The following is a 108,168-nucleotide window of genomic DNA, read 5'->3' on the forward strand; positions in this document are numbered from 1 at the left end:
GATCGGCGCCTCGACGACGACCGAATGTTTTACGGGAGCAGGCGCCGGTTGCTTGATCATGTCTCGTCCTTTGTCGGTTGCTCGACGGTCAGCTTGTATGCAGCGAGCGTCTTCATCCAGAACTGGTCGATCTCCGCGCGAAACGCCGCGAGCCCATCCGGATCGATCCGGTAGATGCGCTCCTTGCCCGAGCGCGTTTCGGCCACCAGTCCGGCATCCTTGAGAACCTTCAGGTGCTGCGAGACCGCCGGCCGCGTCACGGGCAACGCACTAGCCAGCCCGCTGACCGAACTGGGTCGGTTGACCAGCAGTTCAAAGATCGTGCGCCGTGTCGGATCGCCGAGTGCTGCCCAGTATTTCGCGTTAGTGGCCACTAACGCGAAGCTAAGGCGCGATGATTGTCCTGTCAACCCGGATTGGGAGCGCACGCGCGTAGCCGCCAAGGAAGTGCCTGGGGCATGCCAGTCGTTCTGATCCTGGAACGCAGCCGCGATCAGCTGCGCCGTTTCGCCTTGAGACTCCGCGCCGCCTGCTCGATCGCCGCGCGGTCGTTGCCCAGCCTGTCGAGCAGTTCCTGCGCCTCGTCGCCCGAGATGCCGGTGCGCATGGCAAGCGCTTCCACCGTCAGCACGTCCGCGCTGTCGATCTCGCGCGTTTCGGGCAGCGCATCGTCCGCCGTCATCGGCAACGCCGCCTCGCGGTCGATCTCCAACTCGGCCTGCTGCCAGTGCCGTTCGTGATTGCCGAGGATGCCGCCCTCGCGTTGAAAGATCTCATAGGCGCGCTGCCTGATCTTCTCGGTCCGATCGTCGTCCATCACCGTTCCTCCTTGCGTGTCACAAGAACGCAGGACAGGGCGGAACGATCCACGTCGTTCTCGAAGTGATCGACCGGCGCAATCCAGGCCTCCATCGCGCGACTCGCGCGAAGGGTTACGGCCCGTAAATGGCCACCGGCTTGCCGAACATGCCGGGCTCCGGTTTCACGCCCAGCCCCGGCCGCTGCGGCACGGCGATGTGACCTTGCTTGATGACGACCGGGTGCTTCTGGTCGAAATGCCCCTTGATATATTCCTGGGCGATCCAGGCACCTTCCATGCGGCGCGGCTCCGCCGTGGCAGCCAGATGCACGCAGGCCGCCGCGATGATGTCGCCGCCCCAGGCGTCGTCGCAGCTGTGCGGTAGCGAGCGGATGGCGCAAAGATCGCGCACCGTGGTCATCTTGGTGAGCCCGCCAAGGCGCGTGACCTTGAAGCCGAAGCCGTCGGCGATGCCGAGCGAGATTGCCCGCAGCACCGCATTCTGATCCTCGGTGCTCTCGTCGAGATAGACCGGATGCGTCACGCGGCCCTTCAGCGTCGCGATCTCGTCCATCGTGTTGCAGGGCTGTTCGAAGACGAATGGGATCGCCTGGCAGAGCCGGTCGAGATGGATCGCGGCGGCGACCGTCAGGCCCCGGTTGCCGTCGACGGCGATGCGCGCTCTGTAGCCGACCGCTTCCCAGACCTTGTGGACGACGGCCACGTCCTCTTCGAGATTGCGCCCGCCGATCTTCACCTGCAGGCGCGGATAGCCGGCCTTCACCTTGTCGGCGGCGATTTTTGCCGTCTCGTCCGGCGGGCCGACGATCAGCGAATAATAGGTGGGCACGCGGTCGGTCAGCGCGCCGCCCAAAAGCGTCGAGACCGGCACGCCAAGCTTTTGTCCAAGCAGGTCGAGGAAGGCCATGTCGAAGGCGGCCTTGGCATAGCCGTGGCCGTTGAGCCGCTCGTCCATCTGCTTCGCCAGCAGCCTGATCGAGGCGATCTCCAAGCCGATGAGGCCGGGCGCGATTTCGGCGATCGCGGCGCGGGCGCCGAGCGCATGATGCGGCTGGTAGACCGGGCCGATCGGGCAGGTCTCGCCCCAGCCGGCGAAACCGTCATCGGTGACGATTTCGACCAGCGTCGAGTCCAGCGCCTCGACATCGGCGCTGGCCATGCGGTAGACGCCGTTCTTGACCGGCAGTTGTGCCGAATAGACGTTGATCCGATCGATGCGCATACCCGGCTCCCATCAAGGAATGCATGGACGACGGGGCCTCAAGCGGGCCCGTCTTACATCCGCGCCCTGGCCGAGGTCGGATCGTAGGGCGAATCCGCCACGACCTCCGCGACCTTCCAGTCGCCGAGGATCGCGACATCGAGCTTCGTACCGGGTTTCGAAAAACGCTCCGGCAGCAGCGCCAGCGCCACGTCATGCCCCAGCGCATAGCCATAGCCGCCGGACGTGATGCGGCCGACCAGTTTGCCGTCGCTGTAGAGCCCCTCATTGGCGAACGTGCTGGCGCCGTCGGTGTCGATCCTGAGCGTGACCGACCGGCGCTGGTCGTTGCGCTCCTTGTATTTCAGAACCGCGTCGCGCCCGACGAAGTCGCCCTTGTCGAGGCGGATGAAGCGCTCCAGCCCGCTCTCCAGCGCGTTGAGCTCCGGGTTCATGTCGCGATACATGGCACGATAGGATTTTTCGAGCCGAAGCGACTCCAGCGCGTGCAGCCCGACCAGCCGCATGCCGTGCTTCTCGCCCTGCTTCAGGATCGCATCCAGCAACTGCCGCTGATAGGGCAGGGGGTGGTAGAGCTCCCAGCCGAGCTCGCCTTCATAATTGACGCGCAGCAGCCGCACGTCGCTGGCGAGAGCCACACTGCCGGTCTTCACGCCGAACCAGGGGAAGCTCTCGTTCGAAAGGTCGATCTCGGTCAGCGGCTGCAGCACTTCGCGCGCCTTGGGGCCAACGACGGTGAAACACCCGCGATCGTTGGTGACGTTCTTCAAGGCCACGCTGCCGTCGGCTGGCAGCAGTCTGGAAAGATCGTCGAAATTCCAGCGCTCGGCGCGCGGCGTCGAGATCAGGTAGAACAGGTCCTCGCTGAGACGCGCGACCATATATTCCGCCTGAACGCCGCCGCTCGCCGTGAGCTGATGCGCCAGCGTCAGCTTGCCGACCGCGGGAAGGCGGTTGGCGATGATCCTGTCCAGCCAGGCGGTCGCGCCTGGTCCCGACACCTCGAACTTGGTCATCGGCGTCATCTCGACCAGGCCGACGGCATTGCGCACGGCGAGCACCTCCTCGCCGACAAGGTTCCCCTTCTGCGTCCAGCGCCAGCTGTACTGGTCCTTGGCCTCGACCCCGTCGCGCGCGAACCAGTTGGGCATCTCCCATCCGTTGAGCACGCCCCAGACCGCGCCCAGTTCCGTCAATCGGTCATAGGAAGGCGCGGTCTTCTGCGGCCGCCCGGCGGGCATGTCCTGCCCGGGATATTTCTGCTCGGCATGCGTGCCCCAGGCCTCGCGCACCTTCTCGCGTGTCCAGGCCTTGTTGGCGTAGTCGCCGAAGCGGCGCGGGTCGAGGTCGGAGACATCGAGGCTGTTGCCGCCCTCGACGATCCGCTCCGACAGGTAATAGCCGATCGTGCCGCCCCACAGGATGCCGCCCGGCACGCCTTCGGCCAGCCACACATTGGGCAATCCCCAGGCCGGCCCCATCAGAGGCAATTCGTCCGCCGTCATCTGGAAAGGGCCGCGCACATTGGCCTTGATGCCGACGCGCCCGAGCGCCGGGATCAGTTGCAGTGCCTGTTCCCAGTTCCACGACACCGCCTCGAAATCCTCTTCCAGCAGATCGGCGCCGAACCAGGAGGGCACGCCGTCCTCGGCGAACAACTTGAGGTGCTCGGTGCGTTCGTAGGGTCCGAACATCAGCCCGTCGCCTTCCTCGCGCAGATATCCCTCAAAACCCTCGTCGCGCAGGATCGGCATTTCGGGCCGGCCAGCGCGCTTGCGCTCCACCACCTCGGGCACCGCTTCGGTGATCCAGTACTGGTGCAGGATCGGGATCGCCGGGATGTCGAGGCCGAGCAGCGCGCCGGTCTGGCGCGCGTAGTTGCCGGTGGCGCAGATTACATGCTCGCAGATGATGTCGCCCTGGCTCGTCTGCACCAGCCACTCGCCGCCCGGCGTCCGCTTGAAGCCGGTCACCTCGGTGTTGAGGTAGACTTTTGCGCCAAGATCCCGCGCGCCCCTGGCCATGGCATTGGTCACGTCGGCCGGCGCGATATGGCCGTCATCGGGATGGTAGAGCGCGCCAAGCATCTCTTTGTTGTCGAGCAGCGGCCAGAGTTTTCGCGCTTCGTCGGGCGTCAGCAATTGCGCCCGCATGCCCTGCACCTCGGCGACGCTCATATAGCTCTTGTATTCGTCGAGCCGGTCGCGCGAATTGGCGATGCGCAACTGCCCGCATTTGTGCCAGCCGACCGGCTGCCCGGTCTCGGCCTCGAGACCTTCATAGATCTCGATCGTCTTGCTGATCATGCGCCCGACATTGATGCTGCGGGCGTAGGACGGAATCAGCCCCGCTGCGTGCCAGGTCGAGCCGGCGGTCAGCTGCGTGCGCTCGAGCAGCGCCACGTCGGTCCAGCCGCGCTTGGCCAGCCCATAAAGGATACCCGCGCCGACGCAGCCGCCGCCTACGATCACCACCCGCGCATGTGTCTGCATCAAATCACCAATCCGACCGTATTGAGAAAACCGCGGTCGAAGCTACAGGCGGCGAAAGGCCGTGTAACGTCTTCAAAAATTAGGGATGACAATAAATTGGGCTTATGCAGCCGCCCTATACAAGACCATGACCTGACGGTGCCTTACTGAGCCTGCCCGTCCTGCGCCGTCTCGTCCTTGAACTCGACTTTGGTGCCCGGCTTGACCATGGCGGCGAGGTCTTCGGCGTCCCAGTTGGTCAGCCGGATGCAGCCATGCGAAAAGGTCGTGCCGATCTTGCCGGGATCGGGCGTGCCATGGATGCCATAGCTGTCGATCGAGAGGTCGATCCAGACTGATCCCACCGGATTGTTCGGCCCCTTGGCGATGGTGAAAGGCCGCTTGCTCTTGACGCCCTTGAAGGCGAATTTCGGATTGTAGTGATAGGTCGGATTGCGCACCACGCGCCTGACCTCCGCCGCGCCGCTCGGCGCCGGCTTTTCCTCGCTGCCGATCGAGGCGGGATAGACCGCGAGCGCTTTGCCTGACGCATCGAGCGCGCGCACCTGGCGGGTGCCCTTGTCGACCTCGACGCTGGCGACGGCCGCGTGGGGACGGCCGCGGCCGACATCAGGCACCACCAGCGTGGTGTCGGCCTTCCTGAAACCGGTTTTGGGATTGAGCAGCCTCAGCAATTGTTCGCTGACATGGAAGCGCTCCGCCAGTTTTTCCCGCGCGTTGCGATAGCCGAGCCGCTTCAGATCCGCCATCCGCTCCATGCGGGCGGGGATGCGCCTGGTGAATGGCCCGCGCACATCCTTGGCCGTGACCTGGTAGTTTGTCAGCACCGGACCGGCGAAAGTCGCCGCCAGCTTGTCCCAGGTCTCCCGCGTGAGCTTGCCGTCGGAGGGCAGTCCGTTCGCCGCCTGGAAGGCCGCGACGGCCTTGGAAAAAATATTGGAAAGGCGGCCGTCGATCAGGCCGGGGGAGAAGCGGGCGCGGTCGAGCAGGATCTGCGCTTTGAGCAGCATCGGATCGGCGCCCTTCGGCTCGCTTTCGCTGAATTGCGCCTGGTTGACCGTGTCGAGGTCAAGCTTGGCTGCCAGTGTCCCGCCGCACGCGAGCGCGAGTGCCAATGCAACGACAACAAGCAGCCTGACCATCGACGTCACTCCAGCACCGCGACAAGAACCTGTCTCTATGACGCGGCACGACCGATGTGGTTCCTGTCGCGGGGAGCGGCACGAAGATCATCACAAGGGTGCGCTTTCTCCCATATACGTTTGAAATTTAAGCTGGAAACCAGTTCCCATGAACGCGGAGAACTGGCATTATTGTGTCAGGGCCTACGCATTTTCTGATTCTATGGCCCCTCGTGCTGGTAACCGGCGGCTCCCCAACGCCCCCCGCCCGTGCCGTCGGTTGCCCTGTTGAGCACTTTCCTGCCTGAATCCAATGGGGCTCCGCCAGCGGCGGTACGTCATCGGCTGGAATCGAGCTTCTGGATGCGCCCCTTGTCCAAGCGGAACACGCCGTCGGTCCCGCCTTGGCTCTCAAAATCAGTCTGAAGCTCATCCCATGTGCCGAGGTATCTGCCGCACTCGGCGCAATGGATCGCCGTTTCGGGTTGAGCATCGGCTGGAATTTGCAAACGGATGGTGCCGCAAAACGGGCATTCCAGTTTGTGGTCCAGATACTCGCCAGCCATGGTTACGCAGCATTGCGCAATCGGCGTGCCGGCGCAAGTCGGCGGGTGTCGGCAAAGGCTGACGCGCCAATTTCATGCGTTCGGCGCGCAAATCAATGCCGTCATGCCGGTCAATCGCCGACCCGCGCGGATGCTTCCGCGATTGCCCGCTCCAGTTCGGCGGGCTCGTATGGCTTCTGCAGGGTGAGTTCGTTTTCGAACGCGCTGGTCAGGCCAGGGGAACCGTAGCCGCTGGCAAACAGGAAAGGGATGCCGCGCCGCCGCAGGATTTCGGCCACCGGGAAGGATGTCGCGCCTGCGAGGTTTATGTCGAGAATGGCAAAGTCCAGATCCGCGTGCTCGGCGAACTTCATGGCCTCGGCCACTTGGGCAAAAGTGCCGGCTACCTGATGCCCCATTTCGGACAGCAGGTCCTCAAGCAGCATGGCGACGAGGAACTCATCCTCGACGATCAGAATCCGCCTTGCGCTCGGTTTCCTCACCCCGCTCTCCAAGCAATTGGTGCCCGGCAGGCAGGGGTGCCACGATCGTGCACACAAGGCCGGTGGACGCGTAATTAACGCCCACGTCGCCTCCAAGTTCCGATGCCAGCGCGCGCTCGATCAGGCGCGAGCCAAAGCCCTTGCGTTTCGGTTTCTCAACCTCGGGACCGCCCGTCTCTTCCCAGTGCAGGACGAGCCGGCGATCGCCCTCGGCGCCCTCGATCCGCCAAACGATAACCACGTGGCCGTCTTTGGACGACAGCGCACCATATTTGGCGGCGTTGGTGCTGAGTTCGTGCAGCGCCATGGAAATTGCCAGCGACGCGCTTGGCGTGAGCCGGACGTCTGGCCCTTCGATCCGGAAGCGGTTTTCTCCGCCGCCATGCGGCTTGACCGTGTCGGCAATGATGTCGCCCAGATTGGCGCTCTGCCAGCTCTCGCGCGTCAATACGTCGTGCGCATTCGCAAGGTTGAGCAGCCGAGAGCTGAATGCTTCGCGCGCTTCGTCCAGCGACGACGCGTGATTCAGCGTCTGGGAGGCGATGGACTGGATCACCGCCATCGTGTTCTTGACGCGGTGGTTGAGCTCGGCCATCAACGTCTTCTTGTGTTGGTCGGCGCGGCGGCGCTCGGTCATGTCGCGCGCGATTGTGGATGCACCTATGGTCTTGCCGGCTGCGTCTTTTATCGGGGATACGGTCAGCGAAACCCAGACGACGCTTCCATCCTTGCGCTGGCGACGCGTTTCGTAATGGTGGATATGCTCGCCTCGCTGGAGGCGGCCCAGAATATCCTCCTCCTCCTCGCGGCGATCCGGCGGCGCCAGCGTCATGATGGACTTGCCGACGATCTCTTCGGGTTCGTAGCCGAACAATCGCCGGGCGCCTTCGTTCCAGCTGGTTATGGTGCCGTCGAGGGTTTTGCTGATGATCGCGTCGTCGGAGGATTCGACGATCGAGGCAAGCTGTTTTGCCACGTCCTCGGCGTGTTGTTTAGCCACGCCCTCGGCACGTTTGCGCTCGGTGATGTCCTCGATGGCGAGCAGGATCAGTTCGTCGCGGCCGCCGCCCTGACCGAGCCTGCGGGCATTGAGCAGCATGTGGCGCCGGCCGATATCACCAAAGCCGTGTTCGACCTCATAGTCGGCGACTTCCCGGTTCTTCGCCAGGACTTCTTCGAGAAGCGTGCGCAGGATGGGAATGTCCCACTGTCCGTTGCCAAGGTCGTAAAGCAGGATGCCCACGGTTTCCTTCGCCGTGACCTTGAACAGATCGTAGAAGGCCGGATTGGCGGACTGGATACGCAACTTGCCGTCGAGGACGAGGAGCGGCTGGCGCACGGCCCCGACAATGGTCTCGGCGTATACTCTGGCCTCGTTCACCGCCATCGCGGCCGCCCGCCGCTCGGTGATGTCGTTGAAAGTGACGACGACGCCGGCAATGCGGTTGTCGCGCGTGCGGTAGGGCAGCATGCGCCGCTGGTACCATCGTCCAGCGTCGCTCGGGACCTCGGCCTCGATGGTGATGAGCCTCTTCAGCACCGTCTCGGCATCCTGCAAGAGATTGTCGTCCGAGAATTTGCGCGCGAAGTGGGCGATCGGCCGGCCGATGTCGGACGCCACCAGATCGAACAGTTCCTTCGTCGCCGGCGCGAACCACTTGATGGCGAGCTTGTCGTCCAGGAACAGTGTCGCGGTTTCCGACCCCGCCAGCAGATTGTTCAGGTCGTTTGTCTTCCATTCCAGCTCCGCGATCTTGTGCTGGAGCTGGCTGTTGACGGTGTTCAGTTCCTCGTTGAAGGACTGCATCTCCTCCTTGGAAGTCTCCAGCTCCTCATTGGTGGACTGAAGTTCCTCGTTCATCGAGGTCGCTTCCTCGTTCGACGCCTTCAGCTCCTCATTGGCGGTCTCCAGATGCTCGATCGTGTTGCGCAACTCGGTGCGCATCGAAGCGAGCTCTTCCTGTAGCGCATGGTCCCCTGCTTTGATCTCCCGTGCATCCTTACGGCGAGCGGGTTGCTTCGGTTTGGCAATCGGCAGCCCCGGGGCGAAACTTACCAGGATGAATTTACTCCCCTGCGGCGAGGCTGGCAGCGGCACCACGGTCATGGTGACGTCTCGCGACGATCCGCTCTGATGCACGCGCCCATGAACCACAACGCTCTTGTCGCCTCTGGTGGCGTCGCGTATCGCCCCGCGAAGCTTCAGGCTCAGTCCATCGCGGGCCATCGCCAAAAGGTCCCTGGTGGGCTCGCCCGGCGGCTGTTCCAGAAAGTCGCGCGTCGTTCCATGGAAGTAGACCACGCGCCCCCTCTGGTCGAGAAGCACGGAAGCCGGGGCATAGCGCTCCAGCAAGGCGCGGCGCGCTATGTCGGCGACCGGTGTCGAGCCTGCTTCTTGTGGCGCGGTCAGCGGCTCGCCCGCCGTTTCTGTCGCGGCCGAACCACGCAGCGGTCGATAGTCGACAAGGTCGTGCCTTGTCGGTCCGATCCGCCGGTATATCCGCCATTTCTTCGATACGGTTTCGAAAAGGTCGTCATGCCGCCCGATCGTCTCGGCATTGCCGAGAAACAGATGCCCATCCGGACGAAGGGCGAAATGACATTGGGCGATGATACGCTGCTGTGCTTCCGGGACGAGATAGATCAGGAAATTACGGCACGAGACGATGTCGAGCCGCGAGAACGGCGGGTCGCGCAAAAAATTATGCTGCGCGAACACCACCATGTCGCGAAGTTCTTTGCTGACCTGAAAAGAGCTGTCGATCCTTTCGAAGAAGCGGCGGACCCGTTCCGGCGGGAAATCGGCCAGCGCGGCCGCCGGGTAGATGCCGTCGCGCGCCTTGCGCAGATTGTCTTCCTGGGCATCCGTGGCGAAAACCTTGACGTCGAAGCGTTTCCCGGCGGCTTCGGCGTGCTCGGTTATCAACATGGCGATGGAATAGGTCTCCTCCCCGGTGGCGCAGGCGGGTACCCAGATCCGTACCGGTCGGCCGTTTTCGCGCTCGGCGACGAGGGGCGCGATCACCAGCTCGCCAAGCGCACGCCATGCCTCGGGATCGCGGAAGAACCCGGTGACGCTGATCATCAGGTCCGCAACAAGGGTGGCCACCTCCTCGGGATTGGCATGCAGTTCTTTCAGGTAGTCGGCGAGCGTCTCGATGTTCCTCAGCCCCATGCGGTGGTGGATGCGCCGTCTGAGCGTGTTGCGCCTGTAGTAGCCGAAATCGTGCCCGTCGCGGGAGCGCACGATATCGAGGACCTGATCGATCGTCGCTTCGCCCAGCGGCGAGACGGACTCGGCCCGATCAGAGGCCGCGACGTAGTCGTGATGGATATAGGCGAGCAGGGTTTCCGGCATCCTCTCCGGCGCCAGCACATGGTCGGCGAGACCGGCGGCGATCGCGCTCCTCGGCATGCCGTCGAACTTTGCCGTTTCCGGCGCCTGCACCAGGCTCATGCCGCCCTCGGCCCTGATCTCTTTCAAGCCCTCGGTGCCGTTGCTTCCTGTGCCCGAAAACACAATGGCGACCGAGCGCTCGCGCTGCTCCGTCGCAATCGAGGCAAACAGGACATCGACCGGGTGCCGCTGGCCGCGCGGCTCCGACGGTTGGGAAACTTCCAGCCTGCCGCCGTTCAGTTTGATCTCGGTAGCGGGGGCGATGACGTAGACATGGTCGGACAGGAGTTGCATGCCGTCCTCAACCTGCGCCACCGGCATTTTGGTATGAGCGCGCAGGATGCGGGCCATCTCGCTTTCCCGTTTCGGGTCGAGATGCAGCACCACGACAAACGCGCAGCCGCTGTCGGCCGGCATCGCGTCGAAGAAACTGCTCAAGGCCTCGATGCCGCCCGCCGAAGCGCCGATGCCGACGACCGGAATAGTCTTGTCTGAAACCCTGTCGGCGGCCTCCTGCATGGCGGCATCGCCTGGCTTCGCCTTCAGGTCGCGGCGCGAGCGGTTTCCTGGTTTGTCTGGTCGCTTTGCCATGGGCGCCCTCACGATGCGACTGCATCATATAACGACGATCGCCACGTTCCCTAAAAAACGCGTCAAACGCTATAGGGGACGCCATTTATCGCATCAAGATCATTGAGTTCCGCTCGGTGACTTCAGCCGGCTCGATCTCCGAAAACAGCCAGTCGCGAAACGCCTTCACCTTGCGCTGGCGGATCGCTTCCGGCGGATAGACCAGATAGAAGCTGGAAACCGCCTTCAGCGCATGGTCGAACGGCCGCACCAGCCGGCCAGTGGCAAGGTCGGCCGATACCAGCATGGTCCGGCCGAGCACCACGCCTTCGCCCTGCACCGCCGATTCCACGGCGAAGGTGGCGGAATCGAAGGTGAGCCCGCTGTTCGGGTCGACGCCTTCGACGCCGGCGCTGGCCAGCCACGCCGCCCAGTCGATGCGGTAGCCGTCGCGGATCAGCGTGTGATGCTTGAGGTCCTGCGGCGTCCTGAGCGGATGCGGCCCCTTCAGAAGCTTCGGGCTGCAGACGGGAAACACTTCCTCGCCGGTGAGGAATTCGGAAGTGAGCCCATGATAGTGGCCGCCGCCATAGCGGATGGCGACGTCGATGCCGTCGCCTCGGAAATTGGTCAGCTTGCCGGTGGTCGAGACGCGCACGTCGATGTCGCCATGCGCGCGGTGAAAACGGTATAGCCTCGGCACCAGCCATTTTCCGGCGAAGCCGTCCGAAGTGCTGACGTTCAGCGTCGAGCCGGAATGGCGCGAGGTCGCTGTTTGCGTCGCCAGCGCCAACTGGTCGAGCGCCTCGCGCACGGCAGCTGCATAAGGCTCGCCGACCGGGGTGAGCCGCACCGAGCGCGTCGCGCGCTCGAACAGCTGCACGCCGAGCTGGTCCTCCAGATGTTTTATCGCCCGGCTGATCGCGCCATGGGTGAGGTTGAGTTCGTCGGCGGCCCTTGAAAAATTCAAATGCCGTGCAGCGGCCTCGAAGGCCGGCAAGGCGTTGAGCGGTGGCAGTCTGCGGGCCATGACGACAAAGCCATTTGTGAGTTATGGTAACAAATACTTGCCAAACTTTGGTTTGTCCGTCGAGCTTTTTCCAGCCAAAAATCCTCACAGAATTTGTGATCAACGCTCACTTAAGATCAAACCTGCGAGGACAATATGGCCACCGTTCATCCCTTCCTCTGGTTCAACCTCGATGCTGAAGCCGCGCGTGATTTTTATCTCTCGGTCTTCAAGAACGGCCGCGCGCTGCAGACCATCGAGTTCACCGATAAGCCGCACGCGATCTTCGACTTCGAGCTCGAAGGACAGCGTTTCACCGCGCTCAACGCCGGCGGCGTGCCGCCCTTCAACGAGCGGATTTCGCTCTACATCGAGACCGAGGACCAGGCCGAGACCGACTACTTCTGGAACGCGCTGACCGCCGGCGGCGGCTCGGAACAGCCTTGCGGCTGGCTGAAGGACAAGTTCGGCGTCTACTGGCAGGTCATTCCCGAACCGGCGCTGCGCCTGATGAACGACCCCGACCGCGTCAAGGCCGACCGGGCGCGGCAGGCCATGTATTCGATGAAGAGGATCATCCTCGCCGACATCGAAGCGGCCCATGCCGGTCGCGCCTGAACTAACCATTCCACAACTGAAGACGGAGAAGACCCATGACCAATCTCACGGGAAAGAAGATCATTGTCGTCGGCGGCAGCTCCGGCATTGGTTTCGGCGTCGCGGCGGCTGCACTGGAGAACGGCGCGGAAGTCGTGATCGTCGGCCGCTCGGCCGACAAGCTGAAGGCCGCCGAGAAGAGGCTGGGCGGGGCAGGGCGCGTGACCGGCATCTCCGCGAACATGGCTAGCGAGACGGACGTTGCCCGCCTGTTCGAGCAAGCCGGCGCCTTCGATCATCTGGTGGCGACGGCCGGCACGCCGCCGCCCAATTATCCGGTCGGCGAGGCCGACATGGATTTCGTGCGCCAATTCGTCGACGGCAAGCTGATCGGCGCGGTTATGCTTGCCAAGCACGCCGCGCGCAAATTGAACGAGGGCGGCTCGATGATCTTCACCTCCGGCATCAACAAGGACCGCCCGCCGGTCCCTGGCGGCTCGGTGGTCGCGGCGGTCGCCGGCTCCTTCACCTACTTCGCCCGCGCACTGGCGCTGGAGCTTGCGCCGACCCGGGTCAACATCGTCTCGCCCGGCTGGGTGGACACCGAGATGTGGGACGAGATCGTCGGCGCGGCCAAGACCGGTTATTTCGGTGAGATGGGCGCCCGCATCCCGGCGGGCAGAATCGCCACACCCGCCGACATCGCGCCAGCCTACCTCTATTTGATGCAGAACGAATTCATGACCGGCGAGACGGTTCATATCGATGGCGGACAAAGGCTGGTTTAGCGGGCAGGGCCGGACCTCGGTTTGAGGACCCGGCCTTTACCTTTTTGCTGTCCACAAGGCCGTTTGCCGGACCTTCGCTAAGCATGGCGCTTCCGGCGGAACGCTAATATACAAGACGCTTGAATGAGCAGCACCTCCGCCTCGTCGAGGAATGCATGCGAAAGATCGTCGTCACAGCCATGTGCCTTGCCGCCGCGACAGGCGCCGACGCCCATGACTGGTACCAAAACAAGGTTGACCCGGTAACCAACTTCAAGTGTTGCGGCGGTACGGATTGCCGCCCCATACCGGAGTCCACGGTGCAGCCCAGGGCCGACGGCGGCTACCTTTACGTGCCCGATGGGTTCAACATTCCGCCGGACCGCGTGCAGGAATCGCCGGACGGCCGCTACCATATCTGCGAGAACCACTACGTCATAACCAACCAGCCCTATTTGCGCTGCTTCTTCGCACCGCGCCTCAAAGTCTCGCGGTTGCTGCCGCGCTGACCGCAGGCTCCTCAGCTTCGGTGCCGAAGCGCCGCGACGATCACCGCCATCGCCGGCGAGAGCTGGCGCCGGCTTGGGTAGTAGAGGTGATAGCCCGGGAAGGGCAGGCTCCAGTCGTCGAGCACGAGCCTCAGCCGGCCCTCGGCCACGTGCCGGCTGACGAGGTCCTCCGGGACATAGGCGATGCCGTAGCCGGCAAGCGCGGCGTCGACCATGGGAAGGGTCGTGTTGAAAGTGAGCTGGCCTTCCACCCGGACGCGGAGCTCGCGGCCTTTCTTCTCGAACTCCCAGGCATAGAGCCCGCCGAACGTCGCCTGCCGCAGGCAGATGCAGTCATGCGCGACCAGATCCTGCGGTGTCTTCGGTACGGGGCGGCGCGAAAAATAGTCCGGCGATGCCACGGCCACCAGCCGCCAGTCGGGGCCGATGCGCACCGCGATCATGTCCTTGTCGACGCTCTCGCCCAGCCGCACGCCGGCGTCGAAGCGTTCCTCGACGATGTTGCGCATGCCGTTGTCGCTGTAGAGCTCGACGCGCAGGTCGGGATAGTCGCACAGCGCCGGCTGCAGCTTCGGCCAGACGATCATCCGCAGCGCGTGGTCCGACAGCGTGATGCGCACCGTGCCGGCGGGCCTGTCGCGGAAGGCCACCAGGCTCGAGAGGTCGGACTCTATGCCTTCGAACCGCGGCACGAGCGACTGGTAGAGCCGCTCGCCCGCTTCCGTCGGCGCCACGCTCCGCGTCGTGCGAGTCAAGAGCCGCACGCCGAGCCGCGCCTCCAATTGCTTGATGGCATGGCTGAGCGTCGATTGCGACGTCCCGAGCTCGGCCGCCGCTCTGGTGAAGCTGCGCTCCCTGGCCACCGTCAGGAACCACATCAGATCCTTCAGATCCTCGCGCTGCATGACGACGCTCCGTTTTGGCCGCCCGCTCGAGCCGCAGCGATCCATGCCTTCGGTCAATTCATATCAAGAATGGATAAGTCCATGCAGATTGCAACGGCTAATCCGGATAGTGCCGGTGATTTATATAGCCGCCAGCGAAATGACTGGAGGGGCCCGACGGCGGGCCGCGGCACATGGATACGACCTACGACAGTCAACTGGTGAAAGCCCAGGAGGCGAAAAAACCAAGCGCCTGGGGAGCGGTGACATGCCTGTCGCTGCTCACCTTCGTGCTGGTGGCGTCGGAGTTCATGCCGGTCAGCCTGCTCACGCCCATCGCCAATGAGCTCGCGATCTCGGAAGGGCAGGCCGGCCAGGCGATCTCCGTCTCGGGCTTCTTCGCGGTCCTCACCAGCCTGTTCGGCAACGCGCTCTTGTCGCGGCTGGACCGGCGCACCGTCATCGTCCTCTACACGGCCATCCTCGTGGTCTCCGGCCTGGCGATCACCTTCGCGCCGAACTATCTCGTCTTCATGCTCGGCCGGGCCCTGATCGGCGTGTCGATCGGCGGCTTCTGGTCCTTGTCCACCGCCATCCTGGCCCGTATCGTGCCTGGCGCCGACCTGCCCAGGGCGATCGCCATGCTGCAAGGCGGGACGGCCTTCGCCTCGGTGATCGCGGCGCCGCTCGGCAGTTTTCTCGGCGGCCTGATCGGCTGGCGCGGTGCGTTCTTCATCGTCGTTCCGATCGGCCTTCTTGCGATCGTCTGGCAGCTTGCCGTCCTGCCCAGAATGCCTGCCGGCGAACAGGCCTCGGTCGGCAAGATGTATCGCCTGCTCGGCAATCGCATATTCGCCATCGGCATGGCCGCCACCACGCTCGCCTTCATGGGGCAGTTCGCGCTTTCCACCTATCTGCGCCCCTTCCTCGAAAACATCACCGGCCTTGAAGTGAACGCACTGTCGATGGTGCTTCTCGGCCTCGGCCTCGCCGGCCTGGTGGGCACGTCGCTGGTCGGCTTCATCCTTCGCACCCATCTCGCAGCCGTGCTGATCGGCCTGCCGACGGCTCTGGCGATCATCGCGCTTTCGCTGATCGCGCTTGGTCCGTCGGCAATCGCGACGGCGTCCCTGCTGATCGCCTGGGGCCTGTTCACGACGCCGGTCCCGGTCGCCTGGAACACCTGGATGACCCGGGTGATCCCCGACGATCTCGAAGCGGGCGGAGGGCTGCAGGTCGCGCTTATCCAGTTCGCCATCACCTTCGGCGCGTTCGCGGGTGGACTGCTGTTCGACAGCACCGGCTGGTGGAGCCCCTTCGCGCTCGGCGCAGTGCTGCTTTTCGGCTCGGCTCTGTTCGCCGTGGCGGCAACGACACCCGGGGGTCGCCATTGACGAAGCGACGACCGATCAGCCGCCGAACGCTGCTGTGCGCCGCGCTCGCAACCGTGGTCCCGGTGAGAGCGGCCAACAGCCAACAGGGTAGGGACCCGGCCAACCAGGAGCCGACCGATATGCGGATCAGGATGACCTTCGACGGTCGTATCATGACGGCCACGCTGTATGACAACCCGTCTGCGCGGGATTTCTTTTCCATGCTGCCGCTCCATCTCACCGTCAGCGACTACGCCCACAATGAAAAGATCGCCTACCTGCCGCGCAAGCTGACCGAGGAGGGCAGCGGTCCGTTCGGCAACGAACAGCCCTACGACCTCTGCTACTTCATGCCGTGGGGCAATCTGGCGATGTTCTACGCCGATTACCGCCATCCCGGGCTGATCAGGCTCGGCCGCTTCGACGAGGGCGAACAGGCGTTGCACGTGCGCGGCGAGTTCCCGCTTCACATAGAACGCATCTGAGGACGCAAAGGAAATCATCATGGACATTCTTCGCGCAGGCAGCAGGCCTTCCGGCAAAGGTCCGGCAAGCTGGTTCACCGGCACGGTGCGGATCGATCCGCTCTTCAATCCTTTCGACGCCGAGCGTGTCCAGGGCGCGCAGGTCACCTTCGAGCCCGGCGCCCGCACCGCCTGGCACACGCACCCGCTGGGCCAGACGCTGATCGTTGTCTCCGGGCTCGGCCGCGTGCAGCGCGAGGGCGGGCCGGTCGAGGAGATCCGGCCCGGCGACGTCGTCTGGTTCGCGCCCGGCGAGAAGCACTGGCATGGCGCGTCGCCCGAAACCGCCATGACCCACATTGCCGTCCAGGAGGCCAAGGACGGCAAGACCGTGGACTGGCTGGAACATGTCAGCGACGCCGACTACGGCGCCTGACCCGATCGACGAAAGGAAAGCAAAAATGCTCGCAACCGTTCTTCACAAGCCCGGCGACATCCGCTGCGAGGAAGTCGCCGACCCGAAAATCCTGCGACCGACGGACGCCATCATCAAGCTGTCGGCAAGCTGCATCTGCGGCTCGGACCTGTGGCCTTATCGCGGATTGCAGCCGGTGGACGGCCCGCAGCATATGGGCCATGAGTATTGCGGCATCGTCGTCGAGGTTGGCGCGGAGGTGCGCAATGTCCGTCCCGGACAGTTCGTCGTCGGCTCCTTCTGCCTCTCCGACAACACCTGCCCGCATTGCCGCTTCGGCTTCCAGTCGTCCTGCGAGCAGCGCGAGTTCATGAGCGGCGCCCAGGCGCCTTACGCCCGCGTGCCGCTGGCCGACGGCACGCTGGTGGCGACTTCCGAGGTTCCGCCGGCTGAGCTCATCCCTGACTTGCTGGCCGTGTCGGACGTGCTCGGCACAGGCTGGTACGCGGCCGATGCGGCGGAGGTCCGCGAAGGCTCGACGGTCGTGGTCGTCGGCGACGGCGCCGTCGGCCTGATGGGCGTGCTCGCGGCCAGGGAGATGGGTGCCGGGCGCATCATCGCCATGAGCCGCCATGCGAGCCGCCAGAAGCTCGCACGCGAATTCGGCGCCACCGATATCGTGGCCGAGCGCGGCGAGGAGGGCATTGCGCGCATCAAGGAACTGACCAAGGGGATCGGCGCGGACTCGGTGCTGGAATGCGTCGGCACCGGAGAATCCTTCGACCAGGCGCTGGCCTGCTCGCGGCCCGGCGGCACGATCGGCTATGTCGGCGTGCCGCATGGCGTGAGCTTCGACGGCCAGAAACTGTTCTTCGGCCAGAAGCGCATGCTGGGCGGCCCGGCGCCGGTGCGCCGCTTCCTGCCCGACCTGATGGAGCGCGTGCTGCAAGGCCGCATCAAGCCCGGCAAGGTCTTCGACCTGAAGCTGCCACTTGCGGAAGTGGCGGAAGGCTACCGCGCCATGGACGAGCGTCGCGCGATCAAGGTCATGCTTGAGGTTTAGGCGCGCCCTCGCGGTGTCTCAGCGTTCGGGAACCACCGCCCATAGTGTCCTGGCGAAGCCGCGCTTGTCGAGCGCCCATGTCGAGCCCGTCACCACCGCCTTGCCGTTCCGGCATTTATACGCATAGACGGCGTCGTGGCCGGTCGCGAAGGCCGGCACGACGTCTTCGTTCGGACTGGTCTTGCAGAATTCGTCGGCGCCCGGATTGTCGCGCTGGGCGTTCATCTTGGCGCAGGGCAGGTTGGCCCCGACGAAACAGGCCAGCAGCTTGCCGTTCATGCAGCGGTAGCTGGCCTGTGTCTGCAGCTCGGACTCCTGCGGTGTGCCGTTGGCGTCCGGAAACAGCTTCTTGAACGCCTTGACGGTGCCATCGTAGAGCTCATGTGAATAGGGGCGGACCGTGTCGTCGTTCTTCACTTGGCGGCAGAGCTTGTGGAGGTCCGTCGCAGGCGCGGCCTTAGCCGTCGCAGGCGCGGCCTTAGCCGTCGCAGGCGCGGCTATGGCGCCTGCGGCGGCGACAAGGAACATGAGCAGCGCCGGCACAAGAAAGCTGGTTGTCGAAAGGCGAAATGCGGTCATGGAGACCTCCTTGCGCTGACGGCAGCAAAACCCTCGGAAAACCGTTAGACGATACGGGGATTGCAGGAAGCGGCAAGGATGGCACAACTCACCGACAAACAGGAGCCTCTCACCTTCCGCTTCGCCGATGACGGGCTGGTGCCCAATCATCCGCGCTGGCCGATGCTCGTCTATCCCGGCGCGGTGATATTGCCGGACGAGGTCGACCCGGCTGCCGTCTTCGAGGATATTTTCGGCTCGAATGGCTGGGGCGACAGCTGGCGCAACGGCATCTACGGCTTCGTCCACTACCACTCGCGCATCCACGAGGTGCTGGGGATCGCGCGCGGCGCCGCCGAGGTCCGCTTCGGCGGCGACAAGGGCAAGTGCTCGAGGTCAAGGCGGGCGACGTGGCGGTGCTGCCGGCCGGCACGGGTCACCAACGCCTGTCCGCCTCGGCCGACCTTCTGGTGGTCGGCGCCTATCCGCCTTTCGGCACATACGATCTGTGCCGGAGCGCCGAGCAGCACGCGGAGGCGCTGCGCACTATCCCGCAGGTCCCCCGCCCCGACAAGGATCCGGTCCACGGCGGCGATGGTCCGTTGCTCAAGGCATGGAGCGGAGGCTGAAATGCGAAGGATCGTCGCTATCGAGCATCTGACGCTGGACGGCGTCTTCCAGGCGCCGGCGCGTGCCGACGAAGACACGCGCAACGATTTTGCGCATGACGGCTGGGGCAGTCCGGGCAGCGGCCCGTCGCTTACGGATAATGTGTCTTCTTCGGCGCGTACGTTGCCGGATCGAAATCCAGTTCCTTCGGCAGCGGCTGGCTTGAGCACTGGAGGTGCATCTGTCGGGCAAACAGCCGTCGCTGCTGCTGCTCATGCTCCTTGACCGCAGCCACCATGCCCATGCTGTAAGGCCCAAGCAGCACGCCCATGCCCCAGCCGGGATGGTCCTTCTCGCGCTGCGCATAGTCCGCGGCGGCGGCGCGGGCCTGCTGGCATTGCGGCGATGCCCATTTCGGGTCCTGCTGCGACAGCGACGCGCCATAGTCGACTGGCGAGGACGCGCATCCAACCAGTGCCGCGCAGAGCGCGATGACCACCGCAATTCTCATGCTTGAGTCTCTGCTAATTTAAGGCGGAGAGAGCACGGAACGTGTCTTCGCACAAGCGAGATGGCGACGAAAAGCCAGGGTCAGGCGACCGCCGTGACCGTCGTTACCTGAAAAATTCTCCGACGCCTCGTTCCGTTTCCACTTGCCATTTCGTCCTTGGTTCGTCCGCAACGAAAAAGGAGAGCCGCAATGGCTGGAATGGTCGTCATCTACAAACAGCCGGCTGACCCGGAAGCGTTCGACAGACACTATTTCGGAACGCACATACCACTGGCCAAGAAGATCCCGGGCCTCAGGAAATATGAGGTCAGCCAGGGGCCGATCACCACGGTGGCCGGTCCGTCCGATGTTTATCTCATCGGGACCCTGCATTTCGACGATCTCGACACCATGAAAAAGGGGATGGCGAGCCCGGAGGGAAAAGCGGCCGGGGCCGATCGCCGGCTTTACGCACCTGACGAGTCAGGCGTTCAGATGTTCCTTTTTGACAGCAGGGAAGTTTAAATCGCGTTGCTATAGCCTATGCGCCCGCCCTGTCCTGCCACCGGCAACCTGGGCATGTCGGTCAGGCCAGCTCTATTTTGGCGACGACACCGGCGGCAGCGCTTAAGACGTATGCCAGTCGACAGCACCCTGATCATGATTGAATGCCGGCCGGCTAATGCATCGTTGCTGGCGCGCCCCCGCAGATTGGCGTTTGCCAATCCTGCGTGTTCACGCGGACTTTTCCCGATCGATCTCGGTGCGTTTTTGCTCCGCCGCGGCGATCGCATTTGCCATCACCGCATCCAGATCGGCCATCGCTTCCAGGTGGCCGTGATCGATGATCGATTTGCGCAGCATGCGCATGGCCAAAAGCGCCTCGTCCAGTGCCTGTTCGACATTGATAACCATGGCCGCTTCAGCTTTTGCGCCGGCTGCGTTTCGTTGACGCCGGATTGTCGGCGGCCGGTCCTTCAGGTCGGTTGTCCGCCGCCTTGCGCACCAGCGCCTCGGCTGCCAGCGGGTCTGGTTGGCCCGCCGGTATCGTCACCGCGCCGGGCATCGCGGCGCCCGGCTGCTCACCGAAGCCGTTGTCCTCGCGCTCGATCTCTTCGCGGGCTTGATGCCAGTGTTCTTCGTGCTGGCCATGCGCTTCGCCGCTGCGCTGCCAGATCTCATAGGCGCGTCGCTTGATGCGTTCGTATTTATCGCTCGCCATTGTCTGCTCCTCGGTCATTGACTTCAAACGTGCGCTGGCCCCAATCGATCCATGAAGGAGGCTGGAGAAGATAAGTTGGGTTCAGAATTTCCGGCTGAGATAGGCCGACCCGGCAAGTCCGAACCGCCAATCGAATTCCACCGCCTTGGTGAGGCCGATCCGGCGGCCGCTGACGATGGCGGCCGAGTCGGTCTGCGATCGCGCAAACTCGAAGGGCGGCGCGGTCAGCGGCAGCCGATTGTGCGAGCCGTCGATGCCCAGCGCCTGGCAGAGCTTGCCGGGGCCCGAACAGAGCAGCCGCTCGTCATCCATTCCGCGCCGTTCGCGCATCGCGGCGATGCCGGATTGCGGTTGGAGCGCCCGGATCAGCACGGCGCTACCAGGCAGGCACACCGCGTTCAGGCACCAATGCAGGCCGTAGGAGCGGTAGACGTAGGCAGTGCCGGGTGCGCCAAACATCGACGCATTGCGCGGTGTCTCGCCGCGATAGGCATGCGAGGCGGGATCGTCGGGCCGGTACGCCTCGGTCTCGACGATGATGCCGCCGACACCGGCTAGCTCAAGCCTGGCGCCGATCAGCGCGCGCGCCACCACGAGCGCGTCGCGGGCGAAGAAGTCGCGATCAGGCGGCATAGGGGCGGGTGCTGGTCAGATAGGCCATGATCATCCTGTGGCATTGGCCGATCGCCCGCTCGCCCCGAACACTGACCGGATGCCGCTCGATGGCGCGATGGACGACGTTTTCCAGGAGCGTCTCGATGAGCGCGGCTGCCTCGCCGAGATCAAGGTCGGGCGCGATCTCCTGCCGGTGTCGCGCCAACTCGCCCTTGACGGTCGCCGCGATCCGGTCGCCGACCTCGCGGACCTTTTCCGCGCGATAGCGCGGCGCCAGCTCGTTCAGCGCCCGGTGCAGCTTCGGGTCGTGCGGATGCGCGACCAGCGCCACCTCGATCAGGGCATCGATCGTTTCCTCGAGCGTGTCATGCACGGGTGTCACCACCGCTTCGACAAAGGCGGCCTCGAACTTGTCGGCATAGTGGTCGACCACGGCGGCCGCCAGCGCCTGCTTGTTTGGAAAATACTGGTAGAGCGAGCCGACGCTGACGCCGGCGCGTTCGGCAACCCTGGCGGTGGTGAGGGCCTCGAAGCCCACATCGGTCAAAAGCTGAGCCGCCGCCTGGACTATCGCTTCCAAAGTGGCTCGCGCGCGCTGCTGTCGAGGAAATTTTCGTTGGATTACATCCACTTAGCCGGCCGTGCTGAATCAAATCCAAAAGCGAATACAAAACCTGACGAAATCGTCACATATTTGCTGGCGTATTGCAAGCAAGTCGCCGCGCGTCGGCCGCTTCGGTGTCAGCCAGCTCGGAGAAAAGGATCATGCTCTATATCAGCGTTCTCGATATTCACGCCTTCGGCATGATGTCTGCCGCGGTGCTGTTCCTGGCGGTTGAACTCCTGCTGTTCGCCAGTGGCGGGGAGGGCGTGAAAATGGCGCGCTATACGCTCAGCGCCAGCCGCGTCGGCAACCTGCTTGCAATGGTCGGCATGCTTGCCGGCATCGCGTTGGTCTATCTCGGCGGCTGGCCGCTCACCACGCCATGGCTGCTGCTGTCCTTCGCCCTGATTGCCGCCATGATGATTGTCAGCCGGCGCTTCGTGCAGCCGTGGCAAGCGAAGTTCCAGGCGGCGGTGGCGGGTGTGTCGACCCCGGATCTCGCCGCGCTGGCCGGTGACGGCAGGGCGCGTGTTGGCCGCGTCGCCGTGATTGCCTTGTTCGTGCTCGTGGCGGCGGTGATGATGCTGAAACCGGACCTGGCGCCGATGGGATAGCGGCATCAACGACACCGGCCATTTGTGCGCAAGCACCTGTCGATGTCGTGGCCTTTCGCGGCACTGATCGTCAGCCGCCTTTGCTCGTAAAGTCGTCATCGGGGCCAACGATCTTCCCGGCGGCTATAAGCGCACGGACGGACTCGTGGATCGCCTCGAAGCTCGTATAGCGGGGCTGGTAGCCGAGACGCTGGCGGCTTTTCTCGATCGAGTGGCAGGAGCTTCGGATGACGTGCCCTCGCGAGCCCACGGCATCGTCGCCTTCCAGGTCGAGGATCCATTCGTCGAAGGGTTTGAACGCGATGCGCGGCTCCTTGCCGAACCAGCGATAGACGGTTTCGGCGTAGCCCCTGAGCGTGACGGCCTGCTCGGAAACCGTGTTGAATGCCTCGCCGATCGATGCCGCCCGGTTTTCGATCGCGCGGATGATCCATTGGGCGACGTCGTCGGCGTGAACATGGTGCACCGTCTCCAGTCCGAGGTTCGGCAGGACCAGCTCATCACCACGCGCGATCAGGGAAAAAACGGCCGGATTGGCGTTGCCGATCGGGTTGATCGGATTCCATCCCTCGCCGACGATATGGCCCGGCCGAAAGCAGGTCGCGGGAAAGCCGGTCAGTCGTGCCTGCCGCAGCAGCCAGGCCTCGATCGCTGCCTTGTTCGCCCCGTAGGTGTCGATGGGATTCGGCGGGTCCGCCTCAATCGACGGAACCGCGAAGAAACGGCCATAGACCCAGATCGAGCTGCAGAACAGATAATGCTCGATCTTGCCGCGCAGCGCCTCGACCAATTGTTGGGCGCTGGGCAGATCGAACGATATCATGTCGATAACGATCTCCGGACGCAGCTCCGCGATCATCGTGCCGAACCGCCCCGCCTTCTCTTCGGCGACGCGGTCGATGACGATGTTCTCGATAGCTTGCCAGGCAAAATGCGGACGATAGGGCACCGCGGTGCCGCGGCTTACATTCACGACCTCATGTCGGAGTTCGACGAGCCGCGGCACAAGATAGCTTCCGACGTGGCCGCTGCCTCCGATGACGACGATGCGCGACATGTGTTGCTCCTGCTGGCATGATTTCAGGGATTTGGCTCCGCCGGGATGTAGCTAAGGCTTGTCGGGGCGGAAGCCAGCCGCTCATCCCAGCAAATTGCGCGCCGTACGCATGAAAATGCGCGAACCGATCGGGATCAGGTCGTCCGGAAAATCGTAGTCGGGATTGTGCAGCGAGGGGGTGCGCTCGCCGGCGCCGAGGAAGAACATCGCCGACTTGGCATTGTGGCCGAAGATGCCAAAATCCTCCGAGGCGCGCATCGGCAGCGTTTCTTCGCTGCGTAAAACGCCTTCCTCGTCGAGCGCACGGTTGAGGTGCTCGACCGCGTCCGGCGCATTGACGCTGGCGACGAAGATTTCGTGATAGTCGAAGCGCACGGCAAGACCGTGCCTGGCGGCGATTTTTGCCGCAAGCGCTTCCGCGGCGGCGACCTGCTCGGCCATGCGCTCGTCGCGGCGGGTGCGCAGCGTCGCCCACACTTCGGCATAGCCGGGCGCGATGCCGAACACGGCTTCGCCCATCGCGCAATGGGTCACGGTCACCATGCCGAAATCCTCATCGTTGAAGGTTCCGCGCCCAAGCGCTGGGAGCGCCGGCATCAGCTCGCTCATCGCCGGCATCGGCGAGGTGCCGGTTTCGGGCATCGAGGAATGCGCCGTCTTGCCTTCGAGCACGATGCGCATGCCGCGCGAGGCGCAGTTGACGGTGCCGGCCTTGAGCCGCACCTCGCCGAACGGCACGCCCGGCAGGTTGTGCAGCGAAAACGCGAAATCAGGCTGGATCTCGCCAAAGCGCGGATCGGCGACGACGCCGGCCGCGCCATTGCCGGTCTCCTCGGCCGGCTGGAACATCAGCACGACGCGGCCGCGTGCCGGCCGTTCGCGCCCGAACTGGCGGCCGAGCGCCGCCAGGATCGCGGTGTGCCCGTCATGACCGCACATATGCGACTTGCCCGGCACCTGCGAGGCATGCGCCACGCCCGAAAGCTCCTCGATCGGCAGTGCGTCGAGCTCCGAGCGGAACAGCACCGTCGGTCCGGCCTGCCCGCTATCATAAACTGCTGCCACGCCATGGCCGCCGAGACCCGTCAGCACCTTGTCCGGTCCCGTATCGGCGAGGAAGGCGACGACCTCGCTCGCCGTCTTCGCCTCTTCGTTGGAGATTTCCGGCTGCCGGTGCAGCTTACGCCGCCATTCGGTCAGCTCGACGATGTCTCGATTGGTGAGGGTCATGGGTTTGGGGCTCCGATTGGCTTGCCGGTCACACAAACATGATAGGGTTTTCTCACGCCGTGCCATGGCGGTCTATTCGGATGGTCCATCGGCAACCGCGAAATCAATGCCGCTATCTCCCACCTTCACCTGCGGCAGGTCGCGGCTGATCGGGCGGAAGCCTACGCCGTAATACATGTTCCGGGCGGCCGGATCCGCCGGCGCGCCGCGGCAGGCGACCAGCATGCGCGTGGCGCCGGCCGCCCTGGCGAGCTGCATGCCGTGCAATTGCAAGGCGGTGCCCAGTCCGCGCCGGCGAAAATCGCGATGCGTGCCGACGGGCTCGAATTCGGCGGTCCGCGTCGCCTCGTCCGGCCAGATGATCGCGGTGGCGGCCAGCGTGCCGTCGGGCGCGGCGACGAGCACATGCAGGTCGCCTCGGTACGGCCAGGTCCGCCGCACGCGCTCGAACGCCGCCTCGTTGAAGCGCGACGCATGCCAGGCCTGGCGATGCGCCTCTACCGCGTCGGCTGCCGAAATGTCGTTGGCGTTCAGGAACCGAAACCCTTCGGGCAGCGCCGGATCGGGCAGGTCAGTCAATTCCCGTGTGTTGAACTGCACCCAGGGGCCGTCATCCGCGCCGGCTTCCGCATCGAAGGCGTAACCATGCGCGGCGACAATACGCTGCGCCTCGATGTCGGCGGATTGCACCGTCAGCAGCCGGTCGACGCTGCCGGCGACGTCGTCGTACCAGTCGAGGATTTCGCCAAGCATCGCAGCGCGGTCCGGATGCGTCTGCCAGGTCAGGTTGGCGGTCTCGACCTCGAGCACGGTGCCGTCGCCGCGCGGCACCCGATGAGGCAGGCAGGCCCATCCCCACGCTGCCAGCCGCCCATCGGCGAACCACATGCGGTGGTGCCAGAACGGGCAGAGCGCGTCGAAATCCTTGGCCCAGACCCAGGCCAGCTCGCCGACGGTCGCATCGCCGTTGAGCAGTTCCGGCCGCAGCGCCGTCACGCCCTGCGCGAGGCCTTGCATCAGCCTGAGATCGGTCGGGCCAAGAGTTTCCATGTCGACATCTTTTGCGAGAGCGCTCGTCCTGTCCACTCGGAACGCCGCCTGTTTTCTCCCAGCTCCTGGCGCCGGGCGACCTTGATCGAAAAATGCGACGTAAACCGCTGAAATCCTTAACACGATTTTCATTCCGCTCGCCTAACCACTAGAACCATGGCGAAGCATGACGAGCGGCTGATGGCAGGTCTCTCCTCCGAGGGGCGCAGCGAAGCCGTTGAAGCAGGCATCCTGCGCGATCAGCTCGCCGACCTGGCCAAGGGCGTCTTCATCTCGATGCCCGTCGGCACGGTGCTCTCGGCCCTGATCCTGACGGTTCAGCTCTTGTCGGGCGGCGGCTTTGCCGCGGTGTTGTGGTTTATTGCGATCGCCTTGATCAATGGCGCGCGGCTGGTGCTTGCCGTCGCCCAATCGGACGCGGCCGACGACAGGCCGGAGGCGGCGGGCGCCCGGCTTTCCCTCTATGGCTTGCTGGCGCTTGCCTCGGGCGTCGCCTGGTCGTTCCTGGCGCTGCTGAGCGACGGATACACCACGGCCCAGGCGCCGCTCTATCTGATTGTGCTTGCCGGTGCCTCGGCCGGTTCGGTCACCTATGGAACCGCCTACGCGCCGGCTTCGATCAACTTCATCGTGCTGCCGCTTCTCACCGCCGCCGGCTGCGTGTTCGCCAAAGGCGGCGTCGAAAATGCCGTGCTCGCCTTCACGATCCTGCTTTTCCTCGGCGGCATGATCCGAAGCGCGCTGCTCGGACAATCCCGTTTCCGCGAGACGAGCCGTCTCAAATACGAGGCGCGCGAATTCGCCGCCGAGATGGAGCGCAACTCAAGGCGCGACCCGCTGACGAACTTGCTCAACCGCTATGGCCTGGAGCAGGCGATCGCCAAGCTCGGCCATTCCGACGGCCCGTTCGTGGCCATGCTGATCGATCTCGACGGCTTCAAATCCGTCAACGACACCTATGGCCACAACATCGGCGACGACCTCCTGGTCAAGGTGGCGCGCCGGATCGAGGGCCACGCCCCGCAAGGTGCTACGATCGCGCGCATCGGCGGCGACGAGTTCGTGCTGCTTTTCTCGACCGGCAGATGTCCGCAGCAGGCCGGAGAGCTTGCATCGGCCATCATCGCGGCCATCGCCAACCCGGATCCGGAGCTGAATTCGGTGCGGGTCGGCGCCTCGATCGGCATCTATCAGGCGGAAAAGCCGCGCCTGACGGAAATGCTGCTCAAGGCCGACTTCGCGCTCTATGCGGCCAAGCGCGGCGGCAGGAACGAATACTGCCTCTTCGACGCGGGGCTCGACGCGGCGCTGGAACGCAAGAACCGCATCGAGCGCGACCTGCGCGGCGCGATCGAAGCAGGCCGGCTCTGTTCCTGGTTCCAGCCGCTGGTGCGGCTCGACACCAGCGCGGTCGTCGGCTTCGAGGCGCTGCTGCGCTGGCATCACGATGTCCATGGCGCCATCTCGCCGCCCGAGATCGTCACCGCCGCGCGCGAAACCGGCCTGCTTTCGCTTTTGACCGATACGGTATTCCTCAACTGCTGCGCCATGATCGCAGAGCTGGTCAAACAGGGGCGCCGCGACGTCCGCGTCGCGATGAACCTTTCGCCGCGCGAGCTGGAGGCCGGCAATGTCGACGACATGATCCTTACAGGCCTGCGCAAGAACAATGTGCCAGCCGCGATGCTCGAGATCGAGATCACCGAGGAGGCGCCGGTCGACCGCGATCGGGTCGACGAAAAAGTCGGGCGCCTGGCGGATGCCGGCATATCGATCGTGCTCGACGATTTCGGCACCGGCTTCTCGACCCTGGTGTCGTTGAAGGACAGCCGCATCCGCAAGATCAAGATCGACAAGGATTTCGTGCACGACCTGGCGAAATCCGTGGAGGACCAGGCGCTCGTCGAGGCGGTCATCGGCCTTGGCCGCACGCTGGGCATCGAGGTGATGGCCGAGGGCGTCGAGACCGACGCCGACCGCATGATCCTGCGCTCGCTGGGCTGCATGATCGCGCAGGGCTATCTGTTTTCGGCGGCGCTGCCGATGCGCGACGCGCTGGCCTTCGACGCGGCCCGCAAGTCTGCCGCCGAAGCTCATTTTGAGCCGCTGCGCAATCCCCGGAGCGGCAACGCCGCCTGATCGGCCGCCCGAACGAGGCCGCTCACGCGCGCACCCGGCATCGTTCGGCCAGCAATGAGCTCCGAAAGGGCAGAGTAGCCGCGCGAGCGGCAGCGATGAAACCTTTTGATTTGCAGGCCGTTGTCGCGCGATGCCCCCGGCCAAGTCCAAACCGAAACCGACCGACAAAGCCACACCGCGCGCTGCAGGCAAGCCGCACCCGGCGGAGTTGCGCCACGAGAAGCCGCGCAAGGTGCAGGCGCGCGGCACCCCGAAATCGCGCCCGGACAAAGCTCAGGAAGACAAAGCGCTGGAAGACAAGGTGCTGGAAGGCAAGGCGCAACAGGAGAAGGCGCCGCCACCGGCCGACAAGAAGCCGCGCGAAGAGCAGCCACCTGCCGCCGATGCCGCGCCGGAAGCCATCGGCCATGCCGGGTCGCCGCCGCCCGAGGCCGCTGAACCGGATCCCGAGCTTTCGCCCGAGGAGGCCGAGCGGGCGCGCAAGAAGTACCTTTTGCGGCGCTTCTGGATCAGCGGGCGCGGCTATTGGGGTTTGCGCGGCGACAGGCTCGCCTGGCCGCTGACGATCGGGCTGCTGACGCTGATCTGCGTCAATGTCGGCTTCCAGTATGGCATCAACCGCTGGAACCGCGCGATCTTCGACGCCATCGAGCAGCGCGACGCCCACACCGTCTATTGGCTGAGCGCCATCTTCCTGCCGTTGGTCGCCGGCAGCATCAGTCTGGTCGTGGCCCAGGTCTACCTGCGCATGACCATGCAGCGCCGCTGGCGTTCCTGGCTGACCACGGCGGTCATCCAGCGCTGGCTGGCCAGCGGCCGCTACTACCAGCTCAACCTCGTAAAGGGTGACCATGCCAACCCCGAGGCCCGCCTGACCGAGGATCTTCGCATCGCCACCGAATCGCCGGTCGATTTCATCGCCGGCGTCCTCAACGCCTTCCTGTCGGCTTCGACCTTCATCGTGGTGCTGTGGACCATCGGCGGCGCGCTGAGTTTTACGCTGAGCGGCTCCACCATCACCGTGCCCGGCTTCCTCGTCGTCACCGCGGTCATCTATGCCGCGATCACCTCGACCTCGATGTTCTTCATCGGCCGCCATTTCGTCGAGCTTTCCGAGGAGAAGAACCAGACGGAAGCCGAGTTTCGCTATGTTCTGACACGCGTGCGCGAGAATGGCGAAAGCATCGCGCTGCTCGGCGGCGAGGAGGAGGAGAACGCCGGCATCGACCGCTCCTTCGCCGCTGTGCTCGCCCGCTGGGCGCGGCTCACCGGCCAGCACATGCGTACCGCACTCGTCTCGCAGGGCTCCAGCCTGTTCGCGCCGGTCGTGCCGGTGCTCCTGTGCGCGCCAAAATTCCTCGACGGCTCGATGTCGCTCGGCCAGGTGATGCAGGCGGCCTCCGCTTTCGCCATTGTGCAGGGCGCCTTCGGCTGGCTGGTCGACAATTATCCGCGCCTGGCCGACTGGAATGCCTCGGCGCGCCGCATCGCCTCATTGATGATGTCGCTCGACGGGCTGGAGCGCGCCGAAGAGAACGACACGCTCGGTCGCATCCAGCGTGGCGAGACCGCCGACGGCGCCATGCTCAGCCTCAACAACCTTTCCGTGACGCTCGACGACGGCACCTCGGTGGTCAAGGAGACCGAGGTGGCGATCGAGCCCGGCGAGCGCGTCCTGGTCTCGGGCGAATCCGGCTCGGGCAAGTCGACGCTGGTGCGCGCCATCGCCGGCCTGTGGCCCTGGGGCAGCGGCAGCGTCGATTTCCACCCGGGCAAGCGGCTGTTCATGCTGCCGCAGCGCCCCTACATCCCGTCCGGCACGCTGCGCCGCGCCACCGCCTATCCTGCCGCCGCCGACAACTGGAAGACCAAGGAGATTGCCGCCGCCCTCGACAAGGTCGGCCTCTCCTATCTGAAGGACCGGCTGGAGGAGGAGGCGCCCTGGGACCAGACGCTGTCGGGCGGCGAAAAGCAGCGCCTGGCCTTCGCCCGCCTTCTGCTGCACGCGCCCGACATCGTCGTGCTCGACGAGGCGACCTCGGCGCTGGACGAGAAGAGCCAGGACAAGATGATGCGGACGGTGATCGAGGAGCTACCCAGGGTCACCATCGTCAGCGTGGCACACCGCGCCGAGTTGGAAGCGTTTCATACGCGCAAGATCACGCTGGAAAGGCGCCAGGGCGGCGCGCGGCTGGTGAGCGATGTCGAGCTGGTGTCGAGGAAGCGTAAGCGCGGCCTGCTGCAGCGCGCGCTGTGGGGGAGCGGGGCGAACGGCGGCAAAGGGTAGGGGAGCTCCAACGTTGTACGCAATCGCCGAGGGCGCTCCCCCGCTCCGTCTCGACGCTGCGCGCCGAGCCACCTCTCCCCCACCTTTGGCGGGGGCGAGGAAACGCCAATCGACGGGGGCGAGGAAATGCCAATCACCGAGGGGCACGACTTCGCAAGCTTGGGTTCCTCGCCCCCGCCAGGGCGGGGGAGAGGTGGCTCGGCGAAGCCGAGACGGAGAGGGGGCAGTGCCGGCATCCGCGATATTGGACCCACCTCTGCGCCAACCAACAAACCTTGACGCCACAAGCCGCCCCAGTCTGTAATCTCGACAGACCCGGCCGACAGGAGGAGGACGCCATCATGGAAAAAATCATCCTGGATTGCGATCCGGGGCATGACGACGCCATCGCCATTTTGCTGGCGGCCGGCAACCCGAACATCGACCTGCTCGGCATCACCACGGTTTCGGGCAACCACAATGTCGAGAACACCACGCGCAATGCGCTGGCGACATGCACGGCCTACGGCATCAAGGTGCCGGTGGCGAAGGGCTCGCCCGGCCCTTTGGTCAGCGATCAGGTGCTGGCGATCGAGATCCACGGCGAGACCGGGCTCGACGGCCCCGAGCTGCCACCGGCCTCCTTCGATCTCGACAGGCGCCATGCCGTCGACTTCACCGGAAGTTCTGCGACCTGATCGTCGACGCGGTCGAGCGGCTGAGCCGGCAAAAGGCGTGAGCCGGCCGGGGCCGGGTCACGCCGACCTCACAGCAGCAACGTCTGCCGGTCGCGCAAGGTCGTCGCGATGGCGGCGATGCCGGTCTCTATCTCGCTTTTGCTGGCCAGGATCGTATCGGCCGCAGCATTCTCGACCAGCGAGCGCAGCAGCTCCGCCTGGCCGACCAGCACCGCGTCCTTCTCGGCGAGCATGGCGAGCGTCGCGGCCTCCTGCCGGTAGCGCTGCGCCATGCGGTCGTTCTCCGGCACCGGCTGGTGGCGGATCAGCCCTTCCAGCCCGCCCACCTCGCGGCCCAGCCGCTCCAGCGCCTGGGCGTTGGCGACGACGGCCGGGTCGGGGAAGGGGTTGGCGCGGGTAGGGGGTGCGATGTTCTCGCGCCGGTAGCGGCTCTCGGCCTCGTCGAGCCCCGCGCGTGCCCGGCCAAGCAGCGAGCACGCCATCTGGCGCACCCGCTGGTCGTCGGCGCGGAGCTGGTTCTCCTGCCGGTAGAAGTTGTAGCCATAGCCGTAGAACAGGTTGATCCCGACCTGCGCCAGCGGCCCGGCCTCGTAGAAACGGCTCATCGCGTCGCGCCGACTTCGTCACCCAGCGGGTAAAAGCCGGTCGGCTGGCCGCCGATCTGGAACGGCACGCCGGCCGCCGCGTTCGGCGCCGAGACCAGGCCCTTGTCGGCCATGCGCAGCGCCAGGTAATAGCGCACCGCCTCGATGGGGGTGAGCCCGATCGCCTGCAGCGAGATCAATTCGCGCATGCGCTCGTCGCGCGGCATGATCAGCACCTTGAGGTCGTTCAGCATGATGCCGTAGACCTTGAGGAAATCGGTGAGATGCGCCTTCACCGCCTCGCGCACGTCGCTGATGCGCTCGTTGACGTTCTCCATCTTGGTGACCTGGATGATCTGGTTGATTGCCTGCTCGATCGCCGGCCCGGCATAGTCGGCGATCTCCTTGGTGTCGATCACAGCGCCCGCGAACGGCATGTGGGTGATGAGGTCGAGCGCCTCTTCCTTGCTGTCGATGTGGATATAATAGTCCACCACATAGGACATCTCCGCCATCTCGGCGCTTGTCGCCACGCCCTCGTTGCGCACCAGGAGCTTCGAGCGGTTGATGTAGATGACCTCGTAGACCCAGGGCGACGAACCGCCGAAGAAGCCTTGCACCACCGAGCCGACCAGCGGCTTGTCCGGCGTCTGCAGCGCGTATTGCCCCGTCTCGTAGACATTGAGCACCGCGCCGCGCGATTTCAGGATGCAGAAATGGTTGCTTTCGACGGTGAGCAGCGAGCCCGAAACGATGCTCTCGTCGACGATCTTCATCGCCACGGTCCTGGTGCCGAGCGCATCGGTACCGTCGCGCTGCAGAGACGTGATGACCTGCCTGGTGATTGCCATTGGACTTTCCCTCGCTTGGTTGGAGGCGCACCCGCCTCATGGATTTACGTTGCAAAACAGAGAGTTGGAGCGGACAGACGATTCAGGATGGCAGCCGCGCTAACGCGGCGAACAGAGGCCCTTGCCCCTGAAGGATTGTTCGAGCCGCGCGGTGCGGTCGCTGCGCTGCCGGTAGCCGCCATCGCCGTCGAGCAGATATTTGGCGCGCTGCTTGCCTTGTGCCTGCGCTGCCGCCTTCTTCGACTGCTTGGCTGACGCCTGCCTGAGCGGCTTCAGCACCTCGGCCGCCCTGCGCTCGATCTCGCCAGTGAGGCCTGACTCCTGTAAGGCGCGGCTGACGGCCTGCCCGAGCAGTTCCCGCCCGGTCTCGCCAAGCAGCCCTTCGCCAAGCAGGCCTTTTTCGCCGAGGAAGCTCGAAACCGCTTCGGCGACATCGGCGATCTCGTCGCCTTCGGCATCGTCGTCGGTGTCGTCGGAAGAAGCGGTCCGCTGCGCAGCGCGCCGGCCGCCCTCCGGTCGAACGCTTTTCGGTCGAACCCCTTTCGCCCGACCCTTGGCGAACCACTGCCAGGCGACGAAGCCGAGCGCGAGCACAAACAGAAGATGCGACATGCCAGACCCCGATCAAATCGCCAAAACTCAAAATCGAAGGGAGTGGGGCAAGCGGTAGTCAACAACGAGACCCGGGACTGTGCCCGATTTCACAATGTCGCGGGGTGCCGTTTCGCTCGGCTCCGCTCGGTGGTCCGCCTTGGTTGCCCGCTTTGAAGATGCCGGAACGCGCCCGCCTCAGCGCGCGTTGCCGCCCGTTTCCGGACGCCAACGGCCACGCCTGAGGCGTATCAAAAGCCGTTCCGTCGCCGATCCCCCTCCATCCCTTGCCTCATTCACAAAGACATTCTCTTCGCCGGACGGGGCTGTCCGGGAACCATGGATGGCATGCTGCCATCGTTGATAAGCGAAGACTGAAATACCCGCCATACACATTGTCGCGAGCGGCCGGCGGCGCCCCTTTTCCTCGCCCCCGCAAAGCGGGGGAGAGGTGGCTCGGCGCGCAGCGCCGAGACGGAGAGGGGGCGGCGCCGGCGTATGCCATTGCCTCCTACCGGCAGCAGGCCAATCGCGCATGGCGGCGCTGGCCCCCTCTCCGTCCGCTACGCGGCCACCTCTCCCCGCCGTTGGCGGGGGCGAGGAACCCTGGCTCGCGAGAGCCGCAGCCACCGAGATTGGCATTTCCTCGCCCCATGAAATGGGGAGAGAGGTGGCCGCATAGCGGACGGAGCGGGGGCAGCGCCAGCGTATGTCATCACGCGCCAACCATGCCGATGCTAAACAGTCTGTAGAGCGGCTCGCCGTTTCCACGAAACGAAGAACCGCCTAGAGTTCCACCGAGCACGACAGACCGGGATCACCGGGGAGGGGAACATCGCGATGAAAGACGCCACGCCACTTGATCCGAGACCGCTTGCTGAGATCGCCAGCTACCACGCCCACATCTACTACGGTGATGCTGCCCAGCGCCGGCAGGCCGAATGGCTGCGCGAGCGCATCGGCGAGCGTTTTCGCGTGCGGCTGGGCAACTGGCGCGACGAGCCGGTCGGCCCGCATGAGCAGGCCATGTACCAGGTCTCCTTCGCCACCGAAATCTTCGCTACGCTCGTCCCCTGGCTGATGCTGAACCACGGGGGCCTGAGCATCCTCGTCCACCCCAACACCACCAACCCCAAGCGCGACCATTTGATCGACCCGATCTGGATCGGCCGCGCGCTCAGCGTGCATGGCGAGGCGCTGGGAGAGGAGGACGAGGCGGAAGAGGCGCTGGAGGTGAATACGCAGCCGGCGCTGGGGGCGTGAGGGGGCGCGTCCTCGCAGCCATGCACGCGGGACGAGAGAGCCAGAGCCCACGTCCCGCGCGGCGTACCCCGGAAGCATCGCCCGGAATCAGCTACATATATGCAGCTTAGCTAAAATATGCCATTCTGACATGGCGTGTTTGCCAAGTTACGATTAGAGCTGCGCAAGGGACAGCATAATCCAGGCTGGAAAAGCATTGACCACAGATCGGCCGTTACTGGTGATGTGCTCGAAACACACCCGCGATAAAGAGCTGGGGCGATTGGTTCTACTGCTTGCCAAACTGACGGCCAGCACATAAGCCTGCATATCTGCGATCATTGATCCTCGGGGGAGGGGCTTGTGGCGAAAACAAAACAACTCGCGACGAAATGCGCAGCGTTGTGCCTGGGCGCGGCGATCCTCGCCGTGCCTGTCGCCGAAGCGCTGGCCGACAACGTCGTAGCGGACGACCAGATCGTTCAGGGAAGCCTCTGCGTGGGCCTTGATTGCGTCAACAACGAGACCTTCGGGTTCAACACGATCGTCGTGAAGGAAAACAACACACGCATCTATTTCGACGACACGAGCGCGTCGGCCGGATATGCCGCCAACGACTGGGCGCTGATCGCGAACGATGCCGCATCGGGTGGCGCCAACTATTTCGGCATCCAGGATGCGACGAACAACAAGATGGTGTTCCGCGTGGATGCGGGCGCTCCCGAGAATGCGGTCTATGTCAATAGCTCGGGGAATCTCGGGCTGGGCACGTCCAACCCGGCGCTTGGCCTGCAGATAACCCGAGGCGATACGCCCGCGATCCGCCTGGAGCAGACAAACACCGCCGGCTTCACGGCGCAGACCTGGGACATCGGCGCCAATGAGGCGAATTTCTTCGTTCGCGATCTGACGAACGGTAGCCAGCTTCCTTTTCGCATCCGGCCGGGCGCGCCGACGAGCAGCCTCGACATTGCCGCGAACGGCAATGTCGGTCTCGGCACCGCTTCCGCCACCAGCAAGCTGCATGTCTACGGCGCTGCCTCGGAAGACACTTTCGAGACCATCGGCGTGTCCTCGGCGGCCAACGCGGACGGGCTGACGCTCGGCTATGGCGGCGCCAGCTTCGGCGTCGGAACCTCGCTGATCAACGCCCATTCGGCGACCGGATCGAGCGGCCGGCTTCTCCTTGCAACCGATGGCGTGACGCGCATGACCATCGATGGAAATGGAAATGTGGGCATCGGCACGGATACGCCGGCCGCAGGCCTCGATGTCGTGGGCACTGTCCGCTTTGCATCGCTTGCGGGCTGCTCGTCCGGCATCGGCACCAATGCTTCGGGCGATCTGACCTGCATCACCGGCGGAAGCGGAAATCCGCCCTATTACGACACGACCGCCTCCGGCACGCAGCCGAACGCGAGCGGGACCAATTCCACCGCGGCCGGCTCGGGAAGCAACGCCAGCGGCACCAACGCCCTGGCCGGCGGCACCAACAATCAATCGCAGGGGGACAACACCACCGTCATCGGCTCCAACAACAGCGTCACGGGCGACGACAGCGGCGCCTTCGGCACCGGCAACACCGTCAAAGGCAGTGGCAGCTACGCGATCGGCGATCCCAACGTTGTCAATGGCGACAAGTCCTTCGTCTACGGCGACGACAACGCCGTCAACGCCCCGGATGTCGCCGGCTACGGCGACGGTATCCAAGTGTTCGGCTCGAACAACACTGTCGCAAGCACCACCAATTCCTCCGGATCGGTGGTGATCGGATCGGGTAACACGGTCAACGCCGCCAACACCATCGCGCTCGGCAATGGAACGACGGTGACCGGCGCCAATGCAATCGCCATGGGAGCGGGCGCATCCTCGGCCGGCCTGAACGCGGTTGCGATCGGCCCGGGTGCCAGCGCCGGCTATGCGGGGTCGGCCGCCTATGGCTCGGGCGCCGTCGCGACAAGGCAGAACGAGCAGGTGTTCGGAACGGCGAGCAACACCTATGCGATGCCCGGCTTGACGTCGGCGGCGAGCTCATCCGCTCAAACCGGCGCGATCGAGATCGTCACCACCGATTCCAGCGGCAATCTCGCCTCGGTGACCCCGGGCGCTCTCGGCTTTGCCGACCCTGCGCAATTCAACAGTCTCAACTCGCGCATCGACAGCGTCGGCAGCCGCGCCTATTCCGGCGTCGCCATGGCGATGGCGCTGGCCGGCGCCCCGACCGTGCTTCCGGACGAAAAATTCGTCACCACCTTGAACTGGGGCACGTTCGAAGGAGCCAACGCCTTTGCGCTCAGCGCGGGCGCCCGGCTCGGCTCGCAGCTCCAGTTGAATGGCGGCATCGCCTTCGATCCCAACCAGCATATGGCCGGCGGACGGCTGGGCCTGAGGATGAGCTGGTAGGAAGCGGACCCGCCGGCTGGACATGATGATCCCAATGCGAACAGTCACAATCCTCTTGGCGGCGACGCTGGTCGTGTGCGCCGCCGGACTTGGCTTTGCCCAGACGCAGACTCAGGCGCCGGCGTCGGGCAAGAAGAAGGCATCTTCGCCGGCCGCACCGGCCGCGCCAGCCTGGCCGGCAAATGCCGCGCAATCGATCTATCTCGCCCGCAGCACGATGATGGCTCTGCAACAGGCGGTGGAGACAGGCAACTTCACAGTGTTGAGGGACATGGGTTCGCCGGGCTTTCGCGCCCAGAACACCGCGGCCGACCTTGCCATCAGGTTCCAGGCGCTGCGCCAGTCCGGCGCCGATCTGACGGCGGTTGCCGTCGTCGCCCCGCAACTGTCCACGCCGCCCTTTCTCGATCCCCAGAAGCAGCTGCACCTTGTTGGCCTGTTTCCCACGCAGCCACTGGAGATCGATTTCGACCTCTCCTTCGAAAACGTCGACAACCGCTGGCGGGTCTCCGCCATCGGCGTAACGGCTGCCCCGGCGCCGAAAGCGCCGGATGCGGGCGATAAGGGTAAGGCGGCGAAATAGGCTGCGCGGCTGGCCACGATATTCCAGAGGAAACCAGCATGACGCCGCCGCGCCGGCGCATCGGCGAACGTTTTTGCGTGCGGCTCGGCAACTGGCGCGACGAGCCGGTCGGCCCGCATGAGCAGGCCATGTACCAGGTCTCCTTCGCCACCGAGATCTTCGCCTCGCTCGTCCCCTGGCTGATGCTGAACCACGACGGCGGCCTGAGCATCCTCATCCACCCCAACACCAGCAACCCCAGGCGCAACCATCTGATCGACCCGATCTGGATCGGCCATGCGCTCGGCGTGCATGGCGAGGTGCTGGGCGAGGCGGAAGAGGCGCTGGAGGTGAATACCGAGCCGACACTGGGAGTGTGAGGGGGTTCTATCGCGCCGGCCAAGCGCGCGCGGTTGCTTGTCGCCGATGGTCGGCGCTTGGGCGCCTCCGTGGTCGTCCTGGCCGGGCATGCTGGCCGCCGGCCTTGCCGGCTTCCGGAACGATTGTCAGGCGGTTGTCAGGTTGGATTCGCTATGCCGCGCCAATGACGTGCGCAAGCCGTCATGGCCTGTCGGCCGAAATACCGGTCGCACTTCAACTTCCCCAACCGAATGGAGCTCTCATGTATCGCACTCTCGTTCTTGCCGCCCTCGCGGGCCTGATCGCCGGACCGGCCCTGGCCGCCGGCACCTGCAGCACGGACGCGAAATCGAAGTTCCAGCCCAAGACGACGCTCGAGGCCCAGTTGAAAGGCGAAGGCCTGACCGTGCGCCAGATCAAGACCGAGAAGGGCTGCTACGAGGTCTATGCGGTCGACAAGGACGGCAAGAAGGTCAACGCCGCCTACAATGCCGAGACCCTCGAGAAGCTCGACAATGCCGAAGCCGGCGAAAACTGATCGAGCCTTGCTCCCACAAGCAGGCGCGCGCCCGTCTCACGATGTGGTGCGCGTCTGGGACCGGGTCGTGCGCGGATTCCATTGGGCGCTCGTGCTGAGCTTCGCCGTCGCGTGGTTCACCTCCGAGGGCGCCGAGGACATCCACCACTGGGCCGGATACGCCGCCGCCTCGCTTGTCGCGCTGCGGCTGGTGTGGGGCGTCGTCGGCACGCGGTATGCGCGCTTTTCGCAGTTCGTGCGCGATCCCGCCACGGTGCTGCGCTATCTCGCCGCCATAATCAAAGGCAGCGAAGCCCGCTATATCGGCCACAACCCGGCTGGCGGCGCGATGGTGGTCGCACTGATGGCCATGATGGCCTGCGTGGCGCTGACCGGGTGGATGATGACGACGGACGCCTATTTCGGCGTGTCCTGGGTGGAGGATGCGCACAGCCTGGCCGCGCACGGCCTGCTGGTGCTCGTGCTCCTCCACATTGGCGGCGTGGCGCTGGCAAGCCTTCGCCATCGCGAGAACCTGGTTCGGGCGATGATCACCGGGCGCAAGCGCAAAGCGGCGCCGGCCGACATCGCCTGACCGCGCCTGAACGGCAACCGCGGGCGCCTGCCTGGGAGCCCGCGGGAACATAATATCAGCTTGCGCGATTATTCCGGGCGCTCCCGGCCCTGGATACGCGCGAGCCTTGCAAGACGGAGAAGCCCGATGCGGCGCTATACACAGATCACCATCGCCATCCACTGGCTTACCGCCGTGCTGGTCGTCATTGCCTGGTTCACCGCGGTCGGCGGGCGCCATGCGCGCACCGACCCCTCCTATGTGCATTTCACCGTCGGTCTTGCCGTGCTGGTGCTGGTGGTGCCGCGCCTCCTGGCGCGCTGGCTGGGGGCGGCGCCCCATGTCGAGGACCCGCAGAGCCGCTGGATGGACCTTGCCGCGCGCGCCGGACACACGCTGCTCTATCTGTTCCTCATCGCGCTGCCGCTCAGCGGCTGGTATGCCGCCTCGCGCCTCGGCCTCCCGGTCTCCTTCCTGGGGCTGGACCTGCCTGCCCTGGCCACGCCCGTGCAGGGCGCGCCCGGCCAGATCGCCGACCTGCACGAAACCGGCGGCACGCTGATCCTGTGGCTGGCCGGCGCCCATGCGCTGGTCGCGATATGGCACCAGTTCGTCATCAAGGACGGAACGCTCGAGCGGATGAACCCGCTCGTGTCGAACGACCTCGCCGGCGGCCGCGAATAGTCGCCGAAAGAGCAGAGCGAGGGGCAGCATCTGCGCACCGGCGAACGCTTCCGCCCGCGCCTCGGCAACTGGCGTGACGAGCCGGTCGGCCCGCATGAGCAGGCCATGTACCGGTCTCCTTCGCCACCGGGATCTTCGCCACGCTGGTTCCCTGGCCGCGCGCACCGCGGGGGGCTCGCCAGGCAGCGATGCGGACCGCCAGTTCAGTCTTCGTTGCTTGGTTGCTCCAGCACCCAGGCCGCAGCGAAAATCGGTTCGTGAAGCCTGTTCCATGGGCTATAATGCCGCCGTTGGAGTACCGGCATGCCGGGCGTATCGATCGTCCCCATCAATGTCTCTTCCACTGTCGGAGGGATATCATGAACGTTCTGATAGTCTTTGGAACGACGGAAGGGCAGACGAAGAAGGTTGCCGAGCGGGTGGCAGCGCATTTTCGTGGGCGCGGGCACCATGTGGAGTTGCAGGATAGCGCGGCGCTTGCATCCGATTTGGAGCTTGGACATGTCGACGCATTCGTCATCGCCGCATCGGTCCACCAGGAGCACCATCAGGAAGCCGTCACGAACTTCGTGTTTGCGCATCACGACCTGCTGAGCACCAGGCCTTCCGCCCTCATATCCGTCAGCCTGTCGGCGGCGCTGGAAGGCCACGAGGCAGACGCTCAAAGATACGTGGATCGCTTCGTCTCGGTGACGGCGTGGCAACCGCGCATGACCCTGCTTCTCGGCGGCGCCTTGCGCTTCTCCAAGTACGATTTCTTTCAGGAGCAGTTCGTCAAATTCGTCGTCATGAAGAGCGGCGATCCGAACATCGAGCGCGATCACGAATTCACCGACTGGAACGCGCTCGCCAACTTCGCCGATCGATTCCTTGAGACTATCGCCTAGAGCGTTTCAGCAGGCGTCGCAGATGGCAGGCACTGATTTGGCACTATCCCGAAGTCCGCACGACAGCCAACTCACAGACATCGAGACTGCGATCTCGTTCTCCGCCTATCCCCCAGCCAATCTCGGCAGCAAAAAAATCTCCGCCCCCGGCGGCAGCTCCTTGCTCCACGTATCGCGATAGATCGTCCCGTCGATCGCCACCGCGATTCCGCGGTCGATCCATGGCTCGATCCCGGGATACTGTTCCGCCAGTTTGCGGAACAGTTCCCTGATGTCCTTGGCCTCGATGTCGTGCTTGGCCTTGCCTCCGGCGACGGCGCTGAGCGAGCCCCAAAGGGTAACTTCGACCATCAGACCCTCAAGCTGCGTCGATATTCAGGTGAGGCCGGCCTGCGAAGGACGGCTTCCTGCGCTTCCGGCCTTCGCCGGCCGAAGCACTCGTAAGCCGCCGCGCAGCCAAAGCTACGGCCGGCGTAGGCCGGTGCTCACGTACTTCAAGTACGCTCCGCTCCGGTTCTCGCAAGCCATCATTCTCGGCTCGGCCTGACCTGAATCTCAACACAGCTTACCCTAGCTTGGCTACCTCTCAGCCTTCCCGCTCCGCATCCAGCGCCGCCAGAATCCTCGGCGGCGACATCGGGATGTGGGTCATGCGCACGCCGACCGCGTTCGACACCGCGTTGGCGATCGCCGCCAGCGGCGGCACGATCGAGGTTTCGCCCACGCCGCGCACGCCATAGGGGTGGTTGGGGTTGGGGATTTCCAGGATCTGCGTATCGATCATCGGCAGGTCGGAGCAGACCGGGATGCGGTAGTCGAGGAAGCCCGCATTCTGCAGCCGCCCGTCCTTGCCGTAGATATACTCCTCGTTGAGCGCCCAGCCGATGCCTTGCGCGGCACCGCCCTGGTACTGGCCCTCGACATAGGTCGGGTGCACCGCCTTGCCGGCATCCTGCACCACCGTGTAGCGGATCACCCGGGCAGCACCCGTCTCGGGGTCGACCTCGATGTCGCAGATATGGGTGGCGAAGGAGACGCCGGCGCCGTCGGCGACGAGCTCGCTATGGCCGGCGATCGGCCCGCCGGTCGTGCCCGACTTGGCCGCGATGTCCTTCAGCGACAGCGGCGACAGGTTGCCGTATTTCTCGCCCTTGGCGATGGCGTGGCCCTTTTCCCAGGTGACGTCGTCCACCGGGATATCCCACATCTGCGCGGCGCGATCGCGCAGGATCTTGATCGCGTTGCGGGCGGCCGAGATCGTCGCCATCGAGGAGGAGAAGGTGCCGCGGCTGCCGTCGGTCATGTCGTTGTAGCCGAGCGAAGACGTGTCGGCGACGATCGCTTTGACGTTGCTGTAGTCGATGCCGAGCTCTTCCGCCGCCACCAGCGACAGCGAGGCGCGGGAGCCGCCGACGTCGACGGTGCCCACGGCCAGCGACACCGAGCCGTCCATGCCGATGTTCAAGTCGGTGCAGGTCTGGCCGCCGAAGTTGAACCAGAAGCCGCAGGCCATGCCGCGCCCCTGGTTCGCCTTGAGCGGCGCCTTCATGTGCGGATGCTTCTTCACCGCCTCCAGCGTCGGGCCGATGCCGATCGGCCCGTAGACCGGGCCGTAGGAGGCGCGCGTGCCTTCCTGCGCGGCGTTCTTGATGCGGAAGTCCACCGCGTCCATGCCGATCTCCTTGGCGAGCTCGTCGATCGAGCTTTCCACCGCGAAGGCCGCCATCGGCGCCGAAGGCGCGCGATAGGCCGCCGTCTTCGGCCGGTTGACCAGCACTTCGAAGCCGACGGTCTTGACGTTCTCCAGCTTGTAGCAGGCGAACGCCGTCATCGCGCCGATCTCGGCCCAAGATCCGGCATAAGGGCCGGCGCTGTAGCGCAGGGTCGCTTCCGCGGCGGTGATGGTGCCGTCCTTCCTGGCGCCGATCCTGACGTCGATCGAAGTGGCGCTGGTCGGGCCCGACGCGCGGAAAACCTCGTCGCGGGTCATGACAAGCTTCACCGGCCGGCCGGCCTTGCGCGACAGCGCAAGCGCCACCGGCTCGGCCCAGACATGGGTCTTGCCGCCGAAACCGCCGCCGATCTCCGACGAGGTGACGCGCAGCTTGGAGGCTTCGAGCCCGAGCAGCTGGGCGCAGTGCTGGCGGTAGACGAAATGGCCCTGCGTGCAGACCCAAAGGTCCGCCGTGCCGTCCGGGTTGACGCTCGCCACGCAGGCATGCGGCTCGATATAGCCCTGATGCGTCTGCTCGGTCTTGAACGAGCGCTCGACGATGAAATCGGCCTGGGCGAACCCCTTGTGGACATCGCCATGGCCGAACTGCGTGCGCTTGGTGACGTTGGAGGGTTTTGCCGGCTTTTCCTCGAGGCCCTCGGTGAAGACCTGGTCATTGATCAGCGGCGCGTGGTGCTGCGCGGCCTCGTCGACATCGGTCACATGTGGCAGCACCTCATAGTCGACCTCGATCAGCTTCAGCGCCTGGCGCGCGATGCGGGCGTCGATCGCCGCCACCGCGGCCACCGCATGGCCGTCATAGAGCGCTTTCTTGCGCGCCATCGAGTTGTCGAGGATGTCGTACATGGCGGCGTCGCCATCGGTGAGGTCGGGCAGGTCCTTCGCCGTAATCACCGCCTTCACGCCGGCGAGCTTTTCCGCCTTCGAGGTGTCGATGCTCTTGATCACCGCATGCGCGTGCGGGCTGCGCAGCACGCGGCCGACCAACTGGCCGGCCATGTTGAAGTCGGCGCCGTAGCGGGCGCGTCCGGTCACCTTGTCGATGCCGTCGGGGCGGATCGGCCGCGTGCCGACCGAGGAGAAATTGCGTCCGGTAAAGCGCGGATCGAAATTCATGATCAGGCTCCCTTCATCACAACAGCGGCGTCCTGGACGGCGCGCACGATCTTGTCATAGCCGGTGCAGCGGCACAGATTCCCCGCGAGACCGAAGCGGATTTCCTCCTCGGTGGGCGAGGGGTTCTTGGCCAAAAGGTCCTTCGCCGCAATCAGGAAACCTGGCGTGCAGATGCCGCATTGCAGGGCCGCATGCTCCAGGAACTTCTGCTGCAGCGGATGCAGCTGGTCGCCATGCGCCATGCCTTCGATGGTCTCGACCTTGCGGCCCTCGGCTTCGGCGCCCAGCACCAGGCAGGAGCAGACCAGCCTGCCGTCGACGATGACGCTGCAGGCGCCGCAATCGCCGGTGCCGCAGCCTTCCTTGGCGCCGGTCAGGCCGAGGCGATCGCGCAGCACTTCCAGCAGCGTCTCGTCAGGCTGGCAAAGATATTCGACGGCGTCGCCGTTGATCGTGGTTGATACAGCTACACCGGCCATTATTTGCCTCCCGCACGCTTGTAGGCGATCGCGGCGGCTCTTTGCGCCAGCACGCCCGCGACTTTTCGTCTGAATTCGATGGTGCCGCGCTTGTCGTCGATCGGCCGGCAGGCGCCGGAGCAGATCTTGGCCAGCCGCTCCAGCGTTCCTTCGTCGAGCTTCGAGCCGACCAGCACCTGGCCTGCTTCCTCGACCAGCAGCACGGTCGGTGCGGCTGCGCCCAGCGCCACGCGGGCGGTCTTGATCGCACCCTTCTCGTCCAGCGTCAGGTTGACGCCGGCGCTCACCACCGCGATGTCCATCTCGGTGCGCGGAATGAAGCGCAGATAGGCGTCGCCCGCATGCTCAGGCCGCCTGTCGAGCAGGATCGCCTCGATGATCTCGCCCTTGGCGAGAGACGTGCGGCCCGGTCCGGTCGGCACGGTTTCCACGGCAATTGTGCGCTTGCCCGAAGGCCCGACGACGACCGCTTGTGCCGCGGCCGCCACCAGCGCCGGCACGCTGTCGGCGGCAGGCGAGGCGTTGCACAGATTGCCGGTGATGGTGCAGCGGCCCTGCACCTGCTTCGAGCCGATCAGGTTGGCCGCTTCGACGACGCCAGGCCATGCCTTGCGCACCGCCTTGTTCTCGCCCAGCACCGCGCAGGGCACCGCGGCGCCGATACGAAAACCGTCGGCCGTTTCGCTGATGTCGGCCAGACCGCCTATGCTCTTGATGTCGACGATCAGCTCGGGCTCGATGAAGCCGCCCTTCATCCTCACCAGCAGGTCACTGCCCCCGGCCAGGATCGCGGCCGGGCCTACCGCCTTGGCGAGCTCGCCAACGGCATCTTCTATTGAAAGCGGACGTATGTAACGCATCGTCTCCCCTTGGTGGTCATAATCAGATCGCCCGTTATAAAGTGTCTGTTTATAATGACCATCCCGTTCGTGCATTGCACCACCCAAGTCAGGCAGGTTGGCCCTAATCCTGGCCTAATCTTCCAGGCTTGGGCGCTGGGGCCACTCGTCTGCGTTGAGCTGGCCAGCCGCGCCACCATGGAGGAAGCTTCGATTCCATGACCAGCACCGGTCCAGTTGGCAGCGAGGATCTGGTCCGCCGCGCGGTGGCCGCCTTCAACTCTGGCGATCACGCCCAGGCGACGGATCTGTGCGAGCTTGGCCTGAAGCGGCACCCTGGCGATCCTGCGCTTTGCCATCTGCTGGCTGCGGTGTTGTTCGCCAGATCGGACCTGCCGGCGGCTCGGGCGCGGATCGAGGCGAGCCTCGCCAGCCGTCCGGACAACGTTCCCGCCCTGATCCTGGCGGGCAGGATCGCCCGCGCTGAAGGTCGCTTCGACGCGGCGTTGCAGATGCTCGATCGCGCCGCACGGCAGTCGTCTCGCGTGGAAATCCTTCTTGAGCGAGCGCGAACCTTCGATCAGGCGAGCGATGCCACGGCGGCAGGCGCGGCCTGGGCCCGGGTCCTGCAAAGCGATCCGAAATCCGTGGAGGCGCTGGCGCGCCTCGGACGCCTGGCGTGGGAGCGTGGCGCGCCTGCCGAGGCCGAGGGCTTCCTCATACGCGCCGTCGCCGGTGGCGGGCATCCGGCGCAATGGTTCGACCTCGGGCTGGTGCGTCAGGACATGCGCAAGTTCGAAGCCGCCGCCGAGGCCTACCGGCACGTGCTGGCGAAGAGCCCGGACGCGGCGGAAGCTGCGGCCAATCTAGGCGTCGTCCTGCAGGAAATGGGTGACCTCGATCGCGCGATGGCGGCTTATTCGCAAGCTTATCGTCTCAGCCCGTCCACCTTCGGCATCATCGCCATGGCGCTCACCTCGGCGCCAAGCGGCCGGCTATGGCTCGATGAGGAAGCGCTGCGCCGCTTACTAGAGCAATTCGAGGAAAGCGCGTAACGGTTTTCAGTCCGGAATTGCGTGAAAACAAAGGGTTGGAGCAGTTCGGCGATTCAAGCGCTGAACCGCTCTAGCTGGTGGAGCGTCCGCGCCTGGCGCGGAACCGCTTGCGGTAGACACCCGGCGTCGACAGGACATCCGCGACTGTCTGAGCGTAAGCGGCCTGACGTTTTTCGTCGAACACCTCGTATTCCAGTTGCGGCGCGGCGCGCGGAACCGCGAAGCATTGCGCGACCGGGGTTCCCTTGCCGAGCACGCCGCAGAATTCGGGCTCCTTCCAGATCGCCGGGAAATTGATGCCGCCATCGCTGAACCGGTCGGAATCCACCAGGCCCGTCACCAGCCTGAAGGGAAGATCCTCGCGATTGACGGGATGCGTCGCGTAGAGCGACCAGCCATCCTCGACCTCGATGGTCCAGAAACTGTTGAATTTGAGCGCGGCCTGGCCGGGCTTGGCGAAGGGGCTGCCGGCAAGCTGCCCTGGCGTGTGAAAGCTCAGCGGCGCGCGCGGATGGTTGCCAGTGGCGGGTTCGGGAATGTTCCAGTCCCAGGAAAACTTGCCACGGTCGACGGTGACGTCGCAGGGCAGCAGGATCATGAAGCCGTAGGTCATCGCATCGACCACCGGCGGGCACTGCTTGAGGGTGCGGATGTCGCGGCCGTGGATCGCCGAATAGGCGGTGGCGGGCATCGCGCGCAGCCAGTCCGGCAACACGCCGCGCGCAGGCACCGGGCGCGGCAGGTGCTCGGCCAGCATCGGGTCACATCGGAAAATGACACGCATCGTCGCCTCCGGCCTTGCGATAGCATGCCTGCCGCCCGCGCTCCAAGCGGCGCCTGGTCAGTCTGCCGCCTGCGCCGACATCTGCGTCCTGGTGAGGCGTCAATCTGTCGTGCCCGATGTCCACACCGGCTCGAACGACACATTGCGCAACCCGGCCTTGCGCACCCGTTCGACGAACACGTCATTGACGAAGACCGGGGAAGCCCGCATCGGCAGCTTGAACACTTCCGCGCTCCCGATGCTTTCGGCGTCGAAGGCGTAGCGCTCGATCGCAAGGATGTCGCCGTCCTCGAACCGCACGATTTGCGACCGCGCCTCGTCCAGCGCGTCGATCACAGTCGTGACGTTGAGCAGCCAGACCTTCTCGCCGCGCAGCGCGACGAGCTCGCCATAGCGGCGCAGCGCCGCCGCCAGCGCATCGACGGCCGGCTGGCGCAACAGCGGCGCATGTTCGCCCAGCCAGGGGAAATCGGAATAGAGGCGCTCGCCTTCTTCGACACGCCGCATCACCGGCGGCTCCCAGCCCTCCAGCGAGCGCCCGTCGAGGCCGAAGAACACCTCGTAATACTCGTTATCGGCCGGCAGCACCCATTCCTGCCCCTCGTACACAGCGAATTGATGGATGGTCGTCATCGCTTGATGGCTCCGCCGTTTCGACTGAGGACCGCGGCACCCGGCGGCCGCTGAAAGCGCGCGGACCATGCACCGAGCCAGGGCGCCGTTCAAGGCCGCGCGCTATCCAGCCCGCTTGCCGGTTGATAAACGTCGCTGGTCGCCAGGATGGCGCCTGGCTCGAATGAAAGTGGGATCGCGAAAGAATGGCCAAAAAATTCGCATTTCTCCTGGTGCGCGATTTCACCTTGTCGCCGCTGTCGCTGTTCATCGACACGCTCAGGCTGGCCGGCGACGAGGGCGACCGCAGCCGCAGGATCGAGTTCGACTGGGAGATCGTCGGCGAGCGCGGCCTGCCGATCCGCGCCAGCTGCGGCGTCGAATTGCTGCCGACCCGGGCGATGGGCAATCCCGAGGATTTCGACAATGTCGTGGTTGTCGGCGGCCTGCTCGACACCAACCGCAGGCTGAGTTCGGAAAAGGAGGCGTTCCTGATGCGCGCCGCCGGGAAGGGCGTGCCGCTCACCGCCCTCTGCACCGGCAGCTTCGTGTTGGCCCGCTACGGCCTGCTCGACGGCTACAGCGCCGCGGTCAGCTGGTTCCACATCAAGGATTTCCGCGCCGAGTTCCCGGATGTGAACGCCCATGCCGACAGCCTCTATTCCGTCGACCGCGGCCGCGCCACCTGCGCCGGCGGCACGGGTGCCGCCGACCTCGCCGGCTATTTCGTCTCGCAATTCATCGGCCAGAAGGCGGCGGAGAAGGCGGCCAAGATCCTGGTGCTCGATCGCATCCGCTCCAGCCGCGACGTGCAGCCGGTCGGCGACCTTTTTCCCGCGGCCGCGAGCCGCGCGGTGAAGCGGGCGCTGCTCCTGATGGAAAGCAACCTGCAGGAAACGCTCTCCGTGGCCGAGATCGCCGCCAGGCAGAATTGCTCGCGTCGCCAGCTCGAGCGGCTGTTCGGCGCCGAGCTCGGCATCGGCCCGATGGCCGCCTACCTGGCGCTGCGGGTGCATTACGCCAGGTCGCTGCTGGAAGGCAGCGATCTCGCCATCGGCGAGATCGCCTATCGCTGCGGCTTTGCCAATGCCGGCCATTTCAGCCGCGTCTTCCGCCAGCAGACCGGCATCACGCCGACCCATCTCAGGCACCCGAACCGTATGGCGGCGAATGGCGTTGCCAAATAGCGCTCGCGGTGCACAACCCCGGCAAGGTGGCATCTCTGCCGATGGCCAGGACGGCCGGTCGTTACGTTACCGCGATGACCTTGCCTGTTGCATCAAGGCGACACAGGACTTTCGCCTGTCGCACCTGGACGCCACCTCGGAGCGCATAGTCTATTCGCACCTCGATCGGCGCCGCTAGGCCGGCGTGGCGTTGGCGCATCGGGCCGGCGCTGACCGCGGATACGCGCACCGCGCCGAGCGGCCTCGCGGCGGATACGATCGCCGCGCGGCACGCGCTCACGACTTTGGGCGGCGTGCCAGGCCTCGCTTTCAGCGACACCAGGGGCGCAAAGGGATAGCCCGCCTTAGATCGCCCAAACTCGCCGCCACGTGTGCTGGAAGGCTTCAGGATGGATGGGAGGCTGATCGCGGTTGTCGCGCTTTTGGCGGAGAAAACCGCGAGGTTGTCGGGGGCCGCGGTTTCCGGGCTGCCTGGCGTTGCTGTGCCGGCACCTGCCGAAACGCCTGCGCCGACCGATCCGGTATCGGCATTTGTGGCCGCGCCAGCGCTAACGCCGCCTGAGCCCGCTGACGCGCCAACGCTTAGGCCGCCCGACCCGCCGACACTTGCCCCCACCCCTCCGGAAACGCCTTGCGAACCGACGCTCACTCCAGCGCCAACGCTCGCGCCGCCGATTTGGCCGCCTCCACCGACATCAAGGGCCGCTGCTGGTCCGGTGGCGGCTGCGATCATCAAGGCGACTGCCACGTATTTGTCCATTTCGGAACCCTCCTACGGCCTGCGTTAGCGCTATTCCAAATGCGCTCCTGGCCATCTTCATCGAGGCGGGGTCGGAAGCAACGCGTCGGGGAGAGTAATCGTCGTCGCCACCAAAACCCGTTTCGGTGTTCTCGCAATCTTCGTTTTGTTTTTGTCCGGCAAACCTGTTTGACGGGCGGGTTGGCCATCCTGGCTGGCAAGTCGAACCGCGGTGGAACGCGCCCGCGGCGCGTGCTCGATCTGCGCTGTGCGGCGCGCGCTTTGCACCTTGACAAGGTCGATCGCCTTTCGCGCGGCGGTAAGGGCAACGGACATGTCGGTCAATTTCTGACGCTCTTGCTCCAATGCGACGCGCAAGTCGGCAGAAGCCTGCCTTGCCGCGTCCGTTTCCCGACGGGCAATCTCGACATCACTTGCGGCCGAAGCTGCGCGCGCGCGTTCCATATCCAATGCCTCGTTGGCATGTGTTGCGGCGGCGACAGCCAACTGGAGGTCCTTCAGCGCATCAGCCCGCTCCGCCACAGCCAAATCTGCGCGTCTCTCATTGGCGTCGCCAGCCTGACGGGCCATGGCGAGTTCGTGTTCGGATTGCTCGAGCTTATCCCGCCCTTCGGCTAGCGATTGATTTGCCTCGGCCAGGGCCGCATCCTTGGCATTACGTGCTTCGTCCAAGGAAATGGCTTGTGCTTTCAAGCCTTTGATCACGCGCCGAGCCGCTTCCAGGTCGAGTTTGAGAGCTTCGTTGCTTTGGTTCGCCACATGGAGAGCGTTTGCTTGCTCCGCCGACGTGCCGGCCAGCACTCTTGCCTGCGCGCTTGCTGTGCGCTCGGCGAACTGGCTCTGGCCCAGTTGCGCTTTTGTCGAAGACAGTTCTCTTCGCGCCGCGGCGATCTGTTGCTGCATTTCGGCGCCATTGTCCGCCGGAGATATTAGTGCCAAGAGCAGGATGCATCCGGGAACGGCGCTCCACCTCCAGTGGCGCATGCTGAAGCGAACCCATGCCGGGCGCGGGTCGCCCTCGAACTCGTCATAAGATCCATGTGTGAATGTCACGGGCCTCCGTCCTCTGTCTGCTGGACATTCCTCGCGATTCTCAAGAACACGCCATAGCGGCTGTGCGTTCCCAGATACGACTTCAGGCGTAGGAAGCATCATCCAAATGAACTAGGTACCTTGGCTGGCCGTATCCGAGCAGAATTTGCCGACGGCGGGTTGACCAATGTCGGACGGTGGAAGCGAAGTGATGCTTCGCACTAATTCGCTTGCCGGTTTCGCCGGTGGAAAGGCGAGGGACTTCAATTCAACCAGTTCGGCTATCTGCAACGTCCCCGGTCACTGACCGACGCGTCAGCGACCTGGCGACCGGCGAGATCGCCTATCGCCAGCAGACCGGCATAACGCCGACCCATCTCAGGCACCCGAACCGTATGGCGGTTGCCGCGAAATGATAACGGCTGGCGCCGACCCTGGTCGGGTCGCATAGCCGGCCTGGCCGATTGCGCCGGCGCGGAAACGAACCGTAGCTTCGTGGCGAGCGGCGGTTGCGCCGCTGTTGCAACAGTCGAATTCGCCTCGGAGAGCCATGCCGCATTATCCAGACGCCATGCCCGGATCGAAGACCCTGTTCGAGCGCGCCAGGAAGGTGATGCCGGGCGGCAACACGCGCACCACGGTCTTCGTCGACCCGTTTCCGATCTACGCCGCGCGCGGCGCGGGGTGCAGGGTCTGGGATGTCGACGGCAATGCCTATTACGACTGCATCAACAATTTCACCGCGATGATCCACGGCTACGCGCATCCCGATGTCACGGCGGCCGTGGCCGAGCAACTGCCGCTAGGCACGGCCTTCGGCGCCCCGACGCTGAGCGAGATCGAGCTTGCCGAGCTTCTGGTCGAGCGGCTGCCTTCCGTCGACCAGGTCCGCTTCACCAACTCCGGCACCGAGGGCGTGATGATGGCGATCAAGACTGCGCGTGCCTTCACCGAACGGTCGAAGATCGTCAAGATAGAGGGCGCCTATCACGGCTCCTACGATTTCGCCGAGGTCAGCCTGGACTCATCTCCCGCCAATTGGGGCGACCTGCCCAGATCGACGCCCTATGCCAAGGGAACGCCGCGCGGCGTGCTGGACGACGTGATCGCCGTGCCCTTCAACGACACCGAGGCGCTGCGCGCGGTCTTCGCCGCCGAGGGCGGCGGCATCGCGGCCGTGCTGATCGACCCGATGCCCAACCGTGCCGGCCTGATCCCGGCGCGCCGGGATTACCTCCTCGCCATGGCCGAGATCGCCCACGCGGCGGGGGCCTTGGTCATCTTCGACGAGGTCATCTCGTTTCGCCTAGGATGGTCGGGTGCGCAAGGATTGTGGGGCATCGAGCCCGACCTGACGGCGCTCGGAAAAATCATCGGCGGCGGTTTTCCGGTCGGCGCCGTGGGCGGCCGCGCCGATGTCATGGCGGTGTTCGATCCGACCGCCGGCAAGCCGGCGCTTCCGCATGGCGGCACCTTCACCGCCAATCCGGTCACCATGCGCGCCGGCCTTGCCTCGATGCGGGCGCTGACCAAAGAAAGCTTTGCCCATCTCGACCGTCTTGGCTCGTTCTTGCGCGACAGCGTCACCGCCTCCTTCGAAAAACATGGGCTCGACGGTCAATGTGTCGGCCTGGGCTCGCTGTTCAAGGTTCATTTCACGTCACATCCCGTCACGGATTACCGCTCCATCTATCCCGGCCAGGCTGAGCGGAAAAAATTCGACGCTTTCCACAAGGGCCTGCTCGGTCGCGGCGTGCTCTCCGCCAGCTACGGCCTGTTCGCGCTGTCGACGCCGATGACCGGGGAAGATGCCGGCGCCATCCTTCATGCGATCGACGAGACCCTGGGCGAGATCGCCGCGCAGTGCTGAAAGCAGGTGGACTACAAATGACGGCTTCTCCTCATGTCGTGGTGATCGGCGCCGGCACGCTGGGCATGTGCACGGCGCTCAACCTTGTCGAGCAGGGCGCGCGCGTCACGGTGCTCGAGGCGCAGTCGATCGCTTCCGGGTCGAGCGGCAGGTCGGTCGGCGTCGTCGGATCGCAATTCACCGATCCGTTCGAGATCATGCTTCGCGTTCATTCGCTGCGCCGGTTCCGCCAGTGGGAGGGCGAGGGGCTTCAATTCAACCACATCGGCTATCTCCGGCTGGCGCGCACGCCCGAGCAGATGGAACTGTTCGCGAGATCGGTCGAGATCCAGGGCGAGGCGGGCCTCAGGTCGCGCCTGATCCAGGCAGACGAACTCAGGCAGCTCGTTCCGCACATCAACCTTGACGGGCTCGAAGGCGGATTGTTCGGGCCCGACAACGGATTCCTCGATCCGCACGAGATGTGCAATTTCCTGGCGGGCATCGTGCGCGCCAAGGGCGGCGAGATCCGCCAGTACCGCAAGCTGCTCGGCGTAGAACGGCAGCCGGGCGGCTATGCGCTGGAAACCAGCGGCAGCCCGGTCGGTCGCGAGCGACGGCTGATCCACTGCGATGCGGTGGTCAATGCGGGCGGGGCCTGGGCGCCGCAGGTCGCCGCGCTTTTCGGCCAGCGCCTGCACATCTGGCCCGAGCGCCACGAGGCCGTCGTCATCCATCTCGACGAGCCGCTCGGCTACACCATGCCGATGGTCATGGACCTGGTGAACGGCGAAGGCAGCGGCCTCAACTTCCGCCACGAAAGGCCGGGCGAGCTGATCGCCGAGATCCACAAGGTGAACTCGGCCGCGCCGGAAGACCCCGACAATTACAACGAGCAGTGCGAGGAGCAGTCGAAGGTCGATCTGGCGGAGCTGCTTTTGCAACGCTTGCCCGATCTGCCCGGCGCGCGGCTCGGCCGGGGCTGGGCGGGTCTTTACCCGGTCACGGCCGACCATCGCCCCTTCGTCGGGCCGATCGATGCCTCGGAGCCGACGCTGATCACCGCCGCCGGCGCCGGCGGCTACGGCATCCAGCTCGCCCCGGTGATCGGCCAGATCGCCGCCGACTGGGTGCTTCACGGCGCGCCGGTCTCAGTACCCGGCTCGCAGAGCCTGGCGCCGTCCGCCGAGCGTAATATCCCGGGCCACTGACATACGCGTTTTCAACTAGGCCGGACGCCTAAGATGCGACCGTTCCCGTTAACCATCGATTAACTATCCGGTGGCCTTTAATAGGGTTCTGGAGGATACTGATTTTGGCCGCGAGCAATGATCTCGCAGCTGCCGAAATTAGAAAAGAAGCGGCGGGATACCGTCGCCGTCTGCCGGGGAGGCGCCCAGCATCTTCGATGAGGGAGCGCCGGAATGAATATCGAGGAAGCAGTCACTGCGGCGACGACGGGGTCGGGCGCGCTCCTGTCCTGTCTTGGCCAGCCCGCCCTGGCCTATCACGTCACGGCCATCATGCGTGAAACCGACGCGAGGCATGCGCGGCAGATGCAACTGGCCTTGCTGCGGCGGAGCATCGAGGCGCTTGTCGACGACGGCCTCGAAGGCACCGAAGCCGAACGCTTTGCATCGCAGTTCGACGGTCGCGTCGGCTCAGCCTGGGACCTGCTGCATACGGCCGGCGACACCTCGCACTGATCTCCTACAGACGGCTTTATCAGGGCCGTATGTAGCTCTTGCGGCATGAGGTAGACTGCCGGCTGCGTCTGACGTTCATTGAACGGGGGCATGCGATGCAGGCGATACCGATAGCGCATCCGGCGGGCCAGCCTGCCGCCGTTTCGATACCCTCGCTCGGCGGCTATCCCACCGCTGTGCTGTGCTGGCTGCTCTCGGCCGGTGTCTATATCGCGGCCAAATGGGTGGCGCCGGAAATGCCGCCCTGGGGACTGTGCTTCTGGCGGCTCTTGCTGGCCTGCGCCATCCTTTTGCCGATCGTGCACCGCCATCACGGCGCGATGCTTGCGCTTCTCAAATCCCGGCCGCTGGAGATCGTCGCGGTGGGGGCGATCGGCCTGACGCTCGGCGCGGCCTTCATCGTCGTCGGGGTCGTGCTGGCGACGGCCATCAAGCCGAGGGCGGTTGCGGCAAAGGCGTGAGGGAGCGACAAACGCGTCGATCGGCTGTTCGCATGGGCAAGTCGATTTGGGTTCCTGGACCGTGAGCCGTCCGGGCCAAGCTTTCCTAAATTAGCCGATTTTGCTATTGGCTGCCCTTCGCAGCGCCGGTCAGGGCCGAAGGGGGATCATGGCGATCGACAAGCGTGTGAACGCATGAACGGCGGCCAGCACATGCTGGAGCTGCGCGTGCTTGGCGATTTTCAGGTGATGCGCGACGACCAGCCGGTTGACCTGCCGCCATCGCGCAAGACGCGGGCGCTGCTCGCCTACCTCGCCGTCACCGCCCGGCAGCACCAGCGCGAGCGGTTGTGCGAGATATTCTGGGACATTCCCGACGATCCGCGCGGCGCCTTGCGCTGGAGCCTGTCCAAGATCCGCCAGGTGCTGGGCGGCGACGGAACCGCGCTCGTCGCCGATCGCAACGCCGTCGCGCTCAACATCGATACCGATTACGCGCGGCTGGCGCCGCTGGTGAAGGCCGACCTTTCCTCCCGCACGAGTGAAGAGCTGGAAGCCGTCTTGGCCTCGATCCGCGGCGGCTTTCTTGCCGATCTCTCGCTCGAGCGCTGCTTCGACTACGAAAGCTGGCGGCAGGCCATCGCCAGCGAGGTGGAGATCGTCGAGCTCGGCATCCTGCGTGAGTTGGTCGAGCGCCTGGCGGACCAGCCGCGACGAGCGCTACCGTTCGCCCAGCGCCTGCGCGGCCTCGTGCCCGACGATGCGCGGCTCGCCGCCGAGATCGAGGCGTTGGAGGACAGGGTCCGGTCGGCCACCGCTCAAGCCCCGGGAAGCGCGTCGCAATCCAGCTCCGCCCGGCCGCCGCAAACGGCGTCGAAACCTGCGTCATCGCAGGATCCTGGCCGCGCCGTGCAATTCTGCCGGGCTCTCGACGGCACAAGGCTCGCCTATGCCAGTACCGGCAGCGGCCCGGCGATCCTGCGCGCCGCGCACTGGATGTCGCATCTCACCTTCGACTGGGACAGCCCGATCTGGCGGCACTGGATGCGCGAACTGTCGCGCCAGAACCGGCTGGTGCGTTACGACGAGCGCTGCAACGGCCTGTCGCAGCGGCACGTCGTCGACATCTCGTTCGAGACCATGCTGTCGGACCTCGAATGCGTCGTCGAGGCGACGGGACTTGACCGCTTCACCTTGCTTGGCCTGTCGCAGAGCTGCGCGGTTTCGATCGCCTATGCCATCCGCCATCCCGAGCGGGTCTCGGGCATGATCCTTTATGGCGGTTACGTCAAAGGCTGGCGGGCACGCGGCGACGCGGGCGAGATCGCGACGCGCGAGGCCGCCGCGACGCTGATGCGCGAGAGCTGGGGCAAGCCGAACCCGATGTTCCGCCAAGCCTTCTGCTCCATGTTCATCCCCGGCGCCACGCACGAACATTTCGCCTGGATGGACGATCTGATGCTGCGCACCGTCTCGCCCGACGATGCCTGGCGCCTTCAGAGTTCCTTTTCGGTGATCGATGTCACCGACTTGCTGGACAAGGTGCGCGTTCCGACGCTGGTGCTGCACGCGCGGGACGACAACGTCGCACCCGTCGAATCCGGGCGCACCATGGCAGCGGGCATTCCCGGCGCGCGCTTCATCGAGCTCGAGAGCCAGAACCACATCCTCCTCGAAGGCGAGCCCGCCTTCGAGGAGTTCATCGACCACGTCCGCGCCTTCATCGCCGAGACGGCGGGCGGGTAACCGGGCGCTGGCGCAGCTCTCAGCTCTTAGCCAATGGCACGGTGAAGACCGTCGCGGTGCCGGTGAGGCAAAGCTCACCGGCTTCGTTGCGCACCGACGTCTCCAGCTTGGTGATCGGCTTGTCGGCGCGCACCTCCTTGACCTCGACACGGCCGGTGATCAGTTCGCCGACGCCGACCGCCTTGACGAATTTCCACGACACTTCGAGGAACACCGAGCCGGGGCCGGGCAGGTCTTCCGCCACCACCGCATTCAGGATGCCGGACGTGACGCCGCCCTGAACGATAAGCTTGCCGAACACCGAAGCCTCGGCCAGCGCCTTGTCGTAATGCAAGGGGTTGCGGTCGCCGGTCATCTCGGCGAACGCGTCGATATCCCGAGGCTGCGTGCGCCGCGAGCGCTCGGCGAAGGCGCCCACCTTTGGTCGACCCTTGATGACGCCGACCCACCCGTCCTTCATCACATGCACAGTCATGGTCTTGCTCCGGTTCGGTTGCGATTGGGTGTCATTCCGGCCGAGGCCGGCGGTTCGTCCTGGTTGGCCGGCGCCCGGTGGGCCGTCGGCCGCGATGCAGAGGAATGGGCGCGGTGCACCGGCGCCGGCTGCCCGGCCAGCGCCTGAACCTCGGCCTTCAGCACGGCGCTGAAGTGGCGATGACGCTCGCCGAGATCGTCGAGCGTCCAGTCGAAGCCGGCGATCGCATCGGTGGTGTCGAGGATCTGGTTGGCGATCATGTCGCGCTGCCGCTGCCAGATCGCGAATGCCGCGTCCGAGCCGTCGAGGATGGCGCGCGCGAGGCTCTCAGCGTCGCGCAGCGCATCGGAAATGCCGTGCGAGGTGATCGGATCGCGGAAGAAACCGGCATCGCCCACCAGCGCCCAGCCGGGGCCGTGCGCCTGGCGGATATAGCCAGGCACGCCCCGAAACGCCTGCAGGCGGGCATCCTTCGGCGCTCTGGCCGCCTGTGCGGCCAGAGCCGGCGAAAGCGCCTCGAGCACATCCATGCGGGCGCGGGCGTAGCCGAGGCGGAAGCGCTGGTCGAACAGGCTCGTCGGCACCGAGGCGACGATGCAGGCGAGGCCGTCATTGCTCGGGATGAACGAGCCCGCGATCCCGTCGCGGAAGTACCAGTGGTAGCCGGTGCCGGGCTCGACCGGCGCATAGCCATAGACATGGGCGGCCGACACCGCGCCGCGCCGCAAGGGCTGGGCGTCGACGCATTTTGCCACCAGCGAGCCGACGCCGTCGGCGCCGACCACGATATCGGCGCTGACCCGCAGGGATGCGCGGCCGGCGGCGCGTATTTCGATGCCGCGCACGCCCCCGCGCGTGTCTGCGAAGAGATCGCCGACCGCCACCTCGTGGAGGATTTCCGCGCCGGCCTTGCGCGCCGCATCGACCAGGATGCGGTCGAGCACGGTGCGCCGCGGCGCGATCAGGCCGGGAAGGTCCGAACCGGCGGCGAGCGGGATGGTGATCTCCTCATCGCCATAGTGGACGGTCGTCGTCTCGATGAGCGGCGTGCCGGCTTCGAGCAGCGGCTTCAGCAAGCCCCAGCGCCACAATTGCAGAACGGCGGGCCGCATCAGCGCATGCGTCGACAGCGTGTCGGAGCCATAGGGCTTGCGGTCGATCGCCAGCACCTTGAGGCCCGCGCGGGCGAGCAGCATCGCGCTCGCCGCACCCGCACAGCGCGCGCCGACGATAATGGCGTCGTAATGGCCGCGTTTCGGAGCGGCCATGAGGGAGATAGGGTTGGTTGCCATGGTCTTGGTCCTCAGGCCGCCTTGCGGCCGTTGCAGTCGAGATGACGTGAGATTTCGGCGGCGATCGCTTTCGCGTCCTCGCCGGCACCGCCGATGAAGTTGGAATCGCGCTTGCGCAGGAAGCGAAAGCCGAGTGCGTAGAGGCCGGGCACGCTGGTGACGCCGCCCTGATGCGCGAGCTCGCCGTCGGCGCCGAGCGCCAGCGGCTCCAGCCAGCCGAACGAGCGCGCATAGCCGGTCGCCCAAATGATGGTGCGGATCGATCCGTCGGTCAGCGTAAGCCGCTCGGCGCCGGCCGCCGGCATCGCCACCGCCTCGGGCCGGTATGGTGTCGGCGTGCCTGCGAAGCGGTCAATCTGGTCGAGCAGGCGCGCCAGCTTCGCTTCCGCCGCCGCGATGTGCTGGCCGAGATCGCCGGCGAAGGCGATCTCGCGGTCGCCGACGCCATGCACCCGCCCGGTCAGTTCCACGCCGAGCGCCTGCAGCGTGGCGAGATCGACGTCGGCCCTGTCGGGCCGGCCGGCGAGCTGCAGCGACGGCTGGCGCCGAGCGCTTTCCGGATCGGCAAGGTCTTCCTGGCGCTGCGCCATCAGGCCCATTGCGCAAAGCCAGAAGAAGATGTCCTGGTCGCGCCATGTTCTGGGTAGGCGCGCATGCTTGCCGACCGAAAGCACGACACGCCGCCCGGCACGGGCGAGCTCGTCGGCAATCTGCACGCCGGAGGATGAGGCGCCGACGACCAGCACGCCGCCGCTGGGCAGCTGGCCAGGCGAGCGATATTGCGAAGCGTGGATGCTGAGCGGCCCGCGAAGGGTCTCGGCAGAAAAAGGAATGACCGGCCGGTCGCAATGTCCCGTCGCGACGACGACCGCGCGCGCCGACCATTCGCCGGCGCTGGTGCGCAAGGCAAAGCCGTCGCCGGTCCGCTTTGCAGATGTGACCTCGACATTGGTCTCGACGGGCGCATGCCATTGCCAGGCGTAGCGCTCCAGGCTTTCGACGAAAGCCCCTTTGCTCATGAAGCCGTCGGGATCGTCGCCCTCGTAGGGCGAGCCGGGCAGGGTGTTCAGCCAGTTCGGCGTGAGCAGCCTCAGTGAACGCCAGCTCTGCGAGCGCCAGCGCTCGCCGATCCGGCCGCGCTCCAGAACGGCATGGTCGATGCCGGCCTGGCCAAGGCAATGGCTGAGCGCAAGGCCGGCCTGGCCGGCGCCGATGATGACGACGTCCGCGCGTCTCATAGGTACTGTTCCGTCAGTGGGAGCGGAGGCGGCCCGGATTGGCTCCGGACCGCCTGCCGACTTACTGGATGGTCTTGATGCCGACAGTGACCGGCACGCCCTTGGTCAGCACGTCGAACACGGCCGAACGGGTCCGCGACTGCTCGACCAGCTGCTGCAGCTTTTCGGCCGGCGCGTCGCCTTCGATCTCGAACGACACCTGGATGTTCTGGAAACCGTTGCGGACCTCGTCGGAAATGCCGAGGATGCCGCGCAGGTCGATGTCGCCCTCGACCGAGCATTTCACCTTGGTGAGCTTGATGCCGCGCGCGGCGGCAATGTTGGCGACGCCCGCCATCAGGCAGCCCGCCAGCCCGTGCAGCAGCCACTCGACCGGGGTCGGCGCATTGTCGGCGCCGCACAGGATCGCCGGATGGTCGGCGTCGGCATAATGGGGCTTCTCGTGCTTCTGCTCGTTGCCGGCGCCGAAGAAGCCGTTCATGACGGTCTTGCTGTGCGTGCCTTCGATCCATTCATTGTGGGCGCGGAACTGGAACTTGGCCAACTCGGGCTGCCCGGCGACGAAATTGATCGTCGCCATCAGGTTCGGCGTGTCGACGCCATTGAGCGGAAGCCGTGCAGGTTTGGTGTTGGGTTGCATCTTCATCTCCAAAGGTTCGTTTGCGGCTTGGTTGCCGTGACGGCCTCTGTTTGCCGATGAAGCGTTTGAACGAGAGTGGGTGCGATCGTGGAATTTTTCATACGCCTACCGTGGAAATTGCGTTGGACGTATCGTTTGAAACGAAGCGTCGGCGCCGCCTGACCGAACGCAAAAGCCCCGGGCGTGGGGAAGCCCGGGGCTTGGCGACAGCGTGGTAATGATCGCCATCGGCTGTCATCCGGCGTTGCGGATATCCATCCCATCGGCGCCGGACGCGGCGTAGTGCATCGAGGTGTAATGGTCGATTTCCGAACGGGCGATACCCATGTCCTTGAGCAGATAGTCGGGCATGGCCTGCATGGCGGCGCGGTCACTGCGCATCCTCATCGCACGGTAGACAAGCCTAAGCGTGCGGCCGGCAGAGCCGGTAAGGCTGAAGCCCGCGCGACCGGTTTCATAAGCGGTATGTTCCAAAGTCGTCATCGTTGTCTCCATCGTTTTGCGGCGCGATCCTTCGCGTCGTCGATGGGACGGCTTGTGGCTTACGACCGGGGGAACCAGCGTTGGAGCGGGCGTCGAAATCGCCGTGGAATCCGGCGTTGTCTCAGTTTGAAAATATCATCCTTTTCCAATGCAGCACGGACCGCGTCGTGGCGAAGTCCTTAGACTTTCGCTTATATCAGGATTCGCGTATATAAGGGTTGCGTTACTATGCTGATTTTCAGAGGGGAATTAAATCATGCGCAAACAGCAATCGCTTGGACTGGCGCTTCTGGCTTCCATATCGCTTTTCCTCACTGAGGCCGCTTTGGCGAAAGATGCCTACAAAACACCATGCAGGGCGGATGCCCAGCGACTGTGCAAGATGGTCGACAATGCAAAGGGGTTGAGCTGTCTTAAACAGCACATCAGTGAGCTCACGCCTGCCTGCAAGGCGTTTCTCTCCAAGAAATGAACTGCGACCAAGACCGAATGCGTGGCAAACGCCCGGGCCTGCAAGAAGGCGGCCGCCGTCAGGAAATCCGCCGCCCGGCCTCGTCCAGAAGCACGCAGTCGTCCGGGTCGAAGCCTAGCTCGATTGTCTCGCCTTCTGTGAGCACGCGGCCATTGATCGGGGCGTTGGCGCGGATGTTCGCCGCGCCGCCTATGTCGACCTCGTAGATGGCGCTGCCGCCGAGATAGGAGGCCGACACGACCCGGCCGGGCAACCGGTTGGCGCTCGCTCCGCCGACCGACAGTTTCTGCGGCCGCACCACGACGGTGACGGCGCTGCCCTGCGCCAGCGCTTTGGGTGAAAGCACGCTGACCGTCTGGCCGCTGGCGAGCGTGACCGCTGTCGGCCCGTCGGATCTGCTCACCGTCCCGGAAAGCATATTGGCCTTGCCGAGGAAGTCCGCCACGAAGGCGGTGGCCGGCCGCTCATAGACCTCTTCGGGCGTGCCGATCTGCTCGGCCGAACCGGCATTCATCACCACGATGCGGTCCGACATCGACAGCGCTTCTTCCTGGTCGTGCGTGACGAAGATGGCGGTGATGCCGGTTTCCTTCTGGATCTTCTTGATCTCGACGCGCATTTCCTCGCGCATGTTGGCATCGAGCGCCGAGAGCGGCTCGTCGAGCAGGAGCACCTGCGGCTCGAACACGATGGCGCGGGCCAGCGCGATGCGCTGCTGCTGGCCGCCCGACAATTGCGAGGGCAGCTTCTTCTCGCTGCCCGGCAGCCGCACCATGTCGAGCGCCTGGCCGACCTTGCGCCTGATCTCGGGCTTGGCGACGTTGCGGTATTTCAGCCCGAAGGCGACATTGTCGAACACGCTCTTGTGCGGAAAGAGCGCATAGCTCTGGAAGACCAGCCCGATGTTGCGCTTGTAGATCGGCACGTCGTCGACGCGCCGGCCGCCGATCATGATCTGGCCGGCCGAAATGTCGACCAGCCCGGCGATGGAGCGCAGGATCGTCGTCTTGCCGCAGCCCGAGGGGCCGAGCAGCGTGACGAAGCTGCCCTTGCGGATCGATAAAGAGAAATCGCGGACCGCGACGAACTTGCCATAGGCGATGTCGATGTTGCGGAACTCGACCGCCGGGCTGCTCGCCTCGGCGGTCGCGATCGCGCCTTCCGCCCCGGCCGAGGCCGGCCGGGGATGGATTTTCGTGTCCTGGCTGTCAGGCACCTTTCGAGATCCTGTTCCACTGCTTGGTCCAGGCGTCCTCGTTGGTCGCCCAGTAGGTCGGATCGGCGAAGGTCAGCGCCTTCATCGTACCGGTCGGATCGAAGGCCGGCAGCTTCGCGATCTTGTCGGTGAGCTTGACCTTGGTCGGGTCGAGCGACGGCGGATAGCTCTGGCCCTCTGCCACCGCGATCGAGGTCGCCGGGTCGAGCATGAAGTTGATCAGCTCTTCGCATTCTGCCATCGGCGAGCCCTTCAGGATCAGCATGTCCTCCATCCACGCATAGGAACCGGCCGGATCGAGATAGCCGATCGGATGGCCCTGGTCCTGCAGCGCCGCGACGCGGCCCGACCAGGCGTCGGTTACCACGATCTCGCCCTTGGAAAGCAGGTCCATCAGCTCCGCGCCGGAGCTCCAGAACTTCTTGGCGAGGTCGCGCGTCTCGCGCACCTTGGCCCAGATCGTGTCCATGTCCTTGAGGTTGTTGGGGTCCTGGCCGGTGGCCAAAGCGGCGTACCAGACGCGCGTCGTCATGTCGGAATAGCCGCCGACCTTGCCGGCATATTTCTTGTCGAGCAGCAGTGCCGCGCCCTTTTCCTTGGCCTCCTCCGGCGAGATCACCTTGGTGTTGTAGGCAATGCCGGTGGTGCCGTAGTCGTAAGGCACGGCCGACAGCTTCGGCGTCAGCTTGCGGAACGGCTCGATCATCGGCTGCAGCACATTCACCATGTTGGGAATGTTGGCCTCGTTGATCTCCGAGGTCAGGCCGCCATTGACGTATTTGATGTAGTAGTTGACGCCCGAGGAATGGATGACCTGATAGTCGCCGGGCTTCGCGGTCTTGATCTTGGTGATGATCTCGTCCTCGTCGCCGAACGTGCCTTGCACCACCTTGATCTTGGTTTTGGCCGTGTAGGGCTGGAAGGCGAACTTGTCGATCGCGTCCTGCACCGTGCCGCCCCAGCCGTCGAAGCGGACTTCCTCGACCGCGGCGAGCGCCCGTCCCATCCACGGCATGGAAAGTCCCGCCGATGCTGCCGCCGCGGCGGTCAGCGTCAGGAAAGTGCGGCGGCTCAGATCGCCATTGGCATACCGGTCGTGCAGCCGTTCAAGCCGCTTGGTCGTCGTCAGTTTCATCGTACTTCCTCCCTTGGTTCGCCGCGTCTCTTCAACTTCGTCAGGCTCTGCAGGATCAGGCCGCCGATCAACGGGATGCCGACGGTCACCAGGATCATCACGGTGCCGAGCGCATTGATCTCCGGGCTGATCGAGATTTTCAGCATGGACAGGATTTGGGTGGGCATGGTCTCGACGCCCGCCGGTCGCCAGAACAGGCTGGCCGAGGTGTTGTCGAACGAGATGGTGAAGGCAAGCAGCGCGCCGCCGACGACCGCCGGGATGAGCAGAGGCAGCGTGATCTCGCGGAAGGACGAGAAGCGAGATGCGCCGAGCGAGAGAGCTGCCTCCTCATAGACGCGCCTTATGCCCACCATGCGTGCCTGCGCGATCAGCACGACATAGGGCACGGCCAGAAGGATATGGCCGAGCACCAGAAGCAGCATGGTGCGCGGCTGGTCGATCGCCTTGATCAGCACCAGAAGGCCGACACCGAGGATGGTTTCCGGCACCAGTGCCGGCAGGATCACCAGCGTGCTCAGCGCCTGCTTGCCGGGGAAGTCGAAACGCACCAGCGCGAAGGCCGTGACGACGCCGATGGCCGTGGTGGCGACTGCGGTGACCAGCGCGATCCACAGCGAGGTGCGGAAGGCCGTCAGCACCGCGTCATTGTTCATCAGCTTGGCGTACCATTGCAGCGAAAAACCGGTCATCGGGAAGCCGCCGAACATCGAGGCGTTGAACGACAGGATGACGGTCGCCACGATCGGCGCGAACATGAAGATGTAGACGCAAAGCGTGACGAAGCCGGTCAGCCGCCAGGCCCATCTGCCTTCCTCCTTGCGCCGCGTGCCGCTCATCCGCCCGATTTCCTCATCCACCAAGCCCTTTGACGATCTGCGACATGCCCATGTAGCGGGTGTAGATGGCGGCGAAGAAGCCGAGCACGACGAACAGCACGATCGACAGCGTCGCGCCCATCGGCCAGTTCAATTCGCCCATGATCGTGTCGTAGATCAGGTTGCCGAACAGCGCGTCGCGGCCCGAGCCGAGCAACTGCGGCGTCACATAGCTGCCGGCCGCCAGCACGAAGCAGAGCAGCAGCCCGGCCGCCAGGCCGGGCAGGGAGAGGGGCAGGGTCACCTCGCGGAACGCCTGCGCGCTGGTGCAGCCCATCGAGCGCGCCGCCGCAATCAGCGTGCGGTCGATCCCCTCGAGGCTGACATAGACGTTGAGGATCATGTAGGGCAGGAGGAAATGCAGCAGTCCCAGGATCACCGCGCCTTCGTTGTAGAGCATCTGCAGCGGCTCGTTGATGATGCCCATCTTGAGCAGCGCGACGTTGATGACGCCCTGTTCGCCCAGGATGTTGATCCAGGAAAAGGTGCGGATGGTAAAGCTGATCCAGAACGGCACGATGAGCAGGAGCAAGAGCAGCCATTTGTGCCTGAAGCTCGTCGCCCAGATGAAATAGGCAGGGAAATAGCCGAGCACGCCGCACAGCAGCGCGGTGATCGCGCCGACCCTCAGCGTCTTCAGAAGGAAGCCGGAATAGTAACTGTCGGTGAAGAATTCCTGCCAGTTTGCGGGGGTCAGCGCGCTGGTTTCGACGCCGGCGGTGACGAAGGTGAAGAACGTATAGGCCGCCATCACCGCGATCGGCAGCACCAGGAAGAAGATCAGCAGCAGAAGCACCGGTGCAACCAGCATCCAGGCCAGGCGTGGATCGTACAAGGTCCAGCGATTGTTCATGCGCACCCCGGAGGTAGGCGTCTTCTTCGACGCGCTTATGTTCCCACAGTGAAGATTGTTTCATTGCCGCCGCGATGTCTACAGGCGGTGATTGAGCCAGAGCGGTCGCGTGTCCGCGATTGCCGTCAGGCCCCTCGAACCGGCGCAGCAGTGAAAAGGGACGGCAGGAGCAACCAGATGCATCTCTGGGCGTTGAATGACAGCTGCCGGCTCACGAGGCCGCAAGCCGTGGGCCGCACCCGAAATGCTCTTTTGGGAGCAGGGCTCATGCCTTCACTGGTGCTCTTTGTGATCAAGAACATCGCCATAGGGGCGATCATCGGGTTGATCGTAGCGTGCTGGCTCGTGGCTTTCGGCACGGTCGGCAGCCATATATCGTCAGGCAACGGGGGCTACGTGGCTGTCGGTATGATCGCCTATTCGATGGCGTCTTCCTTCGGAATGGGCTTCTTGGCCACGGCGCTAATGTTCCTGGAATAGGCCGTCCGGCCGCCGCAACACGCCGTCCGCCCCTATCTTTCCGCAAACGCCCTTGCGAACGAGTCCATCATCGGGCGCACCAGATATTCGAAGAAAGTCCGGTCGCCGGTGCTGATGAAGGTGTCGACCGGGGTGCCGGGATAAAGCTGTTCTCTCTTCACGCCCGGGGGCAGGGCGTCGGCGATCTTCAGCCTGGCACGGAAATAGGGTTCGTGGGTGGCCTGGTCGATCAGCCGGTCGGCGGAAATCTCGCTCACCGTGGCCGGGACTTCCGGCGTAAGACGCGTGTTGAGCGCGGAGAGCCTGAGCTTTGCCTGCTGGCCGACATGCACCTGGTCGATATCCTTCGGCCGCAGCCTGGCGTCCACCACCAGGCCGGATGACGTGGGCAGGATCTCCATGATCTTCTCGCCGGGCGCCACCACGCTGCCTTGCGAATTATAGGTCGAGGCCACGACGATACCCGCCGCCGGCGCGGTGATCGTCGTGCGCTTCAGCACCGCTTGCGCCGCGCGCATCCGCTCCTCGATATCGGCGAGGTTGGTGCGCACATCGTCGAGCTTGGTCAGCGCTTCCTCGACGCGCTGGGTCGTCGCGCGTTCGGTCTGCGCCTCCGCCTCGACGATCTGCGTATTGGCCGAGGCGAGGTCCGCCTCCAGCGCGCCGGCCTGGCCGACGAGATCGGCCTCCGAGCGCAAGAGTTGCGAATACTCCGTGCGGTTGGTGAGGCCCTTGCCCAGAAGGTCGGTCTTGATGCCGAGCTCCTTCTTCACCACCTCGGCCTGCTGCTCGATTGCCAACTTTTGCGCGTTCAGCCCTTTGACCGACTCGCGATGCATGGCGACGCGCTGCGCCAGGATCGACTGCTCCGAATGGAACCGCGCAAGCCTGGCGTCGAACTCCTTCTGCTGCTCGCGGATGAGGTTTTCGAATTCCTGCTGGAACGGCGCAGGCGCTGGCTCGGCGATCGGCGCCAGCGTGGCGAGGCCGTCGCGCTCGGCCTCCAGCCGTGCGGCGCTTGCTTTGAGCGCGATCCACTGCCTTGTCAGTCGGTTGAGATCGGCCTCCGGGGCGGTCCGGTCGAGTAGGATAAGGTCCTGGCCCTCCCGGACATGGTCGCCTTCGTGCGCCAGCAACTGCCTGATGATGCCGCCCTCGCGGTGCTGGATTAGGATGTTGCCGTCGGTTGCAGCGATCGTGCCCTGGGTGATCACGGCGCCGGCAAGAGGCGCTTTGGCCGCCCAATAGCCGAAGCCGCCGGCGAGCAGCGCGATCGCCGCGTAGCCGGCGAAGGCCGCGCGGCGGAAATCGGTGCGCGGGCGGCTTTCGAAGATGAGGCTCTGCGTCATCGTTCAGGACCCGTAGCGGATGGTCGGCGCGGCGCGGATGGTTGGCGCGAACGATCCCGTGACCACCGTGCTCCGCTGCGCGCCCTTGCCCGGTTGCCGCAAGATCTCCGCGCTCGGTCCGAACGCCTCGATGACGCCGCCGCGCAAGACCATCACGCGGTCGCAAGCCGAGGCGATCGTGGGGCGATGCGTGATGACGATGGTGGTGACGCCCGCGGCGCGCGCGGCGGCTAGGACCGCTTCCAGTGCTGTCTCTCCGGCGCCGTCGAGATGCGTGCTCGGCTCGTCCAGAACCAGGATGCGCGGATTGCCGTAGAAGGCGCGCGCCAAGCCGATGCGCTGCCGCTCGCCGCCCGACAGCGTTCCGGCGACCGTCGTCTGATAGCCGTCGCGCAGCGAAAGGACCAGCTCATGCGCCTCGGCGCGTTTTGCCGCCTCGATGATCGCCGCGTCGTCCGCGTCCGCGTCGAAACGGGCGATGTTGTCGGCGATGGAGCCCGGGAAAAGCTCCACCTCCTGCGCCAGATAGCCGACATGCCGTCCGAGCTGGTTCTCGTCCCAGGTCCTGAGCTCGGCGCCGTCGATCCTGACCGTGCCGCCGCTCGGCTGGGCAGCTCCGACCAGCAGCCGCGCCAAAGTTGATTTGCCGGCGCCGCTCGGGCCGACGATCGCCACCGCTTCGCCGGCGCTGATGGCGAAGCTCAGCCGCTTCAGGATGGGCTCGGCGCCGAATGTGGCGTTAGGCGCGATGAAGAAAAGATCCTGCGCGGCAATCGCGCCGGTCGGGTCGGGCAGGATGAGCCTGCTCGCCGCTGCCGGCCGCGCCGCTAGCGTGGCTGCCAGCCGCGACCATGCGCGCCTGGCGTCGGCGAGCTGCCGCCAGGAACCGATCAGCTGGTCCAGCGGCTGCAGCGCGCGCGACGACACCAGCGAGGACGCGAAGATCATGCCGGCCGTCATCTCGCCCTTGAGCACCAGCCAGGCGCCGGCGCCGAGGATCGCCAGCTGCAGTATCATGCGCAACGCCCGCGACGCGCCGCTGAAAAGCGCATTGGCGCCGGCCGAACGGTCATGCAGGGCAAGCGCGGCCGCCACATGCCGCCCCCAGGCGCGCGCGGCGTTTTCCACCATGCCCATGGCGCGCAGCGTCTCGGCGTTGCGGGCAAAGGCCTGCTCGGCCTTGCTGGCCAAAGCCGAACGCTCCGCCGAAAGCGCGTCGTTCCTGCCGACGGCAAGCTGGTTGGCCACGACCAGCACGACGAGCAGCACCGCGCCGCCGAGCGTCACCCAGAACAGCACCGGATGGATGAGATAGAGCAGCGCCAGGAAGATCGGCGCGAAGGGCAGGTCGAACAGCATCGAGACACCGCGCGAGCGGATGAAGGCGCAGACCGAGGCGAGGTCGTTGAGTGGCGACAGCGTGCTTCTGGCGCCGAGCGACGCGGCGAAAACCGTCGCGCCCAACCTGTCGTTGACCGTCGCGGCGATGCGCTGCGTGTAGACCGCGCGGATGGCGTCGAGCAAGCCAAGGAAGCCAAGCGCCGCGACCGCGATAATCGACAGATAGACAAGCGTCTCGACGCTGGAGGAGGGCAGGACGCGGTCATAGACCTGCAGCAGGTAAAGCGGGATCACCAGCAGCAGCAGGTTGATGAGCAGCGAGAACAGGCCGACATCGGCGATGGCGCGACGCAAGACCGGCCGCAATCCCGACTGTCCAGCCATTCCCGCACTCCCTGTCGAAGCCCATGGGCCGATCGCCTGAAGCATGTCCGTCGGGAAACCGGGAACCGGTTTCGAAAAAGACATGCGCAATATCAGAAGCCTGAAGCGCGCGATTCGAAAGACCGCCCTCGCTTCAGACCGTATGCTCGCTTGTCGTGCTGCTTGCGGTGTGGCTGGTCAGCGCCGCCGCCTGGCTTGGCAGATCGTTCAGCGTATAGGCGTGGATATAATCGATCTTCATCTGCGCCGGTGTCGCCAGATGGTCCGGCGGCGCGCCCGCCTGGCCACCCACCGCGAGATCGACCAGCATGTACATCGGCTTGTTCATGTCGGACGGCGTCGCCGCCGCCGCGACCTGCACGCCATCATAGGTCCAGATCAGCTTGTCCGGCGTCCATAAGAGGCCATAGGTGTGGAAGCCGGCGGTATCCATGACGTTCACCGTGGATCCGACCGTCGTGTGCTGGCCCGTCTGGTTGGTATGCGCGGTCATCAGCAGCGAATTCGGCTTCTGGCCATACATCTCCATCACGTCAAGCTCCGGCGGCCACGAGCCGTCTTCCGGCAGCAGCCAGAAGGCCGGCCAGGCGCCGGCGTTTTCCGGCAGGTCGGCCCTCATTTCGAAATAGCCGTAGGTCTGCGAGAACGAGTCATGCGTGGTCAGGATGCCGGATGTGTATTCGTAATTGTTGATCAGCGGCTTGATGTCGGCCGGCGCCTGCGCCGCGGTGATGGTGAGAACCCCGTTCTGCACGCTGAACGGATGCACGGAGCTGGTCGGCGCGTAATTGGCGTCGATGTACCACTGCAACTCGCCATTGCGGGTCAGCGTGCTGCCGTTCGGCGCGCCCCACCAGAAGTTGGTGTCCCAGGTGCCGCCCTGGCTATTGTGAAGGTTCAGCGTGTTGAACTCGTCGCTGAAGGACAGCGTCATGCCGGACTTGTCGATCGGCAGCTGGAAATTGTTGGGCTGCAATTTGTCGATCGTGGTGTTCTTGAATTCGAGGATTTCGCTCGATCCAAGGTTCAGCACCACATTCGGTCCCGCCTGGATCATCGCGTCGTGGACGGCGGCGAACGACGTGAATCCGTAGCCATCGAGCCGGACGGCATCATTCGAGGCGAAATTGATGATCGAGTCGCTGCCGTTGCCCTTCGCGATGATGAAAACATCGGCGCCGCCGCCGCCATCGATCAGCACATCGTTGCCCGCCCCGCCGTCGATCGTCTGGCCGCCCGCCGTGGCGGTGATGATGTTGTCCAGCGAATTGCCGAAGGCATAGTTGTGAGCGTTGGTGACGACGAGGTTCTCGACATTGTTCGGCAGCGTGTAGCTCATCCATGTGTTGATCGTGTCGATGCCCTCGCCAGGGTTCTCGACCACCTTGTTGCCCGCCGAATAGAGGTAATAGATGTCGTCGCCTTGGCCGCCATACATGGTGACGTTGACGCCGCTGGTGCCCCAGATGGAGTCGTTGCCTGAGGTGCCGTTCATCGTCCCGGGCGAGGACGCCGAAAGCCAGTGATTGGAAGCGCCGCTGTAGTAAAGAGGAACGCCTATCGCGTTGACAACGAAGCTCATCGGACACTCCTTTCTCGGTGGCACCTGATTTTCAGGCCAACCTGCAAGCCGGCCTATGGTTCCAAGGATTCGCGTTACAGTACAGGCAAAAAATTACCACTCATCGATTAATGATTAGAAATAGAGATAATAAGGTGGTTCTAATACAATTTATACGCGATAATTGCACGTTGAATTACTCAATTTTACTCAATATTGCGAGGCTCATGCTGAAATATTGGGCAAGATGCAGCGCGTGACCGCCATCGGCCAGCGTGGCCGCGCGGTGATCGAGGCGCTGAGTCGCCATATTTGCGACGTTGGACATCCGAGCCGGAAAGCGATTTCGGTCTGCTCTAGAAAAGCGATCAACCCGAACGAACAGCGATGCCCAACGATGTCGCACATCGCGTTACATTGCGCCCGACCAGCCCGCGCCGCCGACGATGCCCGGCCTGATCGAAGCGATCGTGTCCGCAGCCTCCGTTGCAAGGGTGGCAGGTAGCCGCCGGGCAAAAAATTTGACAGCTTCTGTCGGATCGGCTGGGGGCTGCCCGTCCTTGGGGCATCGATCAACGAAACCTGAGAGGATATCGAGACATGCCGAGCACCATCCAACTGCACCGTGTCCTGGCAACCAAGCCGGAGAAGGTTTACCGCGCGTTCGTCGAGGCGGACGCGCTGGCGAAGTGGCTGCCGCCGAACGGCTTTACCTGTACGGTGCACGAGTTCGACGGCAAGGTCGGCGGCGCCTACAAGATGTCCTTCCGCAACTTCACCACCGGCGACAGCCACGCCTTCGGCGGCGAATTCGTCGAGCTCGTTCCGGGTGAGCGCCTGCGCTACACCGACCGCTTCGACGACCCCAACCTGCCGGGCCAGATCGAGGTGACGGTGACCTTGAAGAAAGTGTCGGTCGGCACCGAGATCAACATCACCCAGGCGGGCATCCCGGACGCCATCCCGGCCGAGGCCTGCTATCTCGGCTGGCAGGAATCGCTGCGCAACCTGGCCAAGCTCGTCGAACCCGAGATCAACCAGTAAATGAGGCAGGCGGCTGCCGGTCTTTCGGCAGCCGCCTTACCCAAGGTAAGTAAAATTTCACCAAGCGCTGTTAAAAGCCGCTTCCATGGATCGCAACAAGAACAACGACCTGTTTGTCCTGATGGCTGCGCTTGCCGCCATCGCGATCTACAACATTGCCTGCGGGATCAGGACAGGCGAAGTCCGGGGCAAGTTGCATTGGGTCGCCCTCGCGGACGATCCGACGCGCTTCTGGAACATCGTGGTCGGCAATTCGATTGTCCTGGTGGCTTCGATAGCCTTTCTGTGGGTGCTCAATTCCCGTAGACCGGGATGACTTGAGGCGACATCCTCGTTACCCGCACGGCGATAAGCAAAATTTCATCGGGCGCAGCTACACGTGCTCCATGGGATCGCAACAATAACGACACCGTCTTTGTCCTGGTGGCGGCACTCGCCGCCTTCGCGATCTATAACCTTGCTTATGGCCTGAAGACTGGCGAGATCCGGGGAAGGCTTAGCTGGATTTCGTGTGTGGACGACCCGGCGCGTTTTTGGAGCAACGTTTTCGGCAATGTCGTCGCTGTCGTTGCTCTGCTGGGCTTTCTTTGGCTGTTGCATCTTCGCGGTCGCAAATGACTTGGCGCCCGGCAATGCCGGGCGCCGTCCTGCTGCCGCGCGGCTTACAGCGCCCTTGTGATGCCGCCGTCGACGCGGATGTTCTGCCCGGTGATGTAGGCGGCTCCATCGGAGGCGAGGAACGAGATCGTCGCGGCGATCTCTTCCGAGGTGCCGTAGCGCTTCATCGGCACGCTGTCGCGGCGCTCGTTCGTCGTCGGCAGGCTGTCGATCCAGCCGGGCAGCACATTGTTCATGCGGATGTTGTCGGCCGCATAGCTGTCGGCGAAGATCTTGGTGTAGGCGGCAAGCCCGGCGCGTGCCACGGCCGAGGTCGGGAACATCGCGCTCGGCTCGAACGCCCAGGCGGTCGAGATGTTGATGATGACGCCGCCTTTCTGCTTCTGCATCACCGGCGTCACCAGCCGCGTCGGGCGCACGGCGTTGAGGAAATAGGTGTCGATGCCCTTGTGCCAGTCCTCGTCGCTGATCTCGATGATCTGCGCGCGCGGCCCGTGGCCGGCGCTGTTGACCAGCACGTCGATGCGGCCCCAGCGCTCCAGCGCGCCGTCGGCAAGGCGCTTCAGGTCTTCGTTCGACTGGTTGGAGCCGGTAACGCCGAAGCCACCAAGTTCCTCGCCCAGCGCCTCGCCCTTGCCGGAGGAGGACAGCACGCCGACCTTGAAACCGTCCGCCGCCAGGCGCTTCGCCGCCGCAGCCCCCATGCCGCTGCCGCCCGCCGTCACAAGAGCTACTTTTTCTGTCGCCATGTCGCTGTCCACTCGTTGGAATTGTGAAAGCGCCTCTGTTAGCATGCAGAGGGCAGGGCACGAACCGGATTGGATTGCGCCAGCGTATGAGGGCTGGGGTTCCTCGCCCCCGCCAAAGGCGGGGGAGAGGTGGCCGCGAAGCGGACGGAGAGGGGGCCTTCGTAGGGCGCTCCCCTCTCCGTCTCGGCTTCGCCGAGCCACCTCTCCCCACTGCGTGGGGCGAGGAAAAGGGGCTCAAACCTTGAACACACTCATCAGGGCCTTCGACACTCGCGCGCAGCGTCCCGGCTTCACGTCGCCCGGCTTCAGCGGCACGCCCCTGCCGGCAGCGACCGCCGGCTCGTACCAGCCGCGCAACGCCTGGTCTGCGGCGCAATAGCCCCAGTTCACCAGGTCGACGGTCTCTTCGCTGCCCAGGAAATGCAGCGACGTGCCGATATCGGCCGGCGCGGTGGCGGCGGTCTGCACGAAAGTCGGCTCGGTCGCGCCCGGCTTGCTGGCGATCGACCAGAAGACGCCGCGCGTCGCCGCATAGTCGGGCCGGGTCGCGTCACTAGGCAGGCCGCGATCGTCGGCGTCCTTGGCCGCCTGGAAGCGCGCCACCAGATCCCGGCGCCGCAGTGAGCGCACCTGGTTGTCGGTGGTGTCGGCGACGCGTTTCAACTGCGAGAACCAGTTCCAGTAACCGGCGTTCGAAGCCCGCCAGGGCGCGCCGGCGTCGCTGACCAGCAGCCAGCGGCATCGCTTCAGCGCCGGCTCGATACCGTGATTGTCGTAGACGCCGCCATCGGTGAGCACGGCTCTGGAAGGCGGCACCGGCGCGCCGACGCTCGGGTCGAGCTTGTCGTTGCGCCATGCGAACGGCGTGAGGTCGAGCCGGAGCGGCGACAGGAAAGGTGGAAAGGCCGAGGAGCCGGCCACCGCAAGAGCCACCAGCAGGTCGGCCTGGTAGGCGACGCCGATGCGGTAGTCGGCGATGTAGCGCCGCGACAGCCGGAACAGCGAGCCGGTGTCGAGATTGCTGGAGCAGAACACGAACCAGGGTTTTTCCGGCAGGCTTTTTAGCATCGGCCTCGAGCCGGCGAACAGATGTTTCTCGTAGCAGGCGGCGACTTCGCGCGCGGCGCTGGAAAACGGGTTGAACAGGCCCTTGAAGATCGACGGCGCGTCGAGAAAGACCTGCGAGAACTCCAGTACCCTGTCGAGATAGATATCGAAATTGGCGGCGATGCCGTCGACGAAGGTGAAGCGCGGCCAAAGCACCGCGAGCAGCCCGGCCGCGATGGAACCGCCAGAGACCGAGCTTACCATATCGAGTTTCTGGAGCAGCCCGGCCTCGTTGAGGCGGCAGAGCGCGCCCGCATGAAACAGCATGGCGCGATAGCCGCCGCCCGACAGGCAGAGGCCGAGATCGTAGCGCTCGGCCTTGCCGTCATCCGCGTCCGGTGCTGATCCAGCCGCAACCGGCTCCATCGCGGCCCCCTCTGCCTGTCTGGCGTCCTCGAGCTTGGCTTTGGTCAATCCAGCCCAGCGCCGGCATTCTTGCAAGTGGGGGAACGCGTAACTTCACAGATTGGAAATCGAACCGCGTGCCGACCTATTGGGGAGATTATCCGAAGCGGTTGGCCGGTATGCCGCGCACGCCGGGCTTGAGCGCGAACACGCCGCCCTCTGAAGGATGCGCATCGAGATGCTCGGCGCTCATCGTGAAGCGCGCGGAGGTCACAAACAGCGTGTCGAGATCCGTACCGCCGAAGGCACAACTTGTCGGCCAGCTGCAAGGCAGCTCGACGATCCGGTCCAGCCTGCCGTCGGGCGCGATACGGGCGAGGCAACTCCCGCCCACCACCCGGCAGTTCCAAACATAACCATCGGCGTCGAGACATGAGCCGTCCGGCAGGCCGCGCTCGAAACCGGTGAAAAAGGGCAGGCGTTCGCCGAGCCGTCCCGCCTTCTTGTCCCAGCAGTAGCTGTAGAGCGCGTTCTTCATCGTGTCGGCGGTGACGAAGCGGCCGTCCGGCAGCCACGCCATGGTGTTTGTGATGCCGAAGCGGTCCTCGCTGAGCGACGTCGCCTTGCCGTTGGAACCGACCCGGTAGAGCCGGCCCTCGTCGCTCATGATGGCCAAGGGAGCGTCGTCCGGCCCGATATTGTTGGCCATCGTGCCGACCCAGAGCGAGCCGTCCGGCGCGACGACGCCTTCGTTGAGCCTCGTGCCGGGCCGGTCCGCCTCGATCGTCGCAAGCGTTCGCAACGGCCCGCCGAAATCCCAGAGTGCGATGTCCTTGCGCAGGCCGATGATGGCGCCGCCATCGGCGCGCAGGCCGACCGAGGTGACGAGATCGCCCGTTGGCCAATTCTCATGCGCTCCGGTCGACGGGTCCAGCCGATGGATTCGGCGGCCGATGATGTCGACCCAGACCAGTCTGCCGCGGCGGTCGTCCCACACCAGGCTTTCGCCGACCACGTCGCGCGCGTCGAAGATCAGGGCGGCATCGGTTTCGGGCATGGGGCTCCTCCGTCTCCCGGGAAATGCACTTGACATATATCTTTCGGATGAAATATGAGCAATTTAATAATAACCTGTCATACAGGTTTTGAGGGAGCGCAATGCAGGAGCAGACGGACCCACCGGGTGAGCCGAGCCCCGGACTGGTCAGCACGGCCATCCAGGCGATCACCCAGCACATCCGCTCGGAGGGTCTGGCGCCTGGCGATCCGCTGCCCAGCGAAGCCGCCATGACGCGCCAGCTCAACGTCTCCCGCACCGTCGTGCGCGAGGCCTTCCGTTCGCTGTCGGCGATGCGGCTCATCGATATGAGCGCCGGGCGCCGCGCCACCGTCGCCAAGCTCGATACCGGCGCGATGTCGATGGTGATCGAGCACGGCATCACCACCCAGCAGATCAGCGTGCAGCAGGTCTATGACGTCAGGCGCACCATCGAGATGCGCACGGTTGCGCTCGCCGCGCTGCGCCGCACCGACCAGGAGGCTGCGGCGATTGCCCAGTCCGCCCGGCTGATGCGCGAGAATTTCACGAACCCCGAGGCCGTCATGGAGCACGACATCGCCTTCCACGAGGCGATCGCGGCGGCCTCGCACAACCCGGTCTTTTCGCTGATCGTCACCGCTTTTAGCGGCGTCACGCGCCGCACCTGGGTGATCGGCTGGCGCACCCGCTCCTCGGACGAGGCCCAGCTCAAGATGATCAAGGGCCATGAGGACATCGCCGACGCCATCCTCAAGGGCGATCCACGGCTGGCGGCCGAGCACATGGCCGAGCATTTCGACAAGAGCGTCAAGGCGCTGCTCGATGCGGGGATTGCTTGATGAAGATCCGCGCCATCGAAACCGTCCGCATCGAGGAGCGGCCCAATTTGCTCTGGGTCGAGGTCCATACCGACGAGAGCATCACCGGGCTCGGCGAGACCTTCTTTTTGTCGCGCACCGTCGAGGAATATCTGCACGAATATGTCGCGCCGCGGGTGATCGGCCGCGACCCGCTGCAGATCGACCTCCTGGCCGCCGACCTCGTCGGCTATCTCGGCTTCCGCTCCAGCGGCGCCGAGGTGCGCGGCAACTCGGCCTTCGACATCGCGCTGTGGGACATTTTCGGCAAGGCCACCAACCAGCCGGTCGCGCAATTGCTCGGCGGCTTCAGCCGCCGCTCGATCCGCACCTACAACACTTGCGCCGGCACCGAATACATCAAGGACGCCAAGGGCCAGACCACGGCCAATTACGGCATCGGCGCCGGGCGTGATTATGACGACCTCAACGCCTTCCTCACCCGCGCCGGCGAACTGGCGGAGGAGCTGCTGGAGGACGGCATCACCGCCATGAAGATCTGGCCGTTCGACCACGCGGCGGAAAAGACGCGCGGCAACGACATTTCCGCCGCCGACTTGAAGGCGGCGCTCGAACCGTTTGAAAAGATTCGCAAAGCCGTCGGCGACAAGATGGACATCATGGTCGAGTTCCACTCCATGTGGCAGCTCTTGCCGGCCATCAGGATCGCGCAGGCGCTGAAGCCCTACGCCACCTACTGGCACGAGGACCCGATCCGCATGGATAGCCTCGGCGACCTCAAGCGCTATGCCGCCGCCAGTCCGGCACCGATCTCGGCCTCGGAGACGCTGGGCAGCCGCTGGGCTTTCCGCGACCTGCTGGAGACGGGAGCGGCCGGCATCGTCATGCTCGACATCTCCTGGTGCGGCGGCCTGTCGGAGGCGCGCAAGATCGCCTCGATGGCCGAGGCATGGCGGCTGCCGGTGGCGCCGCATGACTGCACCGGTCCGGTCGTGCTCGCCGCCTCGACGCATCTTTCGCTCAACGCGCCCAACGCGCTCGTCCAGGAAAGCGTGCGCGCCTTCTACCGCACTTGGTACCGCGATCTGGTCACCGCGCTGCCGGAAGTGAAGGACGGCATGATCACCGTGCCGCCCGGGCCGGGGCTGGGGCTGGCGCTCAGTCCGGAACTCGGCCGCGCCTACACCGTCCATCGTCGCGTCAGCGACAGGACAAGCATCTGAAAAATCCAAAGGGAGGAACAGACATGAAGAAACTCACCGCAATGCTATTGCTCGGCGTCGCCCTGATCGGCGGCCAATCCGTGGCCCGCGCCGAAGGGCTCAACATCGTCTTCACCCATCATTCGTCGGCCTCGAACACGTTCTGGCAGGCGGTGAAGAAGGGTTTTGACGATGCCTGCGCCAAAGTCGAAGCGAACTGCAACATGGTCTTCACCCAGACCGAGGGCTCGGTCGAGCAGCAGGTCGCGAACATGCGAGCAGCACTTGCCGCCAAGCCCGACGCGCTTTTGACCTCAATCGTCGACGATCACGCTCTGGATGACGTCGTCAAGGAGGCACGCGACGCCGGCGTGCTGGTGATCGCCGTCAATGTCGACGACACCGAGGGCGCCAAGGGCAATGCGCGGCAGGCCTTCGTCGGCCAGGGCTTCAAGCCGGCCGGCTATTCGCTCGCCAAGGCGATTTCCGAGAGTTTTCCGAAAGACGGTCCGATCAAGGTGCTGGTCGGCATTTCGGCGCCCGGCCAGAACTGGTCGGAAAGCCGCGGCGCCGGCGTCATGCAGTTCCTCGAGGAGTACAAGGCCGCTCATAAGGACCGTGACGTGTCGTGGGAGCGCATCGACAGCGGCACCGATCTGGCCATCACCTCCGACCGCGTCGGCGCCTATTTGAACGCCCATCCCGACACCACGGCCTATTTCGACACAGGCTTCTGGTGCGCCGGCGTGGCCCGCGTGCTGGCCGATCGAGGCGTGGCGCCGGGCAAGGTGCTGCTCGGCGGCTTCGACCTAGTGCCCGAGGTGCTGCAGCAGATGCAGAAGGGCTATGTCCAGGCGCTGGTCGACCAGCAGCCCTACATGCAGGGCTTCATGCCGGTGATGGAGGCTTATCTGAACAAGAAGATCGGCCTTGCGCCTTCGGACATCGACACCGGCCAGGGCATCGTGCGGCCAAAGGAGGCCGACAGCATCATGGCGCTGTCGGCCCAGGGGCTGAGGTAAGCTCTCCAAATACCGAGACCTGCATCGGCGGCGCCGGCCGTCGCCGATGCGTCTGAATCCCGAACCACCGGAGCCTTGCGTTGAAGCGCCTGTTCAAGACCTATCTCGAAAAACCGGAGCTGGCCGGGCTGATCCTTCTGGTTCTGCTCATCGTCCTGTTCCAGGTGCGCTCGCACGGCGTGTTCCTGAATGCCGACAATCTGCGCGGTGTCCTCGGCATCCTGCCGGAGGCCGGCCTCGTCGCCATCGGCGTCACCATCCTGATGATCAGCGGCGAGTTCGACCTGTCGGTCGGGTCGGTGTTCGCGTTGATGCCGATGTCGATGGCGGTGCTGATGGTGCATGGCTGGCCGTTCCCGCTGGCGCTGCTCGCCGGACTGCTGGTCGCCGCGGCTATCGGCTTCATCAACGGCTACATCACCATCCGCTTCGCGATCCCGAGCTTCATCACCACGCTCGGCATGCTGTTCATGGCGCGCTCGCTCACCGTGGTTGTCTCCGGCGGCTTCCCGCCGCTGCTGCCCGCCGACCTGCCCAACTGGCTGTTCACCTCCTTCGTCGGGCCGGGCAACATGTTCCGCATGTCGTTCCTGTGGTTCGCGGCGGTCGCGGTGCTGACCTCGCTGATGCTGTCGCGCACCAATTTCGGCAACTGGATCAAGGCTACCGGCGGCTTCCAGCCGGCCGCGGCCTCGATGGGCATCCCGACCGCCAGGGTCAAGATCGTCTGCTTCATGCTCTGTTCGGTGCTCGCGGGTTTTGCGGGCATGCTGCAGGTGCTGCGGCTGGGCTCGCCGCTGCCTTCGATCGGCGAGGGGCTGGAGTTGCAGGCCGTCGCGGCCGCCGTCATCGGTGGCGCCTCGCTCACCGGCGGCATCGGCACGGTGATGGGCGGCATCATCGGCACGACGCTGATCCGCGTCATCGACAACGGACTTGTGCTCAGCCACGTCGACGCCAACTGGTTCAAGTTCGCCATCGGCTTCCTGACCATCTTCGCCGTCGTCGCCAATGCCTGGATGCGCAAGCGCGCCAAGGCCATCAAGATGGAGGGCTGAGCCGTGGGCGATGCGATCATCTCGGTGCGCGACCTGCACAAATGGTATTCCGGCGTACATGCGCTGAAGGGCGTCTCGCTCGATTTCCGGCGCGGCGAGGCGCTCGGCCTTGTCGGCGACAACGGCGCCGGCAAGTCGACCTTGATCAACATCCTGTCCGGCGTCCACCGCGCCGATCAGGGCGAGATCCAGGTCGAGGGCAGGGCGGTCAGCATCGCCACGCCGCGCGACGCGATGGATCTCGGCATCGAGACCATTTACCAGTACAACTCCATGGTCCCCACCATGTCGATCGCCAGGAACCTGTTCATCGGCCGCGAGCCGACCCGCTTCTCGATCCTCGGTGTCGGCATCCTCGACCAGAAGAAGATGGCCGAGGAAAGTATCCGCGCCATCGCCAATGTCGACCTGCATCTGCGCTCTCCCAACGCGCTTGTCGGCGAGCTCTCCGGCGGTCAGCGCCAGGGCGTCGCCATCGCGCGCGCCATGCATTTCAAGTCGAAGGTGATGATCCTCGACGAGCCGACCAACCACCTCTCGGTCAAGGAGACCAACAAGGTGATCGGCTTCGTGCGCGGCTTGAAGGAACAGGGGGTGACCGGCGTTTTCATCAGCCACAACATGCACCACGTCTTCGACTGCTGCGACCGCATCGTGGCGATGGCGCGCGGCGAGGTGGTGCTGGACAAGCGCATCGAGGATACCTCGATCGATGAAGTGCATGGCGTGCTCTAGGGAAACTTGGCAATGAAGGTGCTTGCTGGTCGTAAGGTGCTGCTGACGGGCGGCCTCGGCTCGCTCGGTCGTGCCCAGGCGGCGACGCTGGCGCGGGCCGGCGCGCGTGTGCTGGTGCTCGATCGGCCCGAGGTCGAGAACGGACCGGACATCGTCGCCGGGTTGGCCGGTCAGGCCAGCGGCGACATCGCCTTCATTGGGTGCGATCTCAACCGGCTGGCCGAGGCGGAAGCGGCCGTTGCCGCGCTGGCGGCGAAGGAAAGCGGCATCGACATCCTGATCAACAACGCGGCGCTGATCATCAACCGGCCGTTCGAGGAATTCTCTCTCGCCGAGTATGAGGACCAGATCCGCGTCAACTCCTCGGCCGCCTTCGCGCTGGCGCGGGCCTGCGCTCCCGGCATGAAGGCCAAGGGCTACGGCAAGATCGTCAACTTCTGCTCGATCACGCTCAACGGCCGCTGGGATGGCTACGTGCCCTATGTCGCGTCGAAAGGCGCCATGCTCGGCCTCACCAAATCGCTGGCGCGCGAGCTCGGACCGCATGGCATCAGGGTGAACGCCGTGTCGCCGGGCGCGGTGGTCTCGGAGGCGGAAGAGCGCGTCTTCGGCGACCGGCTGGAGGAGTACAATGACTGGATCCTCGCGAACCAGAGCCTGAAGAAGCGTATCGAGCCGGCCAACGTTGCCGACCTCGTGCTGTTCCTCGTCTCGCCGGCCTCCGACATGATCAGCGGCCAGAACATCGCCGTGGACGGCGGCTGGTGACGGCCGGCATGGCTGAGCTTCGAGACGGCCGCGCGCGGCTCGTGCTCGCGCCCGACAAGGGTGGTGCGATCGCCCGTTACGATGCGCTTGTCGGCAGCGCGCGGGTTCCGCTTTTGAGGGCTGGGGACGGCACCGGCACATCCGGTTGCCAGCTCCTCGTGCCGTGGTCGAACCGCATTTCCGGCGGGGGCTTCACCTTCGACGGCCTCTTTCATGCCATCGAGCCGAATGTGCCCGGCGAGACTTTCCCGATTCATGGCGACGGCTTCCAGAAGCCGTGGCGGCTTGCCAGCCATACCGACACCGAGGCGGAGCTGACGCTCGATGACGGCGCGATCGGTCCTTACCGCTATGCGGCGTCGGTTACCTATACGCTGCAGGACGGCGCGCTGGAGGCGCGGCTGATTGTTGAAAATCGCGCCGGCATGCGCCTGCCCTATGGCCTCGGCTTCCACCCCTGGTTTCCGCGCGTCGCCAGGACCACGCTTAAGGCGAAGGCGCAGCGCGTCTGGCTGGAGGACGAGCGCCATTTGCCGGTCGGGGTGGCGCCTGTCGCCGAGCATCCATGGTGGGATTTTTCCCAAACCTCGCTTTTGCCGGCGGGCTGGGTGAACAACGGCTTCTCCGGCTGGGATGGACACGCGACCATCGTGCAACCGGGGCGGATTTCCGTTTCGCTCACCGCCTCGCCAACGCTCGATGTCTATATCCTCTATTCGCCGTCACCCGATGCCGGCTTCTTCTGCTTCGAACCGGTCTCTCACCCTGTCGATGCGCATCACGGCGAAGGGCTGACGGTGCTGGAGCACGGGCAAGCGATGAGCGCGACGATGCGGTTGGACTGGACGGTGACCGATTGAGCGTGCCGCCGCTGGAACTGCTGATCTCCCCCGCAAGGTGGAGATTGGACGTCGCGTCGGCTTCGCCAATTTCCAACGTCGCAAGAGGACACGCCGGAAACAGCCCCCTCTACAACTCCTTCTCCGCCAGCTCCCTGAACCCGTCCGGCACCGAGCGCGCGCCTTCGAGCGCCACCGTGCCGTAGCCGACGGCCTCCTTGCCGAAACGCTGGCGAATCTTGTCGATGGCGCGGTCGGCTCCGAAGCGAGCCAGCCCCTTGCGGCTGCCGGGCCTGAGCTTCTCATCCGCCAGGCCGAGTGGCAGTTCGAGCTGCAATTCGGCATGTTCCTCCAGATGCGAGACGGAGATGGCGAGCAGCGAGATGTCCCGCTCGCCTGGATGGGCGGCCAGCACGCCGCGCACCAGTTCTTCGGCGATCTCGGCCAGCATCGCTGTCGCCTGGATCGGCTGGTCGAGCGTGATCGAGCGGCTGACCGCGCGCATGTTGGCGAACCGCACGCGAACCGTGATTGTGCGTCCGGGCCGGTCCTTGGCACGCAACCGGCTGGCGACGCGGTCGGCCAGATGCAGCAGCGTCGGCACGAAGACGCGCGGCAGCGCCGGTTTCCTGCCCAACGCCGATTGCGCGCCGGCGGAATGTGCTCGCCGATGCGTCTCGAGTTTGCGCGGGTCGCGGTTCCAGGCAAGCGCGGCAAGTTTCTGGCCGGCGGCGTGGCCGATCAGCCGCTCCAGCGCGCCGCTGTGCGTGCGCGCCAACTGCCCGATGGTCTCGACGCCGATCTCGGCGAGCCTGGCCTTGGTCGCCGGGCCGACGCCCCACATCAGCGTGACGGGCAGGTCGTGCAGGAAGGCGAGCTCGGTGCCGGGCTCGACCACCACCAGCCCGTCTGGCTTGGCCACCTGCGAGGCGATCTTGGCCAGATGTTTTGTGCGCGCCACGCCGATCGAGATCGGCAGGCCGAGCTCGGCCCTCACGCGGTCGCGGATTTTTCGCGCGATCTCTTGCGGAGGACCAAAAAGATGCGTGCAGCCGGCGACATCGGCGAACGCCTCGTCGATCGAGATGCGCTCGACCACGGGCGTGAAATCGTCGAGCACCTCGATCGCGGCGTCGCCGAGACGCTGGTACTCGGAAAAATGGCCGCCGACGAAGATGAGCTGCGGGCAGAGCTCGCGCGCCTTGCGGCCAGGCATGCCGCCGCGCACGCCGAAGACCTTGGCCTCATAGGAAGCCGCCAGCACCACGCCGCCGCCGACTGCGATCGGCTTGCCACGCAATGACGGATCGAGCAACTGCTCGACCGAGGCGTAGAAGGCGTCGAGATCGGCATGCAGGATGGTGGCGGCCGCAGCGGCGTTTGTGGCGAGCATCCCGCGCTCCATCTCCATCCGGTCCGCATTGCGGCAGCGCAGCATTAGCTGCGTCTTTCGTAAGGGATTTTAATCGGAACATAAAGAGAACAAAAGCGGTCTCTCGTCAAGTCGGCGGGGCTGTACACCAGAACAGTTGCAACCGTGCACAACCGAGACGTTTGCCGGCCGGTTGTGCGCGACGCCTCGCTCTTGAGGGGACATGGTCGCAAGCGGCCATGGGAGCCTCGCGTGTGAAGCGCGGCGGCTTTGCAACGCCCAAGAACGGCGTTCCACGCGGGGCGACCCCTCTGCCGCTTTTGGCGCCCCCGGTCTGAGGGGCGATTGCTTGCGCTTATGCCGGTTTGGCGTATTGCTCGGCGCTCAGCACCTCGATGCACTGGAACGGCTGGTTGCCTTCCACCCAGGCGTCATGGCCGGGCGGGATGGTGTAGGAACTGCCGGCCTCGAAGGTCTTTTGCGTGCCGTCGGTCATCCGCACCGTGATCGAGCCGGATACGACATAGCCGACATGCGAGACCTGGCAGCTATCGGTCTTGACCACTGGCTTGACGCATTCGGACCATCTCCAGCCCGGCTGCATGTTCATCCGCCCGAGCGTATAGCCCGGCAGCCGGACGATCTCGACGCGCGTCTTGGCGGGCGCGCGCACCTCGTCGGGATTGTTATGCGATTTGGATTCGAGTTTCGTCACGTTCATTGCAACTTCGGCCATGGTGTCCTCCCATGCGTGAAGCGGCGCCTGACGTTGCGATCATCGTCGGCGACCGCGACACTATCCATAGGCCTTATTATGAGTGATTGCTAATGCAATCGAGGCGACCGCGAGCTGGGCCAGGCGCTTGGCGCACCCGTCATGAGGCGCATATGCCAGCCCCTCGGGCGACGGTCCCTGGCCATGTTCGGACCGAAGTCTCACCGCACCAACGCAGAGGCCCGAGGCGCCGATTTCGAGGCAACCGCAGCGGCTCCATTTCATTTGGGCTAGCAAGCCGCCGGACAAAGTCCCTTCATCGGCGGTCGACGACGGGGTGCCCGCCATTCCTGCGATATGGCGGGCACTCCTCTCCCTTTGGAAACTGTCTTGGAGCTGCTGGCCGTGCTACCCGGCAACATCATCGCGAACCTGTTTGCCGCGCTGCTTTTGGCGGGATTTGTCGTCGGCGTCTTCCTTCTGGTCGGCAGGCCCCTCTGGCCACAGCGCCATGCCCAGATGGTGGTCCTTCTCCCAATCGACACCATGGCCACCGGATCGGTGCGCAAGGCCTATGTCGAGCCATGGTTGCCTGCTCGCTTCGATCTCAAGCTCGCGCCCGTCAGGCCACTCGACAAAGGCAGGCGAGGGAACCAGTCCGCGCCTCATACCGTTGATTGAGCGAAGGGATGGCGCTGGCGGAGGCCGCCATGCATAATTTCGAACTCATCGATCTTCTGTGCGTCATCGACGCATGCGCGAGCGACCGTTTCGCCGGACGTCTCGTGCCTATGTCGAAGGCCGTCGAGGAATTGCGCGTCCTGACCGGCGATTTCGTTTCGTCGGATAGGGATGCGGCCAACGCCTTGACGCAGGTCGCGCTCGAGCGCGGCTGCGCGGTGCTCTTCGACGAGCAGCCGGGCGCGGATATCATAGGCGAGCTGTAATCCTTCCCTCAAGGGGAGATTGGCGCTCATTTCGCCAGGGTGATCATCCGTCCCGCATACACCGCGCGGTTGCCGAGCTCGGCGCTGCAGTCCGACTTTACGGCGGAGCTCCCCGTCATTGTGACAGTGTCCCCGACCAGCCGCAGGCAACTGCCCTGGGCGTTCATGTCCGAATTTCCGGCATAGGCGATAGCGGCGTCCGGAGCGTAGATGAAACCGCTCACCACCGAGCCGGACCCGCCGTTGAGCGTCAGCGCCTGCGTATTGCCATGCGCCTGGTAGATGGTGATGCCGGCGTAGGGGCCGCTGGTCGGCGGCGACAGGTTCACCTGTTCGTTGGCGTTGATGTAGAGCTGCGAGTTCTCCATCAGGAAGATCGTCACGCCCTGGCCGCTGAGGCTGCCGTTGCCGCCTGGTTTTATAGTGACGTTGCGCATGATGTAGGTGCCTGGATCAAGGGTGATCTTCCCCGACAGGGTCTTGTCGCAATAGGTGCCCGGCGAGAGCGTTATCGTCTTGCCGTTCGGCACGGGCAGGCAGAGCGTGTAGGGAGGCGGAACGACGTCGGCCAGCGGATCGAACGAGGCATACTGGTTTTCCTGCGCCGCGCCGCAGGAAAGGGTGGCGCTGGGCGGCGTCAATCCTTGCGTGCCGCCGACCGTCGAGACACAACCGGCGCTGACGATCGCCGAGCCGCCTCGGTTGACGGCGTCGGCGGCGTCCGAATTGGCCGCGATCACGCAACCGCTCATCGCCACATTGGTGGAGCCCTGCAGGCTGACCGCGCTACCGGCATGCGGATCGAGCGCCAGCACGCAGGCCTGCGCGCCGGGCTTGATCTTGACCGAGGCGGAGCGCGTCGCCGGCCAGGCCGGCATGCCGGGGACGAAGGACGGTCGGCTGATGCTCGACGACAGCGAAATGAAGTAGGCGCCGGGATCGCCGCTGGCCCCGGCCTGGAAGGCGGCGACGCTGCCCGAATATTCCTGCGTATCGGCGGTGCTCATATTGGCCGCGAAGAAGGTCTGGCCGAGTTGCTGCACGTCGCTCGCCGACATGCTCGCCTGGTATTTCGTGCCGATCGCAAGGCCGGCGGCGTCCAGCGAGTTCTGCAACTGAGCGGCGTCGCCGCTGGTGCCGATCACGTTGACGGACCCTGCCACGGCAAGCATCAGCGGTACCATGGCCACCGCGGTCGCGACCGCGAAGTTGCCGCGCCTCGAAGCCCAGAAACGTGCAAACATGGAAGTCCGCCCTCGTCGTATATGCGAGAGTGATAGGCACGCTGTCTCTACGGGTGATTTCCAAAAAAGATAAAATGCAGAAAGTGCTAAAATATATGGTTTTACTGATGGTTACATCTTAAGTCTGAGTGTCTTTGGGCCTTAAGTCTTAGTGCGCGCGGCGCAAGGCGGAGGTGGCCGCCCGATGCGGTCCTAACAGCGCAAGTCGAGTGAAATAATTAGCCATTCCTTCATATGACAATGATGACGTCATGGCTGGGATACCTTGGGTGCGCTCGGCCATGGCCTTTTCAGGTCCGTTCTTCCGAAATCTTTTTTCTCGACTGGCCCCTCGACGCTTTTGCGAAGGCATGGGCGGCAACGTCGCGACCATCTTCGCGCTGACCCTTCCGGTCGTCGTCGGCGGCGCGGGGCTGGGTGTCGAGACGTCCTACTGGTACTATTCGAGCCTGAAGCTGCAGGCGGTCGCGGACGCGGCCGCCTACGCCGGCGCGCTGGAAAAGATCCAGGGATCCGACACGACGGCGATCACCGCGGCGGCTACCTCATCGGCGGCCTCGAACGGGCTGGGCGCCGGCACCATCGTCGTCAACACGCCGCCAACCTCAGGGCCGAACACGGCCAAGAAGGCGGTGGAGGTGATCCTCAACCAGAACCTCGACCGGATGTTCACCTCCATCTTCACCCAGACGAAGGTGCCCGAACAGGCGAGGGCGGTGGCGCTGATCACCGACGCTTCAAAAGCCTGCGTGCTGGCGCTAAATCCCTCGGCCTCGCAGGCGGCGCTGTTTTCCGGCAGCACCAGCGTCAAGCTCACCGGCTGCTCGGTCATGTCGGATTCGATCGCCAATGACTCTATCAAGGTGCAGGGCTCGGCAGGGCTGCAGGCCGATTGCCTGATTACTGCCGGCGGCGTTTCGCTGAGCAATCCGGTGACCACGGTCTGCAAATCGCCGATCACTCAGGCCTTGCCTGCGTCCGATCCGTTCGGCAGCTTGCCGGCGCCCGCGGCGACCAACCCATGCAAGAGCGTCAACGGCAACAAGACGTCGCAGACACTCCAGGCCGGCACATACTGTAGCGGCATGAGCCTCAACGGCAATGTCGCGCTGTCTTCCGGTACTTATGTCGTTCAGGGCAATTTGAAGATCAACGCCGGCGCCGTCGTCACCTGCGCCGCACCCTGCACCGGCGTAACCATCTACATGGCCGGCAGCAACACCGTCAGCATGAACGGCAACGCCACCGTGACGCTGAGCGCACCGACCTCGGGCACCTATTCGGGCGTGCTGTTCTACGGCGACAGGACGGGGATTGCGGCGCAGAGCACCTTCAACGGCACCGCGGACTCGCTGTTGACCGGTGCCATCTATTTTCCCAGGCAGCAGGTCAATTATCTCGGCAATTTCTCGGGCCAGAATGGGTGCACGCAGGTCGTCGCCGACACCATCCAGTGGTCGGGCAACTCGACCATCAACCAGGACTGCTCGAGCCTTGGGATGAAGGATATCCCGGCCGCGCAGTCCGTAGCGGTCGTCGAGTGAAATCCCCGGCCCGTCGATTGATCCAGGCCATTCGCGATGAAACGGGCATCGCCGCGGTGGAACTCGCTCTGGTCTTGCCCGTCCTGTGCGCGGCGTTACTCGGTACCATGGACGGCTGGTCCTATGTCACCAGTTCGCTGTCGATGCGCGCCGGCGTGAAGACGGCCGCCAACCTCGTGATGGCTGGATCCTCCGACGACACGGCGATCCAGGCCGCCGCGCTGGCGAGCTGGGAAAACAAGCCGTCCGACGCCCAGGTCGTCATCAGTCGCATCTACCAATGCGGAACGACCGTCGTCGATGCTTCCACCCTGTGCAGCGGCCCGAAAGCGCCGTCTGTCTATGTCCAGATCCAGGCAACTGGCACCTGGACCCCGCCCTTCACCTTCGGCCCTTACCCGGACAACACCACTCTCGGCCATTTGCAGGTAGTCCGTGTTCGCTAAAGCAATTCCAGGAAAAGTGCGCAGCGGTTTTCCGTCCGGAATTGCGCCGTCATGCAAAGCAATTCCAGGAAAAGTGCGCAGCGGTTTTCCGTCCGGAATTGCGCCGTCATGCAAAACTCGGCGGTCTTGGGCATTTGCCGGCAACGTGTCGGGCGGAAGCGCCATTGAATTCGCCCTGGTCGCGCCTGTCCTGATTATGCTCTTGTTCGGTATCTTCGCCTTCGGCTGGTCGATGAACACCACCTCCAGCGTGCGCTATGCGCTGGAGGCCTCGGCGCGCTCGCTGCAGCTCAACAACACGCTGACGCAGGCCGATATCCAGGCCATCGCCACGCAGAAGCTGAAGGCGCTTGGCCTGCAGAATGTCAACGTCACCATCACTACCGATCCGGCGAGCGGCGGCTTCCGCATGGCCCATGTCAACGCCAGCTACGCCTTCGTCATCAGCTTCCCCTATTTCAGCGATTATCCGATCAACTACACGACGTCCGTGACCGTGCCGCTCGTCGGCGGCTAGAAGGGCAGGGGCAAACCGGACATGAAACCCGTCTCCTCGGGTGGTGCCGGCGGCGTACGCGCCGCCCATCCGCTCCGGCCGGTCGTGCATCATCTTAGCAATCTCTAAAGTCGCAAGCTTGACGCCAGCCAGGAATGCTAGGGATTTGCCGTCGTCCTATCAGGAGCGCAGCCATGACTTCTCCCGTCGGAAGCCAGCATGGTGCTGGCATCGTGCATCATTCGAGCAAACCTCAGGGATCGTCGGAAACCTTCCCGGGCAAGAGCGCGGAAAGCGTCGGCCACCTTGCAAAGGCCTCGGTCTCCGAGACGGATACGGGCAAGCCGAACGCGCAAGGAAAAGCCGCGTCCCGCATCGCCCGCATGGATCTGACCGTGCTTTCTCCAACCGGTTCGGGGGAGAGTGAGGAACCGGATACCGCGACCGACGCGCCGACGATTGCCGGTGACGTGGAAGCCGCGTGAAACGGCTTTCCGTCCGGAATTACATCAGAACCAGACGATAGGGCGGTTTGCCGTTTCAGTGGGAACGGCGCAACGCTCTAGCAGCCTTGGCTTGTCGTTTTCATCTGGCCGGGAGCGTTCGATTTGGCGCTGGTATCCTGCTGGCCGGGGGCGGCCTGCTTCGCGCTGCCGGTCGTCTGTTGTCCCGGGGCGCAATCCTTCGCCGAGTTTGGATTGGTCGAGTTCGCCTGCGTTTGGTCCGTGCTCTGGCTGCTGGGCATCGTCGTGGACGAGGAAGTCGACGAAGCGCCCGACTGCGCTGTTGCCAGCCCTCCGGAAAGAGCAAGCAAGGTGGCGACAAGAAGAATCCGTTTCATGACGACTGGTCCTTTCGGTAACGCCCTTCGGTTGCTTAACCCCGGCGGGGCAATAGTGTTCCGATGGGCCCAAATGCTCCGGATTTGCGGGACTTTCGTGGATCTGGATAACCTTTGGGACCATGGTCTGGCGAGACAAGGGCCCTCATTGTTCCAAACGGCCCAAGGAGGCTCGGCCCTTTGTATTTTCGTTAAATTTCAATATGTTAACGCAATATTTTGCGAGAATTATTGGACAATGGTCGCGGTGCTCTCATTTCGCGACCGCAATTGCCTAAAGTTTATCCGACGCCGTTAGGAAATTCTCATAAGAGGCTGCCTAGCGGTTGGGCTCTGGTTACGATTCATCTGTGGAGAAGCACAATGACATTGCGTAAGACACTTCTGGCATCCCTTGCCATTCTGGCGCTCGCGGCGGCCCCGGCGCTCGCCGGCAACGGCCATGGCGGCGGCAATGGCGGCAGCCATGGCGGCGGCAATGGCAACGGCGGCGGCAATGCCGGCGGCAAAGGCAACAGCGGCGCCTCGCATGGCAAGTCGGCCTCGGCCCCGGGCCAGAACAAGAGCACCGACGACACGACCACCGACAACACGACGACCGCCGCCACACCGAGCATCCATTCCAAGCTCGGCCGGCTGAACTCCTTGCAGCGCAACATCAACGCGTACATGAATTCCAAGAGCAAGAAGTTCGCCGGTATCCAGGCCTATGTGACCCAGGCTGCTGCAGCCCAGAACGCGGCGGCCAAGCTTGACGCGGCGAACACCCAGCTGGCCGCCGACCAGACCAAGCTCGCCGATCTCACCAAGCAGCTCGCCGATCTCAACGCGACTAACACGACCGGCTTCTCGACCGCACAGCTGGCGGCTCTCGATGCGCAGAAAGCCGATGTTCAGAGCCAGATCGATGCTCAGAATACGGCAATCACCGCCGACAATCAGGCGATCACCGACGCGCAGGCCGCGGTTGCCGCTAACCCGGCGCCCACGGACGCCTCCTTGGATGCGGCCCTCACCGACATGGCCAACAAGCCGGTCGACGCCGACGTTACCGCCTGGGCCAAGGATACGCTGGCGGGCAAGATCGACGCCATGGCCGCGGCCACGACAACCCCATAAGGCCGGCCGAACCGACCAGAGGGTGAACGAAACGCCGCCGGGCCTCGCCCGGCGGCTTTTTTGTCCGCCATCGCCGGGCCTTCACGATCTCCGGCCGGGCGGCAACTACCCTCATTCCAGCTGTCGCTCAGGGACAGTTCGATCGCCGTCATCGCCGCGAATCCTGAAGGCCGGTGCCTCCACGATCGTCCTCGTCGGATCCTGGCAAGTCGGGCCAAAAACGTCGGCACGTCAGACCTCGGTCGCCTTGTATTCGGCAATACGCAACGCCAATGTAAAGGCGCACTCCTCATCCTTGCCCGCCATGGTGCATGGCTTAGACTCCGCCGCCCCCGGCGAACCGAGCCCAGATATGGGGAGTTGAGAAGACGGCAGTCGATTCCTCAGGGATGTAGCTGTGCCTTCATCGAGCCCGCCACTGGTTCAGGCGCCAGTCGGCGGGCTTTCGATGGTCGGCATAGAGCCGTCTCACGGAAACGGCCAACCGCTCTATCTCTTTGTTTTTACGCAATTTCCGACCGAAGGCTGCGGCGAAGGCGCCGAGCCTGACCGCTCACACTTTCCCTGGAATTGCTCTAATCCGCGTGATCGAGCAGGCGGGTGGCGTCGGGGCGATCCCGGCCCCGCTTGACCCCGGCGTGATCGATGCCTTCCACGGTGATGGCGAATGTCCCGTTCTCGGTCCTGCCGATGAAGCCCTTCGACTTGAGGTACCAGAGGTGGAACTCCAGGTGCTCGCGAGGGCAGCCCGACAGGCGCTCGAGCTCGTCGTCGCCGATGCCCGGATTGTTGACGTCCCGCCGGCGCCTCACATAGAGAAGCGACAGCAGATTGGCTTGGATGACGGTATCCCTCTCCATGCCGCCGCCGTCGCGGGCTCCTTCCGTGAGCTCGTGACGAAGGCCCAGATGCTCGCGGTAAAGGATGTCGTACTGCGCCCGTTTGACCGGGTCGCGCAGTGTATTGTGGGCCTCGACGATTTCGCTGAAACGCGACTCATTGCCGGTCTCCCGATTGTCGGGATGGTAGCGCATGGCAAAGTAGCGGAAGATCCGCTCGATGGTCTCAGAATTGGCGTTCGGGCTTATTTCCAGAATTTCGTAGTAGTCAATGAACATGTAATCGTGCTTCCGAAATCACGGAAACCATTTCCCCGTCGCCAAGCATTGCTCAAATGCCGCGCGCGTGCAAGCGCCTGGCCTTGCCGCGCTCATGGCCATGCGAAGGAGATCGAAAGAGTTGGGCATGGGGGAGCAGTTCGACAGCATTTTTCCGCGCTAATTGTCTTGTGCTGCGTGTTTCGTCTGTCGAGTCTTCTAGGGGCGGGCAAAACACGAGTTAATCTGCGGCAAGTTAGGTTGCTGAGCGTGAGCTTGGATGGAGGTAACGTTGGGTGCCACCACGCGCGCTGAAAAGCGGTCCACCACCGGAGTGAGACGGCCGGCGGGGCGTCTCCGGCGGGGGTGTCACTGAAATGTGCCGTCGTACAATTGAAATGATATAACATCACGTTATAAAGAGGATGCGAGACGGGTTTGCCGCGATTTGCGCGGCGACGAATGAGCAATCCGAATTGGTGATGAGGAGGCTGGCGAAAGGGGTATCGTCATAGTGGAGCAGACGGATCAGCACTCGATACTTGAGCCCAATGGAGTCAATGACGCTGGTCAGCAGTTCCTGGCGTTTGGCGGCACGCGCGAATTCAGTCGGGCGCAAAGCTCGCTGCACGTCCACCCCGACGTCACTGTCGTTAAATCCAGTGAGGGATTTGGCTGGACCGATCTCTATGCCGCCATCACCGATGAGCGGCCTCATCTGGCGATCCGCAGGGCCATTCCGGACATCTGGTTCGCATCGACGCTGACGGGCATTGAGTTGCGCCGCACGGTCGGCGATGAGCAACTCCATGGTGTGCTCTCGTCGAATCTTGTGACGATTACGCCCGCGGGCATCGCCGTGCGGGATGAGATTGCTGTGCCCGTCAATGCCCTGCACGTCTATCTCAAAGGCGACGCGATGCAGGAGGTCGCCGACGACCTGTTTGCAACGCACCGCTCGGATCGGGCGATCATACCCGCATTCGCCAGCGAGGATCGTATGCTGTTTCTTCTGTTGCACGCGATCAGGGCCGCCCTCGATGAACCGCCTCGCAGCAATCTGCTGAAGGTGGAGCTTCTTGCCAGGGTGCTTGCCTCACACGTTCTGCAGATCCACTCGACGGATGGCGTAGCGCGGACCCGGACTGCGGACAGGCTGGGATCGAACCAGCTTCGGCTTGTCGTTGACTATATCGAAGCCAATCTCTGCGGCGAAATCAGTGTCAACGAGCTGGCCGCCATCACCGGGCTCAGTCGTGAGCAGTTCTTCCGTCGCTTCAAGGCGTCGCAACGGATTTCGCCGCATCGCTATGTGATGATGGCGCGCATCGAGCGGGCAACGGCCTGTCTTGCCGACCCGAAGCTTGAGCTTGTGTCGATCGCCTTGATGTGCGGCTTTTCGAGTCAGGCGCATTTCGGCTCCGTCTTCAAGCGCTTCATGGGAACATCTCCCGCCCGTTATAGACGCTCGATCGCATAGCCATCGGAGACAGGCCCTCGCGCGGCAAGCGCGACGCGGGGAATGATTTAGGCGTTCTAGCCGCCCGAATTCGATATTCTTGCCACGAATTTGAAAGAAATCCGGCAAATTTCCCGGTATTTGCGGGACAACATTTACCCCTGATGACGACTGGGCCCACCCTTCGGGTTCGCGGTCCGCGGCACATGTGAGCGCCTGGAGCGGCCGGGCGGCCGCGCAGGCGTTTTTGTTCGTGCTTACCCTTAATCGGAATGATGAGGAGACGTCATGCCGGAACGGGCACTTGCCCGCTCGCGCCAGTCAGTAGTGAATTTTGAGCTGCAAGACGCGGACGGTTTAGCGGACCACATCAACCAACGTTTTTCGCCCGTCAGAATCGAACCGGTACGGCCGGCCGATCGGTTCAGCATGTCCGGGACATACGGGCAGGTCGCCGGCATCGACTTCAGCCGAGGCCGGGTCCAAGGGGAATTCAGGGTATTTCCCAAGCGCCTCTATGACGGCGTGTTCTTCATTTTTCCGACGGTGGGCAGTCTCGTCTTCCATCAGAGCCGCGAGAGTTTTGCGAGCTCGCCCACCATCGCCGTCGCTGCCGAAGGGATGGCATGCCGATCGATGGATTTCCTTTTCGACACCACCTTCTGCGGTGTGGTTATTGATCGGCCGGCGCTGGCCGCTCGGATGTCGGCACTGCTTGGCCATCCGGTCGTCGAAAAGCCGATCTTCCAGCCATCGCTGGATATGGCGTCTGGCGGCGCCAGTGCGCTGAAGTCTCTTGTGATGTGCATCACGAGCCCAGAATTCGGCCCGCAACTCAACCGAGCGAGCCTCACCGCAGAGCGGATTCGCGAAACGCTTGTCGACCTGGTGCTCGAAACGTGGCCGAACAGCTACTCGGAGATCCTACATCGACCGCCGCCGATGATCGCGCCTCAGCATGTGAAGCTCGCCGTGGATTTCATCCATGACCACGCGCATATGCTTCCGAGTGGGACGGAGCTCGCAGCCTTGTCGGGCGTCAGTCTTCGTGCGCTGCAGGCCGGCTTCCGGCGGTTTGCGGGTGCCTCAATCGGTGCGTACCAGCGTCAGATCAGGCTGGAGCGGGCGCGCGCCGATTTTCTGCGCGAGCCGGGGGCCTCGGTCGAGGATATAGCCTTGAGGTGGGGATTCACCAATGCGGGGCGCTTCAGCCGATATTTCAAGGCGGCCTATGGCGTGTTCCCGACGGAGCTGATCCGCCGACAGCGCTGATCGCCCGCCGCGAGGTCCATTGCCGAAGGCAGACGAGCAGCCCGACGATTCTGAAGATCGCGACACGAATCTGAAATATCCGGACTGCCGACAGCGGTAGACTGCCTGGGCGTCGACCCCCGGCTTGGCTGACCCGGGGCCGAGGGTCGCATCGAGGGGAGCCGCCCTTCAGGTCGCCGCATCTGAGGCTCGCCCTCCTCCTGTGCGGTGGGAGCCCCTCGCCACCGCACAGGAGTCTTCTTGTGGTTGGTTGCGGTCGCGTGCTCACGAATGGCGGAGTGCGAATTACGCCACGGCACGGCGGTCTCTGCGTTCCGTGGCGTTGCGGATGGAGCTGGTTTGCGTGACCTGCACCGGATCGTGCGCTGCGGCGATATGATAGCGATCGCGGCCGGTTCTCTTGGCGTGGTAGAGCGCTTCATCAGCAAGTTTCATCGTTTGCTCGAGCGTGATTGCTGGGCAGTATTGGGCGACGCCAATGCTGATCGTGAGATTGATATCACGCCCGGCGATCACTTTTCCTGAGTGCCGCATTGCTTCGCAGAGGCGGTCAGCCTCGCGCCCTGCATCGCAGCTCCTGAGCTCCGGAAGAAAGACGCCAAATTCCTCGCCGCCAAGGCGCCCCACCAAGGCTTCGGGCGGCAGGGCGGTTCTCAGAACCTGGGCGAGGCATTTGAGAGCCTCGTCTCCGACATCATGCCCGTAGGTATCGTTGACCGATTTGAAGTGGTCGGCATCGATCATCAGGAACGAGCCGCCGCCTGCGAGCTGTTCGCGCATCTGGTTCAGCAGGTAGACGCGGGAGAGCACACTCGTGAGCGGGTCGTAGCGAACGCAATTGTCGAGACGATCAATCGTCATGGTGAGGAGCCTGAGGATGCTCAGCGCGCCGATAGCGATCGGCGGTGCAATCAGCAACGGAATGACCGCTGCGAGTGAGAGGACGCCCCAGAACGCCTGCCGCGGCAGCCCGGGCACAAAGGCGAGCGCCGTTGCGACCGACACGACTGGAGCTGCTACGCAAAGGAGTGTAATGAGCGCCAGCAAACCCCAAGCGTAGCGGTTCGATGTGATACGAAAAAATGGTAGCAACTTGTCCATGCCGAAAATCTTGGAACGACGTGCATAATCCTGCGGTTTCTTAATTCTGTAAATTTGTAGGTAACGAGGACCGTCTGCTCACTTTGCAGCGCGATCTGTCTGCGCGTTGCTCAACGCGTCTGACATCTGGGCGGGTTGTGACTTTTCCGCGGTTTGGATTCTCCCGCGGCGCGCTGGCAACCAGCAATTACCGATCTTAGGCGGGGTGGTCTATCGGCGCCTCATCGCGTCATGCGATGTCGAACGACAGCGAATAGCGGTTTCGCACGAACTTCAGGAAATGGCGAAGTGCGGGGTTCGTATTGTCTGTTCGCCAATATCCGGAAGTCCCGATCGTCGGTCGGCAAAGGCCTGCGCCGCTCGGCTTAGACGACTTTGCCGCGTCAGTCCGCTATTGCGGTGGAATAGATTCCGGGCTCTGTTAGTTAGCTCCGTTTGAAATTCAGGTGGCAACCTGGATGGGGGCCGACCTCAAGCCGGTTCCCTTTTTTGGCTCGCCTCGAAGGAGGCGAGCCATTTTTTTGCCAAACGCCAACACCTCGCGGCTTTCGCCCGAAGGCCGCACCGACTTAGGTGCGCCATGGCTAATATGGGTTGCAGGATGTAGACTTCGCAGAGTCGGGTTTACAGAGGCATTGGGAGGACAACAAAATGCCACGGATATCGGAACTCTTCTTCAAGACCGCCATCATCTTTTTCCTGCTGGGCATCGCCATCGGCATCAAGATGGGCATTTCGGGCGACCATGGCGCCTTCCCGGCGCATGCGCACTTCAACCTTCTGGGCTGGGTCACCAGCGCCATCTTCGGCGGCTACTACGCGCTCAATCCAGCCAAGGCCGAGAAGCGCCTTGCCATGATCCATTACGGCCTCTACACGCTTGGCCTGGTGGTGATGTTGCCGCCGCTTTACCTGAAATACGCATACGCGATGGACGCCGTTGAGCCGATCCTGGGCATCGGTTCGCTGATCGTCGCCGCGGGCGTGCTGGTCTTTGCCGTCATGGTCTTCTCGTCGGCCGAAACGGTACGCTCGACGACGGCTGCTACAGCCCGCTGAGGATTTGCCGATCAAAGCCGAGCGGCTTTGCGCCGCTTGGCTTTTCACGCCGAGCCATGCGGCGCACTTGTCGCCTGTGGCTCAGGGTAACCTTGGAAAGAGGCGCGAGATCAGGGCCTGGATGATGCCGTCTCGCTCGAACGGGCCCGGCAGCTTGGCGGGCGAGGCGGCGCCTTCGTTCGACTTGGTCTCGTCGGTCACGCGCGTCTCACCGTGCACGAGCCATAGCACGGCCGCGAAATAACCCGCCTGCAGGATGACAGCGGCGAGCACCGTCCAGCCCAATGCCGCCCAAGCCGATCCCGTGGACGTGTATGTCCAGCCGAGGATCACCAGAAGCGTAGCCACCATTCCCACAAGAAACTGCGGAAAATACATCTGCCCAACCGAGCGTCGCGACCACATTCGGTCATCGACGATCTCGCCCATGTCTCTACCCATCTTGACCCATGCACCTTTTCCGAGTGGTCCGCAAGCTTGAACGATCAGGAGGCGGGCCCATCGCCCTTTCGTCCGGCCCTTATAGGACGACGGACGCAGGACTTCCGTTGTGACAACTGGGAATGGCGTAAGATCGTTCCCGAGGCGCATCATTCAATGCATGCCTAATGGACAGACGTCGTCTCGCGTGTTCGGATGTCTCTGCACGCAAAAAAGGGCCCGCCACGTGGCGGGCCTTGTCCGTCATGCTGACCGGATCAGGTCAGGATCAACACGATCTTGTAGGTATCGGGGTCGACGATGACGATACGTCCGTCGGCCAGCACGAAATACTCGTAGCTCTCGTACGCAGGCACGATCTTGACGATACGCGCCGGCAGGCGGTGCAGCCGGATCTTGTGCCGCGGTACCTCGACGCCGACCGATATGTCGAAGCTGACGTCGCGGACCGGCTCGACCCTGGTCTCGTGGATGATCTGCGTGACCTGCGTCTTCTGCTCCACCGTCACGTTGTTGATCGAGGCCGTCTTGTTCTGGTCGGTCTCGACATTGGTGTTGCCCTGGGCGTTCTGCTCGGTCTGCATCTTGGTATTGCCCTGAGCATTCTGCTCGGTGGTGGCGCCGGCCTTGCCCTGTGCCTGCTGCTTCTTCTTCAGTTGGGTATTGTCCTGGGCATTCTGCTCGGTGCTGGTTGCGGCCTTGCCCTGGGCGTTTTGCTCGGTCTGCATCTTGGTATTGCCCTGAGCATTCTGCTCAGTGGTGGCGCCGGCCTTGCCCTGTGCCTGCTGCTTCTTCTTCAGCTTTGTATTGTCTTGGGCATTCTGGTCGGGGTTGGTGCTTGCCTGACCCTGGGCCTGCTCATCGGTCTTCATTTTGGTCTTGCCCTGGGCCTGCTCCTGCGTGTTGGCACCGGCCTTGCCCTGGGCCTTCATTTCGGTTTTCGATTTCATCTCGCCCTGGGCCTGCCCGCCGGCCTTGCCGCCCTTCTGGCAATCCGCCGTGCCGGCCGCGCAATTGTCACCGCCGCTCGGCTGCGCGGACTCGGTCTGCGCCATCGCGGCGCCGCAACCGACGCCGAGCGCGATCATGCTTGTGATCAGCAGATGTTTCATTGGATTTCTCCTCGGAGAGTTGGGTCCCTTCACTGAGAAAACCCCGCCCGAAAAGCATTGTTCCGAAATTGTCGCGCCCGGCGCAGGCGACGTTCGCGAAAATAACGGCGTCAGGTTTTTGCAGGAACAAGGCCTGCCGGCCGGCGTTACGGACAATGCCTACCGGCTGTGAAATCGCAGGCTCAGCGTGAGAGGCAATCATCCAAACGAGGAGAACATCGATGAAACTGCATCTCACAACCGCTGCGGCGGGCCTGCTGTTCCTGACGGGTATCGGCGCCGCCGCTGCTCAGGACGTCATCATCCAGCCCGAGCAGGAAACGGTCATTCGCGAGTATGTGCATAAGCAGCCGCTGGCCTCCGTCGAGGTTCCGGGCGTGAAGCTCAGCATCGGCAGCGTCCTTCCCGACACTGTCGAGCTTCACGAAGTGCCGAACGTGAAGTACCGCTACGTTGTCGTCGACAACCGGACGGTCATCGTCGATCCCGGCACGCGCAAAATCGTCCAGGTCATCGAATAGGGATTCATTCGCCGCTGGGTAGCCTGCCGCCGCCAGCGGCAGGCTACCCAGTATTAATTCGTTACCTACTGCTAATGGAACCTTTCGCCCAAGGCAGACGTTGCCGCCTCTGTGTTCAAGTTTGCCTCATAGAGAACACAAGCATGCGCAGGATGCAGGAATTGGGCGGCGGCGAAACAGGCACCGGTTGGGGAGGAGACTGACCAACATGTCGAAACGAGAAATCGGGACATCCCGTTCGCTCGGGATGCGGGTGGCCGATCTTAAGGCCAGGATGCGGGATGCTCGCATCACCGAACATGAGATGAAGACCTTCCAGAAGGTCGCGGCAATCATGGGGAGCGGCGAGGGCTCCCTACGCATAGACGCGGACGATCTGATCGCCGCGTCTTTCGTTACCGAGGCGCTGGGCGAATCGTCGCCGAACTGACAGCGGCCCACCAGCCGACAATCCCGGATCGATCCAGTCAGCCGGCGTGGCGGCGTTCATAGACGAACGGACGCCAGGCGGCGCCCTTCCAGGATATGGCGGCTAACCCGAAAACTTGTAGGCAAGGCCGATGCGCATGGCGTTGAGTCTGAGTGCGCCGAGGCTGGCTCTATCCAGGCACGTGTCGGTTTTGGGCGCGGCTTTCGCGCGCCCGGCTGCGCCTGATCTTGGCTTCGCGCAGCACCGCGACCGGATCGGCGCCGGTCCACTCGATCCCCGCCTTCTTCGCGAAGACCAGGAATGCCTGACGCGCCTTGTCGAGATCGATCTCACCGGCCCGGGCGGCTTCGCAGGCGCGCAAAGCCATGCCGTAGCTCTCGCCCTGAGAGGCCGATGGCCATTCCTTGAGAAAGTTCTGCATCGCGGTGAGCGAGGCGATCTCGCGCTTGAAGCCGGCGCCGACGGCGATGGTCACCGGAGCCCGAAGTTCTATGTCGCTTCTGATGGAACCTTCTCGCATGGCGACGGCACCCCATGGATTTCAAAGTCTTGGGCAGTTTCAAAGCCTTCCAATGCGGAGCCGATGCGAAGGTTCCGCCAAATCAATTAGTCATCGCTGACGGAACAACACCTTGCCGGCGACGTTTGCCCCTGGAGCTCCCATGTTCGACCTGCCGATGTTTCCGCTCCCGCGGAGGCAGGGCGGAGCTCGCCAACGCAACAGGAGAGAAACGATGAAAACCATCCTCATTCCAGCTGTCGCCGGCCTGGCTCTGATGGCCGGCATCGGCATCGCGGCCGCGGACGAGGTGATCGTCACGCCCGAGCAGCAGACCGTGGTCAAGGAATATGTCCACAAGCATCCGATTGCCTCGGTCAACGTGCTTGGCCTCGAGCTGGGCGTTGGCTCGACCGTGCCTGACACCGTCGAGCTGCAGCAGGTTCCGGACGTCAAGTATCGCTATGCGGTCGTCAACGACCACACGGTGCTGATCGACCCCGGCACGCGCCGCGTCATCCAGGTGATTCAATAACGCTTGGTCTGAATGAGCCCGATCCTCCCGCCGAAGCATCGGGGAAGGATCGGGCTCTTCTCGCATCCGGATATGAGGCCTAAACTAGACAGCGGTTTGGGAGGCAGCGAAGAAGGAGTCGTTGCCATGCATCATCCACACGTCGAATCACCAAGTATCGCCGCCATGGTTGACAAGCTGCTGGCCGAGCACAGAACTGGCCTGCTGTCGATGAAAGAGGCAATTTCCCTGCTGCGGCAGCGCACGGGGACGGATCGCTCTGATGCGGACTTAGCCGGATTGATTACAAAGAAGGCAGCGTATCTGGGTGTCGCCGTCATCACCGACGGACACTGAGCGAAATTTGCCGTTTCTGTCGCTCGCTCACGCGCGATACCGGAGACGCCACGGGAAAATTCGGCTAATGTTCGCGCCGGGGAACGGTCCCAACCTTTAGGAGGCGACAGTGACGGACGACAGGCACGAACGCATTCGCCAGCGCGCGCACGAGATCTGGGAGCAAGCCGGCCGGCCGGAAGGTGCGCATATGGAGCATTGGGACCAGGCGGCGGCCGAGGTCGATGCTGCGAGCAAGCCAAAGGCGAAGACCCCGAAGAAGGCCGCCGCCGACAAGCCGAAAGCCGCCAAAGTGGAGAAGCCGGCCATGCCCGCCAAGGCGAAAGCGACCAAGCCCAAAGCCAAGGCCTGAGCCCGCCACCGGCGCAGCGGTGCTGAGCGAAGGCTTCGCCCATGGTGGCCGGCTGACCGGCACGCTCGGTACCGCCTTCGCCGGCAGCCAGGTCGGCGGCAATGCGGGGCTGCAGTTCAGCTGGTAGGGGAAGCTACCGGGTCCCTTGCTTTCCGGCGTATCGCGCGACCGCGCAGAGGAAGGCAAGCGCTGCCATGTCGCAGGCAGCGCGTGACGGCGACGGACCCTTCGCGAAAAGGACCGCGTCGGCAACCGGGACCGTTAGACCGTGCTTCCGGGCGAATGAGATGACTTCGTAGGGCTGATCGTCGGGCTGCATGCCGATGTCGATGCGCTGATCCATCAAAACGAGTTCCTCCCTGGTATGCGGCTTTACCCTCCTGCGCCTGCGGAGAATTAACGCCCGGCCGCTCGCCCGCGTCCACCAATTGGCGATTGTGTGAAACGATGCATTTCCGGGAGCACGGCCAAGAGTTGCAGCGGCTGGCGGAGAGGGCGCGATGCGGCGGGCTTCTTGCTTCTTCCACAGGGAAGATGGCGCTTCACTCACCAGGCATCGCTCGACCTGGCAAACCTCATCCCCGCCGCGATCATCGCGCTTTCGCATTCGCTGATCAGCCTGAGGTTCTGCAGATACCGCGCCACCGTCTCCGGGAGCCAGGCGGCGCAGGCTTCGATATAGGCGCGGCCGTGCACCAGCGTGCCGGTGGAAAGCCGCTCATCCTTCTCGGCGATCACTTTCAGATATTGCCGAATGAAGCGGATGTCGTCGGCGATGTCCTGGCTCGCCATGCGCCAGGCACCGGCGAGGCGTTCGCGCTCGGCGAGCGGCAGTGGCGAGAGCAAAGGGCGGGAGAGGTCGGCGAAAGCGGCATGGTTCGCGGTGTTCAAGCAAATCCCCTCAAAGCAAGGGAGGTATCGTACTTTATGTACGAAAAGTAATCAAGCGAGATTCGTACGGTTTGAACGATATAGCAGTTATAAGAAATCCGCGAAAATCTTATAACCACCGGCATCTCCCATAGGGAGATGGTGCGCCTGGCCCAACTGACACCGTAAAAAAACCGCTTTCCCAGCACCGCAAACAGTGCTTTAACCCCGCCATCCACAGGGGTGCTCCGTACGGTCGGGGCTGAGATGGCGGCGGCAAGCCTCCGGACCCTAAAGCTGATCTGGATAATACCAGCGGAGCGAGGCGGGCCATGTTTTCCGGCGCACAGATTTCCCTTTATCCCATGACCGACGATTTCGTCGGCGTCATCCTTGGCGCGCTCGGCGCGCTCGATCCTTACCGCGACAGGTTGAGGATCGAGACCGATGACATCTCGACGCTGCTGGTTGGGCCGCCCGAAGTGCTGTTCCCCGCCATGCGCGACCTGTTTGTGGCGGCGGCCAGAAGCGGCAGGCATTGCGTGCTGTCGGCCGCCGTCTCGCGCGGCTGCCCCGGCGAACCGGACGACCCGATCTGCCGCTCCGACGAGATCGGCGGCCCGGCGATCCCGCTCGACGAACGCAAGCGCGCGGCGCTCCGCGCCGTCGAGACGACGCCTTCGACCGACCAGCCGGTGGCGGCGCAATTCTCGCTCTACGTGATGGGCACCGGCGGCCACATGGACGAGATCTATGGCTGCATCGACTTCCTGAAGCAGTCCGGCGTGTTCGAACGCTCTAAGCATTTCTGCACCAAGCTGCGCGGTGACGCCGGCGCGGTGTTCGCCACGCTGAACGAGGCGTTCTGCCGCTTCGGCCCCGGCGCTGGCCATGTGACGCTCGACATAACGATTTCGGCGAACAGCCCGACCGCGGTTTGAGCGCACGCAAAGCGCCGTCGAGGTATGTCATGGCTGTCGAATTAGATTCCACACCGCAAGAGGCGTTTGGCGAAAGCCAAGACGACAGCCAATCTCCCCCGTTGCGGGGGAGATTGGCTGTGGCATCCGCCTTCGCCAAATTAGCTCCCGTCATATTTTCGTCGACCCTCCTCCTCACCGCCTGGGAGCTCTACGCTCGCCTGGGCGGCATCGCTCCCACCGTGCTCCCAGCGCCCTCGCGGGTGCTGGCGCAAGCCTGGGAGAACCGCGCGGCACTGGCCGACAACACACTGCTCACCATCCGCGCCACGCTGGCGGGCTTTGCCTGCTCGCTCGCCGCCGCCTTCATCCTCTCGGCGCTGGTCGACTTCTTGGCTCCGCTGCGCCGCGCGCTGTTCCCGCTGTTGATCGCCAGCCAGACCTTGCCGCTGGTGGCGATCGCGCCGCTGGTGGTGCTGTGGTTCGGCTTCGGGCTGCTGCCGAAGATCCTGCTCGTGGCGCTGGTCACCTTCTTCCCGATGATGGTGGCGCTGGTCGAGGGCTATGCCGCCACGAGTCCGGAAATCAGCCAGATGCTCGCCGCCATGGGAGCAGGGCGCTGGCGCATTTTTTGGCTCGCCCGGTTGCCGTCGGCGCTGCCCTATTTCTTCGCCGGGTTGCGCATCTCAATCACCTATGCCGTGGTGGGCGCCATCTTCGCCGAATATGCGGGCGCCGCGAAGGGGCTGGGCATCTACATGCTCAGCGCCAAGAACAATTTCCGCCCCGACCTGGTGCTCGCCGCCGTAGCGCTCAGCTCGGCACTGACGCTGGCGCTCTTCGGTCTTGCCGTCCTCGTCCAGCGTCTTGCGATGCCTTGGGAAAATGCAGACGGCGAAAGGGCGCGTTACGTCGGCGGCGAGCCTGTCGGGAAGGGCCGGCCATGACAAGGCTCGAGCTCCGCAACGTGCAAAAAAGCTTCGGCGAGCTTAAGGTTCTGGCCGGCGTTTCGCTGCATGTTGCTGCGGGCGAGTTCGTCTCGATCCTCGGGCCATCTGGGGCCGGCAAGTCGACATTGTTCCAGTTGCTCACCGGCGCAATCCGGGGCGAGGGCGAGATGCGCTTCGACGGCGCGCCGCTCGATGGCGCCCGCTTCGCCTTCATGCCGCAGCGTGACGCGCTGATGCCGTGGCGGGGCGTCATCGACAATGCGACGCTGGGGCTCGAAGTGCAGGGCATGAAGCGCCGGGCCGCGCGGCGACGCGTGGCGCCTTTGTTCGCCGAGTTCGGCCTTGTCGGCTTCGAACATGCCTGGCCGGCCGAGCTGTCTGGCGGCATGCGCCAGCGCGCCGCGCTCCTGCGCACCGTCGTGCAGCAACGCGACATGCTGTTGCTTGACGAGCCGTTCGGCGCGCTCGATGCGCTGACCCGCGCCGCCATGCAGCGCTGGCTGGAGACGATGTGGCGAAACCATCGCTGGACGGCGCTGCTGATCACCCATGACGTGCGCGAAGCAGTGCTTCTGTCCGACCGAATCTATGTGCTGTCGGCGCGGCCCGCGCGCGTGGTGCGCGAAGTGGCCGTGCCGCTGCCGCGCCCGCGCACCGAGAGCGCGGCACTTGCCCGCGAGACTGCGGCGATCGAGGCCGGCATCCTCGACACGCTGCTTGGCCAGCCCGATTCGAATTTCCGACCATGCGATGGAGAATTGAAATGACCGACCTGACCCGCCGCCAGGCGCTGTTTCTGGCCGCCGGCCTGCCCTTTGCCGGAGCCATCACGCCAGCCCGTGCCGCCGCCCTGCAAAAAATCACCGTCGCGCTCGACTGGACCGTCAACACCAACCACATCGGCCTGTTTGTCGCCCGCGACAAAGGCTTTTACCGCGATGCGGGCCTGGACGTTGAAATCCTGCCCTATGGCGATACGGGTTCGGGCACGCTGGTTGCCAACCGTGTCGCCGATTTCGGCATTTCCGGTTCGCTCGGCTTGTTCACGCAAAAGAGCGCCGGCGCCGACCTGAAGGCTGTCTATGCCGTTGTCCAGTCGGAGACCGGTCGTGTCGTCTTCAACGCCGATCGCTCCGCGATCAAAAGCCCGAAAAACCTCGACGGCCTGACTTATGGCGGCTTCGGCAGCGCCTGGGAAAACACGCTGCTGCAGACCATCATCCGCCACGACGGCGGCAAAGGCGATTTCTCGACCGTGACGCTGGGAACGTCCGCCTACGAGGCCTTGGCCAACGGCGCGGTCGATTTCACGCTGGAAGTCTCGACATGGGAAGGTGTCGAGGCGGAGCTGAAGGGTCTCAAGCAACGCACCTTCCGCTACGCCGATTACGGCGTGCCGGACGAGCACACCACGCTGATCGTCTCCAGCAATGCTTTTCTCGCGACCAATCCAAAGGCCGCCGCGGCCTTCGTGCAGGCGACGCGGCGTGGCTATGCATTCGCAGTCGATCAGGCAAAGGATGCAGGCGAGTTGCTGGTCGCCGCCAACAAGGACACGCTCACCAACCCCGCGCTGATCCAAGCCTCGCTGAAGGCGCTGAACGACGGCCACTTCCTGAAGGGCGCTAACGGCGCCATCGGCACCATGGACAAAGCCAAGATGGAAGCGATGGGCGGGTATTTGTTCGCCTCGGGAATACTGCTCGACGGCAACGGCAAGGCGCTCGCCATGCGGCCAGACTTTTCCACCTATTTCAGCGATGAATTCCTGGGATAGGGTTGAAGCCCCAGGAAGGCCGTCGGGCCTGACCAGCCGCGCCTGGGCACGCGCTGACGGGTTCGACCAGCCGTGCCGGCGTCATGCAATCGAGGGATGAAGCCTTTGAAGGCCGGCACTAGAGCAATTCCAGGAAAAGTGCGTAGCGGTTTTCCGTCCGGAATTGCGTAAAAACAAAGACTTAGAGCGGTTCGGCGATTCCGTGAAGCGCTGAACCGCTCTAGCTTGCTGTTGTGCATGGCACTCGAAGCCCTTGCACTCTTGAGCCGGTTTTGGAGTAGTTGTCCCCACTCCTTTGTCAGGTGCCAGTCGGCCGGCCCCCTCATCGCCCGCTGCCCACGCCTCGCGCAGCAGGCCTTTTCACGGAAAATGTGGTGGCGGCCCGGCGCCGTCGCTGTTGGGGTATGAACGGGAGGCGCCGAGCCTAACCGGCAACGGGTAAGGGACACCGCGCTGCCGGCTAAGAATGGATTATGCGTAATCGCTAATATGCGAAGCATGCGATCGAACGAAAGATGCAGACTTTCGCGCCTGGGTCGGGCGAATCCAGTGGGAATTTCGGGTAACCGTCGCGCGTCCGTGCCTTAGCTGTCCGCCTTCTTCCTGCGGCTGAACAGCCGTCTCAGCCAGACCAGCGGCAGAAGCAGGATGAAGGCGCCCTTTTTCAACACCACCAGGGCGAGCGCGATGAGCCCTGCGCTGGCGGCGCCGCCATATTTGACGCCGAGCATGGTCGCCAGCACGCCCAGCGCGCCGTAGCCGGCGATCTTGTCGCCGCTGGAAAAATCAAAATAGGCCGCGCCGGCCTGCGGCTTGTAGGCGGCGGCCGACGCCGCGACGATCTTCTGCACGTCGTCGCTTGTCACGTTGCCGTTCACCGGCACGATCTTCATCGGAACATAGCCTTGCCGGTCGAAGATCGACATCGATATGTTGATCGTCCTCTCGCCGCCCCAGTTCAGGATGTTGGCGTAGTAGAGAATGTTCTTGGCCTTGTCGATTTGCGGATAGACAAGCCAGCCGTCGAAGCGGATCTCCTGTCCGGACCGCTCCGATTGCGCTTTCACCGATTCCTTGAAGGTGTCTTCGATCGAACTGATTTCCGCGCCGCGGTCGCTGCTATCCCAGTCCGCCAGGCTCACATAGCCGTCCGACACCGGCTTCTCGACGGTCAGATTGTCGATCTCCGGCGTGAAGCCGAAGATCAGCTGGTCGATCGTACCGCACTGGTCGCGGTCCCAGCCGAATTCCTTCACCACCAGATCGCAGCGGTCTTCCGGCTTCAGATAAAAGGCATCTCCGCCCGCCGGATTGATTGTGCCTCTCGCCGCACTCAAAGGCTGGGTAAAGCTCTGCGGATGATAGTTCGCATCCTCGGCACGCACGATGGCCGCCTGCGCCAGGAAACAGCCGCTCGCCACCACAATGAAAAACAGGTTTTCCCTGACCGACTTGTTCATGACCCCCTCCCCGTAACGGGACCCAACCCCACCCAGCCGTGATCTAAGGGGATTTTGAAGGCAAGTACAAGTCTAAGAGTTCTTTTTTTGTTCTTCTGCAGGGTTGTGACGTTATTGCGACGCGACGCCCTAACCCTCACATATCGATCATCGAGCGCTTCACCCGCCCGATGATGGTGATCGCGCCCTCCAGCTCCGGTGGCGGGATGTCCATATAGGACGCCGGCTGGAACGGCGGATTGTCGTTCGGGCGGTAGCGCTTGTAGGTGGCGCGTCCCGTCTCGTCCGAGATCACGTAGCAGCCATTGGTCACCAACCGCTTGTCGCGCAAATTGACGAAGATGATCGAATCCGGCGGTGAGATCTTGTTCATCGACGGACCGTCGACGCGCAGCGCGATCCATTCGCCTTCCTCGAGGTCGGCGGTGGGGATCGTCGGATAGTCGGAGAGGTTGACCACGCTGTCCTGGCTGCCGAGCTCGCCGGCGCTGATCCAGGACACGATCGGCACGTCGACGGTGACGGGCGAGGAGGCGAGGCTGACCGGTGCTGCTTCCGCACCATCCGCGTTGAACAAGAGCCAGCCGGGGTCGACGCCGAACAGCCGGCCGTATTTCTCCGCCGCTTTCCGGGACAATGGCCGGTTGCCGTTCTCGTGGCTGATCAGCGTGTTCTTGTTGATGTCACGCAAGGCCCGCGCCGCATCGCTGGGCGAGGCATAGCCTGCCTGGGCGCGCGCCTGCTGCAATCTGTGCCGGGAATCCATCATCGTACAAAATGCCTGAAAATAATCGTCCAAAGTGTACGATTTCGCTTGCACGCATTTCGTACATAACGTACGCTTAGCGCATGAATGAGCATCCCGCAAGCATTTCCGCATTGCCCGTGATTCCGACGCTGCCCGCAAGCCTCCCAGGGCTGATAGGCGGCATGAACGCGCGTCCCTCGACGCATCAATTCCCATCGTCCGGACTGTCCTCCTCCCCGGTCCGGGCGCATTCCGGGGCGCTTGCCCCGGATCCGGTTGAACCGCCCGCACCCCGGTTCACCGGAACGGCCGGAGCCGTTCCTTCCCCGGCTCCGGCCCCCAATTCCGGCATAAGCTGTATCCGCACCGAGGACGGCACCGTCATCCTGTTCGACCGGATGACGGGCCGCGCGGTGTCGGGCCTGACGCGGGCCGCCGCCGAGGCCGCCCTTCTTCGACTGACCGGCGCGGCCTGACCCTTCAACGCTGATCTGACCACCAAACGGCCTCGCGGCCGAACCCTGGCGCCTGGCCTGAAGCCGGGCGCTTCGCCCCAAGCGCTTCGCAATCAATGGAACGAGATGATGGCAGCCGCCTACACCGAGAAGGAAATCGACGAGATCGCCGCCTTGCTGAAGGAGGGGCTGTCGGCCTCGCGCATCGCCGGCCGCTTCAGCGCGCTGCGCGGCAGTCCGGTCTCGCGCAACGCCATCATCGGCATCGTCCACCGCAACGCCGGCTTAAGCGCCATCGGCTTCGCCAACCTCAAAGGCGGCCGTGCCGGCGGCAGGCCGAGGAAGCACACCCGGCCGGGTCGCCCCGGCCGACGGGGCAGGATGGCCGCCGGAGGGGTGGCGCTGTCGGAGCCGACTGTGCTTTCGAGATACGCCGAGCTTGTAGAAGGCGCCAGCGCGGAAGCTGCCAATCTCCCCCCAAGCGGGGGAGATGCCCGTCAGGCCAGAGGGGGGCGCTGTCCCGCTGACGTATCCGCCTATGGCACCTCGGTGAGTCAGGACGTCGTCACCGTCCGCACCCCCACGCCAAAAAAGCCCAACGCTCGCAAACCCGCGCGCACCTTGCCTCCGGCCTGGCTTGCCCCAGGCGAGCGCCAGAAATCCGAAGCACATCTCTACAAGCTCCCGGCGCCGCCGCCTCCGGTGAACCCCGGTCGCCAGCCGCATGTCGCGGCCATGCGCCTCCTCGACTGCCTGTTCGGCCGCTGTCGCGCGCCGCTCGATCTGGCGCTGCGCCAGGATGCCGAAGACGATCCCGTCGGCGCCCGCCCGGAACCGGATATGCTCTGCTGCGGCCTGCCGACGTCGGCCACGCGCTCCTACTGCGCGCACCACCATGCAAGGTTCCACGGCCACCGCGGAAGGTGAAGGTGAAGCCGAATTGCCTGGTGCCATTTCCTCCCCCGCAGAGCGGGGCGGCGCGGCGAAGCCGCGACGGAGCGGAAGACCGTCGCCGACAATCAATGACAGGCCAGCCGGACAGCGCCCTCCAACTTTCCAATCGCCATTTTACTGAGCAAGGACCCGCCCATGCCCCGCAAAGCCGCCAAGAAACCCCAGCCGCCAAAGCTTCCCAAGGGCGAGGCGGAGCAGGTGCGCATCCGCCGCGAGCTCGGCCATGACTTTGCGCTGAAAACCGACGCCTTCGGCCGCCAGCGCCTCACCCCGGACACGGCCGAGGCGCGCCGCGTCTACGAGGTGTCGAACGGCGGCTACACCTCCACCGGCGGCATCGTGCGCCTGCGCAATGTCGACCCGCTGGTCGGCATTACTTCGCTCAGCCGCCAGCAGCGCGAGGCAGGCGGGCGCTTCCGCGACGATTTCGAGCGCAGCCAGCGCGAAGGCCTGCAGT

At 64.4% G+C, this 108,168-nt stretch carries 119 protein-coding genes, 3 pseudogenes and 1 riboswitch (2 of these 123 cut by a window edge); of the genes and pseudogenes, 62 read left to right on the forward strand and 60 right to left on the reverse strand.

Translation table 11 applies throughout. The annotated features are described in order from the left end of the window. The 11 genes and pseudogenes from AC0YKC_RS13375 to AC0YKC_RS13425 form a co-directional block, all read right to left on the reverse strand. Nucleotides 1–60 carry the start of an SRPBCC family protein gene (locus AC0YKC_RS13375; protein WP_320296152.1) on the reverse strand. The gene continues 426 nt to the left of window position 1, outside the view, so the window shows 60 of its 486 coding nt (coding positions 1–60); the start codon lies at nt 58–60; the stop codon falls past the left edge of the window. Then, nucleotides 57–374, reverse strand: a complete 318-nt coding sequence (locus AC0YKC_RS13380) for an ArsR/SmtB family transcription factor (RefSeq protein WP_320296395.1) — start codon at nt 372–374, stop codon at nt 57–59. Before AC0YKC_RS13380 ends, AC0YKC_RS13375 begins: the two co-directional genes overlap by 4 nt. A 119-nt stretch (nt 375–493) precedes the next feature. Beyond that, complete coding sequence (locus AC0YKC_RS13385) at nt 494–817, reverse strand: DUF2934 domain-containing protein (RefSeq protein WP_434722068.1); 324 nt, start codon at nt 815–817, stop codon at nt 494–496. A 115-nt stretch (nt 818–932) separates the two neighbouring features. Next, nucleotides 933–2,042, reverse strand: a complete 1,110-nt coding sequence (locus AC0YKC_RS13390) for a mandelate racemase/muconate lactonizing enzyme family protein (protein WP_488511370.1) — start codon at nt 2,040–2,042, stop codon at nt 933–935. 53 nt (nt 2,043–2,095) lie between these two features. Continuing rightward, nucleotides 2,096–4,534 carry a GcvT family protein gene (locus AC0YKC_RS13395; RefSeq protein ID WP_488511372.1) on the reverse strand — a complete coding sequence of 813 codons (2,439 nt, stop codon included), beginning with the start codon at nt 4,532–4,534 and terminating at the stop codon, nt 2,096–2,098. Between the two features lie 143 nt (nt 4,535–4,677). After that, complete coding sequence (locus AC0YKC_RS13400; RefSeq protein ID WP_488511373.1) at nt 4,678–5,676, reverse strand: L,D-transpeptidase family protein; 999 nt, start codon at nt 5,674–5,676, stop codon at nt 4,678–4,680. Between the two features lie 317 nt (nt 5,677–5,993). Further along, nucleotides 5,994–6,221, reverse strand: coding sequence for a hypothetical protein (locus AC0YKC_RS13405; protein WP_488511374.1), 228 nt, complete (start codon nt 6,219–6,221; stop codon nt 5,994–5,996). A 110-nt stretch (nt 6,222–6,331) separates the two neighbouring features. After that, the gene (locus AC0YKC_RS13410) at nt 6,332–6,646 is read right to left on the reverse strand and encodes a response regulator (protein ID WP_434722073.1); all 315 of its coding nucleotides are present in this window, start codon (nt 6,644–6,646) and stop codon (nt 6,332–6,334) included. A 13-nt stretch (nt 6,647–6,659) separates the two neighbouring features. After that, the gene (locus tag AC0YKC_RS13415; protein ID WP_488511525.1) at nt 6,660–10,079 is read right to left on the reverse strand and encodes a CheR family methyltransferase; all 3,420 of its coding nucleotides are present in this window, start codon (nt 10,077–10,079) and stop codon (nt 6,660–6,662) included. Between the two features lie 27 nt (nt 10,080–10,106). After that, nucleotides 10,107–10,691, reverse strand: a pseudogene (locus AC0YKC_RS13420) (chemotaxis protein CheB); the annotation flags it as partial. A gap of 85 nt (nt 10,692–10,776) precedes the next feature. Beyond that, nucleotides 10,777–11,700 (reverse strand): transcriptional regulator GcvA, encoded by a 924-nt coding sequence (locus AC0YKC_RS13425; protein ID WP_320296144.1) that lies wholly within the window; start codon nt 11,698–11,700, stop codon nt 10,777–10,779. A 135-nt stretch (nt 11,701–11,835) separates the two neighbouring features. Between AC0YKC_RS13425 and AC0YKC_RS13430 the strand changes: the two genes are divergently transcribed. The 3 genes from AC0YKC_RS13430 (at nt 11,836) to AC0YKC_RS13440 (ending at nt 13,552) form a co-directional block, all read left to right on the forward strand. Beyond that, nucleotides 11,836–12,297: a VOC family protein gene (locus AC0YKC_RS13430; RefSeq protein ID WP_320296143.1), complete on the forward strand. Its 462-nt coding sequence runs from the start codon at nt 11,836–11,838 to the stop codon at nt 12,295–12,297. A 35-nt stretch (nt 12,298–12,332) separates the two neighbouring features. Next, the gene (locus AC0YKC_RS13435; protein ID WP_320296142.1) at nt 12,333–13,064 is read left to right on the forward strand and encodes an SDR family oxidoreductase; all 732 of its coding nucleotides are present in this window, start codon (nt 12,333–12,335) and stop codon (nt 13,062–13,064) included. Nucleotides 13,065–13,219: 155 nt separating this feature from the next. Beyond that, nucleotides 13,220–13,552 carry a hypothetical protein gene (locus AC0YKC_RS13440; RefSeq protein WP_320296141.1) on the forward strand — a complete coding sequence of 111 codons (333 nt, stop codon included), beginning with the start codon at nt 13,220–13,222 and terminating at the stop codon, nt 13,550–13,552. Nucleotides 13,553–13,563: 11 nt separating this feature from the next. Here AC0YKC_RS13440 and AC0YKC_RS13445 read toward each other — a convergent pair whose 3' ends face one another. Next, nucleotides 13,564–14,457 carry a LysR family transcriptional regulator gene (locus AC0YKC_RS13445; RefSeq protein WP_488511375.1) on the reverse strand — a complete coding sequence of 298 codons (894 nt, stop codon included), beginning with the start codon at nt 14,455–14,457 and terminating at the stop codon, nt 13,564–13,566. Nucleotides 14,458–14,630: 173 nt separating this feature from the next. Between AC0YKC_RS13445 and AC0YKC_RS13450 the strand changes: the two genes are divergently transcribed. From AC0YKC_RS13450 to AC0YKC_RS13465, 4 genes are read left to right on the forward strand one after another with little or no spacing between them, the layout of a single operon-like run. Further along, complete coding sequence (locus AC0YKC_RS13450) at nt 14,631–15,830, forward strand: MFS transporter (RefSeq protein ID WP_434722076.1); 1,200 nt, start codon at nt 14,631–14,633, stop codon at nt 15,828–15,830. After that, nucleotides 15,827–16,294 (forward strand): cyclophilin-like fold protein, encoded by a 468-nt coding sequence (locus AC0YKC_RS13455; protein WP_320296138.1) that lies wholly within the window; start codon nt 15,827–15,829, stop codon nt 16,292–16,294. Before AC0YKC_RS13450 ends, AC0YKC_RS13455 begins: the two co-directional genes overlap by 4 nt. A 19-nt stretch (nt 16,295–16,313) precedes the next feature. Then, nucleotides 16,314–16,709, forward strand: a complete 396-nt coding sequence (locus tag AC0YKC_RS13460) for a (R)-mandelonitrile lyase (RefSeq protein ID WP_434722078.1) — start codon at nt 16,314–16,316, stop codon at nt 16,707–16,709. Between the two features lie 25 nt (nt 16,710–16,734). Next, nucleotides 16,735–17,751 carry a zinc-dependent alcohol dehydrogenase family protein gene (locus AC0YKC_RS13465; protein WP_488511376.1) on the forward strand — a complete coding sequence of 339 codons (1,017 nt, stop codon included), beginning with the start codon at nt 16,735–16,737 and terminating at the stop codon, nt 17,749–17,751. A gap of 18 nt (nt 17,752–17,769) precedes the next feature. Here AC0YKC_RS13465 and AC0YKC_RS13470 read toward each other — a convergent pair whose 3' ends face one another. Beyond that, entirely contained in the window at nt 17,770–18,330 is a 561-nt protein-coding gene (locus AC0YKC_RS13470) for a hypothetical protein (protein ID WP_488511377.1), read from the reverse strand. Between the two features lie 78 nt (nt 18,331–18,408). Between AC0YKC_RS13470 and AC0YKC_RS13475 the strand changes: the two are divergent. Then, a pseudogene (locus AC0YKC_RS13475) lies at nt 18,409–18,938 on the forward strand (cupin). 131 nt (nt 18,939–19,069) lie between these two features. Here the strand turns inward: AC0YKC_RS13475 and AC0YKC_RS13480 are convergent. Continuing rightward, nucleotides 19,070–19,429 carry a hypothetical protein gene (locus tag AC0YKC_RS13480; RefSeq protein ID WP_320296133.1) on the reverse strand — a complete coding sequence of 120 codons (360 nt, stop codon included), beginning with the start codon at nt 19,427–19,429 and terminating at the stop codon, nt 19,070–19,072. A gap of 189 nt (nt 19,430–19,618) precedes the next feature. Here AC0YKC_RS13480 and AC0YKC_RS13485 point away from each other — a divergent pair, with 189 nt between their 5' ends. Then, entirely contained in the window at nt 19,619–19,933 is a 315-nt protein-coding gene (locus AC0YKC_RS13485) for an EthD family reductase (protein ID WP_320296132.1), read from the forward strand. Between the two features lie 210 nt (nt 19,934–20,143). Here AC0YKC_RS13485 and AC0YKC_RS13490 read toward each other — a convergent pair whose 3' ends face one another. The 4 genes from AC0YKC_RS13490 to AC0YKC_RS13505 all read right to left on the reverse strand — a co-directional run bounded on the left by AC0YKC_RS13490 (nt 20,144) and on the right by AC0YKC_RS13505 (nt 21,825). After that, on the reverse strand, nt 20,144–20,278 hold the full coding sequence (locus AC0YKC_RS13490; protein ID WP_488511378.1) for a hypothetical protein: 135 nt from the start codon (nt 20,276–20,278) through the stop codon (nt 20,144–20,146). A gap of 52 nt (nt 20,279–20,330) precedes the next feature. After that, nucleotides 20,331–20,648 (reverse strand): DUF2934 domain-containing protein, encoded by a 318-nt coding sequence (locus AC0YKC_RS13495; protein ID WP_488511379.1) that lies wholly within the window; start codon nt 20,646–20,648, stop codon nt 20,331–20,333. Nucleotides 20,649–20,711: 63 nt separating this feature from the next. After that, nucleotides 20,712–21,263 carry a DNA-3-methyladenine glycosylase gene (locus tag AC0YKC_RS13500; RefSeq protein WP_488511380.1) on the reverse strand — a complete coding sequence of 184 codons (552 nt, stop codon included), beginning with the start codon at nt 21,261–21,263 and terminating at the stop codon, nt 20,712–20,714. Next, complete coding sequence (locus AC0YKC_RS13505; RefSeq protein ID WP_320296128.1) at nt 21,253–21,825, reverse strand: TetR/AcrR family transcriptional regulator; 573 nt, start codon at nt 21,823–21,825, stop codon at nt 21,253–21,255. Before AC0YKC_RS13505 ends, AC0YKC_RS13500 begins: the two co-directional genes overlap by 11 nt. Nucleotides 21,826–22,010: 185 nt before the next feature. On the opposite strand from AC0YKC_RS13505, the gene AC0YKC_RS13510 reads away from it, so the two are divergent. Continuing rightward, nucleotides 22,011–22,463, forward strand: a complete 453-nt coding sequence (locus AC0YKC_RS13510; RefSeq protein ID WP_488511381.1) for a hypothetical protein — start codon at nt 22,011–22,013, stop codon at nt 22,461–22,463. Between the two features lie 70 nt (nt 22,464–22,533). Here the strand turns inward: AC0YKC_RS13510 and AC0YKC_RS13515 are convergent, their stop codons facing one another. From AC0YKC_RS13515 to AC0YKC_RS13525, 3 genes are all read right to left on the reverse strand, one after another. Beyond that, complete coding sequence (locus tag AC0YKC_RS13515; protein ID WP_488511382.1) at nt 22,534–23,520, reverse strand: NAD-dependent epimerase/dehydratase family protein; 987 nt, start codon at nt 23,518–23,520, stop codon at nt 22,534–22,536. Between the two features lie 81 nt (nt 23,521–23,601). Further along, a complete protein-coding gene (locus tag AC0YKC_RS13520; RefSeq protein ID WP_488511383.1) occupies nt 23,602–24,750 on the reverse strand; it encodes an amidohydrolase in 1,149 nt (382 codons plus the stop codon). A 72-nt stretch (nt 24,751–24,822) separates the two neighbouring features. Beyond that, nucleotides 24,823–25,800 carry a GNAT family N-acetyltransferase gene (locus AC0YKC_RS13525; RefSeq protein ID WP_488511384.1) on the reverse strand — a complete coding sequence of 326 codons (978 nt, stop codon included), beginning with the start codon at nt 25,798–25,800 and terminating at the stop codon, nt 24,823–24,825. A 180-nt stretch (nt 25,801–25,980) separates the two neighbouring features. Here AC0YKC_RS13525 and AC0YKC_RS13530 point away from each other — a divergent pair, with 180 nt between their 5' ends. The 3 genes from AC0YKC_RS13530 (at nt 25,981) to AC0YKC_RS13540 (ending at nt 30,903) form a co-directional block, all read left to right on the forward strand. Continuing rightward, nucleotides 25,981–27,939 carry a putative bifunctional diguanylate cyclase/phosphodiesterase gene (locus AC0YKC_RS13530; protein ID WP_488511385.1) on the forward strand — a complete coding sequence of 653 codons (1,959 nt, stop codon included), beginning with the start codon at nt 25,981–25,983 and terminating at the stop codon, nt 27,937–27,939. A 130-nt stretch (nt 27,940–28,069) separates the two neighbouring features. Continuing rightward, on the forward strand, nt 28,070–30,226 hold the full coding sequence (locus AC0YKC_RS13535; protein ID WP_488511386.1) for an ABC transporter ATP-binding protein/permease: 2,157 nt from the start codon (nt 28,070–28,072) through the stop codon (nt 30,224–30,226). Nucleotides 30,227–30,567: 341 nt separating this feature from the next. Continuing rightward, nucleotides 30,568–30,903 (forward strand): nucleoside hydrolase, encoded by a 336-nt coding sequence (locus AC0YKC_RS13540; RefSeq protein WP_320296121.1) that lies wholly within the window; start codon nt 30,568–30,570, stop codon nt 30,901–30,903. A 68-nt stretch (nt 30,904–30,971) separates the two neighbouring features. Here the strand turns inward: AC0YKC_RS13540 and AC0YKC_RS13545 are convergent, their stop codons facing one another. The 3 genes from AC0YKC_RS13545 to AC0YKC_RS13555 all read right to left on the reverse strand — a co-directional run bounded on the left by AC0YKC_RS13545 (nt 30,972) and on the right by AC0YKC_RS13555 (nt 32,950). Next, nucleotides 30,972–31,508, reverse strand: a complete 537-nt coding sequence (locus tag AC0YKC_RS13545; RefSeq protein ID WP_488511387.1) for a hypothetical protein — start codon at nt 31,506–31,508, stop codon at nt 30,972–30,974. Next, on the reverse strand, nt 31,505–32,338 hold the full coding sequence (locus AC0YKC_RS13550; protein WP_140804921.1) for an SPFH domain-containing protein: 834 nt from the start codon (nt 32,336–32,338) through the stop codon (nt 31,505–31,507). Before AC0YKC_RS13550 ends, AC0YKC_RS13545 begins: the two co-directional genes overlap by 4 nt. 99 nt (nt 32,339–32,437) lie before the next feature. Continuing rightward, nucleotides 32,438–32,950, reverse strand: coding sequence for a hypothetical protein (locus AC0YKC_RS13555; RefSeq protein ID WP_320296119.1), 513 nt, complete (start codon nt 32,948–32,950; stop codon nt 32,438–32,440). Between the two features lie 819 nt (nt 32,951–33,769). Between AC0YKC_RS13555 and AC0YKC_RS13560 the strand changes: the two genes are divergently transcribed. The 8 genes from AC0YKC_RS13560 (at nt 33,770) to AC0YKC_RS13595 (ending at nt 40,158) form a co-directional block, all read left to right on the forward strand. After that, nucleotides 33,770–34,192 carry a DOPA 4,5-dioxygenase family protein gene (locus AC0YKC_RS13560; RefSeq protein WP_488511388.1) on the forward strand — a complete coding sequence of 141 codons (423 nt, stop codon included), beginning with the start codon at nt 33,770–33,772 and terminating at the stop codon, nt 34,190–34,192. A gap of 342 nt (nt 34,193–34,534) precedes the next feature. Then, nucleotides 34,535–36,574, forward strand: coding sequence for a hypothetical protein (locus tag AC0YKC_RS13565; RefSeq protein WP_488511389.1), 2,040 nt, complete (start codon nt 34,535–34,537; stop codon nt 36,572–36,574). A gap of 34 nt (nt 36,575–36,608) precedes the next feature. Then, nucleotides 36,609–37,157: a hypothetical protein gene (locus AC0YKC_RS13570; protein WP_488511390.1), complete on the forward strand. Its 549-nt coding sequence runs from the start codon at nt 36,609–36,611 to the stop codon at nt 37,155–37,157. Nucleotides 37,158–37,195: 38 nt separating this feature from the next. Continuing rightward, nucleotides 37,196–37,516 (forward strand): DOPA 4,5-dioxygenase family protein, encoded by a 321-nt coding sequence (locus tag AC0YKC_RS13575; protein WP_488511391.1) that lies wholly within the window; start codon nt 37,196–37,198, stop codon nt 37,514–37,516. A 242-nt stretch (nt 37,517–37,758) separates the two neighbouring features. After that, nucleotides 37,759–38,034 (forward strand): PepSY domain-containing protein, encoded by a 276-nt coding sequence (locus tag AC0YKC_RS13580; RefSeq protein ID WP_488511392.1) that lies wholly within the window; start codon nt 37,759–37,761, stop codon nt 38,032–38,034. After that, complete coding sequence (locus AC0YKC_RS13585; RefSeq protein ID WP_488511393.1) at nt 38,012–38,608, forward strand: cytochrome b/b6 domain-containing protein; 597 nt, start codon at nt 38,012–38,014, stop codon at nt 38,606–38,608. Before AC0YKC_RS13580 ends, AC0YKC_RS13585 begins: the two co-directional genes overlap by 23 nt. 126 nt (nt 38,609–38,734) lie before the next feature. Beyond that, nucleotides 38,735–39,271 (forward strand): cytochrome b, encoded by a 537-nt coding sequence (locus tag AC0YKC_RS13590; RefSeq protein ID WP_488511394.1) that lies wholly within the window; start codon nt 38,735–38,737, stop codon nt 39,269–39,271. A gap of 281 nt (nt 39,272–39,552) precedes the next feature. After that, nucleotides 39,553–40,158 (forward strand): flavodoxin domain-containing protein, encoded by a 606-nt coding sequence (locus AC0YKC_RS13595; RefSeq protein WP_488511395.1) that lies wholly within the window; start codon nt 39,553–39,555, stop codon nt 40,156–40,158. Nucleotides 40,159–40,263: 105 nt separating this feature from the next. On the opposite strand, the gene AC0YKC_RS13600 is transcribed toward AC0YKC_RS13595, so the two are convergent. From AC0YKC_RS13600 to AC0YKC_RS13615, 4 genes are all read right to left on the reverse strand, one after another. After that, nucleotides 40,264–40,509, reverse strand: coding sequence for a MoaD/ThiS family protein (locus AC0YKC_RS13600; protein ID WP_224513361.1), 246 nt, complete (start codon nt 40,507–40,509; stop codon nt 40,264–40,266). Between the two features lie 235 nt (nt 40,510–40,744). Then, nucleotides 40,745–43,009, reverse strand: a complete 2,265-nt coding sequence (locus AC0YKC_RS13605) for a xanthine dehydrogenase family protein molybdopterin-binding subunit (RefSeq protein WP_488511396.1) — start codon at nt 43,007–43,009, stop codon at nt 40,745–40,747. A gap of 2 nt (nt 43,010–43,011) precedes the next feature. Then, nucleotides 43,012–43,488, reverse strand: a complete 477-nt coding sequence (locus AC0YKC_RS13610) for a (2Fe-2S)-binding protein (RefSeq protein WP_320296109.1) — start codon at nt 43,486–43,488, stop codon at nt 43,012–43,014. After that, nucleotides 43,488–44,348, reverse strand: a complete 861-nt coding sequence (locus tag AC0YKC_RS13615; protein WP_488511397.1) for an FAD binding domain-containing protein — start codon at nt 44,346–44,348, stop codon at nt 43,488–43,490. The genes AC0YKC_RS13610 and AC0YKC_RS13615 overlap by 1 nt, the downstream gene beginning before the upstream one ends. A 245-nt stretch (nt 44,349–44,593) precedes the next feature. Here AC0YKC_RS13615 and AC0YKC_RS13620 point away from each other — a divergent pair, with 245 nt between their 5' ends. Continuing rightward, nucleotides 44,594–45,382, forward strand: a complete 789-nt coding sequence (locus AC0YKC_RS13620) for a tetratricopeptide repeat protein (RefSeq protein WP_488511398.1) — start codon at nt 44,594–44,596, stop codon at nt 45,380–45,382. A gap of 70 nt (nt 45,383–45,452) precedes the next feature. Here AC0YKC_RS13620 and AC0YKC_RS13625 read toward each other — a convergent pair whose 3' ends face one another. Further along, on the reverse strand, nt 45,453–46,166 hold the full coding sequence (locus tag AC0YKC_RS13625; RefSeq protein WP_488511400.1) for a hypothetical protein: 714 nt from the start codon (nt 46,164–46,166) through the stop codon (nt 45,453–45,455). A gap of 99 nt (nt 46,167–46,265) precedes the next feature. Next, nucleotides 46,266–46,799: an imm11 family protein gene (locus tag AC0YKC_RS13630; RefSeq protein ID WP_488511402.1), complete on the reverse strand. Its 534-nt coding sequence runs from the start codon at nt 46,797–46,799 to the stop codon at nt 46,266–46,268. Between the two features lie 185 nt (nt 46,800–46,984). Between AC0YKC_RS13630 and AC0YKC_RS13635 the strand changes: the two genes are divergently transcribed. Further along, nucleotides 46,985–47,965, forward strand: coding sequence for a GlxA family transcriptional regulator (locus AC0YKC_RS13635; RefSeq protein ID WP_320296104.1), 981 nt, complete (start codon nt 46,985–46,987; stop codon nt 47,963–47,965). Between the two features lie 61 nt (nt 47,966–48,026). On the opposite strand, the gene AC0YKC_RS13640 is transcribed toward AC0YKC_RS13635, so the two are convergent. Beyond that, complete coding sequence (locus AC0YKC_RS13640; RefSeq protein WP_488511403.1) at nt 48,027–48,725, reverse strand: hypothetical protein; 699 nt, start codon at nt 48,723–48,725, stop codon at nt 48,027–48,029. A gap of 57 nt (nt 48,726–48,782) precedes the next feature. Then, nucleotides 48,783–49,778 carry a hypothetical protein gene (locus AC0YKC_RS13645; protein ID WP_488511404.1) on the reverse strand — a complete coding sequence of 332 codons (996 nt, stop codon included), beginning with the start codon at nt 49,776–49,778 and terminating at the stop codon, nt 48,783–48,785. A gap of 529 nt (nt 49,779–50,307) precedes the next feature. On the opposite strand from AC0YKC_RS13645, the gene AC0YKC_RS13650 reads away from it, so the two are divergent. The 5 genes and pseudogenes from AC0YKC_RS13650 to AC0YKC_RS13670 all read left to right on the forward strand — a co-directional run bounded on the left by AC0YKC_RS13650 (nt 50,308) and on the right by AC0YKC_RS13670 (nt 55,498). Further along, entirely contained in the window at nt 50,308–51,627 is a 1,320-nt protein-coding gene (locus AC0YKC_RS13650) for an aspartate aminotransferase family protein (RefSeq protein WP_488511406.1), read from the forward strand. 17 nt (nt 51,628–51,644) lie between these two features. Further along, nucleotides 51,645–52,817, forward strand: coding sequence for an NAD(P)/FAD-dependent oxidoreductase (locus tag AC0YKC_RS13655; RefSeq protein ID WP_488511407.1), 1,173 nt, complete (start codon nt 51,645–51,647; stop codon nt 52,815–52,817). A gap of 213 nt (nt 52,818–53,030) precedes the next feature. Next, nucleotides 53,031–53,312, forward strand: a complete 282-nt coding sequence (locus AC0YKC_RS13660) for a hypothetical protein (RefSeq protein WP_488511408.1) — start codon at nt 53,031–53,033, stop codon at nt 53,310–53,312. A 95-nt stretch (nt 53,313–53,407) separates the two neighbouring features. After that, nucleotides 53,408–53,725: pseudogene (locus AC0YKC_RS13665) on the forward strand (DMT family transporter); the annotation flags it as partial. A gap of 222 nt (nt 53,726–53,947) precedes the next feature. Further along, complete coding sequence (locus AC0YKC_RS13670; RefSeq protein WP_488511409.1) at nt 53,948–55,498, forward strand: bifunctional AfsR/SARP family transcriptional regulator/alpha/beta hydrolase; 1,551 nt, start codon at nt 53,948–53,950, stop codon at nt 55,496–55,498. A gap of 19 nt (nt 55,499–55,517) precedes the next feature. Here AC0YKC_RS13670 and AC0YKC_RS13675 read toward each other — a convergent pair whose 3' ends face one another. The 5 genes from AC0YKC_RS13675 to AC0YKC_RS13695 form a co-directional block, all read right to left on the reverse strand. Beyond that, nucleotides 55,518–55,973, reverse strand: a complete 456-nt coding sequence (locus tag AC0YKC_RS13675) for a MaoC family dehydratase (RefSeq protein WP_488511410.1) — start codon at nt 55,971–55,973, stop codon at nt 55,518–55,520. Continuing rightward, the gene (locus tag AC0YKC_RS13680) at nt 55,970–57,265 is read right to left on the reverse strand and encodes an NAD(P)/FAD-dependent oxidoreductase (RefSeq protein ID WP_488511411.1); all 1,296 of its coding nucleotides are present in this window, start codon (nt 57,263–57,265) and stop codon (nt 55,970–55,972) included. Before AC0YKC_RS13680 ends, AC0YKC_RS13675 begins: the two co-directional genes overlap by 4 nt. Nucleotides 57,266–57,276: 11 nt before the next feature. Continuing rightward, nucleotides 57,277–58,503, reverse strand: a complete 1,227-nt coding sequence (locus tag AC0YKC_RS13685; protein ID WP_488511412.1) for a flavin-containing monooxygenase — start codon at nt 58,501–58,503, stop codon at nt 57,277–57,279. Between the two features lie 61 nt (nt 58,504–58,564). Further along, nucleotides 58,565–59,143, reverse strand: coding sequence for an OsmC family protein (locus tag AC0YKC_RS13690; protein WP_320296093.1), 579 nt, complete (start codon nt 59,141–59,143; stop codon nt 58,565–58,567). A 234-nt stretch (nt 59,144–59,377) separates the two neighbouring features. Then, nucleotides 59,378–59,626: a YjiS-like domain-containing protein gene (locus tag AC0YKC_RS13695; RefSeq protein ID WP_488511413.1), complete on the reverse strand. Its 249-nt coding sequence runs from the start codon at nt 59,624–59,626 to the stop codon at nt 59,378–59,380. A gap of 256 nt (nt 59,627–59,882) precedes the next feature. On the opposite strand from AC0YKC_RS13695, the gene AC0YKC_RS13700 reads away from it, so the two are divergent. Continuing rightward, nucleotides 59,883–60,098, forward strand: coding sequence for a hypothetical protein (locus tag AC0YKC_RS13700; RefSeq protein WP_488511414.1), 216 nt, complete (start codon nt 59,883–59,885; stop codon nt 60,096–60,098). Nucleotides 60,099–60,156: 58 nt separating this feature from the next. On the opposite strand, the gene AC0YKC_RS13705 is transcribed toward AC0YKC_RS13700, so the two are convergent. The 4 genes from AC0YKC_RS13705 to AC0YKC_RS13720 are packed head-to-tail and all read right to left on the reverse strand — an operon-like array spanning nt 60,157 to nt 64,180. Next, a complete protein-coding gene (locus AC0YKC_RS13705) occupies nt 60,157–61,314 on the reverse strand; it encodes an ABC transporter ATP-binding protein (protein WP_488511415.1) in 1,158 nt (385 codons plus the stop codon). Next, nucleotides 61,307–62,449, reverse strand: coding sequence for an ABC transporter substrate-binding protein (locus AC0YKC_RS13710; RefSeq protein ID WP_140804969.1), 1,143 nt, complete (start codon nt 62,447–62,449; stop codon nt 61,307–61,309). The genes AC0YKC_RS13705 and AC0YKC_RS13710 overlap by 8 nt, the downstream gene beginning before the upstream one ends. Next, nucleotides 62,446–63,288 (reverse strand): ABC transporter permease, encoded by an 843-nt coding sequence (locus tag AC0YKC_RS13715; protein ID WP_488511416.1) that lies wholly within the window; start codon nt 63,286–63,288, stop codon nt 62,446–62,448. The genes AC0YKC_RS13710 and AC0YKC_RS13715 overlap by 4 nt, the downstream gene beginning before the upstream one ends. 13 nt (nt 63,289–63,301) lie before the next feature. Next, nucleotides 63,302–64,180, reverse strand: a complete 879-nt coding sequence (locus tag AC0YKC_RS13720) for an ABC transporter permease (RefSeq protein WP_320296394.1) — start codon at nt 64,178–64,180, stop codon at nt 63,302–63,304. Nucleotides 64,181–64,357: 177 nt separating this feature from the next. Between AC0YKC_RS13720 and AC0YKC_RS13725 the strand changes: the two genes are divergently transcribed. Next, entirely contained in the window at nt 64,358–64,660 is a 303-nt protein-coding gene (locus tag AC0YKC_RS13725; protein ID WP_488511417.1) for a hypothetical protein, read from the forward strand. A gap of 32 nt (nt 64,661–64,692) precedes the next feature. On the opposite strand, the gene AC0YKC_RS13730 is transcribed toward AC0YKC_RS13725, so the two are convergent. The 3 genes from AC0YKC_RS13730 to eglC all read right to left on the reverse strand — a co-directional run bounded on the left by AC0YKC_RS13730 (nt 64,693) and on the right by eglC (nt 69,316). Next, the gene (locus tag AC0YKC_RS13730) at nt 64,693–66,009 is read right to left on the reverse strand and encodes an HlyD family type I secretion periplasmic adaptor subunit (RefSeq protein ID WP_488511418.1); all 1,317 of its coding nucleotides are present in this window, start codon (nt 66,007–66,009) and stop codon (nt 64,693–64,695) included. Between the two features lie 3 nt (nt 66,010–66,012). Then, nucleotides 66,013–67,734 (reverse strand): type I secretion system permease/ATPase, encoded by a 1,722-nt coding sequence (locus tag AC0YKC_RS13735; protein ID WP_488511419.1) that lies wholly within the window; start codon nt 67,732–67,734, stop codon nt 66,013–66,015. A 133-nt stretch (nt 67,735–67,867) separates the two neighbouring features. Continuing rightward, nucleotides 67,868–69,316, reverse strand: a complete 1,449-nt coding sequence (gene eglC, locus AC0YKC_RS13740; protein ID WP_488511420.1) for an endo-1,3-1,4-beta-glycanase EglC — start codon at nt 69,314–69,316, stop codon at nt 67,868–67,870. A 579-nt stretch (nt 69,317–69,895) separates the two neighbouring features. Between eglC and AC0YKC_RS13745 the strand changes: the two genes are divergently transcribed. The 3 genes from AC0YKC_RS13745 (at nt 69,896) to AC0YKC_RS13755 (ending at nt 70,957) form a co-directional block, all read left to right on the forward strand. Then, a complete protein-coding gene (locus AC0YKC_RS13745) occupies nt 69,896–70,339 on the forward strand; it encodes an SRPBCC family protein (protein ID WP_320296084.1) in 444 nt (147 codons plus the stop codon). 85 nt (nt 70,340–70,424) lie between these two features. Further along, on the forward strand, nt 70,425–70,655 hold the full coding sequence (locus AC0YKC_RS13750) for a hypothetical protein (protein ID WP_320296083.1): 231 nt from the start codon (nt 70,425–70,427) through the stop codon (nt 70,653–70,655). Between the two features lie 107 nt (nt 70,656–70,762). Next, nucleotides 70,763–70,957 carry a hypothetical protein gene (locus tag AC0YKC_RS13755; RefSeq protein ID WP_488511421.1) on the forward strand — a complete coding sequence of 65 codons (195 nt, stop codon included), beginning with the start codon at nt 70,763–70,765 and terminating at the stop codon, nt 70,955–70,957. A 44-nt stretch (nt 70,958–71,001) separates the two neighbouring features. On the opposite strand, the gene AC0YKC_RS13760 is transcribed toward AC0YKC_RS13755, so the two are convergent. From AC0YKC_RS13760 to AC0YKC_RS13770, 3 genes are all read right to left on the reverse strand, one after another. After that, nucleotides 71,002–71,706 carry an SDR family oxidoreductase gene (locus tag AC0YKC_RS13760; protein ID WP_434722115.1) on the reverse strand — a complete coding sequence of 235 codons (705 nt, stop codon included), beginning with the start codon at nt 71,704–71,706 and terminating at the stop codon, nt 71,002–71,004. A gap of 234 nt (nt 71,707–71,940) precedes the next feature. Next, a complete protein-coding gene (locus AC0YKC_RS13765) occupies nt 71,941–73,227 on the reverse strand; it encodes a patatin-like phospholipase family protein (protein WP_488511422.1) in 1,287 nt (428 codons plus the stop codon). 88 nt (nt 73,228–73,315) lie between these two features. Continuing rightward, nucleotides 73,316–74,215 (reverse strand): SMP-30/gluconolactonase/LRE family protein, encoded by a 900-nt coding sequence (locus AC0YKC_RS13770; RefSeq protein WP_488511423.1) that lies wholly within the window; start codon nt 74,213–74,215, stop codon nt 73,316–73,318. 101 nt (nt 74,216–74,316) lie between these two features. On the opposite strand from AC0YKC_RS13770, the gene AC0YKC_RS13775 reads away from it, so the two are divergent. From AC0YKC_RS13775 to AC0YKC_RS13805, 7 genes are all read left to right on the forward strand, one after another. Then, complete coding sequence (locus AC0YKC_RS13775; protein ID WP_320296079.1) at nt 74,317–75,036, forward strand: FadR/GntR family transcriptional regulator; 720 nt, start codon at nt 74,317–74,319, stop codon at nt 75,034–75,036. Beyond that, the gene (locus AC0YKC_RS13780; RefSeq protein ID WP_488511424.1) at nt 75,036–76,238 is read left to right on the forward strand and encodes a mandelate racemase/muconate lactonizing enzyme family protein; all 1,203 of its coding nucleotides are present in this window, start codon (nt 75,036–75,038) and stop codon (nt 76,236–76,238) included. Before AC0YKC_RS13775 ends, AC0YKC_RS13780 begins: the two co-directional genes overlap by 1 nt. A 23-nt stretch (nt 76,239–76,261) precedes the next feature. Then, the gene (locus tag AC0YKC_RS13785; RefSeq protein WP_488511425.1) at nt 76,262–77,239 is read left to right on the forward strand and encodes a substrate-binding domain-containing protein; all 978 of its coding nucleotides are present in this window, start codon (nt 76,262–76,264) and stop codon (nt 77,237–77,239) included. A gap of 80 nt (nt 77,240–77,319) precedes the next feature. Then, nucleotides 77,320–78,297 (forward strand): ABC transporter permease, encoded by a 978-nt coding sequence (locus AC0YKC_RS13790; protein ID WP_488511426.1) that lies wholly within the window; start codon nt 77,320–77,322, stop codon nt 78,295–78,297. Nucleotides 78,298–78,300: 3 nt separating this feature from the next. Next, nucleotides 78,301–79,032: an ATP-binding cassette domain-containing protein gene (locus AC0YKC_RS13795; RefSeq protein ID WP_488511427.1), complete on the forward strand. Its 732-nt coding sequence runs from the start codon at nt 78,301–78,303 to the stop codon at nt 79,030–79,032. A gap of 12 nt (nt 79,033–79,044) precedes the next feature. After that, entirely contained in the window at nt 79,045–79,800 is a 756-nt protein-coding gene (locus AC0YKC_RS13800) for an SDR family oxidoreductase (protein WP_488511428.1), read from the forward strand. 8 nt (nt 79,801–79,808) lie between these two features. Beyond that, entirely contained in the window at nt 79,809–80,660 is an 852-nt protein-coding gene (locus AC0YKC_RS13805) for an aldose 1-epimerase (RefSeq protein WP_488511429.1), read from the forward strand. A gap of 109 nt (nt 80,661–80,769) precedes the next feature. Here AC0YKC_RS13805 and dinB read toward each other — a convergent pair whose 3' ends face one another. Further along, complete coding sequence (gene dinB, locus AC0YKC_RS13810; protein WP_488511430.1) at nt 80,770–82,032, reverse strand: DNA polymerase IV; 1,263 nt, start codon at nt 82,030–82,032, stop codon at nt 80,770–80,772. Between the two features lie 334 nt (nt 82,033–82,366). After that, nucleotides 82,367–82,747: a cupin domain-containing protein gene (locus AC0YKC_RS13815; RefSeq protein ID WP_488511431.1), complete on the reverse strand. Its 381-nt coding sequence runs from the start codon at nt 82,745–82,747 to the stop codon at nt 82,367–82,369. Nucleotides 82,748–83,116: 369 nt separating this feature from the next. On the opposite strand from AC0YKC_RS13815, the gene AC0YKC_RS13820 reads away from it, so the two are divergent. After that, on the forward strand, nt 83,117–83,407 hold the full coding sequence (locus AC0YKC_RS13820) for a polymerase (protein ID WP_488511432.1): 291 nt from the start codon (nt 83,117–83,119) through the stop codon (nt 83,405–83,407). Between the two features lie 29 nt (nt 83,408–83,436). Continuing rightward, entirely contained in the window at nt 83,437–83,673 is a 237-nt protein-coding gene (locus AC0YKC_RS13825; RefSeq protein ID WP_488511433.1) for a hypothetical protein, read from the forward strand. Between the two features lie 26 nt (nt 83,674–83,699). On the opposite strand, the gene AC0YKC_RS13830 is transcribed toward AC0YKC_RS13825, so the two are convergent. Then, nucleotides 83,700–84,917: a TadE/TadG family type IV pilus assembly protein gene (locus AC0YKC_RS13830; RefSeq protein WP_320296067.1), complete on the reverse strand. Its 1,218-nt coding sequence runs from the start codon at nt 84,915–84,917 to the stop codon at nt 83,700–83,702. A gap of 350 nt (nt 84,918–85,267) precedes the next feature. On the opposite strand from AC0YKC_RS13830, the gene AC0YKC_RS13835 reads away from it, so the two are divergent. The 4 genes from AC0YKC_RS13835 (at nt 85,268) to AC0YKC_RS13850 (ending at nt 87,888) form a co-directional block, all read left to right on the forward strand. Continuing rightward, nucleotides 85,268–86,461, forward strand: coding sequence for a pilus assembly protein TadG-related protein (locus tag AC0YKC_RS13835; protein ID WP_488511434.1), 1,194 nt, complete (start codon nt 85,268–85,270; stop codon nt 86,459–86,461). Between the two features lie 17 nt (nt 86,462–86,478). After that, nucleotides 86,479–86,907, forward strand: a complete 429-nt coding sequence (locus tag AC0YKC_RS13840) for a TadE/TadG family type IV pilus assembly protein (protein WP_320296065.1) — start codon at nt 86,479–86,481, stop codon at nt 86,905–86,907. A gap of 145 nt (nt 86,908–87,052) precedes the next feature. Further along, complete coding sequence (locus AC0YKC_RS13845) at nt 87,053–87,424, forward strand: TadE/TadG family type IV pilus assembly protein (protein ID WP_320327842.1); 372 nt, start codon at nt 87,053–87,055, stop codon at nt 87,422–87,424. Between the two features lie 173 nt (nt 87,425–87,597). Then, a complete protein-coding gene (locus AC0YKC_RS13850) occupies nt 87,598–87,888 on the forward strand; it encodes a hypothetical protein (RefSeq protein ID WP_488511435.1) in 291 nt (96 codons plus the stop codon). Between the two features lie 77 nt (nt 87,889–87,965). On the opposite strand, the gene AC0YKC_RS13855 is transcribed toward AC0YKC_RS13850, so the two are convergent. Then, nucleotides 87,966–88,244 carry a hypothetical protein gene (locus AC0YKC_RS13855; protein WP_488511436.1) on the reverse strand — a complete coding sequence of 93 codons (279 nt, stop codon included), beginning with the start codon at nt 88,242–88,244 and terminating at the stop codon, nt 87,966–87,968. A 363-nt stretch (nt 88,245–88,607) separates the two neighbouring features. On the opposite strand from AC0YKC_RS13855, the gene AC0YKC_RS13860 reads away from it, so the two are divergent. Further along, complete coding sequence (locus tag AC0YKC_RS13860; RefSeq protein ID WP_320296060.1) at nt 88,608–89,363, forward strand: hypothetical protein; 756 nt, start codon at nt 88,608–88,610, stop codon at nt 89,361–89,363. A 575-nt stretch (nt 89,364–89,938) separates the two neighbouring features. On the opposite strand, the gene AC0YKC_RS13865 is transcribed toward AC0YKC_RS13860, so the two are convergent. Continuing rightward, a complete protein-coding gene (locus AC0YKC_RS13865) occupies nt 89,939–90,481 on the reverse strand; it encodes a J domain-containing protein (RefSeq protein ID WP_434722131.1) in 543 nt (180 codons plus the stop codon). Between the two features lie 493 nt (nt 90,482–90,974). Between AC0YKC_RS13865 and AC0YKC_RS13870 the strand changes: the two genes are divergently transcribed. Together AC0YKC_RS13870 and AC0YKC_RS13875 are read left to right on the forward strand one after the other, a co-directional pair. Next, entirely contained in the window at nt 90,975–91,940 is a 966-nt protein-coding gene (locus tag AC0YKC_RS13870; protein ID WP_488511437.1) for a helix-turn-helix domain-containing protein, read from the forward strand. Nucleotides 91,941–92,207: 267 nt separating this feature from the next. Further along, complete coding sequence (locus AC0YKC_RS13875) at nt 92,208–93,191, forward strand: AraC family transcriptional regulator (RefSeq protein ID WP_488511438.1); 984 nt, start codon at nt 92,208–92,210, stop codon at nt 93,189–93,191. A gap of 285 nt (nt 93,192–93,476) precedes the next feature. On the opposite strand, the gene AC0YKC_RS13880 is transcribed toward AC0YKC_RS13875, so the two are convergent. Continuing rightward, nucleotides 93,477–94,292, reverse strand: coding sequence for a GGDEF domain-containing protein (locus AC0YKC_RS13880; protein ID WP_488511439.1), 816 nt, complete (start codon nt 94,290–94,292; stop codon nt 93,477–93,479). Nucleotides 94,293–94,943: 651 nt separating this feature from the next. On the opposite strand from AC0YKC_RS13880, the gene AC0YKC_RS13885 reads away from it, so the two are divergent. Then, nucleotides 94,944–95,351 carry a heme-copper oxidase family protein gene (locus AC0YKC_RS13885; RefSeq protein WP_320296055.1) on the forward strand — a complete coding sequence of 136 codons (408 nt, stop codon included), beginning with the start codon at nt 94,944–94,946 and terminating at the stop codon, nt 95,349–95,351. Nucleotides 95,352–95,432: 81 nt separating this feature from the next. On the opposite strand, the gene AC0YKC_RS13890 is transcribed toward AC0YKC_RS13885, so the two are convergent. After that, complete coding sequence (locus tag AC0YKC_RS13890) at nt 95,433–95,780, reverse strand: exopolysaccharide production repressor protein (protein ID WP_434722135.1); 348 nt, start codon at nt 95,778–95,780, stop codon at nt 95,433–95,435. A 269-nt stretch (nt 95,781–96,049) separates the two neighbouring features. Beyond that, nucleotides 96,050–96,904: a DUF1236 domain-containing protein gene (locus tag AC0YKC_RS13895; protein ID WP_488511440.1), complete on the reverse strand. Its 855-nt coding sequence runs from the start codon at nt 96,902–96,904 to the stop codon at nt 96,050–96,052. A 221-nt stretch (nt 96,905–97,125) separates the two neighbouring features. Here AC0YKC_RS13895 and AC0YKC_RS13900 point away from each other — a divergent pair, with 221 nt between their 5' ends. Together AC0YKC_RS13900 and AC0YKC_RS13905 are read left to right on the forward strand one after the other, a co-directional pair. Then, nucleotides 97,126–97,425, forward strand: coding sequence for a DUF1236 domain-containing protein (locus AC0YKC_RS13900; protein ID WP_488511441.1), 300 nt, complete (start codon nt 97,126–97,128; stop codon nt 97,423–97,425). Between the two features lie 208 nt (nt 97,426–97,633). Beyond that, nucleotides 97,634–97,855 carry a hypothetical protein gene (locus tag AC0YKC_RS13905; protein ID WP_488511442.1) on the forward strand — a complete coding sequence of 74 codons (222 nt, stop codon included), beginning with the start codon at nt 97,634–97,636 and terminating at the stop codon, nt 97,853–97,855. A 169-nt stretch (nt 97,856–98,024) separates the two neighbouring features. Here AC0YKC_RS13905 and AC0YKC_RS13910 read toward each other — a convergent pair whose 3' ends face one another. Next, the gene (locus AC0YKC_RS13910) at nt 98,025–98,330 is read right to left on the reverse strand and encodes a DUF982 domain-containing protein (protein ID WP_488511444.1); all 306 of its coding nucleotides are present in this window, start codon (nt 98,328–98,330) and stop codon (nt 98,025–98,027) included. Nucleotides 98,331–98,589: 259 nt separating this feature from the next. Here AC0YKC_RS13910 and AC0YKC_RS13915 point away from each other — a divergent pair, with 259 nt between their 5' ends. The 3 genes from AC0YKC_RS13915 to AC0YKC_RS13925 all read left to right on the forward strand — a co-directional run bounded on the left by AC0YKC_RS13915 (nt 98,590) and on the right by AC0YKC_RS13925 (nt 99,577). Further along, a complete protein-coding gene (locus AC0YKC_RS13915; RefSeq protein WP_320296048.1) occupies nt 98,590–98,889 on the forward strand; it encodes a DUF1236 domain-containing protein in 300 nt (99 codons plus the stop codon). Between the two features lie 126 nt (nt 98,890–99,015). After that, nucleotides 99,016–99,225 carry a hypothetical protein gene (locus tag AC0YKC_RS13920; RefSeq protein WP_320296047.1) on the forward strand — a complete coding sequence of 70 codons (210 nt, stop codon included), beginning with the start codon at nt 99,016–99,018 and terminating at the stop codon, nt 99,223–99,225. Between the two features lie 109 nt (nt 99,226–99,334). Further along, nucleotides 99,335–99,577, forward strand: a complete 243-nt coding sequence (locus AC0YKC_RS13925; RefSeq protein WP_488511445.1) for a DUF2934 domain-containing protein — start codon at nt 99,335–99,337, stop codon at nt 99,575–99,577. 133 nt (nt 99,578–99,710) lie between these two features. Here the strand turns inward: AC0YKC_RS13925 and AC0YKC_RS13930 are convergent, their stop codons facing one another. Both AC0YKC_RS13930 and AC0YKC_RS13935 read right to left on the reverse strand, forming a co-directional pair. Beyond that, entirely contained in the window at nt 99,711–99,920 is a 210-nt protein-coding gene (locus AC0YKC_RS13930) for a hypothetical protein (protein ID WP_320296045.1), read from the reverse strand. Nucleotides 99,921–100,123: 203 nt separating this feature from the next. Then, a complete protein-coding gene (locus AC0YKC_RS13935; RefSeq protein ID WP_320296044.1) occupies nt 100,124–100,468 on the reverse strand; it encodes a hypothetical protein in 345 nt (114 codons plus the stop codon). Nucleotides 100,469–100,676: 208 nt separating this feature from the next. Further along, a riboswitch (TPP riboswitch) is annotated at nt 100,677–100,789 on the forward strand. Between AC0YKC_RS13935 and AC0YKC_RS13940 the strand changes: the two genes are divergently transcribed. From AC0YKC_RS13940 to AC0YKC_RS13955, 4 genes are all read left to right on the forward strand, one after another. Then, a complete protein-coding gene (locus AC0YKC_RS13940) occupies nt 100,780–101,388 on the forward strand; it encodes a YkoF family thiamine/hydroxymethylpyrimidine-binding protein (RefSeq protein ID WP_434722138.1) in 609 nt (202 codons plus the stop codon). (Overlaps the previous riboswitch by 10 nt.) A 119-nt stretch (nt 101,389–101,507) precedes the next feature. After that, nucleotides 101,508–102,314 (forward strand): ABC transporter permease, encoded by an 807-nt coding sequence (locus AC0YKC_RS13945; RefSeq protein WP_488511446.1) that lies wholly within the window; start codon nt 101,508–101,510, stop codon nt 102,312–102,314. Continuing rightward, the gene (locus AC0YKC_RS13950; protein WP_488511448.1) at nt 102,311–103,084 is read left to right on the forward strand and encodes an ABC transporter ATP-binding protein; all 774 of its coding nucleotides are present in this window, start codon (nt 102,311–102,313) and stop codon (nt 103,082–103,084) included. The genes AC0YKC_RS13945 and AC0YKC_RS13950 overlap by 4 nt, the downstream gene beginning before the upstream one ends. Then, a complete protein-coding gene (locus AC0YKC_RS13955) occupies nt 103,081–104,094 on the forward strand; it encodes an ABC transporter substrate-binding protein (protein ID WP_320296041.1) in 1,014 nt (337 codons plus the stop codon). The genes AC0YKC_RS13950 and AC0YKC_RS13955 overlap by 4 nt, the downstream gene beginning before the upstream one ends. Nucleotides 104,095–104,678: 584 nt before the next feature. Here AC0YKC_RS13955 and AC0YKC_RS13960 read toward each other — a convergent pair. After that, nucleotides 104,679–105,554, reverse strand: a complete 876-nt coding sequence (locus AC0YKC_RS13960) for a DUF2167 domain-containing protein (RefSeq protein ID WP_488511449.1) — start codon at nt 105,552–105,554, stop codon at nt 104,679–104,681. A 136-nt stretch (nt 105,555–105,690) separates the two neighbouring features. Then, nucleotides 105,691–106,323: a LexA family transcriptional regulator gene (locus AC0YKC_RS13965; RefSeq protein WP_488511450.1), complete on the reverse strand. Its 633-nt coding sequence runs from the start codon at nt 106,321–106,323 to the stop codon at nt 105,691–105,693. An 80-nt stretch (nt 106,324–106,403) separates the two neighbouring features. Between AC0YKC_RS13965 and AC0YKC_RS13970 the strand changes: the two genes are divergently transcribed. From AC0YKC_RS13970 to AC0YKC_RS13980, 3 genes are all read left to right on the forward strand, one after another. Beyond that, the gene (locus tag AC0YKC_RS13970) at nt 106,404–106,778 is read left to right on the forward strand and encodes a hypothetical protein (RefSeq protein ID WP_488511451.1); all 375 of its coding nucleotides are present in this window, start codon (nt 106,404–106,406) and stop codon (nt 106,776–106,778) included. Nucleotides 106,779–106,886: 108 nt separating this feature from the next. Continuing rightward, nucleotides 106,887–107,684 (forward strand): GcrA cell cycle regulator, encoded by a 798-nt coding sequence (locus AC0YKC_RS13975; RefSeq protein ID WP_488511452.1) that lies wholly within the window; start codon nt 106,887–106,889, stop codon nt 107,682–107,684. A gap of 162 nt (nt 107,685–107,846) precedes the next feature. After that, nucleotides 107,847–108,168 carry the 5' portion of a DUF6456 domain-containing protein gene (locus AC0YKC_RS13980; protein WP_488511453.1) on the forward strand. Its footprint extends 275 nt past the window's final position, so the window shows 322 of its 597 coding nt (coding positions 1–322); the start codon lies at nt 107,847–107,849; the stop codon falls past the right edge of the window.

This window comes from Mesorhizobium sp. CNPSo 4661, from assembly GCF_057784215.1.

Bases quoted from the DNA above. Each gene is read 5' to 3' on its own strand.
- AC0YKC_RS13955 (WP_320296041.1), top strand. From the start codon at position 103,081: ATGACCGACCTGACCCGCCGCCAGGCGCTGTTTCTGGCCGCCGGCCTG.
- AC0YKC_RS13885 (WP_320296055.1), top strand. From the start codon at position 94,944: ATGCCACGGATATCGGAACTCTTCTTCAAGACCGCCATCATCTTTTTC.
- AC0YKC_RS13750 (WP_320296083.1), top strand. From the start codon at position 70,425: ATGGATCGCAACAAGAACAACGACCTGTTTGTCCTGATGGCTGCGCTT.
- AC0YKC_RS13915 (WP_320296048.1), top strand. From the start codon at position 98,590: ATGAAAACCATCCTCATTCCAGCTGTCGCCGGCCTGGCTCTGATGGCC.
- AC0YKC_RS13650 (WP_488511406.1), top strand. From the start codon at position 50,308: ATGCCGCATTATCCAGACGCCATGCCCGGATCGAAGACCCTGTTCGAG.
- AC0YKC_RS13730 (WP_488511418.1), bottom strand. From the start codon at position 66,009: ATGACGCAGAGCCTCATCTTCGAAAGCCGCCCGCGCACCGATTTCCGC.
- AC0YKC_RS13465 (WP_488511376.1), top strand. From the start codon at position 16,735: ATGCTCGCAACCGTTCTTCACAAGCCCGGCGACATCCGCTGCGAGGAA.
- AC0YKC_RS13400 (WP_488511373.1), bottom strand. From the start codon at position 5,676: ATGGTCAGGCTGCTTGTTGTCGTTGCATTGGCACTCGCGCTCGCGTGC.
- AC0YKC_RS13670 (WP_488511409.1), top strand. From the start codon at position 53,948: ATGAACGGCGGCCAGCACATGCTGGAGCTGCGCGTGCTTGGCGATTTT.
- AC0YKC_RS13900 (WP_488511441.1), top strand. From the start codon at position 97,126: ATGAAACTGCATCTCACAACCGCTGCGGCGGGCCTGCTGTTCCTGACG.
- AC0YKC_RS13940 (WP_434722138.1), top strand. From the start codon at position 100,780: ATGTTTTCCGGCGCACAGATTTCCCTTTATCCCATGACCGACGATTTC.
- AC0YKC_RS13405 (WP_488511374.1), bottom strand. From the start codon at position 6,221: ATGGCTGGCGAGTATCTGGACCACAAACTGGAATGCCCGTTTTGCGGC.
- AC0YKC_RS13905 (WP_488511442.1), top strand. From the start codon at position 97,634: ATGTCGAAACGAGAAATCGGGACATCCCGTTCGCTCGGGATGCGGGTG.
- AC0YKC_RS13785 (WP_488511425.1), top strand. From the start codon at position 76,262: ATGAAGAAACTCACCGCAATGCTATTGCTCGGCGTCGCCCTGATCGGC.
- AC0YKC_RS13480 (WP_320296133.1), bottom strand. From the start codon at position 19,429: ATGAGAATTGCGGTGGTCATCGCGCTCTGCGCGGCACTGGTTGGATGC.
- AC0YKC_RS13635 (WP_320296104.1), top strand. From the start codon at position 46,985: ATGGCCAAAAAATTCGCATTTCTCCTGGTGCGCGATTTCACCTTGTCG.
- AC0YKC_RS13825 (WP_488511433.1), top strand. From the start codon at position 83,437: ATGCATAATTTCGAACTCATCGATCTTCTGTGCGTCATCGACGCATGC.
- AC0YKC_RS13660 (WP_488511408.1), top strand. From the start codon at position 53,031: ATGAATATCGAGGAAGCAGTCACTGCGGCGACGACGGGGTCGGGCGCG.
- AC0YKC_RS13530 (WP_488511385.1), top strand. From the start codon at position 25,981: ATGGCAGGTCTCTCCTCCGAGGGGCGCAGCGAAGCCGTTGAAGCAGGC.
- AC0YKC_RS13920 (WP_320296047.1), top strand. From the start codon at position 99,016: ATGCATCATCCACACGTCGAATCACCAAGTATCGCCGCCATGGTTGAC.
- AC0YKC_RS13720 (WP_320296394.1), bottom strand. From the start codon at position 64,180: ATGAACAATCGCTGGACCTTGTACGATCCACGCCTGGCCTGGATGCTG.
- AC0YKC_RS13595 (WP_488511395.1), top strand. From the start codon at position 39,553: ATGCCGCCGTTGGAGTACCGGCATGCCGGGCGTATCGATCGTCCCCAT.
- AC0YKC_RS13675 (WP_488511410.1), bottom strand. From the start codon at position 55,973: ATGACTGTGCATGTGATGAAGGACGGGTGGGTCGGCGTCATCAAGGGT.
- AC0YKC_RS13855 (WP_488511436.1), bottom strand. From the start codon at position 88,244: ATGAAACGGATTCTTCTTGTCGCCACCTTGCTTGCTCTTTCCGGAGGG.
- AC0YKC_RS13525 (WP_488511384.1), bottom strand. From the start codon at position 25,800: ATGGAAACTCTTGGCCCGACCGATCTCAGGCTGATGCAAGGCCTCGCG.
- AC0YKC_RS13805 (WP_488511429.1), top strand. From the start codon at position 79,809: ATGGCTGAGCTTCGAGACGGCCGCGCGCGGCTCGTGCTCGCGCCCGAC.
- AC0YKC_RS13575 (WP_488511391.1), top strand. From the start codon at position 37,196: ATGACGCCGCCGCGCCGGCGCATCGGCGAACGTTTTTGCGTGCGGCTC.
- AC0YKC_RS13545 (WP_488511387.1), bottom strand. From the start codon at position 31,508: ATGAGCCGTTTCTACGAGGCCGGGCCGCTGGCGCAGGTCGGGATCAAC.
- AC0YKC_RS13850 (WP_488511435.1), top strand. From the start codon at position 87,598: ATGACTTCTCCCGTCGGAAGCCAGCATGGTGCTGGCATCGTGCATCAT.
- AC0YKC_RS13390 (WP_488511370.1), bottom strand. From the start codon at position 2,042: ATGCGCATCGATCGGATCAACGTCTATTCGGCACAACTGCCGGTCAAG.
- AC0YKC_RS13440 (WP_320296141.1), top strand. From the start codon at position 13,220: ATGCGAAAGATCGTCGTCACAGCCATGTGCCTTGCCGCCGCGACAGGC.
- AC0YKC_RS13775 (WP_320296079.1), top strand. From the start codon at position 74,317: ATGCAGGAGCAGACGGACCCACCGGGTGAGCCGAGCCCCGGACTGGTC.
- AC0YKC_RS13560 (WP_488511388.1), top strand. From the start codon at position 33,770: ATGAAAGACGCCACGCCACTTGATCCGAGACCGCTTGCTGAGATCGCC.
- AC0YKC_RS13815 (WP_488511431.1), bottom strand. From the start codon at position 82,747: ATGGCCGAAGTTGCAATGAACGTGACGAAACTCGAATCCAAATCGCAT.
- AC0YKC_RS13580 (WP_488511392.1), top strand. From the start codon at position 37,759: ATGTATCGCACTCTCGTTCTTGCCGCCCTCGCGGGCCTGATCGCCGGA.
- AC0YKC_RS13490 (WP_488511378.1), bottom strand. From the start codon at position 20,278: ATGCGCATGCTGCGCAAATCGATCATCGATCACGGCCACCTGGAAGCG.
- AC0YKC_RS13950 (WP_488511448.1), top strand. From the start codon at position 102,311: ATGACAAGGCTCGAGCTCCGCAACGTGCAAAAAAGCTTCGGCGAGCTT.
- AC0YKC_RS13865 (WP_434722131.1), bottom strand. From the start codon at position 90,481: ATGTTCATTGACTACTACGAAATTCTGGAAATAAGCCCGAACGCCAAT.
- AC0YKC_RS13975 (WP_488511452.1), top strand. From the start codon at position 106,887: ATGGCAGCCGCCTACACCGAGAAGGAAATCGACGAGATCGCCGCCTTG.
- AC0YKC_RS13745 (WP_320296084.1), top strand. From the start codon at position 69,896: ATGCCGAGCACCATCCAACTGCACCGTGTCCTGGCAACCAAGCCGGAG.
- AC0YKC_RS13800 (WP_488511428.1), top strand. From the start codon at position 79,045: ATGAAGGTGCTTGCTGGTCGTAAGGTGCTGCTGACGGGCGGCCTCGGC.
- AC0YKC_RS13540 (WP_320296121.1), top strand. From the start codon at position 30,568: ATGGAAAAAATCATCCTGGATTGCGATCCGGGGCATGACGACGCCATC.
- AC0YKC_RS13395 (WP_488511372.1), bottom strand. From the start codon at position 4,534: ATGCAGACACATGCGCGGGTGGTGATCGTAGGCGGCGGCTGCGTCGGC.
- AC0YKC_RS13880 (WP_488511439.1), bottom strand. From the start codon at position 94,292: ATGGACAAGTTGCTACCATTTTTTCGTATCACATCGAACCGCTACGCT.
- AC0YKC_RS13700 (WP_488511414.1), top strand. From the start codon at position 59,883: ATGCGCAAACAGCAATCGCTTGGACTGGCGCTTCTGGCTTCCATATCG.
- AC0YKC_RS13625 (WP_488511400.1), bottom strand. From the start codon at position 46,166: ATGCGTGTCATTTTCCGATGTGACCCGATGCTGGCCGAGCACCTGCCG.
- AC0YKC_RS13590 (WP_488511394.1), top strand. From the start codon at position 38,735: ATGCGGCGCTATACACAGATCACCATCGCCATCCACTGGCTTACCGCC.
- AC0YKC_RS13860 (WP_320296060.1), top strand. From the start codon at position 88,608: ATGACATTGCGTAAGACACTTCTGGCATCCCTTGCCATTCTGGCGCTC.
- AC0YKC_RS13735 (WP_488511419.1), bottom strand. From the start codon at position 67,734: ATGGCTGGACAGTCGGGATTGCGGCCGGTCTTGCGTCGCGCCATCGCC.
- AC0YKC_RS13555 (WP_320296119.1), bottom strand. From the start codon at position 32,950: ATGTCGCATCTTCTGTTTGTGCTCGCGCTCGGCTTCGTCGCCTGGCAG.
- AC0YKC_RS13500 (WP_488511380.1), bottom strand. From the start codon at position 21,263: ATGCCGCCTGATCGCGACTTCTTCGCCCGCGACGCGCTCGTGGTGGCG.
- AC0YKC_RS13385 (WP_434722068.1), bottom strand. From the start codon at position 817: ATGGACGACGATCGGACCGAGAAGATCAGGCAGCGCGCCTATGAGATC.
- AC0YKC_RS13780 (WP_488511424.1), top strand. From the start codon at position 75,036: ATGAAGATCCGCGCCATCGAAACCGTCCGCATCGAGGAGCGGCCCAAT.
- AC0YKC_RS13550 (WP_140804921.1), bottom strand. From the start codon at position 32,338: ATGGCAATCACCAGGCAGGTCATCACGTCTCTGCAGCGCGACGGTACC.
- AC0YKC_RS13605 (WP_488511396.1), bottom strand. From the start codon at position 43,009: ATGAATTTCGATCCGCGCTTTACCGGACGCAATTTCTCCTCGGTCGGC.
- AC0YKC_RS13485 (WP_320296132.1), top strand. From the start codon at position 19,619: ATGGCTGGAATGGTCGTCATCTACAAACAGCCGGCTGACCCGGAAGCG.
- AC0YKC_RS13835 (WP_488511434.1), top strand. From the start codon at position 85,268: ATGGGCGGCAACGTCGCGACCATCTTCGCGCTGACCCTTCCGGTCGTC.
- AC0YKC_RS13515 (WP_488511382.1), bottom strand. From the start codon at position 23,520: ATGTCGCGCATCGTCGTCATCGGAGGCAGCGGCCACGTCGGAAGCTAT.
- AC0YKC_RS13685 (WP_488511412.1), bottom strand. From the start codon at position 58,503: ATGAGACGCGCGGACGTCGTCATCATCGGCGCCGGCCAGGCCGGCCTT.
- AC0YKC_RS13680 (WP_488511411.1), bottom strand. From the start codon at position 57,265: ATGGCAACCAACCCTATCTCCCTCATGGCCGCTCCGAAACGCGGCCAT.
- AC0YKC_RS13600 (WP_224513361.1), bottom strand. From the start codon at position 40,509: ATGGTCGAAGTTACCCTTTGGGGCTCGCTCAGCGCCGTCGCCGGAGGC.
- AC0YKC_RS13830 (WP_320296067.1), bottom strand. From the start codon at position 84,917: ATGTTTGCACGTTTCTGGGCTTCGAGGCGCGGCAACTTCGCGGTCGCG.
- AC0YKC_RS13770 (WP_488511423.1), bottom strand. From the start codon at position 74,215: ATGCCCGAAACCGATGCCGCCCTGATCTTCGACGCGCGCGACGTGGTC.
- AC0YKC_RS13570 (WP_488511390.1), top strand. From the start codon at position 36,609: ATGCGAACAGTCACAATCCTCTTGGCGGCGACGCTGGTCGTGTGCGCC.
- AC0YKC_RS13460 (WP_434722078.1), top strand. From the start codon at position 16,314: ATGGACATTCTTCGCGCAGGCAGCAGGCCTTCCGGCAAAGGTCCGGCA.
- AC0YKC_RS13520 (WP_488511383.1), bottom strand. From the start codon at position 24,750: ATGACCCTCACCAATCGAGACATCGTCGAGCTGACCGAATGGCGGCGT.
- AC0YKC_RS13690 (WP_320296093.1), bottom strand. From the start codon at position 59,143: ATGCAACCCAACACCAAACCTGCACGGCTTCCGCTCAATGGCGTCGAC.
- AC0YKC_RS13430 (WP_320296143.1), top strand. From the start codon at position 11,836: ATGGCCACCGTTCATCCCTTCCTCTGGTTCAACCTCGATGCTGAAGCC.
- AC0YKC_RS13970 (WP_488511451.1), top strand. From the start codon at position 106,404: ATGAATGAGCATCCCGCAAGCATTTCCGCATTGCCCGTGATTCCGACG.
- AC0YKC_RS13445 (WP_488511375.1), bottom strand. From the start codon at position 14,457: ATGCAGCGCGAGGATCTGAAGGATCTGATGTGGTTCCTGACGGTGGCC.
- AC0YKC_RS13630 (WP_488511402.1), bottom strand. From the start codon at position 46,799: ATGACGACCATCCATCAATTCGCTGTGTACGAGGGGCAGGAATGGGTG.
- AC0YKC_RS13425 (WP_320296144.1), bottom strand. From the start codon at position 11,700: ATGGCCCGCAGACTGCCACCGCTCAACGCCTTGCCGGCCTTCGAGGCC.
- AC0YKC_RS13725 (WP_488511417.1), top strand. From the start codon at position 64,358: ATGCATCTCTGGGCGTTGAATGACAGCTGCCGGCTCACGAGGCCGCAA.
- AC0YKC_RS13695 (WP_488511413.1), bottom strand. From the start codon at position 59,626: ATGACGACTTTGGAACATACCGCTTATGAAACCGGTCGCGCGGGCTTC.
- AC0YKC_RS13615 (WP_488511397.1), bottom strand. From the start codon at position 44,348: ATGCGTTACATACGTCCGCTTTCAATAGAAGATGCCGTTGGCGAGCTC.
- dinB (WP_488511430.1), bottom strand. From the start codon at position 82,032: ATGCTCGCCACAAACGCCGCTGCGGCCGCCACCATCCTGCATGCCGAT.
- AC0YKC_RS13510 (WP_488511381.1), top strand. From the start codon at position 22,011: ATGCTCTATATCAGCGTTCTCGATATTCACGCCTTCGGCATGATGTCT.
- AC0YKC_RS13710 (WP_140804969.1), bottom strand. From the start codon at position 62,449: ATGAAACTGACGACGACCAAGCGGCTTGAACGGCTGCACGACCGGTAT.
- AC0YKC_RS13890 (WP_434722135.1), bottom strand. From the start codon at position 95,780: ATGGGCGAGATCGTCGATGACCGAATGTGGTCGCGACGCTCGGTTGGG.
- AC0YKC_RS13960 (WP_488511449.1), bottom strand. From the start codon at position 105,554: ATGAACAAGTCGGTCAGGGAAAACCTGTTTTTCATTGTGGTGGCGAGC.
- AC0YKC_RS13930 (WP_320296045.1), bottom strand. From the start codon at position 99,920: ATGGATCAGCGCATCGACATCGGCATGCAGCCCGACGATCAGCCCTAC.
- AC0YKC_RS13760 (WP_434722115.1), bottom strand. From the start codon at position 71,706: ATGGCGACAGAAAAAGTAGCTCTTGTGACGGCGGGCGGCAGCGGCATG.
- AC0YKC_RS13655 (WP_488511407.1), top strand. From the start codon at position 51,645: ATGACGGCTTCTCCTCATGTCGTGGTGATCGGCGCCGGCACGCTGGGC.
- eglC (WP_488511420.1), bottom strand. From the start codon at position 69,316: ATGAGCTTCGTTGTCAACGCGATAGGCGTTCCTCTTTACTACAGCGGC.
- AC0YKC_RS13640 (WP_488511403.1), bottom strand. From the start codon at position 48,725: ATGGACAAATACGTGGCAGTCGCCTTGATGATCGCAGCCGCCACCGGA.
- AC0YKC_RS13965 (WP_488511450.1), bottom strand. From the start codon at position 106,323: ATGATGGATTCCCGGCACAGATTGCAGCAGGCGCGCGCCCAGGCAGGC.
- AC0YKC_RS13435 (WP_320296142.1), top strand. From the start codon at position 12,333: ATGACCAATCTCACGGGAAAGAAGATCATTGTCGTCGGCGGCAGCTCC.
- AC0YKC_RS13410 (WP_434722073.1), bottom strand. From the start codon at position 6,646: ATGCTGCTTGAGGACCTGCTGTCCGAAATGGGGCATCAGGTAGCCGGC.
- AC0YKC_RS13895 (WP_488511440.1), bottom strand. From the start codon at position 96,904: ATGAAACATCTGCTGATCACAAGCATGATCGCGCTCGGCGTCGGTTGC.
- AC0YKC_RS13610 (WP_320296109.1), bottom strand. From the start codon at position 43,488: ATGGCCGGTGTAGCTGTATCAACCACGATCAACGGCGACGCCGTCGAA.
- AC0YKC_RS13535 (WP_488511386.1), top strand. From the start codon at position 28,070: ATGCCCCCGGCCAAGTCCAAACCGAAACCGACCGACAAAGCCACACCG.
- AC0YKC_RS13715 (WP_488511416.1), bottom strand. From the start codon at position 63,288: ATGAGCGGCACGCGGCGCAAGGAGGAAGGCAGATGGGCCTGGCGGCTG.
- AC0YKC_RS13585 (WP_488511393.1), top strand. From the start codon at position 38,012: ATGCCGAAGCCGGCGAAAACTGATCGAGCCTTGCTCCCACAAGCAGGC.
- AC0YKC_RS13450 (WP_434722076.1), top strand. From the start codon at position 14,631: ATGGATACGACCTACGACAGTCAACTGGTGAAAGCCCAGGAGGCGAAA.
- AC0YKC_RS13495 (WP_488511379.1), bottom strand. From the start codon at position 20,648: ATGACCGAGGAGCAGACAATGGCGAGCGATAAATACGAACGCATCAAG.
- AC0YKC_RS13875 (WP_488511438.1), top strand. From the start codon at position 92,208: ATGCCGGAACGGGCACTTGCCCGCTCGCGCCAGTCAGTAGTGAATTTT.
- AC0YKC_RS13470 (WP_488511377.1), bottom strand. From the start codon at position 18,330: ATGACCGCATTTCGCCTTTCGACAACCAGCTTTCTTGTGCCGGCGCTG.